This window comes from Acinetobacter sp. AS167, from assembly GCF_037152175.1.
Taxonomy (GTDB): Bacteria; Pseudomonadota; Gammaproteobacteria; order Pseudomonadales; family Moraxellaceae; genus Acinetobacter.
In genome coordinates this window covers 1-115343 of the sequence record NZ_JBBCMP010000003.1, presented here as the reverse complement: position 1 = coordinate 115343, position 115343 = coordinate 1, and the positions used below count along the sequence as shown (strand labels likewise).

The window sequence follows — 115343 nt, the reverse complement described above, 5'->3', positions numbered from 1 at the left end:
CTTGGTCTTCGTACTTAGCACGGTAACGACCTTCAAGGAATGCGACAGCATCGGCTAAAGTCTTCGTATGATCTTTCAGTACATCACCATAAGCAGCCAAAGCAAGCTTGATCAGTTCTTCAATCGAAACATCAAGATTATTTTCAATCACCAAACGTAAGATACCAATCGCAGAGCGACGTAAAGCAAATGGATCTTTCGAACCCGTCGGTGCTTGACCAATCCCGAAAATACCTGTGAGGGTATCTAAACGATCAGCAAGGGCAATGGTTGTACCTGTTTTCGTTTTTGGTAGAACATCGCCAGCAAACTTAGGTAAATATTGCTCACCTAAAGCTTCAGCAACTTCATCATTTTCGCCTTCAATACGTGCGTAATAAGTTCCCGCGATTCCTTGAAGTTCAGGGAATTCACCGACTAACTCTGAAGTTAAGTCGCATTTTGCAAGCAGTGCAGCTTTTTCAGCATCAGTAGGATTTGCACCCGTGATTGCAGATAACGCCACAGCCAATTTTGCAATACGTTCAGACTTGTTCCAAAGTGTGCCCAATTGTGCTTGGAAGACCATATTGGCTAATTTTTCTTTGCGAGAAGCAAGTGGTTGCTTTTGGTCTTGTAAGAAGAAAAACTCTGCATCAGACAAACGAGGGCGTACCACTTTTTCATTACCCTCAATGATTTGAGTCGGATCTTTAGACTCAATATTGGAAACAGTAATGAAATAAGGCTGTAATTTATGCGCTGCATTGACCAAGCAGAAATACTTCTGGTTGTCTTGCATCGTGGTAATCAAAGCTTCTTGAGGTACGGCAAGGAAACGTTCTTCAAAGCTTGCACGTAACGCAACAGGCCATTCAACCAATGCAGTGACTTCATCACGCAGGTCCGCAGGAACGATGGCAATCGCATTAACTTCATCAGCTAAAGCTTTAACTTGTTGGTCAATGATCGATTGACGCTCTTCAAAAGAAGCCACGACATGTGCTGCTTTTAATTTCGGCAAATAATCATCTGAGTTGGTTAATGAAATCGCTTCAGGGGCATGGAAACGGTGACCATAGGTCAGATTGCCCGCTTTATGATCCTGAATCGTTGCATCAATCACATCATTGTCTTTTAACAAGACCACCCATTTCACTGGGCGAACAAATTCAGTCCGGCTTGCCGCAGAACGCATACGTTTTGCGATGGGTAAGTTATCTAGTGCGGTTTGTAAAATTTGTGGAAGTAAAGCGTCAAGACTTTGACCTTTCACATCTTTTAAATAACAAACTTTTTCAACTTTACCCGCTTGGAAAGTTGATACTTGATCCGCAGTAATGCCTTGACCACGCATAAAGCCTTCTAAGGCTTTGGTTGGTTTGCCTTCTGCATCATAAGCCGCTTGTAGGGCAGGACCATCAAAACGCTTTTGAGTGTCTGCTTGTGCACCATCGACATTGACAATTTTTAATGCCAAACGACGTGGTGCTGCATAAGCTTCAATTGAATCAAATGCCAAACCAGCGTCTTTTAAACCTTTAACCGTTTCAGCTTGTAATGCATCACGTAAGGTCTTTAAGCTTTTAGGTGGTAATTCTTCACAGCCAAGTTCGAATAAAACGGTATGTTTAGACATTATTTATTCTCCTCAGCTTTTGCTTCTGCTTCAACTTGTGCCTTTAACTGTGCAAGCACTTCGTCACGTAAATGCGGTTCAGCCATTGGGAAACCGAGTTTGGCACGAGCAGCCACATAGCTTTGTGCAATAGAGCGTGCCAAAGTACGCACACGTAAAATATAACGTTGACGTTCAGTGACAGAAATAGCACCACGTGCATCGAGTAAGTTAAAGCTGTGTGATGCTTTGATGACTTGCTCATATGCTGGAAGTGGAAGTTCTGCTTCCATTAAACGGGTTGCTTCAGCTTCATAAAAATCGAAGAGCTCAAACATTTTTTCAACGTTGGCATATTCAAAGTTATAAGTTGATTGCTCTACTTCGTTTTGATGGAATACATCACCGTAGGTGACTGTACCAAATTGGCCTTTGGTCCAAACTAAATCATAAACTGAATCGACGCCTTGTAAGTACATTGCTAGACGTTCAAGGCCGTAAGTGATTTCACCTGTGACTGGGTAGCATTCAACCCCACCAACTTGTTGGAAGTAAGTAAACTGAGTCACTTCCATACCGTTTAACCACACTTCCCAACCTAAGCCCCAAGCGCCCAATGTTGGAGATTCCCAGTTGTCTTCTACAAAACGAATGTCATGTGTAAGCGTGTCAATACCAATCGCTTCTAAAGAGTCTAGATACAGTTGTTGGATATTGTCAGGATTCGGTTTAAGCACCACTTGGAATTGATAGTAGTGTTGTAAACGGTTTGGGTTTTCGCCATAACGGCCGTCTTTAGGACGACGTGAGGGTTGAACGTATGCTGCGTTCCATGTTTCTGGCCCAAGCGCACGTAAGAATGTTGCAGTGTGGAATGTCCCTGCGCCCATTTCCATATCGTAAGGTTGTAACACCACACAACCTTGTTCAGCCCAGTAGTTTTGTAAGGCAAGAATTAAGCCTTGGAATGTATCAATATGCGATATGGCGCGACTCATGCAGCATCCACTATAAGTATTAGAAAAAATTGGTTCTAAGTATAAGGATTTTGGGGAGGTGTGGCAAAGGTTAGTCTATAAATATTGATTCTTATCGCAGATCAACTTATGTGCATTTTTTCAGATTTTCTTTTGAGATAAAACTTTTCATTTCTTTGGCCTCTTTTCTTATTTTCATTTCCTCAATGTGCTCTTCAATTTTTGCATCTGAAGCATCGCTATTGATTACGGGTTCCGAGCTTGAATTTTCAGATATTAAAATGAGATCTTCCCTAAAAAAAGCCCAATCTTTTTCTATTGTGGGTGTTTTTTTAGAAGTGGTTTTTGCTTTTAAGATACAGATTTTATCTTTTTTAATTAGGGTAAGTTCAAGTGTGCTTGATGGTTCGCCCGTCATTGCAATTTGCTTTGTTTCTAAAATTACGGGTTCATTTGATGTACTACATGCAGCAAGGAAAAACGAAGAAGCTAAAATGATGAAATGGGTTATTTTGTTCATTGGTAAAATTAAATAAGTTAAATTATATATTTGATATTAACATAAAAAATTTTTATTCATGAACTTTGTAAAGGTAGAGAGCGCTTCAAAAGCTGAATGTCGGAAGTTCATCATGACGATGTCACAATGCTTCATTCAATGTTAAGTAAATGAATTATTTAGAAATCATAGGGGCGAATTTAGAGGATGATAAAATGCACAAGATCATTATTGGGCTGTAACAAAATTAGAAAGGGCTAATTAAAACTTAATTTTCAAACTGCAGGGTTTTTCAATGCTAGCGGTTCTTGTCAAAATATTGAATAATTTGTTTTAAAATAAAATTAACTAATTGAATTATTTTATATATAATTTGAAAAATACTTTTTTAAAAATTTATAAATTTAATTTTTATATCAAAATGAGCAATCTTAATATGAAAAAATTCAATTATTTTATGTGCATAGCGACTTTAGGTTTTATATCTACAACATCAAGTTATGCAGTAAATATAGAAGAAGCCCCTTGTTTCGCCCCACAAACAGCGCCTATTTTTAAAGAGTTTTATCAAATAAATAAAGGATTTGATCAAAAAGTATTGTGGGAGTTGTATGTTCAATCACCCATAGAAGGTTATCCAAATGCAAAAATGATTAATCAAACTTTAGAGACTTTATTTGGTCAATTGGGGCTCTCAGAAGAACAGAAAAAGCAGATGAAACCGACCCAAAAAGATGTATCTGAAGTAGAGCCTGAAGAATTAGAAGCCTATAACCTAATGGTTAAAGCACAAAAATTATATTACGGCGATAAAGTTGCTATTGATCAACAACAGGCTTTTGAGTTGCTGCTTGATGCAGTTGGAAAGAGAAATTCAGAAGCCTATATTTTCTACCCTGTACTTAATCAGCATTGTGCTGATCCAGATAGAAAAGAAACAGCAGTTCGTATATTTCATACCATCGAAAAACACATGGGGGATAATGATGATTATCCTACTCCAATATGGGCATATTTAAGTTATGCCTATGCGTATGGTATAGGCACAGAGGTGAATGAAGCAAAGGCTTTAAAATATTGGAAAAAAGCTTGGCGTATCTATTCGTTACAATTTGATGCAGGTGGTTTTGTCGGTTTTATGATGGGACAAATGGCAGAACAAAAGCCTTATTTAAAAGCACATTTGGGTGAAGCTATGAATTATTACAAAATTGCGACCCGAGCAGATGAAAATAACATTCCAGCACAACAGGCAATTGTAAGATTATTAAAAACGGATAAAAAGTTTGAAGATCTGACTTATGAAATAGAGTTATTTGAAGAAACTGAAAACGCAAAGCATGATCAAGACCCAAAATCTGCTTATTTTACTTTGTCAGAATTATATGCTCAGGAGCAGTGGAAAATTTACAATCCTCAACTTTCAATGGAGTGGTTGGCAAAAGCAGCTGAAGCAGGGCATGAACGCGCACAGTTGAACCTACCACTCTATTATGAGCAAGGGAATTTGATCAAGGCAGATCCAAAAAGAGCGATGGAGTTGTATCAAAAATATTATGAACACGACAATATATTAGTGGGTATCTACTTTTTAGATCGTTTGGAAAATGGAATCAAAGGCATTGCTAAAAATCCTGAAAAAGCGAAGTTAGTTCGTGAAGATTTAACTAAAAAATATCATGCTTTAGGACAAACAGGTGAGATTCCAAAACCTGAAGATTTGCGATTAATGCAGCGAATGTATTAAAAACTTTCTTTAGCAAAGATTAGTCTTGAGTCATGGCTCACTAATCTGAGCTATATCTAAAACTTAATGTTCAATCCATAATCCTTTTTCAATGCCAATAAAGCCTCAGCATTGCCTTTGGCATCGTCAACAGGGTTATGGGTATGTGCTGTTTTGCGTAAATGCTTAAAACTTTGAAAGCTATCTTTGACCAGTCCTTTATACAAACAGCCTAAATTTTGTGAACTAAATCCAAACGGATTACTGCCAGTAAAATGATGAAAGTACCAACAGACAAACATCCAGTCAAAACCATTATTATCGCTAATAAAAATAGGGCGATCTTTACTGACTTTGCTCACCCACTTGGCAAAGTCTTTCATAACATGCTCAGGATTGTTAAAGCTTAGGGTATCTTCACGACTAAAGCCTGAAACTGCGAGAGCTTGAGGAATATAATTCTCGGAAATTGGTTTAAGTAAACCGTAGAATTGTTGATGTAAGTGATCTTCGACCAACACTGCACCTAGCGCAATCATTGAGTAATCACCGGGAATTGGACCATCTGCTTCGATGTCCACCTTAATATAAGCCATATATTTTCCTTATTTTAAGATATTGTTTTTATGCTGGAAGTCATTATAAATGATGATTTTAATCGCTGACAAACTTTATCGGTATTTTGCTTTTTTAATATTTATAGCTTATAAATTATTGAATAAATTTAAAACATTTTTAAATCATTGATTATGCAAAAAGTACAGAAAAACAAACTTTGGCTAAGCCTTCTCCTTATTGTATTGGCAGTTATTTCTATTCCTGCAATTCACCTTTTTAAAACAAAAATCAATGAGCAACAAGGAATTGAGCATATTCCTACAGGCTATCGGGATGATGCCAGTCATCTTAATTTGACAAAAGTGCATAAAATTGTGGATGTTGAAAGTACACCCGAAGTGATTCAACGACAGCTTAAAACTTTGCTTAAATATGCAGCTGAACATCATCTAAAAGTCTCGATTGCAGGGGCTAAGCACAGTATGGGCGGGCATACGATTTACCCTGATGGTATAGCACTGAATATGTTGCCCTATAAACATATGAGCTTTGATGAGAAAACTAATATTCTCACGATTGGCTCGGGTGCAACATGGGAAGAGGCCCTTCGGTATCTAGACCGCTATGGCAAATCAATCGCAGTGATGCAATCTTTTAGTAATTTCTCGATTGGCGGTTCGATCAGTGTCAATGGGCATGGATGGCAAAAGAATTCACCCCCGATTTCATCTAGTGTTGAATCATTTACCTTGATGAATGCAGAGGGAGATATTGTAAAATGTAGTCGTACAGAACATCCTGAACTATTTAAATTGGTAATTGGTGGCTATGGATTATTTGGCATTATTCTCGATGTAAAATTAAAAGTTATTGATAATGTTGCTTTAACATTTCAATCAATTTCAGTTTTACCTGAAGACTATGTAAAGGCGTACCAAAAGATTGTCAGTAATAATCCAAATGTACAATTTGCTTATGGTCGTTTACGTATTTCAGATAAGCATTTTTTACAGCAGGCAACCTTAAACTATTTTGAAAAAATTGATAAAAAACCTTTGGCATTATCACAACAACAAAGTAAAAATGCTGAAACCAAGCGGATTGTGTTTCGTGGTTCTGTTGATAGTGAATACGGCAAACGGCTACGTTGGGATCTAGAAAGTAGTCTGAATTCAGTATCGCCTTATGCGACATTTAGTCGTAATGAAATTCTCAGTGAAGATGCCGCCTTGATTGAAAATAAAGATATCCATTCAACCGATCTATTGCATGAATATTTTATTCCAAAGCAGCACTTGGCTCAGTTTATTCAAGATCTCAAGCCCGTTTTAAAAACTAAAAAAGTGGATCTACTCAATATCACGATTCGTGAAGTTGAACATGATCATGATGCATTTATGAATTATGCCCGAGAAGATGTTTTTGGCTTGGTGTTTCTGTTTAATCAAAAGAAGACTGCACAACAAGAGCAGGATATGCAACAACTGACTCAGCAATTGGTTGATATTACACTTAAAAATCAAGGCACATTTTATTTGCCTTATCGCTTACATATGAGTCGCGACAAGATGCGTTTAGCCTATCCGCAAACGGATGCTTTTTTTAGTTTGAAGAAAAAATATGATCCAGAGGAGATTTTTAGTAATCAGTTTTATCTACATTATCGTGAGTCGTGAATGATGGTCTGGAAAATACTTTTAATAAACCCCAATAACAGCACCCTGCAAATACAGAAATTGCATAAAAAAACCAATCGCTCAATAGTTTCCATAGCGGTGTAGGCAATGATCCAGTAAAAACAAGATAGCCAATGATGTTGACAATTAACCACATCAATAGTGAACCGACGAAAATACTGAAAAAATTAAGCCAATACTGATGGGCAAGCCAAAGTGAAATGACATAAGCAACTGGAATGACTATAACGCAATAAATCAGATAAACGATTAAGCTAATACCAAATATTGTGAGTAGAGACTGTATATAATATTGATGATTCATAAAAAGGAAAAACGCGACCAATAGGATTAAGCTCAGACTGGGTGCTAAAAACAAAGCCTTTAAAATCGATTTATTGCTATATTGAGCCATGATCAAAAAAATAAAGGAATAAATATGATAAAAGCATGCATAATCATGATGATTTTATCTACAACTATTTGTTCAATATCGGCTTATGCAGAACAGAGTGTTGCTTCACCCGATGTATATAACCAATGTGTTGAACAAACTATCGAAAAACTGGCTTTAAGAAACATCAACAATGCTGTGGTTGAATCGTGTAGTAATCAGAGTAGAGCATATTATGAAAAGGAAATTGTCAAAGTTCTCGATCAGATCAAAAAACAGAGCCAGATAGACCATCAGCAAGAACGTTATAACGATATCATGAAATCACAACGCTTATGGAAAGCTTATGTTGATCAGGAGTGCCAAAATGCTGGAAGCTATATTGGTTCACCCATGTATGAGTTTTGTCCAATGCAAGAATATGGGAAAAGACTTGATCAATTGACTGAATATGCTCAGTGAAAAATCAGTGGATGAGAAATATCCTTGGAAAATTTATCCATTTAAGATAGATAATAAATATATCTTATAATCACAACATCGTATAATTCACACTTTAAAACGTGTTAAAGCGCAGGACTGTCGTGTTTCATACGCAACTTGAATGGTTAAATACCTTAAAACCCAATTTTAAAGTTTTACCGCTAAAAGATCGTTTAGTCTGTGGTGTTGGTGCACTGCTTGGATTAGCAGTGTCATCATTGGTCAGTTGGTATGTACTCGGTGGATTTAATGCATGGTATATCGCACCGATGGGCGCGTCCTCGGTATTGCTCTTTGCTGTACCCGCAAGCCCTTTATCACAACCCTGGAATATGGTGGTGGGGAATACCATCGCAGGTTTAGTCGGCGTGACTTGTACCATCTTTATTTCCAATCCAACCGAGGCATTTAGTGTTGCTGTTGCATTGTCGATCTTCTTGATGATGAGTACAGATTCATTGCATCCGCCAAGTGGTGCGGTGGCGATTACTGCCGTGTTGGGTGGCGCTTCTATTCATCAGTTGGGTTATCAATTTATCTTTTACCCAGTATTACTCAATTCAGTCTTGCTGCTGGTGATTGCGATCATTTTTAATCGTATGTTGGGAAAGCAATATCCACAAGTTGCACAGCTCAATACACGTTCTAAGGATCCAACGCCGACACAGAAAGTCACCATTCAACCGCAAGATATTCAAGATGTGTTAGAACAACAGACACAGCTTTTAGATATTAGTGAGTATGACTTACAAAAAATCATTTTAGAAGCACAAGAAAAGGCCAATGCAAGGGCAGTACATCAATACCTTTGCCAAGATATTATGAGCAAAGATGTCATGAGCCTAGATGAGCAAGATGATATTCATCAAGCTTTAGATAAGTTTAAACGTGTGAATTTGATGAGTTTGCCAGTGATCAATACTGATCGGGAGTTGGTTGGTACATTGGCATTGTATGAAATTGTAGAATGGTTTAAACGCGCTGCTGATGCTCGTGCCCCTTGGGAAAATTTGGTCAAACAAATTATGAATCGACAAGTGGTCACTGTACAGCCGATGCAACCAATTCAAGACTTGGTGCCTTATTTCGTTGAACGCTCTTTTAATTATATCCCTGTAGTTGATCATCAAAAAATGGTCGGGATCATTAGTCGCGCAGATATGATCGCAGCATTGCAGCAACAACTAAATAATGCACAATGATACTATAAAAAGATGCGATATAAAAAAAGCTACAGCAGTTTGGGGGAACTGTTGTAGCTGAAAAGGGTAATACCTTTAAATCAAATTCAATTAATGGGTCTTCTCTTCATAAATAGTTCGTACAGGGCGCTCATAGCTTTGCGGTTCATTTAGCTGCAATTTTTGTTTGGGCATAATTAACCAAAGCACCAAATACACCAGAATACCTGGAAAAGCTGCGCTCAAACATGAAACGATCACGAAAATAATTCGCAGCAATGTTACATTCCAACCAAAACGTTCAGCAATACCGCCCATTACACCGGCGATCATATTGTGACGGCTTGAACGATATAAACCAGAATTGGCCATTTAAATCTCCTTAAAATAATTCATCATCATTCATGATTAAAAATTTAAAAATGAATTTATATTATTAAATAGTGGCGTTTCTGTTTGATTCTTCAAGTGAATCACCGATTAAAATTGTTAAGACTGTGTAACAGGGCCACTTAAATCATTAAAAATAATGTAAAAAGTGTCCAAACCTCTGTAGTGGGTGGTTGAGACAAATACGTTTTTTATACTTTTGTAAAAAATACATCATTAAGATTTCGAGAACTGGTGTAACACAATAATATATACGTAGGTTAATATTTGATGTTGCTGGTGCTGTGCAATTGGGTTATTTGGATTTATGTATTTAACTTTTCATAAAGTAAATTTTTTTCGAATTCTAGGTATCAGTATTTGTACAGTACTGAGTGCTTGTGATTCCTCAAAATCAAATGATAAACAACAAGGTACATCTGACACACAAAATTCATCGAGTGAGCTTGCGTTACAAGAAACACCGCAACATGCTCATTCAAGCGAAGGAAAAAAACTAACAGACCTTGCGGGTCAAGCAACTCTACCTGCTGTAGTAGATATGCAGAGTCAAGATCAGCAAAGTGGGGAACTTCCTACAAAAGCTGAGGCATTTGTGGGGCGTTATCATGTACAAATGAGCTGTGAAGATCCATTCGCCAAATGTGATAAAGGCAGTGCAGAGTTTATTATTAACTTACTTCCAGACGGCACTGCACATCGCACCTTTGTTTATATGGGGAAAATAACATACGAAAATAATGATATAAAATCGAATCGTGCTTATCAAAAAAATACTTGGATCTATGATGAGCTAAATCATGAAATCGTGATTAACCGAATTGAAGGGATCCAGTTCTATTATAAAGTGGATGAACAAAATGATTTGGTGATGGATATTGATAAAATTATTAATGGAACTGAAGAAAATCGGCTCTATTTTAGTCAACACCATACCGCACCAACAAAAGCCTATGTGTTAAAGAAATTTGATAATTAAAATATTAGTAGTTAAATAATTGATAATTGAAAAGCTAAAACAATCAAAAATAAGATCAAACAATGAGCCTTTATCTAGAATGATAGAATAACCAATACTTGAAGTCAGACCAAAACCTGTTTCAGCCAATGGTACTGAATAGCCTAAGGTTAAGTTCTATGCATGACCTATAAATTCAATTTAGTCATTACTATAATTAATATGGGTTAAGAGACTATCTTTACCCCAAAATACGTTATCAAATGTTAAACGTGCTGAAAACTCATGCCATGCTCAATCTGACCAACCTAGGTAGTTAAATGGGTTATAGCTCAAATCTAGTAGAGGTTTAATTTGTTTAGATCAATTTAATGCCGTGTTATAGTCAATATATGAGGTAAATTCAAAATGTAGTGATGCTGAATCACCGAAGTCCGTATCGGCAGTAAAGATTCCACCGTATAAATCCGAGTCATGTGACAGTACAAAGCTTCCTTGTAGCGTAGGATCATTAGATTGGTTAGACCACGGAAACGTAGTCTGTTGCGAGTGCGGCATAACCACTTAAGCTAAGACCCGCTGCATGTTCCATTTCTGTGGACACAACAGAATGGGTTACCATTGTTGTCAGTATTACCGATAAAATTATTGGTTTAATCATATTGATTTACTTTTCGTAAAAATTCTTTTTATTTAAACGTCATTTTTCAACTACAGATTGTTGATTGGTTTTTAACCCATTGTTTTACTCAATTCAAGTGATATTCAAGCAGATGTATATATCGATATTGAATATTGAACAAATACAGGCTTGGGATACTTTTTCTTTAATTTGTTCGTGGTTATTCTGGCCTTAATTTTTTCAAAATATTAGATGATCTTGATTTGAAATTTTAAGGTGATTTCATAAATAATTTTGATTTCTTTGCGATGGAGTAACTACTACACTATTCAGTCTCTTTTAGCCCTAATTTAAAAAACTTAGGGCCTGATACTGAATATAAAATTTAACCCAATTCTCAGATTGGTTATACTTTTTTATTTATGGGATAGATTCCTTATGTCTATAACATCTATGGAAAATAGTAAGATTCAGGCAATTCTTGAAAATCTGTGTCATGCTAATATACGTGATTGATTTACGATCTGGTTGGGTTGTGTCATTTGATTACGATTGTAGGTTTGGCTATTTATAGTTGAATCAGTTGACTCAAATTTAAGTTTATATTTTTGAGTATTAATTTTTAGTATTGATTGAATGATAAAACAATAAATTTGATGACATCGTGCTGTTGTAAAAAATTTAAGTGGACTTATTTTAATGAGGATAAGTTTGTTAAAAATCTGGTGGGTTGTGTGGGGTTCGAACCCACGACCAATAGATTAAGAGTCTACTGCTCTACCAACTGAGCTAACAACCCTGAACGTGTCTAAGCCATAGTTAAACGAGAACAAATGATGAAGCAAAATTTTCGAGGGTGGCGAAGCATCTAATGCAGATGTTTGGTTTTGGTCGGAATATTTGCAGGTTTCGTTTCTATTGTAGTACTTTAACCGTACAGAAAGAAGCCCTAAGAAAGAATGGTGGGTCGTCCGCGATTCGAACGCGGGACCAACGGATTAAAAGTCCGCTGCTCTACCAGCTGAGCTAACGACCCTGAGCGAGATGTGTAAAGCGCGATGCTTTACCCGACATTAGTGAAAATCGAGAATTTTCTATCGGTATCTATTTACAGGTTAAAACATAAAGATGGTGGGTCGTCCGCGATTCGAACGCGGGACCAACGGATTAAAAGTCCGCTGCTCTACCAGCTGAGCTAACGACCCTGAGTGAGGACGTGTAAAGCAGTGCTTTACTCGATATTTGTGAAAATTGAAAATTTTCTATCGCTATCCATTTACAGGTCAAAACAATTAAGTGGTGGGTCGTCCGCGATTCGAACGCGGGACCAACGGATTAAAAGTCCGCTGCTCTACCAGCTGAGCTAACGACCCTGAACCTTCATCCAAGCTAGGCTTGAATATGTAGTGCAAGAAAACTAATAAGTTTTTAAACACCACTTTGTTTTGATGGAGCGTATTTTAGCAAGATATTGATAGAGCGCAAGTAAAAATTAAGAAAGTTTGCAACGTTCGGTTATAAATAACACAAAATGAACTAAAAAAGCCCTGAAATCAGGGCTTTTAGTTTAGAAACGGTATTTATAAGCTTCAATATTGGCAAAAACCTCTGGAGTGACATCGCAATAGGCATTGGCACTTGGCAGTAATACCAATATACGATCAGAGGTTTTTTCAGGATTAAAGGATTGTTCCTTTAATTTATTTTTCTGATATTTAAATGTACCCGTCGTTTCTACAATTTGTTGGATACGTAAAAATACTGGAACTGCATAGGCTGGCAAGTTCTTTTTAAACTCGGCTGCAAGCTGGCTTAAATCCTGTTCAGTCAGTTCTTCCCCATCATGTAAAGTAATGGCAGCCATACCTGCTCGACCATTGGTATTTGGAATTTCAACGCCGTAAACTACAGCTTCTGTAATTTTAGGGTATTCACTACAAATATTTTCAACTTCAGTGGTCGAAACATTTTCACCTTTCCAGCGGAAAGTATCACCAAGGCGATCGACAAATTGAGCGTGTCGGAAACCAATATCACGAACCAAGTCACCAGTAATAAAGTAAGAATCGCCCTTTTTAAAGACATCTTTCATGATCACTGACTTGTTCTTTTCAGGATCTGTATAGCCATCAAAAGGGGAACGCTTGGTGATTTTACCAATCAATAAGCCTACTTCACCTTTTTTGACTTTTTGACATATACCATGACTGTCGCGAATGGCTTCATTTTTTTCTTTATCAAACTGGACGATGGCATAAGGTGTAGGTGAGAAGCCAACAGTATTGTTAAAATTAAAAACATTACTGAAGCCTACATTTCCTTCACTAGAGGCATAAAGTTCTAAAATTTCTTCGATACCAAAGCGTTCTTTAAATTTGCCCCAAATATTTGGACGCATACCATTACCGATCATTTTAGTGACACGGTGCGTATGATCAAGTTCTGAAGCAGGTGCATCCATGAGGTAGCGGCAAAGTTCACCGACATAACCAATTGCCGACGCATTAAACTTTTTGACATCAGACCAGAATGCAGAGGTAGAGAATTTACGACGGATTGCCAAAGCTGAACCGCCTGCAATTGCACCACACCAGCACACTACCATACCTGTTGCATGGTAAAGCGGTAAAGTGCAGTACATCACGTCATCTTCACCTAAGTTTAAGACATGACCATATGTTCCGTAGGCCAATGTCCAACGACTGTTGGTAAATACCACAGCTTTAGGTAAACCGGTTGTGCCAGAGGTATAGATATAAAACAAGCCATCTTTCCCTTTGACACTTTGTGTAGTCGAAGGATTGAATTTTGGAAATTGTTGAATTTTTTCAGCGAGATTGATAAAGCCTTGAGGTGCTGTACCTGGTTCTTGCATTGTATTTTGATCTGCAAACCAATGTAGACGGTCTAGAGCAATGTTTAAGTCTTGACGAATCTCATCTACCGCAGCACGGCATTCTTCACCGACGATCACCGCAACAGGATTGACCAAGTTGATACTATGTGTCAACACTTTACCTGTTTGTGAGGTATTGACTAAAGCTGTTGTTACGCCAATTTTTGCCAGTGCAATCACGGTCGCAATCAGTTCAGGACGATTTTCGATCATCACCGTGATCGCATCGCCTTTTTTTATGCCAATAGAAAGATAAAAGTGTGCAATTTGATTGGCCCAGTTATTCAGCTCTTTATAACTATAGCGTTGATCTTCAAATAATAACGCATCACCATAAGGATTGCGTTTTACAGCACGTTCAAAAGCAAGACCTAGCCCAGCAGGCGTATTGGGTGTTCTGATATAAGCTTGTTTAAGTCCAGTCAGGATATTGGGAAGCTTATTGATGAGCTGTGGTAAGCGCTCTGCGACATCAGTAAATCCGATGAGATCGGCCTGTGTTGTTTGACTCATATCAATCCTATTTATTTTTCGTAATCCAATACAATTTTTAGAGTATCATCGACTCACATTACATTTGTCTTTTTAATCGTATAAGACTAGTGCAATCAACCTAATCTGACAAATGTCCTGATAATCTCTTCAAAATAGCAAAAAAACCTAGCCATCGAAATGACTAGGTTCTCTTTAATCGCTACATTTTAAGCAAATTTTTACACATTACTCATCCGCTGGTGGTGTCGCTTTTTTTGGCGGACGGCCACGAGGGCGACGAGGACGGGCCGGTTTTTCATCTGTTGCCACATTGTCTGCCTTTTGGGCATCTTCATCTATGCCAACTTCAGCAGTCGTATCTAAAGCAAGTGATTGTTGTGGCTTTTTCGCCTTTTCAGTTGCAACAATTGCTTTTTCAACTGGCTTAGCTGGGGCTTCTTTGACCACTTCAACTTCCGCAGGCGCTGTTTCAACTGTAGTTTCTACGGGTGTTTCAGCTTGCACTTCTTCTTTTTGAGTAACCACAGGTGCTGCTTCAACTGGGCTTGCTTGAGTCTCAGTTTCCACTTCTTCTGGTTGTTGCTCAAGTTCAGCTTGATGCTCTTGCTTTGCTTGTACAGCTGCTTGTTTTGCTAAACGACGACGTTCACGAGGATCATTCGCTACACGGCGATCATTCTCAGGCTTTGGTGGCGTTAAGTCTAAGACATCAGCAGGTTGTGCTTCTGGCGCTGCTTTAGAGATAGCAACATCACGTGTTACAGGCTGCTTGGTTTGTACATCGGTCTTTTCTTCCACAGTTAAGGTCGCTGAATATTCTTCAGTAAACTTAACCAATGCACGATTGAATGTTGGAATTAATCCAAACTGTTCAATCAATACCGCACAGTCATCACCATAAACATGACGAATCAAAGTTCCCACTGTGTACTGATTTAATGTCGGTACTTGAGATGGTGCGATTTTAGGGGTTGTTGCTTTTGCTTGAGCAGCATCACGTTGTTGACGGCGTTTTTGACGCGGGTCATTGCTGGCACGTTGCACAGGCTGTTCTACTCGAACCTCTGCTGCAGGTGTTTTTGCTTCAGTAGTTACGGTCTGACTTTCTACAGCAGGCGCAATAGTTGGTTGAGCGTCTACAGTGCGAGGTGCTTTAGCAACAGTTTCAGCTTTTTCATTGCGATCATGGCGCTTCGGTTTGTTGCTTGCTGGCGCAGCAACTTGTTGCGGGTTTAATGCCACAATTTCACTTTGAGCTTGATCAAGATTGACCACTAAAGCTGTTTCAAGAGCTGCATGCTTCGGTGTGTCAATGAGTTCAACTTTAGGTTGTTGCTCTTGAGTTTGATTATGCTCTACTGGCGCATTGTTATTTGGCGCTTGTTGTTGCTCATCATTAAACACGCTGCTATCGCGATGACGATTTGGGCGGTTTGGACGTTGCTGATGGTTACGATCACGACGTGGAACCGCTTGTTCAGCAGGGGTTGCTTCAGCATTTTGATCATGCTGTTGACGTGGCTGCTTTTGCTGACGACGTTGATCACGTTGTTCCTGACGCTGTTCTTGGCGTTGCTCTTGACGAGGCACCTGAACCACTTCTTCAATCACTTGATGTTGATCAGTATTTTGTTCACGTGGCTCTTTATGCTTGTTACGATTTTTGTTTTTATTGTTGTTGTTACGCGGCGCTCTTTCTTCTTTCTCGCCCTGTTTTTCATATTCACGCGGTTCTTGTTTTTGAACAGGTGCATGTGAAAGATAAGCATTGGTTTCAGGAATAACCTGAGCTTCAATCGCTGTTGGAGCAACATTATTATTCACTTGACCAAATTGACCACGGCTTATAGCACCGCCATTAATCATTTGTTCAATTGCCGCAGCTGCATTGTTTGCAGAACGTGATTGGTCAACTGTTGCCGCTTGCTTTTGGACAAACAGATTTTCTAACCAAGCACATGGGCTTGAAGCTGGTTGAGCAACTTGTGCTTGAACCGTTTGTTGAACTTTTTGTGGTTGAGCAGGTTGTTGTTTTCTATTTTGCTTATTGTTTTGCGCTTGAGCCGGTGCAGTATTGTGTTGCGTTTGCTCTTCTTCCAAATGCCACTCAGATGACTCATAGCCCAATTCTTTTTCGCTTGAACGTGTAGCTTCAGTACGCTCATAGCTTGTTGGCGCAAAACCTTCAGGGTTATATGAGATTTCGTAATGTGGAGTTTCTAAATGTGGATGTGGCAATACAGTCACACGAACATTTGACGTTTGTTCTAAGTAAACCAGACTGTGACGCTTTTCATTCAACAAGAATGCTGCAATTTCAACAGGCACTTCAACTTGAACCTCACCTTGACGTTCACGTAATGCTATCTCTTCAACTTTACGCATAATTGAAAGAGAAAGTGAGCGTAAATCACGCACCATGCCTGTGCCATGACAGCGAGGGCATACATAACCAGTAGCTTCTTCAAGAGATGGGCGTAAACGTTGACGGCTCATTTCCATTAAACCGAAACGAGATAATTGACCGAACTGGATACGGGCACGATCACTTTGCGTCGCTTCACGAAGTTTGGCCTCAACCATACGTTGGTTGCGTTCTTTGGTCATATCGATAAAGTCGATCACAACCAAACCACCAATATCACGTAAACGTAATTGGCGAGCAATTTCTTCCGCTGCCTCTAAATTGGTACTGAGTGCAGTTTCTTCTACATCATGCCCACGTGTTGATTTCGCTGAGTTGATGTCAATTGAAACAAGTGCTTCAGTTTGGTCGATCACAATTGAACCGCCTGAAGGAAGTTTAACTTCACGTTCATAAGCTGTTTGAATTTGACTTTCAATACCAAAATGCGCAAATAACGGTTCATTTAAAGTATAGGTTTTTAACTTATCCAATTGATTTGGCATAACCGCTTTAACAAAGTTATAGGCTTCGTTATAGGCTTGCTCTGAGTCAATTAAAATTTCTGCAACATCATCACGTAAATAGTCACGGATAGCACGTGTCACAACACCCGCTTCTTGATGAACAAGCATTGGTGATGGACCAGAGTTTGCAGTACCTTGGATTTGAGCCCAAAGATCTAGCAAATGTTGAAGGTCAAGTTGAAGTTCTTCTTGTGAACGCCCAATCCCTGCTGTACGAACAATCACGCTCATACCACGTGGGGTATTTAATGACGCCAACATTTCTTTAAGTTCTTCACGAACTGAACCCGAAATTTGACGGCTAATACCACCACCTTTCGGATTGTTCGGCATCAATACTAAATAGCGACCAGCGAGAGAGATATAGGTTGAAAGTGCCGCGCCTTTGTTGCCACGCTCTTCTTTTTCAACTTGAACGAGAAGTTCTGTGCCTTCAGTGATGAGTTCACGAATATTTGAAGTTTGGCGAGGATCTGCCTTGTAATAAGTATTGGCAATTTCGCGCATCGACAAGAAACCTTGACGACCTGCTCCATACTCTACAAATACAGCTTCTAGAGAAGGCTCTACGCGAGTGACATGGCCTTTATAGATATTGGCTTTCTTTTGTTCACGTGTACGGTTTTCTAAATCGAAATCGTAAAGACGGTGACCAGTGATGAGTGCAACGCGAACTTCTTCGGCATGTGTTGCATTAATCAACATACGTTTCATGGGTGTAACACCTAATAGTGATTCACACCAACAACTCGCTATCTTTTTAAGTGAAGCGAACATCTAAAATATTGGATCAATGCCCAAATCACGGATACATCCAATATGATTTGAGTAATTTACCCACTTGTTTTGAGCAAGGTTGGGTTTGATGCCTGTATTGATGCTGCAATACTTCTTTAATCTTTGCACGATTAAAGTTTTGAGGTTTTCACTGGCACTTAAGTGGTGCATTGGATGACTGATTTGATTCGTCTTTCACTATCACATTGCTCGAAGAGCATCTCAACTTTTGTGAGAGCGTCTTGATACGGAATTATCATCGTACCTTTACAAATTGTGCAGTTCCAATGCCTCAAACACTTATGTCCTGAATAACACTCTACAGCGACTTGCCTGATGTGCATCAGTTTATGTTTAAAAACCAACGTCTGGGTTGGCGACATATATTTTTAAACAAACTGATTTCTGTACTTTAAGTACAATTAAACGCAACAGTTTGTCTTTTTGCCGATATAATAAAGCCTTCGGCGTCGGCATATTCTTTTGGGACCTTTCCGCATCTGTCGTGAATTTTATCGTATGTGTCACGCTTTCATTTTTAAAAAAGGGTGGCACTAAATTTCACTTACGGTGGTATCCGTGCGCTGACTATAGCAAACCTTGAATCATCTGCCTATGGGCTATATGCTTATTTTGTATGAAAAGCATAGTCTAAATGATCAGTTTTTAATCAAATTTTAGTTTTTTATTGGATCACCTAACTGTATGAATTCTACGCAACAATGGCAAAATGTAACTTGGTTTGAAGTAGACGAGCATCAAGAAGGCCAGCGCATCGATAATTTCTTATTTACTCGCCTGAAAGGTGTGCCGAAAAGCCGTATTTATCGTTTAATTCGTGAAGGCCAAGTACGGGTCAATAAAAAGCGTATAAAAGCAGAAACTAAGCTGGCAATTGGCGATCAAATCCGTGTTGCACCTATTCGCTTCGAGCAAAAAGATGAAACTGATGTACCTGTATCCGATAAAGTTGCTCAAAGCTTGCTTAGCCGTGTGGTGTATGAGGATGAAGGTTTATTGGTGATCAATAAACCTTCTGGAATTGCAGTACATGGCGGAAGCGGTGTGGCATACGGCTTAATTGAAGGCTTACGTGCGGCGACAGGTAAAAAATATTTGGAATTGATTCATCGTATTGACCGTGATACCTCAGGTCTGGTGATGGTGAGTAAAAAACGTAGCACCTTGAAAACGCTACAAGACTTGTTGCGTGAGCATAAAATTAAAAAAACCTATGCTGCAATTGTCAAAGGTCAAGTGAGCTTAGACCAACAGTTGATTAATCAACCTTTATTGCGCTATGAATTGTCCAATGGCGAACGTCGTGTACGTGTTTCAGATGAAGGTAAAGAATCTAAGACACAATGGAAAGTGGCAGAGCGCTTTATGCACGCAACATTGGTCTATGCTTCTCCGTTGTCGGGTCGTACCCATCAAATTCGTGTGCATGGCTTAAGTATTGGTCATCCTTTGGTGGGTGACGATAAGTACGGTCATGAAACAGAATATCGTGGACCAAAAGCTCGGAGATTAAGCTTACATGCGATGCGATTAGAAATTCCAGGTTATCCTGTGATTGAAGCGCCTTTACCGGAAGATATGCAAAGCTTGGTTGCACAATTAAGAGCACAAAAGAAAGATTGATTCTATCTTGCTGCTCAGTTTATCTTTTACATAAAGGGAACTTGTTATATGAAAAGTTCCCTTTGTATTTAAAAATGCGTTAGCTTGTCATGTAAAGCGTATAAGATTTAAAAATGAGTCATGCGTACACTGAGCAAATATTGGAAATAATTCATGCAAAAACCTGTAAAGCTTATCATTTTTGATTGGGATGGCACTTTATTTGATTCAGTTGGGCAAATTGTGGCGAGTTTGTTGGTGGCTGCAAAAGAATTTGAGCAGCCGTTAACAGCTGATGCTGCGAAAAGTATTATTGGTTTGGGGTTGCCTGAAGTTGCTCAAGTGTTATTTCCTCAAGTTCCAGAGTTACATACTGAAATTTTAAAATGCTATGGTGATCATTATGTTGAGCATTCCAAAGATGATTTGTGGTTCGCTGGCGTTTCTGAAATGTTGCATGATTTAAAAAATCAAAATATCAAATTGGCAGTCGCAACAGGAAAAAGCCGTCGTGGTTTAGATCGTGTTTTGGCTCAGACCCAGAGTCAGAATTTATTTGAGATCACCCGTGCGGCCAGCGAAACCAAATCCAAACCCGATCCATTGATGTTGGCTGAAATTTTAGATTATACTGGAATTCAGGCGGAGCAAGCCATTATGGTGGGTGATACATCTTATGACTTAGAAATGGCACAGAATATTGCTATGCCACGTGTTGGGGTGAGTTATGGGGTACATGCGATTGATGTATTACAGCGTTTTAATCCGCTGACGATCGCGGATAACGTCGATCATTTACATCAGTTTTTAGCTCAACAGCTTAAGGCACCTGAAGTTGCTTAGTTGCTTTTACGCTGTTTGCAGATTGCTCTCAGCGTAAACTTAGATAAAACCAACGAGTTATAATAAAAAAATTGACCATGAGCCGCTCTATTCGATTACTCACTTTATTACAACTTTTACGTGAACAGCGTTATCCCATTACCGCGCAATGCTTAGCAGAACATTTGGAGATTAGTGTCCGAAGTGTTTATCGGGATATTGAAAGTTTACGTGACCAAGGTGTTAATATTGAGGGCAGTGCGGGCTTAGGATTTCAGCTGAAAGAAAACTTTTTACTGCCTCCGATGAGTTTGGATGAAACAGAAGTCGAAGCAGTATTCTTGGCATTGCATTGGTTAAGGTCAGTGCCAGATCCAGCATTGAAAAATGCTGCACATTCAGTTTTGGCCAAACTTAATGCAGTATTGCCCAAGAATAAACAAGAGCTGATTGATGAAACCATGCTTCGGTCTATCAACCATTGGCTTGTGGTTGACGAAAAAATTGTCGAACAAGTACGTCTAGCTATTCGATATCAGGTCAAGATCGAAGTGCATTATTTAGATGAAAAACAAAATATTTCTACCCGTATGCTTTGGCCTTTTGTTTTAGGATATTTCAATGACAAAATGCTGTTGGCTGCATGGTGTGAATTACGTGAAGATTTTCGAAATTTTCGTTTAGATCGTATACAAAAATTAAATGTGACTGAAATCATTTACCCAGAGTTTAAGCGCCATCTTTTTCAGGCATGGTGGCAAAAAGAGCTGCAAAAAAAATCCATGCTAAAAAGCTCCTGACAAAAACTGACACAGCCGCCCTTTATATTCAATACACCACTATAAAGGAATGGAAAAATGGGCTTAAAACTATATAGCAACGCGCAGTCTAGAGGTCTTGTTATTGAATGGCTACTGATTGAGCTGGGGGCTGAATTTGAAAAAATTGAGTTGGCTTATCACACTGAAATGAAGTCGGAATCTTATCTAAACATTAACCCATTTGGCAAAGTACCCACCTTAGTCGATGGCGATGTGGTGATTTATGAAATGCCTGCAATTTGCGCCTATTTGGCAGATAAGTTTTTTGATCAAGGGCTTGCACCAGCGCTGGATGATCCAAAACGTGGTTTGTATTTCCGTTGGTTATTCTTTGCTGCTGGACCGTGGGATGCAGCCACAACGGATCGCGCATTAAAGGTTGAGGTTACCGATGAACAAAAAATGCATATTGGCTATGGAAACTTTCAGGACAGCTATAAGGCTTTAATTCAGGGCTTGGAGCAGGCTCAACCTTATCTATGTGGTGAGCAATTTACGGTAGCCGATGTGTTTGTTGGCTCCATGCTATTTTGGCAATTGAAGATGGCAGAGATTGAAAGCCATCCTGCAATTGAAAAGTATCTTAATTCAATCAAAAGCAGAAAAAACTTAAGAAATAATCAAGTGCTTTTTAGCGACTAAATCATCAAGACGATGCAAACTTAGCATGATCTCATACTTGGTTTGTATTGAGGTTTTTAGTCATATTCAAGCGCAGAAAATTATAAAAAACTTTGGAGATTGGATTTTGGTGTTAATCCCACTATTTTTTACTTCTGTTAAATAAAACCTGCAGCAACATTAATACAGATCGCCAAAATCGTCGTGTTAAATCCATATGCCAAAAGGATATGTAGAATATTTAAAACTCGCATTGAGCGAGAAGTGATAGATACATCTGCAGTTTGTGCAGAAGTACCAATGACATAACTAAAATATAAAAATTCAGGATAGGTTGGCTTAGGGGTTTTCGGAAAGTCCAATCCTCCATCCTGTCGATTCTCTACGGCCAAATAAAAGTCATGTGCGTAATGAATAGCAAAAATGGTATGCATAAATAACCATGCAAAAATAATGGTAAAAATCGCTAAAGCGATATGTCCTGCTTTAATTCCAGTCACATCGGGCAAATGTGCCAGTTCAATAATAATGGCAATAAAGCACATGATGAGTGAGAGCACAACCAACAGCAAAATGATCCATTTGCTAGCATCCTGCTGTTGAGCACGCTTTAAAATATGCGCTTGATTGGTTGCCCAGAGCATTTTCATCGTTAGGATGAGATAAATCAAAATGGCAATATTCCAACTGAATAACAAATTGGTTGACCACTGCCAATCTGTACCAAAAGACATCCCCATATATACAACTGCAGTGAGTAGAAAACTAATAAAGAAGTATGGGCGAGACTGTATACCTGATCGAAATTGATGAAATGCACGTCCTATCATGATGGACACCGCCTAAGTTAAAAATTGAGATGTATTTGCGTAAAAAAAATGGACATAAGTTTTATGTGTTTAAGCCGTCCTATTTAAAAAACAATGCTGTGTCAATTTTGGAGCAGTGCTTTTATTCTTGCTCTAAGCGATTGATATCCAAATAAAATACTTTGGTTAATAATTCGATGAACTTTTGTATAGCAACCGAGCCAGCACTTTTTCGATAACTCACATACAAGTCTAGATAGGGCAGTTCAATATCTAAAGGTCGAATGACGGTGTTACTGGTGGTCAATGGCGCAATATAACTCGGCAAAATTGTACAGCCTAAGCCCGCTCCAACTGAGTTGATATTCAGTAAAATATTGTCAGCTTTTTGGACGATATTCAATTCAATATTATTGTGTTTGGCAAATTCTAAAATGGTGTTATGTAAGGTGCTGGATTGTTCTTCGGCAGGGATAATAAAGTCGATAGCATTTAATGCTTTAACAGGGATACGTTCATGCTTTGCTAAAGGATGGTCTTTGGGTAAAAGAACAATTAACGGCTCACGCAGCACAAATTTACTTTCAAATTCTTCATTATGAAAATTGTGTCTGCTAAAGCTGATATCTAGCTCACCCTTTTTCATTGCACGTATTTGTTCAAGGTTATTTAAGTTAAATAACTCAATTTTGAGATCAGGATTTTGTACCCTTAAATTAGGCAATACATAAGGGAAAATTTTCATTTCAGCAACGGGCACAAACCCAATCCTTAACAATTGCTGTTTGGCTTTGGAAACTTGTCTGGCCATCGCAACAGCCTTATCGGCTTGCGCTAAGGTTAAGCGTGCTTGTTCAAGGAAAACAGCGCCTTCTTCGGTAAGTTCAACTTTACGCTTTGTCCGATTTAACAGTCGAACACCGACATCTTCTTCAAGATCTTTGATCTGTTGGCTGAGTGAGGGTTGTGCCGTATAAAGTCTCAGTGCTGCTTTGCTAAAGTTTAGTTCTTCAGCCACAGTAATGAAGTATCTCAGATGTCGTAATTCCATATAACGCGTCCAAAGAATAATCCAAAAAATGTCTTACTAATATTTTATAATAGTATAATCTATAAACAACTGTCAGGTGAAGATGATTATAGTATTTAGAAAATAAATGAACTTTTAAAATTCATTGTTATTTTAATATAGAAAATAACATGGTGAATAATCTATAAAATATCTTAATAAAAATAAAAAATATTTCTCTAAGCTCTAGCCTAGAAGCAATCATTTGTACAAAGTTGAATCAATTTATCTATGGCTCTTGCTTGTCAAAATCGTACTTGCAGGAATGAAAGAATTGATATCAAGACTTTCATTAATCTACATAATGGCCATATCTCGCCATTAATCTATAGCGATCCTAATTTATATGAACGAACACTTGAAAAGTGTTTGATTGCACTGGTTTAAGTTGTTTTAATCTGTCTTATAGACATGATTATACTGAGAATTTCATAAAATTGACTTTGAGATTGGGTAAAGTCAGCTTTATGTATCTAGAGATTCTAGAGTTGATGAGAGCGTTCATGCTGATGTTTTTGATATCGCTTTATCTCAAAACGTTTAGACGGATGGCTTCTTTAATTTTAAATGCAAAATTGGAAATGGATTACCTTCAGCATCAAGTTCTGAACGCGCAATTTGTTGGAAGTTATGTTTCTTATAAAACTCCAAAGCACGAATATTTTGTTCGTTGACATCTACTTCATGTGCACCTAACTCAAAAGCTTTTTGAATGAGCATTGAACCGATGCCTTGATCAAAAAAATTAGGCTCAATAAATAACATTTCAATCTTTTGATAAGCCAGTCCCATAAACCCAGCGATTTGACCTTCACGTTCCACATGAAACAACTGCACATGATCAAAATAATGATGCTGAATGATGAGTGTTTTAATTTGTAAAATATGTTGTTCATTTAAAAAGTCATGAGTCGCACGCACAGAAGCTTCCCAAATTTTCAATAATTGTGGATGAGACTGCGACGGAGTATTTAGAATATTGGTTAAATTGGGTTCCATAAAAGATTCACTCAATTGTGAAAAACAACAAAAAATAAAGAAAAATCACAGATAGTTTCGCTAATATGAAGCAGGACAGCTATAAAAATCAAATTGATGTATTTGATGATAAAAAACAGGACAATAAATGTCAGATTCCAACAAAATTGTTGTATATGCAGCACTTTTGGGCAATTTAGCCATTGCTCTGGTTAAGTTTGTTGCCGCCTATATTACAAATAGTTCAGCGATGCTCAGTGAGGCAGTCCATTCTGTCGTAGATACTTTAAATGAAATCTTATTGCTGTATGGTTTAAAAAAATCACAACAGCCTGCAAATTATCATCATCCCTTCGGTTATGGAAGAGAGTTATACTTTTGGGCCTTTATTGTTGCACTGTTGGTTTTTGCTTTAGGTGCGGTAGTTTCAATTTATCAGGGTATTCAACATATTCGTCATCCAGAAGTTATACAATCCCCATTGGTCAACTATGTGGTACTCGGGTTTGCGCTGCTTTGTGAAGGAGCTTCATGGTTTATTGCGTTGAAAACATTTAAAAAGACCAAAGGTCAGATGGGATATTTTGAAGCATTCCGTCGCAGTAAAGATCCGACAACCTTTACTGTTTTATTTGAAGACTCAGCAGCTCTAATTGGCTTAATCATTGCATTGCTTGGAATATTTTGTGCTCAGCAGTTTAATTTACCCGTTTTAGATGGTGTGGCTTCGGTACTGATTGGTGTTGTCTTGGCTATATCAGCCTTGCTTTTGGCAAGGGAAACCAAAGGGTTGTTGATGGGTGAAACAGCAGATCCAAAACTGCGTCATAATGTATTGAAAATTGCTCAAGAAGATCCTGCCGTACATTCAGCAAATGGCGTATTGACTGAACAAATGGGCGCACATCAAGTGATTGCTTCTTTAAGCTTAGAGTTTAAAGATAGTTTAACTTCAGATGATATCGAAGTCTGTGTGAACAGAATTGAAGCAAAGATTAAAAGTATTCATCCCGAAATCGTGGCATTATTCGTGAAGCCACAAACACAGCAAGTATGGCTTGAAAGAATGAAAGGGCGTTTAGAGTAATCATGTCGAAACAAGAGCCAATGGTACGTCTTGAAGATACAACGGTACAAGACAACACAATGCAAAATAAGACTGTTCCATCTCAGCAAGTTCAACAATTGCATTATCGAATTGATACTGAAAATTGTCTGTCACATACATGGTATAAACCTGTATTTAGTGTGATTGGTTCAAATCAGCACAATGGTGAACGGTTCTTTAATGAAGTACGTAAACCACAAGGGCGTAGCCGTTGGGATTTGATGAAATGGCTGGGTACCCGAAAATCATATACTTGGAATGTGGATACCCAAAAAGAATCATCAGAATTCTATGCGGCAACACGCGTATTACCTCAGAATCGACCAGATGCTGATGAACATGATTGGCAAATCTGGTTTGTGAGTCATGCGACTGTACTGGTTCAAATTGGTCCCTATAACTTTTTAACTGATCCTGTTTGGGCCGACTATGTTAGTCCGAAACATGGGCGTGGACCAAAACGTGTGATTCCTGCTGGAATTGCTTTAGAACAATTGCCAGAGATTCATGCAGTTTTACTCAGTCATAATCACTATGACCATATGGATTTAGCCTCTTTAAGATGGCTACACAACAAGTTTGCCATGCCAATCTATACAGGTTTGGGCAATGCCTGTTACTTGCCTAAAGAGTTCCATGTGATTGAGATGGACTGGTGGCAATCTGCATTGTTTAAAAACTTAAAAATTATTTATACCCCAGCACAGCATGGCTCGGGTCGTGGTTTACGTGATCAGAATATTGCATTGTGGGGTGGTTTTTCTGTGGTATCGCAACATGGTCATTTCTTCTTTGCTGGCGATACGGGGTATTCACCGCATTTTAAAGAAATTCAAAAACGGTTAGGTTCACCGCGAATTGCGTTATTGCCAATCGGTGCGTATGAACCAAGAGCGCTAATGAAATATATGCACATGAATCCACAAGATGCTTTTCAGGCGCATTTAGATTTACAAGCCAAGCGTTCTTTGGCAATTCATTACCGTACTTTCCAATTGACGGATGAAGCGCGGGAACAGCCTGAGCAGGATTTACAAAAGGCTATGAAGAATTCATCAAAAATGATTAATCCATTCTACTGTATTCGTGAAGGCCGTAAATTGGTTGTGTAGTGAGTCTTATTGAGCCATAAAAATTGAGAGCGCTAAAAAATTGAGAACACTAAAAATGATAAAAATCTTATCGAGTACTTTGTTGTTTTGCTTGGTGATGAGCTCAGTTGCTGCAAAATCTATAGACCTAACTCAAGCGGCTGGGGCTGATGGAGATCAGATGACTATGGCAACAGCCGAAGAAGATAGTCCAGCAGCAGATGATACAGAGAGTATCAAACCTCTCAATGAAAAATATGACTTGGAAACGGGTGATGAATGGAAATTAATTCATCAAAATTCAAATAATCAATTTTTTGAAAGTATCACCACAATATCTGATGGGAATCAACTTATTCAAGCTTGGGTTAAAAGTGTGAACCCAAAAAGGCAATACATGATTAATTATTATCAAGTACTGTGTAAGGATCGGACATTTACACGACTTGAGCAGTTTAAAAGTCAGGATGATAAAAACTATAAACTGGTTAAAAAGGTCGAGCATTATCGTCAGACACAACCCTTTAGTCAGGCAGGTGAAATACTTCCAGTTTTGCAAAAGCTGTGTCAGGATTAGGGGGTATTTACCCAGACTAAAAAATAGTGTTGATTCCTGATTGAAAAATCAAGGGAGATGAATAATGAAAATAATCCAAACTTTATTGATGTTACTGGCATTATCTAGTACAGCTTTTGCTGAGACTCAAAATATACAAATTAATCAAAATAATTTTGAGTTGAAAACAGGGATGAATCAAGATGATGTTGATTTATTACGAAAAGATATTGAATTATATCGAGATAATAAAAAGCTGCTCACGCATACAATTTATTCAACCACGGGTGACTGTAGTATTCTCCAGATTGAATTGGGTGATTATGAGATTAAAGATAATAAGATTATTTTTTATAGCTACTGGGCTTCGGGTGATCGGCAGGGACTCTGGACCTATCCTTATGGTGTGCGCAAACAAACCTATACTGTGGATGCAAAGGGTAAAGTGGAATTAGTCAGTGCTGTACTATATGTTGAAGATATTTTGGGTGATCCGCTTAGCACAAACCCAGATGAGGAATACCTTCAATTTTTGCATACCGCTCCAAAAACTAAGCAACAACAACGTGCATTGAGTGAATATATTCAAACCATGCAAAGTGATTATAAAGGTCGATTTGTGCATGGACAGGAACGGGCGCGCTTAATTCAAGAAGTGAAAAGCAAACTTGCCAAGCAAATTGCGACTGAAACCAAAGGATGGAAAGAGCAGTTTGGTACAAATATGCGAATGTAAGTTTATTCGGCTTTTTGAGCATTGAGAAGTTGAATTGCGACAATAGACAGTGTGGCCATTGCGGTATTCATGATGAAAGGATTAAAACCCCGCGCAAAATAGTGTGGATAAACGATCGCAACAACCAGTAAAAACAACAGCATCGCGATGATATTTAAATAATGCAGAAGCTTTGATTGTCTAAAAATAAGAAATAATCCACCAAATATTATTTCTCCAAATCCTGAGAGTTCAATAAGTCTAGGAATGGGCAACAATTGAATCCCTGTAAATTGCCAAAATTGTTGCTCTTCGATGACTTTATATATAATTTTAGGGATGAGCCCTTGATAAAACCATAATACAGCCAGTGAAATATGAATGGTCAATAAGGCATTCTGAAGTACTTTAGAATTTTGCATCAATGCTATGTTCCAAAAAATGTTTTTTATTTTTAGATGAAGGCAGTAAACACTGTGCAGTTGTACCAAATAAACGATAGCGATTTAAAGCGATTCGGCAATATAGAAAATCTCGGATAAATTTAGGTATCCCGTACCCCATTTTTAAATATGAAAAGGGTGGTCCTAAGCTTTCAATCACTTTTAAAAACGCAGTGGATTCACTATAGGCTTGCCCATTTTTAATCACCAACATGCTATCAAATTGCTCAGTGGGCATTTGGTAATGTCTTAAGATGTCTTGTCCTAAAGGTGATTGCACCGAAGTTAATTTAAATTGTGCCTGTGTATCATATTTGATTAAAAACTTTGCCCAGCCATTACATAACACACAGATTTCATCAAATAAAATGATGTCATGTTGTTGAATTAGCGCTTCAATTTTCTGTTGCATGGCTTTACTCGCAATTGGGAGTTTCTTCAATATAGTGCATTTATACAAAATAAAAAACCGCCCGAAGGCGGTTTCTATTGAATGACTTTTATTGAACTAGACTTATTGAAAACCAGGATGACCTTTACCAGGATCGCTATCCCGTGCAGCTTGTGCATCTGCAACAGTTAAGCCCAAGGCTTTTGCCACGCCTTCACCATACGCTGGATCACATGCATAACAGTTACGGATATGACGATACTTAATAAAATCAAGTGCATCACCCATTGCACCCGCCGTATTATCAAACAGTGCTTGTTTTTGCGTATCATTCATTAAATTGAATAAAGCGCGTGGTTGGCTGAAATAATCCGAATCATCTTGGCGGAAATCCCAATAATCTGCATCACCACTGATTTTTAATGGTGGTTCTTTAAACTGAGCTTGTTCTTGCCATTGGCTGAAACTGTTCGGTTCATAGTGTGGTAAACCGCCATAGTTTGCATCGACACGGCCTTGACCATCACGGTGATTAGAGTGAACAGGGCAACGTGCAGCATTGACAGGAATTTGTTGATAATTCACACCCAAACGGTAGCGTTGAGCATCGGCATAGTTAAATAATCGCGCTTGCAACATACGGTCAGGTGAAACACTAATACCTGGAACTAAATTGCTTGGTGCAAAAGCTGATTGTTCTACATCAAGGAAGAAGTTTTCAGGATTTTTATTCAGCTCAAACTCACCCACATCAATCAGTGGATAATCTGCATGAGGCCAAACTTTGGTAAGGTCAAATGGATGATAAGGGACTTTCTCTGCATCTGTTTCAGGCATGACTTGAATTTGAAGCTTCCACTTTGGGAAGTTACCATTTTCAATCGAATCAAATAAATCACGTTGATTACTTTCACGATCTTTAGCAACAACCGCTTCCGCTTCAGCATCGGTTAAATTTTCAATGCCTTGTTGGGTGCGGAAATGAAATTTGACCCAAAAACGTTCATTGTTTGCATTGATAAAGCTGTACGTATGACTACCAAAACCATGCATATGGCGGAAGCTTTTTGGAATACCACGATCAGACATCACAATCGTCACCTGATGCAAAGCTTCAGGTAATAACGTCCAAAAATCCCAGTTGTTGGTTGCACTACGTAGATTGGTTTTGGGGTCGCGTTTTACGGCTTTATTTAAATCTGGGAATTTACGTGGATCACGCATGAAAAAGACGGGAGTGTTGTTCCCAACGAGATCCCAGTTACCTTCTTCGGTATAGAACTTGAGTGCAAAACCTCGAATATCACGTTCTGCATCTGCTGCACCACGTTCACCAGCTACAGTGGTGAAGCGTGCAAACATTTCTGTTTGTTTGCCAATTTGTGAGAATATTTTAGCGCGTGTGTACTGAGTAATATCGTGAGTTACGGTAAATGTACCAAAAGCACCTGAACCTTTTGCATGCATTCTGCGCTCAGGAATAACCTCGCGTACAAAGTTGGCCAGTTTCTCGTTTAACCATAAATCTTGTGCCAGTAGAGGACCACGTGCGCCTGCCGTTAAACTATTTTGGTTGTCTACAACAGGTGCACCAAAAGCCGTTGTCAGGTGGGTTACAGGACATTTTTTTGAGTCTTGGCTCATTCTATTTCTCCATTTTTAATTAATCATGTATTCATTTTTGAATAGATGGAATAGATAAAGAATATTCGCTATTACATGACATTAACCGTAATTGAAAAACCAATATAGTGCACAATTGTTAAATCTAATTGATCTAAAAATAAATGATTTGTCATTTATTTTTAGAAACAACTTACCGGTCTTTATCTGCTTTAAAAATATTGTTGATCAAGGAAGAGCAAGCAATGTTTTAAAGCGATAACTTTACTTTAGAGTGATTTTTTATATTTGTAAAATTGATAAAAATATTGTTATTGATTTGTTTTGGCGATTAATGGGGCAGAGCTCTGCGTACTGATAGGTAAAATAATAATTCAGCTTTTATTTACAATAATAATGATGGTTTAAAATATAAAAAAATAAAAATCAACAGCTTGTGTTTTTTGGTGAAAATGGACTTGGATACAACCAACTTGTCTTCATCCATTTGAGAATATTTTGCAGAGCGAAAATTGATTGCATTCAATTTTAGAAAATCTGTTTTTTAATACATATAACGCTATTTATAATTTGAACCATATCCGCCTCCAAAACTTTCCAATCCTTAAACTCAGGTTCGATCAGCAATGTCTGCGAGACAACACCATAGCAAATTCGTTGTACATTTAGACTCATTTGTTTAAGTTTTTCATCATCCTGAATAAAAGGTTTCAGCATGTTTTGCCACATCTCTACCATCATGGCATAACTTTTTTGATACGTTTCAATACTGGAAACCTGTCGTTCTAATAAGAAAGACTGGGCCCATAAAAATTGTTGTGTTTGAATTTGCTCAAGTTGAAAATGAATAATTTGCTGTAAATAGCTTTGAAAATCTGATTTTGTGGATAAGTCATACACACTTTGTGCATAACTTTTTAAGACTTCTGCATTGCTTTTTACATGTTGGTGAATGGTTAAAGCAATCAAATCTTCTTTTTTAGAAAAATACTCATAGAACGTCCCTAAACCCACACCAGCAAGATCAGTAATTTCACGAATGGTAATTTTATTGGCAGGATGTTCATGTAAAAGCCGAACAAAACTTTCCATCAACGCTTCTTGCGTGATACGTGCCCTTGATTGGCGGGGTTTACGACGCACATTGATTGCAGGTAAAGCCATAAAAATAATCCGAACATCCTTGAAGGTATTTTCTTCTATACTGAATGCAATTGGTAAAAACAACAAGATAGGAATTCAGGATGAACACAGCAGAGAATTGGCAAACACATGAAATCAGCAATCAGTTTGACGAACTGCAAAACTATAATTTATTGACTACAGATCAAGTCTTACAAGAAATTTTGCAACGTTATGGCAGTCAGGATCAGCAATGCCTAACTGAGTTTTCAAAGATTGCGGGTTCTACTGAATATTATGAATATGCCGATTTGGCCAATCGACATACTCCTGAATTACATAGTTTTGATGCTCGTGGTCGCCGTAAAGATTTTCTAGAGTTTCATCCTGCATGGCATAAATGGATGCGGCTAAATCGACAATTTGACACACACGCACATCCATTTAATCATCCACAATCAAGTTCAAAATGGGTCGATTGGGCGGCTCGATTTTTCCTGAGTGGACAAGTCGAGTGTGGCAATCTATGCCCTAATTCTATGACGCTAGGTAGTATTCCCTTAATTCAAAATGAACCTGAGTTGTGGGCAAAAGTTGGTGAAAAGCTCTTATCGACTGAATACGATGAACGTGACATTCCGATTTCTCAGAAAAAATCAATTTGGTTAGGTATGGGGATGACGGAAAAGCAGGGCGGGTCAGATGTGCGCGCCAATGAAACACGGGCTGTTCCTGTAGCTGAGTCAGGACGTGGGCAAGCATATCTACTGACAGGACATAAATGGTTCTTTTCCGCACCAATGTGTGACGCACATTTAGTCGTGGCAAAAACTGAACAAGATGGATTGGCCTGCTTTTTTGTACCACGTTGGCTAGAAGATGGGACAAAAAATCCGGTTCAAGTACAACGACTCAAAGATAAAGTGGGTAATCGCAGTAATTCAAGCTCAGAAGTTGAATTTAAAAATGCTTGGGGCATTATGATCGGTGAAGCTGGGCGCGGGATTCCCACGATTATTGAAATGGCAAACTATACACGTTTGACCTGTTCAGTCGGTTCAAGTGCGATGTTACGTCAGGCTTTGGTGCAATGTATTGCCTATACCCGTCAGCGTAAAGCCTTTGGTAAACATTTGGCGGAACAACCGTTGATGCAAGCGGTATTGGCGGATTTAGCTTTGGAAACAGAAGCAGCCATGCAATTGAGTTTTCATCTTGCGCATTGCTATGAGAGTGATGGTGAATTATCTCTGGCATGGAGACGAATCATGACACCAGCAGCAAAGTTCTGGGTGTGTAAGCGTGCCGTGGAGTTGACAGGTGAGATGATGGAAGTCTTCGGTGGCAATGGTTATGTCGATACAGGAATCATGGCACGTATTTTTAAAGAAGCCCCTGTAAACACCATTTGGGAAGGCTCTGGTAATGTGATGTGCTTGGATGTATTACGTGCAATTCAACGTGACCGTGAATCAATTGAAGTCTTATTTAAATCATTTGCACAAGTTGCATCTCAAGATCCAATTTTACAAGATGAATTACAAGCTTTATTTAAATTATTTAATGGCTTACAAGTAGATGAATTGCAATTTATGGCACGTAGCTTAGTCAGTCGTTTGGTCATCTTGGCACAAGCTATTTTGCTGAAACAATATGCACCAGATTTTGTTGCGGATGCTTTTATTGCAACACGTTATAGTGCGTTTTATGGACGCGTGGTCGGAATGTTAGATGCACAAGCTGTGGATGTAAAACGTTTGTTAGATAGAGCTTTAGCTTAATCCCTTCGAAAACGCAAAAGCGGCATTATGTAAATAATGCCGCTTTTTTTTAAGCCACTTTTATCAAAGTTCAAGCTTGGGATGTGTAATCGAAATTACTTTTGTTTTTTAAGCTTTTTTTTGAGCTTTTTCAATTTACCTTCGTGTTTGGAGATTTTTTCCAAACGTGCTTTGATTTTCTGTTTTAAAGATTTAACTTGCTTAGACATCATGTTACTCCTTAGTTTGAGTATCCGTTGGCTGATGTTTTTTGATAAAACTACGGATAAATTTTCTTAACTCACGCGCTGCACTGGTATCCATCGTTTCACAAAGTTGTAAAAACTGGTCACGCTCAGCACTGTTAATGCGAATTAAGAGTTGCCCATCTTTTTTATTCACCTTTGTCTTTTTGGGTAATTCAGCCATGACGTATTTATCCCCAAAGGTGATAATCCAAAAAATGTATATACAATATATATGCATTTTTTGGTTTTGGCAAATTTATATTGTTGAAAATATTTAATATTTATGTTTTTTATTGAAATTTGTTGTAATTAATTTTTTATTTCAGTAAATAAGTTCTTGTTATCGCAGTTTTTATCTTTTAATAAAAATTTGTTTATGAGCGGAAGAATCAACAGTAGATTACAAGCGGATGCTTTTATTAAAACACCTTATAGTATGTTTTATGGATGAGTTGCTGAAATGTTAGATATGGAAGCTGTGGATGTAAAACGATTGCTAGATAGAGTTTTACTGAGTACATCGTGTATGTAGTGAGTGAGCTATTTTTAAAAGAAAACCCATTTATTTATAATGAGTTTTCTTTGTTCATTGAACTCAGCATTTCACAGAATTAATTAGATTTAATCAGCTCAACTCTACGATTTAAAGCTTTACCGTCTTCAGTTGAATTATTCGCAATAGGGTGTGTATCTCCCAAGCCTTTGGCTGTTAAACGGCTTTGTTGAATTCCAGTATTATTGGTTAAAGCTTTAACAACAGCATTTGCACGTTGTTCTGAAAGCGTTTGATTATGTTTGGTATTACCTGAATTATCTGTATGACCATTAATACTCAATTTGAGTTCAGGGTTGTTTTTTAGCAGTTGAATGACTTGTTCAATTTGGGGTTGAGAGTCGGGCAAAATATTCGCTTGATCCGTGGCAAAGTTAACCTCAATATTGACTTTATTGTCCTTATCCAAAGCTGTTTTGAGTTGGCCTGAATTTAATGCTTTAGCTGTAATTTCAACAGGTTTAGTTTCTGCGACGAATAGGCCAGCATGTCCATTCCCTGCCTGTGTCAATTGGAACCAAATATTTTTATTGGCTTGACGTATCACAAAGGTCTGTGTCGGGTTATTAAAAATATCTCCCAATCCTGCAACATAATCGACTTGGAATTTTTGTGGGATATTTTCTAATTCTTGTTGAGGAATTTTACTCTGTGTAATTTGTTTGCCACCCAATTGCTGGATTACATTTTCCAAATTACGTTGCAATTCTAAAAAACTTCCTTCTTTATAATTTTCATTTTGTTGAATGGCTGCACTATATAATTGACCTTCAATATTTTCGATATGTTGACCTGTCCAAAATGGTATTTTCTCAAAATTTACGGTCGTTGCTTCGTGAAACTGATAACCATTTGGCAAAGAAATATATGGAAACTGACCAAGTGTAATATTTGAAATTGGAATCTTGGAGAGATCAAAAGTGTTCTCTGTAGATTCAGTTTTCGCAGTTTCAGATGGTACAGAACTCGCACTTGATTCAGTTGTTATGACTTCTGCTTTCTCAGGTTTACTACATGCGATTAAACCAAGTGTAGGAATAACCAATAATAGTAGAAAACTCGATAATTTCTTTTGATTGAACACATGATCCTCCAGTTCTAACTCATCACCCTATATTTTATTGAGCATATTTATATTCAAATTTCTTTAAATACTATAGATAACAATACTCATGAATTACATGAAGTTTTCAATCTGATTTGTAAAATTTTAATTAAATTAAAAATGATCTTTTGATGATTAAAATCAATTTGAGATAAGTCTGCAAATTTGCCTTGATGCAATAGTTAAAAAGAGTGCAATAGAAAATAGTCACAAACTTGATCAATACAAATACTTGTATTCTACACAAAAAAGCGTAATATCAGATTCCCACTGATCAAGTGGTATACAGCAAAATAGGTAAAGAAAATGGCAAAGAAAAAAGCAATGCCAGAGGTTGTGATTCACAACTTTGTGGCCAAACACATGCATGAAGTCAACAAAAGCCAAGTGTTTGTAGATCGTAAAAAGAATGCAAAACGGGGTTATGATAAACACAAAAAAGGTCGATATTCTGATGATTATCGGCCTTTTTTGTGGACTGCAATTTTTGCTTAAATAATTATAAAAATCTAATAAAAATAAATAATTAAATATTGACCAAACGATTCGATTTCACCATATCGGCCAAACCATGATGCTTAAAGTAATACTCCATCCAGCTCTTGACCATGAGTGGGTTATTCATCGCTATTACTTCTTCTAATAACTTTTGTGCATCTGTCATTGATACATGACAAATCGCTTTACGCACACGCAAAATATTACTTGAACTCATCGACAAGGTATTGAATCCCATTGCCATAAGTAAAATGGCTGAGAGTGGGTCACCCGCCATTTCTCCACAAATACTGATTGGTTTTTCATACTTATGACATTCTTGAACCAACCGTGTTAAAGCACGGAGTACAGAAGGATGGAAGTGTGAATAAACACTAGATACGCGTGGATTATTACGATCAACTGCCAATAAATATTGTATTAAGTCATTTGAACCGACTGAGAAGAAATCGACCAATTCAGCAAATTCACCAATTTGTAAAAGTACACTCGGTACTTCAACCATAATGCCGATTTTAGGTTTGGCAAATTTAACTTGTTCTTCTTCCTGAACTGCAATCCAGTCACGTTCCAGTAAGTAAAGTGCTTCTTCTACTTCACTGACACTGGTAACCATTGGCAATAAAATATGCAGATTGTTTAAGCCGATACTGGCTTTTAACATTGCTCGGATTTGTGAGGAAAAGATTTCAGGGTGATCAAGGGTAAAACGAATGCCACGCCATCCCAACGCTGAATTTTCTTCTTCAATTTGGAAATATGGTAGGTCTTTATCCGCACCAATATCAAGTGTACGCATCACCACAGGTTTGTTGGCAAAGTGACTGAGCTGTTGACGATAGATCGCACGCTGTTCTTCTTCGCCTGGGAAACGTTCACGCAGCATAAATGGAATTTCAGAACGATAAAGCCCTACACCTTTTGCACCACGTTGAACTCCGCGTACCACATCAATCATGAGACCGGTATTTACATACAGCTTTACTGCAACACCATCAGGGGTAATGGCATCTTTGGTTTCATATTGCTTTAAATCTTTGGCAATTTGTTCTTCTTCTTTTTGGATCTCTTTATAACGTGTACGTAAACGACGTGGTGGATTGACAAAAACCCGACCTTGATAAGCATCGACAATCATTTCGACATCATCAAGCGTATTTACCGGCAGTTCAGTAACACCCACGACAGTTGGAATACCAAGCGCGCGCGCGACAATCACCATGTGTGAGTTGGCAGCGCCTTCAGAGGTCACAATCGCAGCAATTTTATCTACAGGGAGCTCAACCAAAGCAGCCGTACTGATCTCATCCCCAATTAAAATACTTTCAGAGGTGATCTCTTTATGACTAGTATCGCCTTCTTGTAACGCAGCTAGGATTCGGCGTCCAAGGTCTTTTAAATCAGATACACGTTCACGTAAATAGTCATCTTCCATTTGCGCAAAAAGCGCAACATGGCGTTCAATCACATTTTTAACTGCACCTTGCGCCCAGCTTCCATCTCGAATAATTTCTTTAATTTCAGCAGGTAAGGCATTTTCATCCAACATACGTAAGAACACGCTAAATAAAGCACGTTCCTCCGCCATGAGCGAATCTTGCATCTTGTCATCAAGCGATTGAATTTCATTGCGTACAGACGCAATGGCTTGGTCTAAAAGCTTAAGTTCTTCACTGATATCATCGGCATCACGGTCTGGTACCGAAGCTAAATCTGCCGGAGGGTAAAGGATGATGGCACGGCCAAGTGCAATACCGCCTGCACCAGATGAACCTTGGAAGGTCTTGTAGTTAGATGAATTGCTGGGTTTTCGGAAAACATCAATATTACCCACTGCATGTGCATGGGCAATTACCCCAGAGAGTTGCGCACATAAGGTCACCAGAAATGATTCTGCTGCCTCGCTAAAATCTTGAGGTTCGGTGTTCTGAACCACCATCACGCCCATCACTTTGCGGCGATACATGACTGGAACACCAAGGAACGAGTTATAGATCTCTTCCCCTGTTTCGGGGAAGTAGGCAAACCGTTCATGTTTAAACGCATTGTCTAAGTTGACAATCTCTTCACGTTGTCCCACTAAACCAACCAAACCCTCGCCAAGTTGTAAGGAAACTGTCCCTACAGATTCTTGATTTAAGCCTTTGGTTGCCATGAGTACATAACGCTGGTTACGTTCATCTAAAAGGTAAATAGAGCAAACATCAACATGCATGGCTTCGGAAACTTGATTGACCATGATTTCCAAGGAATCATGCAAACTGACTGACGCATTGATCTCTTGTACAATACGTCTTAATGTGTCCAGTTGCATGTTCGACATGGATGTATGCTCCTAATTTAAGCTATGTTTTAAAGCGACTTCATCAGTATTATTTATAACAGTACTACCTTGAAAAATCATTCATATTTTGAAGAAATTTCAGCTGTATATTTCGGCATTCGCATACATAACTCCATCATCGCTTTACGATATACATCTCGTTTAAAATTCACCACTTGTCCAAGCGGATACCAGTAACTAACCCATTGCCATTGATCAAACTCCGGCGGGTCAGAGAGATTCAACTGAATATGTTTCGTTGAAGCTGTGAGTTTCAGTAAAAACCATTTTTGCTTTTGTCCAATACAAATCGGATCGGAATCCGAGCGAATGTATCGAAGCGGCAAACGATAATGCAACCAGTCATCTGTCTGGGCAATAATTTGGACATGTTCGGGTAGGAGCCCAACTTCTTCTCGTAGTTCTCTAAATAGAGCTTGCTCAGGAGTCTCTCCAAACTGGATACCTCCTTGAGGAAATTGCCAAGCATTGTGTCCAATGCGTTTTGCCCATAAAACTTGTCCAATATCGTTTGCCAAAATGATCCCGACGTTGGGTCGGAAACCTTCTGAGTCGATCATTTGGCTACCTAAAATTTGTTAATTTCATTTGACTTTATATATGGGGACATACACTCTTTTGTCCAACTCGATAAAGTCAAAGTAATAATGTTTTAAAATTGCTATGATCTTAACGAATTTCTATCGACTAGCGGTGATAGATTTACAATTTTTTTCTTAAATTTCAGTTTAAACGAGTATTTTCATGGAATTGGCGCTGTTTGACTTAGATCACACCTTATTAAATACAGATTCTGACCATTCTTGGGGAGAGTTCTTAGTCAATGAAGGCTTGGTCGATCCAGTCCGACATCGTGCGATGAATGATCAGTTTTATGAAGACTATAAAGCAGGCAAGCTTGATCCAATTGCTTATAATGAATTTGTCTTTGAGTTTCTTACTCAACACGATAATGATTATTTAACTGAGTTACATCAGTTATTTATGCAAAAAGTGATCCGTCCACAAATGCGTCCAGCTGGTTTTGCCGCGATTCAAAAGCATAAAGATTTAGGCCATGCGTTGGTTGGTATTACGGCAACCTCAGATTTTATTACAGCACCTATTTTCCGTGAATTTGGTATCAGCGAAATTATTGCGACCAATGCTGAAATAAAAGATGGGAAGTACACGGGGAAAGTGACCAATATTCCATGTTATCAAAAAGGTAAATTGGCACGTTTGGATCAATGGCTCGATGGTCGTACTGTTACTGAATCATGGGCTTATTCAGATTCGATTAATGACCGTTTTTTATTGGAATATGCTGACCATGCGATTGCAGTAAATCCTGATGATCGTCTTGAGCATCTGGCAAAAGAACAGGGTTGGGATATCCAAGATTGGTCGATTTGAGCTGGGCTGATAATTGTGATTTAAAGCAGTGTTGATCACTGCTTTTTTATGGCTTGATTGTTTTGTCAAAAATAAGAAGTTTTGTAAATATTTTTATAAATGAAGATTTTGTACTTCATTTATAGTGTAAAAATGCTATGTTGATTTGAGCACTTTTAAAACTGACGGAGATTATATAATGAGCCAGACACGTCCAAGAATGACCAATTTATTTGAACAACTCGGTTTGGATTCTAGCGAAGAGGCGATTCAAAGTTTTATTGCAAATCACCAGTTGGATGCAGATACATTAATTACAGAAGCATCTTATTGGAGTGAGGGACAACGTCAGTTTCTTGCTGAAAAAATTAAATCTGATGGTGAATGGGCATTAGTGGTTGATCAGTTAAACGAGTCTCTACATGAGGACTCAGTAAAGTAAAAAATTGTGCAATGAAGATTTTATAAGGGAATAATTAGTAAGATCATTCCTGTGTAATATGTAAATCCCTTATCTTGAGTCACAAGATAAGGGATTTTTATTGCAGGGATTATTTCATCATCTCAATCAATTCCTGTACAGCTCTAGATTGTGTACGCCCAGGATGCCAAACCATACCCAATTGGCGGTTCATTTCGAAACGAATATCAAGTTGTTGTAAGTCTTGATTTAATAAGGTTTTAGGTAAAACAGACCAGCCTAAACCAATTGAAACCAACATACGAATAGATTCAAGTGGATTATTGCTCATGGTGATTTTCGGCTTTAAACCTTTCTTTTCAAATTCTGCCAATGTGATTTGGCTGGTATAAGTCTGTGCTGCTGGCAATAAGCTTGGGTATTCAATCAGATCTTCAAGCTTAAGATTCTTTTTTTGTGCCAAAGGATGGAAGGGTGCAACCACGAAAACTAAAGGGTCATTCCAAATCGTGATATAACGCAAACGCTCATCACCTTGTGGCGGAAGGGTTAAAAATGCCAGTTCTAAATCCCCAGCGAGCACTTGTTCATGTGCTTGCTCAGAGTCCACAAAATGTACATCTAGTTTAACTTCAGGAAAGTGCTGTACGTATTTTTTTAAATGTTGTGGTAAATGGTGTAAGCCAATATGGTGACTGGTGCCAATCTTGAGTTTTCCTCTAACTTCGCCTTGCTCATGACTTAAGGTATGGTGAATATCTCCCAACTCATTTAACCAGTTTTTTACTTTAGGTAATAATGAATGCGCTGCATGTGTGGCTTGGACTCCACGACCTGCGGACTCAAAAAGTTTGACGCCGAAATATTCTTCTAAGCTATGTATGCGTTTGGTGACAGCTGGCTGAGTAATAAACAGATGTTCTGCTGCCATAGAAATAGAACCAGTTTCCATAACTTTGACAAAAGCTTCAAAAGCAGCGAGATTCATAATATTTTCATCCATAAAGAATTTTTATGCGTAATTCATTATTTAGAAACTTTAAGAATTAATCAAAGTAATTTTCAATTTTTTTTATTTTGTACAAAGTGATTGCTTCCATTCACGCGTTGGAAAAATTTTAATACAACTTTTTGCTATACAATTTGAGCAAAGCTCATTTATAGTCTGCGGATAAAAACAACAAAAGGAAAGCTATTTGAATCAATCATCAAACACCGCCATTCACTATTTTCAACATTATACTAGATATACTTTCTCTAAAACTTGGCTTCAATTTTTTATCACGATACTCATATTTTCTGGTTTGGGTTTAATTTGTGTATATTTTTTTAATATCTATTTCCCCATCATTATCGTCGCTATTCTCAGCATAATTTGGTTGAAGCTTCGGTTAAATCGCTTAAGAAAAATGAGAGATTTGGTGAGTTTTAAAATCCCAAATAATATTTGGCTTGCTTTTAAACAAAGACATCCGAATATTCGACAATCTTACTATCCCTTGATTGAAGAAGGTTTTAAAGACTATTTGGCAATTCATTTGTGGCGTAGAGGAGCATATGCAATGCCTTCGCATTCAGTGGACGCGTTATGGCATATATTAATTGAAGAATTTGATGAGTTTTATCAGTCGATGACTCAACGTTTTTTAGGCTATAAACTGATTCATAAACCACATGCTTTACAAGCAACTGAATCACAACAAGCTGCTCAAAGACAGCAACTACTCAATACTTGGCAAGGCGCATGTTATTTACATCGTTTGAATCCACAAAGCACTCAAGTTTTACCGCGACTTTTTCAGGTTGATGCCCATATTCGCTGGCAGCAAGGCTTAATTTTTAGTTTACCTTTTATGATTACGATGTATAGCCAAATGATGAGTTCAGCCTCAGATCTTCCGCAGGCTTCTGCAACATCATCATGTTCTTCGAGCTCTTGTTCAAGTTCATCAAGTGATTCGAGCCACTCTCATAGTACAGGCTCAGATTCTTCATCTTCTTCTTGTAGCAGTTGTAGCAGCTGCGGAGGAGGCGGTGGTGATTAGCATCTCCAGCCCCAGCAAAACATATAATCTAGATTTTGATTTCAGTACTTTGAGCGGCTTTTTGGTCTCGTTTATTCCAAGCCTTTTCATGGAAAAAGAATGCAAATGCTTGTACGGTCGGCTCAAGTAAGCTTAATGTCACAGCCATCCAAAAATTACCTGTTACTGCATAAGCAACTAACATTGCTACGGTGATGTGCATAATGTAATAACTTAAGGTTTTTTTGAAAACACGTTGATTGTTTTGTAAGAAATTCTGGATACCCGCCATGAGTTTCACCACTGATTTATCGATTAGTTAAATAATAATCATTATCAATTGTAATGTAAAAAGGTTTTTTTGATTAATATTGATTGGATAAAACGATATTCTATTCTTTATGTATTGCATAGCGATTGTTTCTATCTCATTTATCCATTTTTTTAAATGATGAACTTGCTTATTGTTTAGTTTACACCTCAACTTTGTTTGCTAATTTCTCGGTTTTTATTGTTGACTAACCGAATTCCTTTAAAATTATTGAAAATATATAATTGATTAAACAAAAGAGAAGTTGAATAATTTATGGATGTGATTACAGGTTATTTATTTTGACAAAATTAATTCCAAAAAGTTTTTAAATTAATAAAAATGATAAATTAGATTTATGTAAAAACGTGGTTATAATTGAGCTAATGAAAGAATTACCCAGTCCAGTGGAGCATTTCGACATGGCAGGCGAAAACCAAAAAGCAAAAACAGAATCAGTAAAAACTTTGTATGACAAATTGTGGGATGACCATCTTGTAACACAACGTGATGATGGCTCAGCATTACTTTATATCGACCGTCATTTATTGCATGAAGTGACTTCTCCACAAGCATTCGAAGGCTTACAACTTGCTGGGCGTAAACCTTGGCGTTTAAGTGCTAACGTTGCAACACCTGACCATAATGTTCCCACATCAACCAAAGAGCGCTCAGAAGGAATTGCTGGAATTGAAGATGATACTTCTCGTATCCAAGTTCAGACTTTAGATGATAATTGTAAAACCTTTAATGTGGTGCAGTTTGATATTAACGATGTTCGTCAAGGTATTGCACATGTCGTTGGGCCAGAACAGGGTTTAACTTTACCAGGTATGACGGTGGTATGTGGAGATTCGCATACAGCGACACATGGCGCATTTGGGTGTTTGGCACACGGGATTGGAACATCAGAAGTTGAACATGTATTGGCAACCCAATGTTTAGTACAGAAGAAAATGAAAAACATGTTGGTGCGTGTTGATGGGACATTAGGTCAAGGCGTCACTCCAAAAGACGTGGTTTTAGCAATTATTGGTAAAATCGGCACTGCTGGCGGTACAGGGCATGCAATTGAATTTGGAGGTCAGGTATTCCGTGATATGTCGATTGAAGGACGTATGACAGTTTGCAATATGGCAATCGAAGGCGGCGCGCGTGTGGGTATGGTTGCAGTAGATGATAAAACGATTGAGTACGTTAAAGATCGTCCTTATGCACCGACAGGCCAGCAGTGGGATGCAGCAGTTGCTTATTGGAATACTTTACATTCTGATGAGGATGCATACTTTGATACGATCGTCGTTTTAAATGGTGAAGAAATAGAACCGCAAGTGTCTTGGGGGACTTCTCCTGAGATGGTGATTCCTGTATCTCAAGCTGTTCCAACGTTGGAGCAGGCTAAAGATGATGTACAACGTAATGATTGGACACGTGCTTATCAATATATGGGCTTAAATGCGGGTCAGGCGTTGGCTGATATTCAATTAGACCGAGTATTCATTGGTTCTTGTACCAACTCACGTATTGAAGATATTCGTGCTGCTGCAGAAGTGGCGAAAGGTAAAAAAGTAGCGTCAAGTATTAAACAGGCGATGGTTGTTCCTGGCTCTGGTTTAGTGAAACAACAAGCAGAAGCGGAAGGTTTAGATAAAATCTTGATCGAAGCTGGTTTTGAGTGGCGTGAGCCAGGTTGTTCAATGTGTTTGGCGATGAATGCTGACAAGTTACAACCAGGTGAACATTGTGCTTCAACTTCAAATCGTAACTTCGAAGGCCGCCAAGGCAATGGTGGACGTACTCACCTTGTGAGTCCAGCAATGGCAGCTGCGGCAGCAATTGCAGGTCACTTTGTTGATGTACGTTCATTCTAATCAGGCTTAAGGAGCAAAGATATGAAAGCTTATACCGTTGAACAGGGTATTGTTGCACCTTTAGACCGTGCCAATGTAGATACCGACTTAATCATTCCAAAACAGTTTTTAAAATCAATTAAACGCACTGGTTTTGGGGATAACTTATTTGATGAATTACGTTATTTAGATGAAGGTTATCCGGGGCAAGACAATTCTAAACGTCCGAAGAATCCTGATTTTATTTTGAATCAGCCACGTTACCAAGCGGCATCTGTATTAATTTCTCGTGCCAATTTTGGTTGCGGTTCAAGTCGTGAACATGCGCCTTGGGCATTGGAAGAGTATGGTTTTCGTACAGTGATTGCACCAAGCTACGCGGATATCTTTTTCAATAACAGTTTTAAAAATGGTATGTTGCCAGTGATTTTGCCTGAACATGTTGTTGATCAATTATTTAAAGAATGTACTGCTCAGGAAGGCTATCAATTAACCATTGATTTAGAAGCTCAAGAAGTTCGTACTCCAAGAGGTGAAGCTTTTAAATTTGAAGTCGATCCATTCCGTAAACACTGTTTATTGAATGGCTTGGATGATATTGGTTTGACTTTACAGGCTGCGGATGAAATTCGTGCTTATGAAGAAAAAACTAAACAATCACGCCCTTGGGTATTTGCTGAAATTCAAGGTTAATTTTCAGCGAACATTTTACACATAGCGTGAATGCCTAACTCTTGCTAACATGCGAGTATAACAAAATGAATGTTAACTCAGTGAAGTGAGGGTTGGGGTTGAGCAATGACTAAGTTTTTGAGTTGCAGTGTTTTAATAGGTTTAATAAGCCTTATGCTTAGTGCATGTCAATCTACTCAAATGGTTGATTTAATGCGTATCAAGCAAGCTGAAAATAAACATGTCAGCCAAAATTCAGTTTCTGTCTATTGTTCAGGTGCAGAACATTGTGAATTTGCGCGCTTAAATGATGTGATTATCATGGATGAACGTGCACAACGTGCCAATCGTAGTGCCATTCAAAAGGGTTATCTCAAATTAACGGGTGAGCCTTTAGATCAAAATGGTGTTTATTTAACGATTCCACCTCAGCAATATGAGATGGTGATTCGATTCTATCCAATCACTAAACAGCATGCTGAAATTTTCCATGTTATTCATGATTTTAAAGCAAATCAAAAATACACATTTAAGATGTATCGCTTAAGGTCACAGGGTTCAGGAAGTTTGCTGAATGTTTCTTCACCGACGCCACTATGTGTCGATATGATTCAAGAAAAACGGACAATTCGCCGTTTTTGTCGTCCACATAATGCGGTGACTGGCGTGAGCGAATTTGTTGAACAGAAGATTTAATCTCACATCAGTATAGATACTGAAAAATAAATGGAACTACAAATGTCTAAACAAATTTTGATTTTGGCAGGTGATGGTATCGGTCCTGAGATCGTTGCTGCTGCTGAAAAAGTACTGACACGTGTCAATGATAAATTTAATTTAGGTTTAACATGGGAACAAGGTTTGTTAGGGGGGGCAGCAATTGATGCACATGGCGAACCTTACCCAGCAGTGACAGCGGAACAAGCGAAAAAAGCAGATGCAATTTTACTAGGTGCTGTAGGCGGTCCAAAATGGGATAACATTGAACGTTCAATTCGTCCAGAACGTGGTTTATTGAAAATTCGTAGTGAATTAAATCTATTTGCTAACTTACGCCCTGCAATCCTTTATCCGCAATTGGCGGATGCGTCTAGTCTTAAACCTGAAATTGTTTCTGGATTAGATATCCTTATTGTTCGCGAGCTGACGGGGGGCATCTACTTTGGTCAACCACGTGGTATTCGTGAACTCGAAAATGGTGAGAAGCAAGGTTATAACACTGACGTTTATTCAGAGTCTGAAATTAAACGTATCGCAAAAGTTGCTTTTGAAATGGCAAATTTACGTGGCGGTAAAGTCTGTTCAGTGGATAAAGCCAATGTACTTGAAGTAACTGAGCTTTGGAAGCAGACAGTGACTGCACTCAAAGAACAGCAATATCCAAATATTCAACTTTCACATATGTATGTTGACAATGCAGCAATGCAATTGGTCCGTGCGCCAAAACAATTCGATGTGATCGTGACTGGGAACTTGTTCGGTGACATTCTTTCCGATGAAGCAGCAATGCTAACTGGCTCTATTGGTATGCTTCCATCTGCCTCTTTAGATGAGAATGGCAAAGGTATGTATGAGCCTTGTCATGGCTCTGCTCCTGACATTGCAGGCCAAAACGTTGCCAATCCACTTGCAACCATTCTTTCTGTGGCAATGATGCTACGCTACACCTTTCGTGAAGAAGTGGCTGCAAAAGCCATTGAGGATGCTGTAGGGCAAGTTTTAGACCAAGGCTTGCGTACTGGTGATATTATGTCTGATGGTATGCGTAAAGTGGGTACGGCTGAAATGGGTGAGGCTGTCGTTGCAGTGATTGCTTAAGCACTTGTTTTAGATACTTGCTAATAAAAAACACAGCTTAAGCTGTGTTTTTTATTTTAAATTTTAGCTTCTGATAAGTTTTGATAAAAGTCTAACCATATTCTCACCATTATACCGATAGGTATTAGATTCGCTTTAAAATAGCTAACAGGCTCGACCTAAATACTCAACAGATTCAGCTACACCATCTTTTAATTTAAAAGTAACTTTACAATTGAAATTAATGTCATAGCTTGGCGTGCCCATAGTATCATAACGAATCACTGGCATACCCATCCCATTTGACCCTACAGTCGCATTGCCTCCTGCCATGGGGATATTGATTGGTCTAAGGATGGTATAGCTTAACGCGTTATTAGTGGTTTGGATTTTATCGCTTACCTGATAACCCATCGCCTTAAAGTTTAAATTGCTTTGAATCTCAGTACTGCTTTTACCAATGAATTGTTGTAAATATTCATCTAAATTTGCAGGTCGAGTGTTTAAGCTGTTACATCCAACAAGTGCAATAGAGGCGAACAAAAACATGCATACATATATTTTCATAAGCTTCACCTGATCCATAGTTAACTTAATTTAGAAATGATCTCTATTCAGTATAATAAATATACACGCATATGTATGTAGATCGGTTGCAGGGCAAACCAAGTCGTATAAATTTTACCAAATAGAGTCAAACAGACAGAACTGGTGAAGCTGTGAAAAGATCAGTTGTATTAAAAATTTAGAACAAATTAGTGCTATCAACTTTGAAGTAAATGGATTACAAGTGATAAATAGGTATATGAAACAGATTTTAATGTGTCAGATGTATAGTTGCCAGACGACTAAAAAGCGTAAGCAGGAGGGTAAATCTTGTGGATAATGAAAAAGCCACCTAAAAGTGGCTTTTGCTTACACTAAAACTTAGCGTGCACGATATGTAATACGACCTTTTGTTAAGTCATATGGTGTCATTTCAACTTTTACATTATCGCCTGTTAAAATACGAATATAGTGTTTACGCATTTTACCAGAAATGTGAGCAATCACTTCGTGACCGTTTTCTAAACGCACACGGAACATAGTATTAGGAAGCGTTTCGGTGACAACGCCTTCGAACTCGATAAGTTCCTCTTTATTGGCCATAGCCTACCTGATGATCAAATTGGAAAGGCGCAAATTATAGGCAATTTTTTACAGAAAGACAAGAATATTCGGCATTACAAGGCGGTAGATGACTTGAAAATAAGCGAACATATTGTTAAACAATTTCTACAAAAAAAAGCGGATAAATATTGTCAGTTTGGTCAATCGACTGTAATCTAAATTAAATGTTTTAAGTATAAATGAATAACATACAAGGAAGGGCACTGCGTGAGTCAGCTAACTGATGCTTCGGTTGTTTTACGATTAGGCTATCAAGCGATCCGTCGTGCAGGATTGCCGACAGAAGAAATATTATCAAAGGCTGGGGTAGCATTGGGTCAGGTCGACCAAAATGCTCGAACACCATTGAATGCACAATTTGCATTTTGGGTCGCTGCGGAGGAAGTCAGTAATGATCCAGATATTGGTTTACACCTCGGAGAGCACTTGCCACTGTATCGTGGGCAAGTGATCGAACACCTGTTTATTTCAAGTGAAAACTTTGGCGAAGGTTTAAAGCGAGCTTTGGCTTATCAACGTTTAATTAGCGATGCGTTTCATGCCAAATTGATCATTGATGATGACGGGCGTTGTTATTTAACCAATGGTGAACAGCCTTGGGGTGAGAACATCGTTAATCGTCATTTTTCAGAATGTGCTATTTCAGGGATTTTACGCTTCTTTAAATTTATCACTGAAGGACGATTTGAACCGATTTACATCGATTTTAATTTTGCCAATGGCGCTTCTGATGGTGAGTATTATCGTGTTTATGGTTGTCCTGTCAGTTTAGGACAAAAAGAGACACGTCTTTATTTTGATCCTTCCATTTTAGAATATCCATTGTGGCAAGCGGAGCCTGAGTTATTGCAATTGCATGAACAACTTGCAATTGAAAAACTGCAAGAGCTTGCACGTTATGATTTGGTGGGTGAAGTACGCCGTGCGATAGGTTCAACCTTGGAAAGTGGTGAAACAACCCTTGAAACTGTTGCTGCACAACTCAGCATTACCCCACGTCGTTTACGTACACAGCTTTCGGAAGCCAATACCAGTTTTCAGCAAATTCTTTCTGATTATCGTTGTCGCTTAGCCAAGAAACTGTTGGCCAATACCACTGAAAGTGTTGAGCGTATTGTTTATTTGACTGGATTCTCTGAGCCAAGTACTTTTTACCGTGCATTTAAACGCTGGACCAATGAAACGCCTGTGGAATATAGAAAGCGTAAGCAGCGTTAAATCGTATGCTTGTGGGAAACGAACTGAACAGTTTTAATATAAAAAATCTTTCTATTGAGAAGGATTTTTTATATGCAGCCCCAAAAAATTATTCAGGCATATTTAACCAATGTGGCCCTAAAGGCATTTTAGGCAATTCAAATTGTTCAGGGTAATCTGCATGAATAAAATAAAGCCCATCTGGTGGTGCGGTGATTCCTGCCGCTTTACGATCTTGTGCCGCAAAAATTTCATCAATATGATCCACTTCATATCGACCTTGACCAATCTCAAGTAAGCAACCCATGATGTTACGTACCATGTGGTGTAAGAAGCCATCTGCTTGGATATCGAGAACTAGATAGTTGCCATGACGAATTAAGCGACAATGTTTGACATGACGTACAGGCTGATTGGACTGACATGCAGCAGCGCGGAAGCTTTCAAAATTATGCGTGCCTTGAAATTTTTGCGCCGCTTCAATCATTTTATCCACATCGAGTGGATAATAGGCATGTGTTACTTGTTTATGTAATAAGGCAGGGCGGTTTGCCGATTGATAGACCACATAACGATAACGACGAGCCTTTGCCTTAAAGCGTGCATGGAAATCGTTATCCATTTCTTTAATCCATTGGATTGAAATGTCTTTGGGCAATTGACTATTTGAACCCATTAACCAACCACGTATAGGCCGAATCGCATTGGTGTCGAAGTGGGCCACCATATTGGTCGCATGGACACCCGCATCAGTACGACCCGCACCATGTAAAATAATAGGCTCGTCGGCAATTTTACTGAGCACCTTTTCCATGGTTTCCTGAATACTACGTACGCCAGGCTGTTGAGTTTGCCAACCTTTATATCGCATGCCACAAAACTCAATACCAATTGCAAAACGTTGCATAAATACCTCTATTCAGGATGATCATACCAATGGTCGTGCCATTGTTCCGAAGAGGGGTATTGTAAATAAATTTTAACAATTTTGGCATAAAGATCTGCTTGGCTCAGTGCATCACTGACTAAAATTTTTGAATCTTTGATCCAATGGCTAATCGCATAGCGCTGATCCATGCCGCCTAGAGGGACTTGAGTGGATAAAATGACTTGACAGCCATTTTCCTGCAAGCTTTTAATTTTTTGGATAATGCTCGCATTTACGGCTAAATTACCTACCCCATAAGCTTGAATGATCAGAAAATGCGGAGCATGTTTGGAGAAAATTTCCAGATTACGTTCCAACTGTAATATTTCAGTCGGCACCATCATCCAATTGACGATATTCAGCGATTTGGCTTTTTCGAGATGTGAAAGTTGTACCTGAAGGACGGAATGATCTACCGCTATTTGTTGTTCTGCTTTGAGTCCTTTAAACGCATCTAAAGCAGTGCTATGGGCTTTTAATGTGGTTCTGGCATGAATCACTTGATGGTAGAAAGCCAAATACACGCCTACAGGAAGTCGAGTGACGGCATCCAGTGCAGTATTTAAATTATCCAGCGCATCGGTGAATTCTCGAGTATTGTCCCCTTGAATATTGAGCAGTGGATATTGGCTTCCAGTAAGGACGACATGACAGGACTCAGCTAAAAAGCGTGATAAGGTCGCCGCAGCATAACTGAGCGTATCTGTGCCATGAATAATGACAAAGTGTTGGAAATTTTGGAGTTGTAGGCTTTGTATTTGTTGAATCAGCATAAGCCAGTCAATGGCTGTACATGCACTACTGTCTTTGATACTGGGCGCCTTAAAGCACTCAATTTTAAACTGAGGTGCTAAGACCTTTTTGAGTTGTGGAATAAACTCAGCATCAGGCATCGGTGCTAAAGGCTCCCCAATACAGCCAAAAGTTCCACCCATGTAAATTAAAGCAATTTTTTTGTTCATAATAAAAAAGCAGCCATTCATGACTGCTTTATCTTAAGACGAATAGATTTAAGAAGCTATTTGATTGAGTAAATTTTGTGATTGTTGGCGTTGTTCAGCGGTATACGCTGCTTCATTTTGTGAGAGTAGCTCACGAACGGAAGCATATGCACCCAAATTTAGATATTGTTGAGCAAGGTCTAAATTTAATTGAACTTCATTCACTTGAGCCAGCTCAGGGAATGAATTGAGTAATGGGTCGTTTGCATCTATGGCCATACTGGTTTCAGCTTCACTAGGCGTTTCAAGGCTAAGTGTTGCTGTGCTATGCACTTGTTCGACTGTTTCAGGTTTCGGATCTAGATCAAAATTAAAAGTGGGCTGTGTCTCTGGTTCAGTAGGCGTGAGTTTAAATTCAAAATCACGTACTGGTGTGCTTTCTTCAGTAGCTACTGGCGTAATCGATTCAGCAAAATCAAGTTTGAATTCTGGTGCGATTTCAACTTCTGCCGCTTTTTCAACTGGAACTGCTGTAGGTTCATTTGCTGTAAACGTGAATTCTAACGGTTTGACAGCTTCAGTTTTGACTTCTGGGGCAGGTGGTGCTGTTTCGAAAGAAAACTCAGTTGTTGGTGTTGTTTCTTTTTGAGAAGCCGGATCTAAATTAAATTCTAAAGGCTCAACGGGTTCTTGAGTTGTATCAATTTTCTGTTCAGTGACAGTTGAGTGGTTAAATTCTAGCGCATCGACATGGGTAAGATTTTGAGTTTCAGATACTGTTGGTTGTGAAATCGTTTCTGTATTTCCAATCAAGGCATCAAAGGCAGCTGTATTTTTGATTTCAGGTACTACAGGGCTTGAAGGCTCAAAAGCTATGGATTCAATCGGATGATCCGCTTGATTGGCTTTTTGTCGTTCTTCTGCTTGAATGACGATTTCGTCTAAGCCCAATGAACGAATATGATTAATCAATTGGTTCACTGCAAATTCATCTTTTTGTGCAAGATGTACATCTAAAAGATAAAGATAAAGTTCATGTTGAGCATTGTCTTGGTTTAAAACTTGATTGATCTTTGCTTCAGCAGAGAAATAGTTTTTCTCTTCAATTAGTCTTTCAATATTCTTTTTTAATTCGGGGCTTAATGGTTTTGTTGCTTGTTTAACAACAACTTCATTTTCAACAACAGTCGTATGTTGTTTCTGTGAGGTACGTGCGGTACGCGCTACATTTTTTTTCGATGTCTTTTTATGATTACTTTTTTTGTTATTGGTGCTGGTATTTTCTTTATTGGCATCTTCTCGTTTTTTTAAAACGATGGCCACGACCAAAAGTAGAACAAATGGAATCACATACAACAACATTTTATTTCCCCTTCATTGAGCACAATGAATCAATATTTTTGAATATCCTAACTATTTGGTTTCTTTGCATTCTGCTGTTTTAATTGCTGTTGCAATTGGGCAAGCTGAGCATTTAATAATTGAATTCGCTGATTCTTTTGTTGTAAACCTGCTGCAAGTTGGTTCACATTCTTCTGTAATTTAACCGTTTTTTCACGAGATGTCATAACTTTTGTAGATAATTCAGTAGTGGTCTGATTCAACTGTGTATTTTGCTTTCCTTGACTCTGAACAGCGGGTTGTTCATTGTCTGCGACTAAACTCATTTCTGCTTGATCTAAGCGATATTTGGCAGAACCCGATTGCTTTTTGGCAATTTCAGGTCCAGCCGTTGCAACTTTATTTTTGCTTTGTGGTATTTGACGATAGCTTGCTGCAAGATTGAGCGCAGCACCACGACGAATACGGTTTACATCACCTTGAATAAAGGCATTGGCATTATTTGCTTTAATTTGTCGCATGACTTCTGGAACGCTTTGATTGGTTTCTGCTGCAATCCGCGATGCAATTTTCCACAGTGACTCATTGGCCTGAACAATATGCTTAGGTTGTTTATCTAATGCTTTATTGGCCTTTTCTTGTTTGAGCGCTTTTTGTGACTCTGCTTTCGATTTCTCTACGTGAGATTCATTCGGTTTTGCTTGCTTGGTCTCAGCTTTGGAATCTTTTGGCTTTTGTGATTCTGCTTTTTGCTCGTCTAATTTGGCGGGTGGGGTCTGAGCTTTTGCAGATGGCACTGGTGCTTTTTCGGCTGGAGGTTGAGGCGTTTGCTGTACAGTTACCGCCGTTGTTTGTGGCATATTCTGAGCACTGCTTTGATGATTGCTTTGACGAAGGTTTGGAGTATTGGTTGTAGCCGCAGGCGGTGTGTTTGTTGCAACTGTGGTTGGTTTTTGTTCTGTTTTGAGTGCTGGTGGTGCAATCACATTAATCGCCAAAGTACCAGCTGAATCCGTTGTCATCGTTGCTTTGGTTGCTATAGCTGGTGGAGTTAAGACTTCTGGTGTTGTCACGTGGTATTGCGTACTGGTTGGTAAATTTAATGCAATATCCTTTTCGCTGACGATGATTTGAGGTGTCAGAGGCTTCTCTTTGACTAAAGCATTGCTCATTGGAGCAGGAATGTTGCTACGCCCACGGGTCAATGGGGCTTTGACTTGCTGAATATGGGTCGCACTCCCTTCTTTGACTTTTAATAATATATTTAATTCAGATTCAACAATCGGGCGAGATGAGGTAATCACAATCACCCCAGTGCCATCTCCAGAACGACGAGTATAAAAATTTAAATGTCCAGGTGCTTGCGTTGAAATACCAATATTTTGAATATCATCTGCATCGGCTAATCCGACTTCTATTTTTTCATTTGAATTTGCATTACTAAACTTCATTTCAGCATAAAGCAGATCACCAGACCCTGATTGAACTTGGATCGGGTCTATTGTAATCGCACTCACCGCTTGCGACGTCATGATGGCTAAAATGGCAATTTTTAATTTGTTATATACAGTCATCTCTATCCATTGTTCTGACAAAGTTCAAGGCATCCCCATAATACAATATTTAGCTGTAGTCTATATGTAAAATATTAACATTAGAGTTACATAAACATAGTTACATAAAAAAGCCGATCAAGATAGATCGGCTTTTTCATTGTTTATAAGTTTTTTGTGACTTTAAGCATTTTTATAGTCGATTAAGATACGTAACATACGACGTAAAGGCTCAGCGGCACCCCAAAGTAATTGGTCACCAACAGTGAATGCGCCTAAATACTCTTTACCCATATTTAATTTACGTAAACGACCTACTGGCACAGATAGAGTACCAGTCACAGCTACTGGGGTAAGATCCGTCATTGACGCATCGCGTGTATTTGGAACCACTTTTGCCCATTGGTTAGACTGACGAATCATGTCCTCAATTTCATCAAGCGGAACATCTTTTTTCAATTTCAATGTTAAGGCTTGAGAGTGACAACGCATTGCACCAATACGTACACAGTGACCATCAATTGGAACAATCTGAGCATTACCTAAGATCTTGTTGGTTTCAACTTGACCTTTCCACTCTTCTTTAGATTGACCACTTTCAAGTTGCTTATCAATATAAGGGATCAAAGAACCCGCTAAAGGCACACCGAAGTTTGCTTTCGGGAAAGCTTCGCCACGTTGTAATTCGGCAATTCTGCTGTCGATATCTAAAATCGCAGAACGTGGATCATCTAACAAGTCTTGAGTATTGTTATATAAATACCCCATACCAGTGATCAGCTCACGCATGTTTTGCGCGCCAGCACCCGAAGCGGCTTGATAAGTCATCGCCGTCATCCATTCCACCAAATTGTGTTGGAAGAGTGAACCCATGCCCATCAACATTAACGAAACCGTACAGTTACCGCCAACAAATGTTTTAATACCATTGACCAAACCGTCTTTGATAACATTTAAGTTGACTGGATCGAGTACAATAATTGCTTCATCATCCATACGTAATGTAGAAGCTGCATCAATCCAATAGCCTTTCCAACCTTCAGCCTTTAGCTGAGGAAAGACTTCTGATGTATAGTCGCCACCTTGACAGGTAATAATGACATCCATTTGCTTCAGACTGGTAATGTCCGTCGCTTCCATAAGTGCTGGAGCAGTTTTACCACCAAAAGCAGGAGATTCACCACCTGCGTTACTGGTAGAGAAATAGAATGGCTCAAAATGAGCAAAATCATTCTCTTCAACCATACGTTGCATAAGGACAGAACCAACCATCCCGCGCCAACCGACCAGACCTACTTTCATGCCACTTTGCCTCGGTGCGTTAAAAAATAAAAGGGGGTTTGAGTGTATCAAAAGGGTGTGTAACTGCAATAGCATACACAATGAAAACACCACTATATTGTGCAATATATCTTGTTTATGATACATGCAAAATTGATATTAATTTATGAATCATGCAAAAATTAAGAATATAAGAGTGACAAAATATGATTTGGATAGAAGTACTTGCGTCGATTGTGATTTGGCTAAGTTTCTGGTCACTGATTCCCCGTGATGAATGGTGGTTTAGAGGTGCTGATTTTCCACGCTTGCAGATATTATTTGTTGGTCTGATTGCAATGGTATTGATGTTGTTTTGGACAGCGCCCTGGGACTTGATCCGTGAGGTGATTTTATTTTTATTGATTGCTGCCTTAGCTTTTCAATTAAAGATGGTTTTGCCTTATACCTTCGTTTGGAAGAAACAAGTTAAACAGGTGACGAAAGATCAGCTTAATCCTGATCAGCAAATTTCAGTGATTGTGTCGAATGTATTGACACCGAATGATCAATATCATTTATTGCTTGAGCAAATTGAACAGCACCAGCCTGATATTGTTTTGACGCTTGAAACTGATCAAACTTGGCAAAATGAACTAGCTCGAATTGAAAAAGACTATCCTTATCGTGTGGCTATACCTTTAGACAACCTCTATGGGATGCATTTGTATAGCAAACTCAAGTTGGTCGATACAGAGGTTAAATTCATTCTCAGTGATGAAATTCCATCTATTCATACCACGGTGATTTTACCATCTGGGCAAGCAGTGCAACTGTATTGTTTACATCCCAAACCACCAAGCCCAACAGAAGCCAAAGACTCGACTTTACGTGATGCTGAATTGCTTATTGTGGGGGATCAGATTAAAGACTTGGATGAGAGCTGTATTGTTATGGGTGATTTAAACGATGTTGCTTGGTCACGCACAACGCGTTTATTTCAGCGTATCAGTGGTTTGCTTGACCCACGTGTGGGGCGTCGATATATCAACACTTTCCATGCTGACTATAAGTTTTTGAGATGGTCTTTGGATCATTTATTTCATAGTACAGATTTTGCTTTAGTGCATATGCAACGGCTGCCTCATGTGGGTTCAGATCATTTTCCGATTTATGTAGTATTACAAACAGGGCGTATTTTTGAGCAGACTCAAGAAGAGTTGGAGCAAACAGACGCGGATGAGCGTGAAGCGCAAGAGGCGATTCAAGAAGGAATTGAAAAAGCAGAGAAAGAGGAAAAGCGGGTAACCGATGAAATTGCGCAAAGTTATAAAGTTGGAACCTGATTGTCTGACAAAAAAATTAAAAAATGGCTATTTTTTGTAAGCAATTACTTACATGGATTTAGGCCCTAAGCGGATAGCATGAAAAGCATATTCGTTTTAATCTTTACTTATCGACACAGGGAATGAGAACGGAAAATCTCACTAAGGAAGACGAAGTCGATGGAGTAATCATCAAGGATTTGATGTTGGAATGGATAACCAAGAAAATAAGAATAAGATGTGAAAGCACAACCTCATGAACCCGAGTTTTGCAGGATGCAGAACTCGGGTTATGCTTTATTTGTGGTATATAATTTAGAACAGATAAGATTGAAAATAAAAAAGAGTGGCTATGTTTCTCGCAAAAGTTCAAGAATTCGCTTCAAGTCTTAAACATTTTACAGGTTTAAGTAGTGATGCTTTATTTATCTATGCAGGTTTAATCATTTATTTTATTGTTGCTGCAATTCATAAAAGACAACTTAAATCAAATTTTGCGATTATCGCCACAGTTGTGCTTGCATTTGTAATTGAAATCTTTAATGCACGCGCAGATATTTTTGGTAGAGGCTATTGGCGTATTTGGGAAAGTATCCATAGTATAGTCAATATGATTTTTTGGCCTTATGTGATTTGGGCGATGGCACGTTTTCGAGCATGGAAAGGTTAGGTCTTTCTACTTAACCCGCTTATGATCCAGATTGTTTTTATTTTCCATAGTGTTGATTTAAGGCGTCTATTTCAGCAGAAATTTTTTGTTGAAGCGCTATTGAACGTTTACCAAGTTGCTTAAATTCATCACTGGGTGCATTTGGATTAAAATCTGAGGCTGTTGAAAGCGTATACATTTTCTGGCTGGTGATTAAATTATCAATCATCTGTGTGCGTAGACTTTGTACTTCACTACTTTTTAAATTTAATGCCATAATTTGTTGTTGAGTTTTCGCTTGTATATCATTGGCTTTGAGTAAAATCTGCTGGCGCTTTTCAGGTTGGGAAGCAGCTGATTGAAGCTCCGCTCTTAATTGAAGTGCTTGAGTATTTGCATGATTGATGATCTGATTAAGTTGAGCCAAGTCTGTTGTAATCTCTGTTGCGTTGGCTGTACTCAGTTCAGTCGCTTTGCTTTTCCAATTGCCTTGAGTTGTTACCCTAGACGTAGTTTCTGAGGTTTTGTTTTGGGCGATATCTGCTTTTTGCTCTGAGCATGCAGTAAATATCAAACTGGAACTGATCAAACATGAAAAAAGAACTTTATTGATGATATTCATGGTTTTATTTTCCTTAAATTTGAATGTATTTAGCTTATTATTGATAAATCTTAATTCGCATTGTTTAATCAAGAAAGTGGGCATATGTAACTAGACGCAGTTTGCCATGAACGATGGTATTTAAACGCTAGATGACCAAAATAAAAAAGGAGATATTTTTTATATCTCCTGATTGTTAAAAACGAAAGCTTTCAAAATTAATAAATTTTCTCATAGCCTTTGGGACGTGTTTTAAAGCGACGATGAAACCACATATATTGTGTCGGCGCGATCCGTAGTTGATTTTCAATGATTTTATTGACACGAATCGCATCATCCATTTCATCTTCACTGGGTAATGGATCAACAGCAGGTTCAATAAGTACATGGTATTTTGGATCTTTTATATCACCATCACGATAGAAATACAGTGGGATCGCGACAGCTTTTGATATTTTCAATAAACGTCGATGTGCTGTTACCGTTGCAGCGGGCGTACCAAAAAATGGTGCCATCACCCCTTGTTTTAATCCAAAATCCTGATCTGGACTATACCAAATCGCATCACCTTCTTTCAGATGGCGAATCAATCCACGCATATCATCATGATCAATCTGCGCTTTATAAATCGTTGCACGACAACGATAAATCAGCATATCGAGTAAAGGATTATTCTGTGGGCGATACACGACATCGGGTTCAAAAAATTGTGCACATAAATAACCACCAGCATCAAGCATGGTGCTATGAGTGCCGAGTAACAGTATGCCTTGACCATTTTGTTTGGCTTGTCGGATATGCTCTAGACCTTGAATACTGACACGGTTTTTAAACCATTGTGGTGAGTACCATGCATTTAAGGTTTCAAAGACCCCGACCATTTGATCAACAAAGACTTGTCTTGAATTGTCGATGACTTGTTCAGGCGACCATTCTGGAAAGCAGACTTCTAAATTACGCGTTGTTGTTTCACGACGCGATTTCAGTCGGTCAAAGGCAATATTGCCCAACAGTGTTGCTAAGCGATACTGAATTGCCCAAGGCAAAATTGCGAGCATCATCAAAAATACAATCGCAATCCAGATTCCCCAATATTTCGGATGTAAAAATGCCCAATAAAATTTTCCAGGCTCGTATTGATGCTTTTTACTCATAGCAGTTTTGTAAATTTTGGGGCAGTTAAAACTGAAAGGAGTGTAGCATGAAGCGGTTTAAAGAAGAAAATTCAAGATGTCATTCACTCTCATTGAGGATAAGCAAGGAAGCATGACGTGAAAATAATTCGGTTAATTCAAGGTGATATTACAGTTCAAAAGGTGGATGCAATTGTGAATGCTGCCAATAGCTCGTTACTTGGCGGTGGTGGTGTGGATGGTGCGATTCATCGTAAAGGTGGGGTAGCTGTTTTGGAGGATTGTCAAAAGATTCGGGCCAGACAGGGGGGGTGTGCAATTGGTGAAGCAGTGATTACCACAGCGGGGTTGTTGCCCTGTAATTATGTGATTCATACCGTGGGCCCCACTTGGCAAGATGGACAGCATGCTGAAAATGAACTTCTTGCAAAAGCCTATCTGAACAGTTTAAGACTCGCTGAGCAATATCAGCTAAAAACACTGGCATTTCCGAATATTTCAACAGGCATTTATCGTTTTCCCAAATCAGAGGCAGCATTTATTGCCATAAACAGCGTGACTAAGTTTTTAACCCAGACGACCAATTTAGAGGAAGTCAGTTTCGTGTGTTTTGATTTGGAAAATTTTAAAATCTATCGCCAGCATCTTGCTGAGATTGACCAAAAGCACGTACATGTTTTAGGTATATAATTACAGTTATTCACTGATTATTCTAGACAACCTTGCGATGAGAAATACCTACTTAGACAGTTGTAAGGCAACACTGATATTTCTTGTGGTGCTCGGGCATTTTCTAGAACGCATGATCGGTTGGAAAGATCCGCTTGATCATGTCTTATTAGGTACGATTTATTTTGTACATATGCCTGCTTTTATCTTTATTTCGGGCATGTTGTTTAAAGACAGTAAGTGGTTTAAGAATATTTTATTTTTTGTCTCGCTCTATTTGCCCTTTCAAATTCTATTTCCTGCATTTGATGCCATCTGGTCAGGTAAATTTCAACTTAATTGGAATTTTTTTGAACGAGCTTATTGGATCTTATGGTATCTGTTGGGCATGATGGTATGGACAACGCTGACCCATTTTTTGATAAAAACAAAATTTGCACTGCCGATTGCACTGATTCTTGCTTTATGTATCGGTTTAAGCCCTTGGAACAATTACCAATACTCTATCGGAAGAATTTTTAGCTTCTTTCCATTTTTTATTGTGGGTGCGCTTTATGGCAAAACCATTGTCGAGAAAATTCAGCAATTTAAATTCACTCAAGTTTTAGCTGGATTTATCGTGATGGGCATTGCAAGCTTGGTATATTTCACCCAAATCAACCCATTTTGGTTATATGGCAGTTTAAGTTATCAGCAGCTTAAGGTAAGTATGTGGGATGGTACGTGGATCAGAATAGGCTGTCTATTGATGTCGAGTTTGGGCATTTTCGCGATGTTTGCATGGACAAAATTATTGAATATTGGCTGTGTGCAACTTGGGAAAAATACTTTGGCGGTGTATTTGCTACATGGTTTTGTGGTGATGTTGATTGCACGTTATTGGCAACTGGATTTTCATATTTTTGTGGAAATTGGGATTTGTATTGGTTTATCTGTATTGACTTGCTGGATGTTACAACAGCAATTTTTTGATGTTTTATTAAGAAAATTATCCTTATGGTTAATCAAGCCTGCTGAGAAGTTTGGTTTAAAGTAGCTGAATGGATTTGAAGCGTTCCAGAGCATTCGCTAAAAATTTAAAAGCTACACTGTTGGTGTAGCTTTTAAGCATGAGGACCATAATTTTATAAAGCGACAGTTTTAAAACAACGTTTTAAAGTGGATTATTTGGTTGCTGCTTTACCCTCTACTTTTTTTGCTGTTGCTGATTTTTGTGCAGCGGCATGGTGTTTTTGGCTATGGCCAGCTTTATGTTGTTTTTGCATTTGATGGGTTTTAACCGCTTGAGTCGAATGCTGTGCTGGAGTTGCTGCCATTGCAGAACCTGCGAAAATTGCTGTGGTGAATGCTGCAACAAGTAATGATGTAACTTTTTTCATGATCATATTCTCACTAAATAATTCGAGATCTGAACTAGATTCGATAATCATATCTTGGTGGATTTGTATGGAAACATCATGAAGTGCTTGTAGCGAAATTCAGTGTAAATGAAATGATCATTGGTAAGATGAGTGGGGAATGGTAAGTGCTTTGATTTTTTAAGTTTTATTTAATTTTAATTAGTAAAGTATTGCCGTCATTTTAACTTGAACTAAGCCATTTAAATAAGTGCGTTTATTTTTAAAAATGAAGGAGTTTGTTATATATCATTTCAAGTATTATTTAGATAATGAAATTCTGATTACAGACTTAAATTGAGCATTTTGATCTTTTACTGCTACTCCACTATTGGAATGCCCCTCACATGAATAAGACAATCAGAAGAGCAACCATTAAGGACTTAATTGCAATTACTCAATTGATTGCGCCTTTTATTGATGAGTTTGCAATTAATGACAGTGGGCGACAACTGTTTTCCGCAAGTATGATTGAAAAAATGCTTGAGAATCCTGAAATTCACTATTTTGTTTATAGCGATCATCAGCAGATGATCGGTGTTATTGCGTATAAGAATCCGGCCCATTTGGTTCATTTCTTTATATCGAAAGAGAAGCAAGCTCAGGGAATTGGCCGAACAATGTGGGACTTTATTTTGCAGGAGGTGAAAAAGTCTGGTGTTTCAGTATTTACGGTAAATTCAAGCTGTAATGCACAACCTGTTTATGAACGATTTGGCTTTGTGGTGAAAGATGAAACCATTGAAAATCATGGGTTACGTTATGTTCCAATGTCCTTAAATCTGGTTAATACATAAAGCTGAAAATATGTGTTGTATATCTATAAGATGATTGATCAATGTTGTTGGTTTCAATGTCGGCAGGCTCAATAAAAACTCCGCATATTTGCGGAGTTTTTTATTGAAAGATTTTATAAGAATTAACCTTTGGTCATTTCTTCTAATGCATCCCAACGCTCCATTTTTTCAAGCAGCAGTTCATCAATCTCGCCAAGTCGTTGCGACGCTTTGGTGGCTGCATCTGCATCAGTCACAAACCAAGAACCATCTGCAAGTTTTGCAGTTAGTTCAGTTTGTTCTTTTTCTAAAGCTTCAATTTCTGCGGGTAACTGTTCTAAAGCACGTTGATCTTTATAACTCAACTTCACTTTTTTAACAGCTGGTTCAGCAGGCGTCGCAGCAGCTTCCGCTTTAGCAATGGCCTTTTTTACATCACTTTTCTGATCGACAACACGCTGATCTGGACGTTGTTCTAGATAGTCTTGATAGCCACCAATGTATTCATCGATATTGCCTTTACCATCAAATACCCAAGTTGATGTCACAACATTGTCCATAAATGCACGGTCATGAGAGATCAATAACAAAGTCCCTTTATAATCACTCAACATTTCTTCAAGTAATTCTAAAGTCACCATGTCTAAGTCGTTGGTTGGCTCATCCATTACGATAAGATTAGACGGTTTAAGCAATAACTTCGCCAAAAGGATACGATTACGCTCACCACCTGAAAGTGCTTTGACAGGAGTACGTGCGCGCTCAGGCGAGAATAAAAAGTCTTGTAAATAGCTGTAGATATGACGGCGACCACCATTAACATCGACAAAGTCTGAGCCTTCAGACACGTTGGCCATTACTGATTTTTCAAGATCTAGCGCATTACGTAATTGGTCAAAATAAGCCACTTCAAGTTGTGTACCTGTTTTTACCGAACCACCATGTTCAAGTGCACCTAAAATTGCTTTGATCAAGGTGGTCTTACCTACACCATTGTCACCCACTAAACCAATACGGTCGCCACGTAGTACTAATGCAGAGAAATCTTTAATAATTGGTGCATTATCACCAAAAGCCACACTTAAGTGTTCAATATCGAACACCAATTTACCTGAACGATTTGCCTCTTGAGTTGCCATGCTCACTTTACCTTGTTGTGAGCGACGTGCTTTAGATTGTTCACGTAAATCTTTTAATGCACGTACACGACCTTCGTTACGGGTACGACGTGCTTTGATGCCTTGACGAATCCAAGTCTCTTCTTCAGCCAAGCGTTTATCAAACAGCGCATTCTGCTTTTCTTCAGCTTCCATTTGTTGTGCTTTTAAGTCGAGGTAGCGTGAGTAGTTACCTTCATAACTACGTAAAATACCACGATCCAATTCCACAATACGAGTCGCAATACTGTCAACAAAAGCACGGTCATGGGAAATAAATAACAGGGTCAGATTGTTTTGATCGAGTAAGAATTTCTCTAACCATTCAATACTTTCTACATCCAAATGGTTGGTTGGTTCGTCAAGTAATAAAACGTCAGGTTGCGTCAACAATGCACGTGCTAAAAGTACACGGCGTTTACGCCCTCCTGATAAATCAGCTAAATCCGCTTCAGGATCTAAGCCCATTTTGCTCAAGATAGAATTTACTTTGGTTTCTAATGCCCAACCATCGAGCAAATCCAGCTTATGTTGTAGGTTGCCCATACGATCACAAGCTTCCATATCACCTAATACACAAGCATCGCTGGCTTCGTGGTATTCTTTTAGGACGAGCGCGGCTTCTCCTGCACCTTCGGCAACAATATCTGCAACTTTGCCCGAATCCATCGGTACATCCTGAGCAAGCATAGAAATCGTAATACCATTTTGTAATGCAATTTCACCTTGATCAGGCAATAAACTTCCCTCAATCAGTTTGAGTAAAGTAGACTTACCTTCACCGTTACGACCAATCAGACAGACTCGTTCGCCTCGTTCTAAATTGAAGTTTGCGCCATCGAGCAGGGCAGGTCCACCAAACGCAAGTTGGACATCCCTTATAGTAATATAGGCCATACGGTTTCCTAAACATCCCACACTGAGGACTAAAAATGACTAAACATAAAAATATTGATGATCAGGCGTCATTTTCCGCACCCATAGAAGATTTGCAAGTCCGAATTGCATTTTTAGATGATTTAGTCGAACAATTAAATGATCAAGTAGCGCAACAAAGCTTGGAAATCGCTGATTTAAAAAAACAAATGCAGTTAATTTACCAACGTATAGAATCTGCTGATTTGTCAGAAGGTATTGCAGCATTTGACCCAATGACCAATCGTCCTCCGCATTATTGATCTAACGAAAGTGAAATATGAGTGGCTGAGGTGTGCTGAATCAAGAGTAAATTCACACATAGCAATGGTATTGGCAAAGGATTTGCATAACGCAAGCGCTAAATTTGTGGGTTAAGATGGATTATGAACTTAAAAAACCTCGAAGCATTTTATTGGGTGGTGACCTTAAACAGTTTTAATAAAGCCGCAACAAAGCTTCAAACGACTCAGCCTGCAATTTCTCAAAAAATTACTGCGATTGAGAATGATCTCGGTTTTAAAGTGCTTGATCGCCGTTCTCGTCAAATAAAAGCCACGCATAAGGGCATGACCTTATTTAAATATGCTGAAAAGTTTATGCGACTGGAAACAGACTTAGTGGCTGAACTCACAGAAAGTCAGTATTTAACAGGAACGATTCGTTTAGGGGTTTCCGAAACGATTGTCCATACTTGGCTAGTGGAATATATGGAGCAAGTCCAGCAAGAGTTTCCAAAAGTTTCCATTGAAATCGTGGTAAATTTAACTCCAGATTTACAAGAAGGTGTACGCACTGGTGATTTGGATATGGCGTTTTTACTGGGGCCAACTTTGCCTTTTGAATGTATAGAACGTTCATTGTGTGATTTTGAATTAAGCTTTCTGGCATCACCTTCATTTAAAGGTGGAATCGGGCAGATGTCATTGCGGGCATTGATGTCGCATACCATTTTAACCTATCCAAGAATTACCTATCCTTATAAAGAGCTCAAAGCAAAAATGAAAGAACAAAAGATAGATGAACCACTATCCATTACAAGTTATTCATTGGTCACATTATTACGTTTAGCTGAACAAGGTTTAGGGATTGCAGTGGTACCTAAACTAACGGCAATCAAAGAAATTTTAGATGGGCGATTGGAAATTTTGGATACGCCAATCCAATTAAAGACATTCCACTTTACCGCAATCTATACACAAGGCAATAACACCGCATTAAAAGAAAAGTTGACCGATTTAGCGGTTTTAACTTCGGAAAATGCCATGAAAAAGCTGAATAATAAAATTAGATAGTGAAGAATAAAACGGCATTTTATTCGGCTTTGGTTTTGATTTAAAAATTGCAAAAATATGAAATATTGATAATGAGAACTTATAGAAAGTGATAAATATTCATTATTAAATGATTTTAAAAATAATAAAAACATATGAATTCAATATCTTACGTTTAATAAATTTTAAATAAAGTCTTATTGTGACTCACCTTCGCCTATGCTTTTATTTGAAATACAGATTTGGTTCAGCATAACCAAAAAATCTTAAAAGTTTAAAGGATTAAAGAATTTCATATTTTAGAAAAATAGATGTTCTTTGTTTCACTTGAAATAGCGTTGATTAAGCTCAAATGGATGAGGAACGCCTACATGTCTTTATTGAAATCTTCTTTTTTATCTGACCGCCAATGGGCAATTGTTGCATCTATATTTATGATGGCAACATCGGCGATGGGGCCAGGTTTTCTAACCCAAACCGCTGTATTCACAGTGAAATTAGGTGCTGCATTTGGCTTTGCAATCCTAGTTTCGATCATTATTGATTACGTTGTTCAGCAAAACATTTGGCGTGTAGTTACCTTAACGCAAATGCGCGCTTCTGATATTGCCAATAAAGCTTTACCGGGGAGTGGTTACTTACTCGCATTTCTGGTTATTTTAGGTGGGTTTTTCTTTAGTATCGGTAACATTGCAGGTGCTGCACTGGGCTTAAATGCACTCTTTGGGTTGGATACCAAGGTCGGCGGCGTGCTGAGCGGTGCTTTGGCAATTCTGATTTTTGCCTCCAGAAAAGCCACACTGGCGATGGACAAGAGCATGATTATTTTGGGTTTACTCAAAATTGTTTTGATCGTGATCGTTGCATTTATTGTCATGCCACCTGTGGGGCAAGCCGTTCAACAAACTTTTGCACCTGATCAAATTGATTTCGCCATCATTACAACCATTGTTGGCGGTACAGTGGGCGGTTATATTTGCTACGCAGGCGCGCATCGCTTATTGGACAAAGGTGCTGTAGGACCAGAAAATATTGATGAAGTTGCCAGAGCCGCAACCAAAGGTATTGTGGTGGTCGGGATCATGCGTTATGTATTGTTCTTGGCATTCTTAGGGGTTGTGGTCAGCGGCGCAAATATCGATTTAGCAAGTCACGATGCCAATCCAGCTGCGCAAGCATTCCAATATGCTGCGGGTACATTTGGTTTTAAACTGTTTGGCTTGATTTTTTGGGCAGCGGGAATCAGTAGCACAATTGGTGCAGCTTATACCTCTGTTTCGTTTATGTCCGCATTTAAAAAGAACTTAACCACCAAACATACCAATTACCTCACGATTAGCTTTATCTCTTTAGCCCTGTTGCTTTACGTGATTCTAGGTGCAACACCAGCGGGCTTATTGATCTTTGTGGGTGGTTTTAATGGTTTGGTATTACCAATTGGTTTAACGATTTTTGTCTATGTTGCGGCATGTCGTAAAGACATGATGGGCAATTATAATTATCCAAAATGGTTGCTGGTTTTGGGTGTATTAACCTGCTTACTCACATGGTGGATGGGTTATATGTCATTCACGACGGTATTTAATTACCTCACCAAGCTTTAATCAACTTCACACTCAATTGAAAAGGAATGATCACAATGTATGTCGATTTAAATAGTGACTTGGGTGAAAGTTTTGGCTCATGGAAAATGGGCAATGATGAGCAAATTTTACCTGTTGTCAGTAGTGCTAATATTGCCTGTGGCTTCCATGCAGGTGACCCATTGGGAATATTGAAAACGCTTCAACAAGCAGTGCGATTAGATGTCACGATTGGTGCGCATGTTTCCTACCCAGATTTGGTTGGTTTTGGTCGCCGTAATATGGATCTGTCTCAAGACGAGCTGATTGCAGATGTGCTCTATCAAATTTCGGCACTTGATGGTTTGGCAAAAGTTGCTGGCTCCAAAGTGCAATATGTCAAGCCGCATGGGGCATTGTATAACACCGTAGCCAAAGATCCCGTACAAGCCGAAGCCGTGATTGAAGCCATTAAAATGTATAATCCAGCATTGGTACTGGTTGCTTTGGCTGGGTCAAATTTGGTTGCACAAGCACGTCAGGCAGGTCTAAAAGTGGTTTCAGAAGCCTTTGCTGATCGTGCTTATAACCGTGATGGTTCACTGGTTTCACGCCGTTTGGAGGGTGCTGTTTTGCATGATGCAGAGTTTGTGGCAAAACGTGTGGTTGCGATGTTAAAAAATGGCGGGGTTGAGTCAATTGATGGCATCTTTACCCCAATTCAAGCCGATACGATTTGTTTACATGGTGATACTGCTGGCGCATTAGAAATGTCCGCAGCGATTAAAGCTGAGCTGTTAAAAAACGACATTCAAGTTCGTTCATTTTGTGCATAAAACAATAAGGACAAGACACATGTTTAAAGAGATTAAAGTCGATCCAGTTCAACTAAAAGCTGCATTGGATGCGCGACAACAAATTCGTGCGGGTTTTGATCAACCCACAGCAGGAATGGCTGCTGGAATGACACAAGTGAATATGATTTCTGTACCCAAAGACTGGGCATATGATTTCTTGTTGTATGCCCAGCGTAACCCACAAAGTTGCCCTGTGTTAGATGTTTTGGAAGAAGGCGTATACCACTCTCGATTGGCTGCTGACACAGACATTCGCACTGATTTTCCACGATATCGTGTTTGGAAAGACGGTGAAATGGTTGATGAGCTCACTGATGCGAGTGAGCTTTATAACGCGCATCCTGATTTAGTGACCTTTTTAATTGGCTGTAGTTTCTCCTTTGAAACAGCTTTACAAGACGCAGGGATTGAAGTGCGTCATATCCATGACAAGACCAATGTACCGATGTATTTGAGTAATATCGAATGCCTTTCTGCTGGACGTATTTCAGGGAATATGGTGGTTTCTATGCGCCCCATTCCTGCCCATCAAATAGCTGAGGCGGTAAAAATTACGGCGCGTATGCCGAGTGTTCATGGTGCTCCCGTACATATTGGTCATCCTGAAAGTTTAGGAATACGCGACATCAATCAGCCAGATTTTGGTGATGCCTCACGTATTGAACAGGGTGAAATTCCAGTATTTTGGGCATGTGGTGTAACACCTCAAGCGGCAATCATGAACTCGAAAATCCCATTTGCCATTAGCCATGCACCAGGACATATGTTGATTACAGACATACCTGATCGTGCGTGGATGCGTTAAGACAAGAAAGGATCAGTAAATGCGATTTTTATCGGTAAATTCCGACAGTTTCTTGATTGAGCTTTCTAGTTTAGAAGAAACTTTGGCGTTATACAGTAAATTGCAAAATTTACACTTGAATGGAATCAAAGATTTAATTCCTGCTGCAAAAACAATTTTAATTTGTTTTAACGAAATCAAGACTGACTTTAAAACCTTGAGTGTTTTGATTGGTACGTTAAACCTTGATTCAGGTTTTGATCGCAATACGCAGGAAGTGATTATTCCGATTCGTTACGATGGCGAAGATTTAGTACAAGTGGCGGAACTGCAAGGCCTCTCTATAGCCGATCTGATATTAAAACATCATCAAAGTACTTGGGACGTTGCCTTTATTGGCTTTGCTCCAGGTTTTGCTTATATGAGTAGCCTTGATCTGCCCTTTACAGACGTTCCTCGTCTAAAGACACCGCGTAAAAAAATTCCATCAGGTTCACTTGGACTTGCTGGGCAATACTCGGGTATCTACCCAAAAGATAGTCCAGGTGGTTGGCAATTGATTGGAACAACGTCAGAAAAAATGTGGGATTTGGAGCGTCAAAATCCTGCGCTTTTACGACCAGGAATGCGGGTGCATTTTGAGGATATAACTCATCGGCCTGTATCTGTGGATGTGCCCAAGCAAATCACGCCACGACAAGATTTAACTTTAAAACACCCCTTATTTAAAATCACGGCATCTGGCTTGCAAGTTTCGATTCAAGATGAAGGCCGTTTTCAGCACAGCAATATCGGTGTGGGGACAGCAGGTGCGATGGATGTGGTTTCGATGCATTGTGCCAATCGAATCGTGGGGAATCCAACGGATACGCCTGTGATTGAGGTACTCAATGGTGGTTTAAAAGCAGTCATGCAAAATTCAGCTGTCATTAGCGTGGCAGGTGCAATTTCCAATATCCATGTGAAATTTGCAGATGGTCAAAAAGTAGATTTTGACAGTTATCAAGCGATTGCACTGGATGAGGGAGATGAATTTCAAATTCAAACGCCGAGTGCAGGGTTACGCAATTACCTTGCGGTTCGTGGTGGTTTGGATATTCAACCCATTTTAAATAGCTGTTCTTTTGACAGTTTAGCCATTCTTGGTCCAGCCCCTTTAAAAACGGGTGATGTCATTTACCAAGGTCAAGTTGTCCCATCCAATATCAGCATCAACGAAGTGCCAAAATCCAATCTCCCGTCCCTTGGCGATACGATTGAACTTGATATTGTGATGGGACCTCGAACGGATTGGTTTGAGCAAAGCAGTATTGAAAAACTGTGCAATCAAGCATGGTTAGTGACTCATGAAAGTAATCGAGTGGGATTACGTTTATCTGGGAAAGCACCCTTAACACGTAAGATTCACCATGAATTGGAAAGCGAAGGCACATGTATTGGTGCTTTGCAGATTCCACCCAATGGTCAACCTGTATTGTTTATGAATGATCACCCATTAACAGGTGGTTATCCTGTGATTGCTTCGGTTGCCAAGCATCATTGGGATTTGGTGGCACAAATACCTGCGGATTGCCATATCAAATTTAGAAAAATCGCCGAATTTGTAGATATCGAGAACTAAGATGAACCAGCAAAAATATGTAAATGAAAAATTATTGATTGCCAATCGTGGTGAAATTGCTGTGCGTATTATCCATGCTTGTCGGGATATGAACATTGCTTCAGTGGCGATGTATGCAGATGACGATATTGGCAGTTTGCATGTCGAACTTGCAGATGAAGCGTGGGGTTTGGTTGGGGCAACTGCAAAAGAAACCTATTTAAATATTGATGCCATTATTGATATTGCTAAAAAATCAAAAGCCACGATGGTGCATCCGGGTTATGGTTTTTTGTCAGAACAGGCTGAGTTTGCACAAGCCGTGATTGACGCAGGATTGAAGTGGGTGGGTCCATCTCCTGAAGCAATTACCAAGTTGGGTGACAAAATTGAAGCACGTAAAATCGCTGCTTCAGTAGGTGCTCCATTGGTACAAGGCACACAAGACCCTTTGAACAATGCAGATGAGGCTTTAGCTTTTGCAAAACAATATGGATTGCCAATTGCAATTAAAGCAGCCTTTGGTGGTGGTGGACGTGGCTTAAAAGTGGTTTGGAAACTTGAAGAAGTGAAAGAACTTTATGACTCTGCTGTACGTGAAGCACAAGCTGCATTTGGTCGAGGTGAATGTTTTGTTGAGCAATACTTAGATAATCCACGTCATGTTGAAGCGCAAGTTATTGCTGATTTACATGGAAATGTGGTGGTTTTAGGCACACGTGATTGTTCTTTACAGCGTCGTAATCAAAAATTAGTTGAGGAATCTCCAGCACCATTTATCAGTGACAAGATTTACCAAGAGATTTTAACTTCAGCAAAAAGTATTTGTCAGGCTGCTCAGTATGTTGGAGCAGGGACAGTCGAGTATTTATTGAGTCAAAACGGGACGCTATCATTTTTAGAAGTCAATACGCGGTTGCAAGTTGAACATCCTGTGACGGAGGAAACAGCGCGCGTTGATTTGGTGGTTGAGCAAATTCAGGTGGCTTTGGGCGAAGAGTTATCGATCAAAGAAACCCCTAAAGCACAAGGTCATGCCATTGAGTTTCGTATCAATGCAGAAGACCCTAGCCGTGGTTTTATTCCAGCATTTGGTACACTAAGTTTATTTGAAGCACCTTTTGGTCATGGTGTGCGTGTCGATACTGGCGTGCGCACAGGCTCTCTGGTTTCCAGCCATTTCGATTCTTTAATGGCAAAGCTGATTGTGACGGGGGAAACGCGTGAAATCGCAATACGCCGCGCAAAACGTGCTTTAAAGCAGTTTAAAATTGAGGGTGTGGCTTCAGTTTTAGATTTTCATCGAGCCGTGCTGAATGAGCCTGATTTTATCGACGAATTTAAAGTACATACGCGTTGGATTGAAAATGACTTTAAACAAGACTTAAAATCAACTCGACGTGCGATTCCTCAGCATCAACAGCCTATGATTTTGAGTTATATTGAAATAGATGGAAAATTACATCGTCTAGGGTTACCTGCAGGGATGTTTGCTCAAGGTGCAGTTCAGGCTGATCTACAACAGACGCAAACACCAGAGTTAGCGCTTAAACCTGAAGATGTACAAGCACCCATTAATGGGGCAATCATTTCTTGGAAAGTCCAAGCTGGCGAGCACGTAAGTGCTGGGCAGGTTGTAGCAATTATGGAAGCGATGAAAATGGAAGTTCAAGTTTTGGCTCATCAAGATGGTCTAATTCAATTGCTTAAAGAGGTAGGTGCAACCTGTTATGCAGATCAAGTGATTGCAACAATCCAATGATATTTATCTTTAAAATTTAAAACTTATAAATTTAAATCAGGTGGAATTGGGAGTTTAGGATTAAATTTCCAATTTTATTTGACCTTTTGTTGAAAGCTAGTTGTAATGCTTGGCACTGTTCAGTCGCAAAATTTTTGACCATGCCGAATAAAGCTGTTCTTCTCGATCTTGAAAATAATATGCCTACAGCCAATATCCTGAGGGAGATTATTGAACATTACCCGACACTCTATATTTTCAATTGCACAGGGCAATTTCAGTACTCTCTAGAAGACTTAACTGAGTTTTCAGGCTGGGTGAGCAGTGGCCAGGTGGTGATTTTAGAGGTACCGAATGCATCTGAAAAAGAATATGAATATGCAGTTGTGGTGGGACAACTATTGGCATTATTAGAACCTGAAATTAAGATTGACGTAATTTCTGCAGTGCCAAGCTGTCGCTTATTGTTAGATCTAATGCGTAGTGCTGATCTTGATTGCAGTTTTATTCAAGTTCAGTCGACGCTAGAGCGTCAACGCAACAAATACTCAATACCAAGTCTACAAGCGATTAAAAATAAGCCATATTTAATCATGGTGAAGAAGTATTGTGATGCTTTGGGAGAAATGACTGGCAAACCAAATACGATTGAGAAATTGAAAAATTCTATTGTTAATATTTTGCAAATTGTTCCAGAAAAAGCTCAACATCTTGTTGGAATGTTAATCAATTTGAAAATTGTCAAACGCTTTGATGATCAAGTTGCTTACCGTAAAAAAGTGTTGAAGCAATGGACAGCTCTTGATATTGAATCTCCTGTTTTAGTAAACCTAATTGAGACAGAATCCGTAGCACAAGCTAATATTAAAATTGAAAAAATTGATCAATTTTTAGAAAAATTATGTGCGGACTCGGATCGAGTTTTACAAGAAGTTGATCAGCAAGATTCGGTGAGTTTGGTACACAATGTTTTATTTAAAAACTTTGAAAAAATAGATCCTGTACAAATCGAAGTCATCCATAAATTGAATGATCTAAAAACAGATAAACCTAAAGATATTTATGCGTTACGAGATTTATTGGAACAAATGTTTCCAAAGTCAGATATTCGTTTATTGCTTAAAGAGTTGATTGAAAAAGGCTATATTTACTGGAATGGTCATGAAGTTGTTTATAGTCATGAAATGAACTTAAATTAGACCAAACTTGAAGTTATCAGAGCAAAACAAAAAAGCGATTAGATTTAATGTTAAACGCTTTTTTATTGAGTTATAGATCCTGTTTTGATAAGTCTGTACGTTCTTATAAATTTGCGACACCTCCATCTATTAATAGTTCGCTACCCACTATAAATTTAGCTTCATCTGAAGCAAGATAAATAAAGGCATTGGCGATTTCTATAGGATCTGCCAATCTTTTAATTGGTACCAGATTTTCAATACTGACTTTAAGTTGTTCGGTCTCAGCGGGGGTATTGGCGACTTTGTTAAGGGCTGGTGTTAAAGTTGGTCCTGGGGAGAGTAAGTTAAAACGTATTTGATGCGCTAAAAGCTCTCTAGATAATGTTTTGGCTAAAGAGCGTAAAGCGATTTTAGATGCGGCGTAAACGCTACTTTTCTCTAAGGCAATATGAATACTGGTCGAACCACATAAAATGACTGAGGCATGGGGATTTATCATTGAAAGCAAATTTTGAATAAGAAAAAATGGGCCTTTTACATTGGTGTTGAAAATCACATCGAATTGTTCAGTTGTCCATTGACCAAATGCCTCATGTGTGACATTACCAGCATTGATATAAATTACATCGAATTTAATTGATAATTCTTGTATTTTTTGAGTGAAATTATCTTGAGATGCTAAATTGGAGTGATCACATGAGATGCCCAAGCTTTGCGTACCGAGTTGATTTTGTGTTTGCAAAATTTGGTCTTGATTTCTGCCTGTAAATACAACAAAAGCACCTTCTTCTATTGCTCGTTGTGCGGCTGCAAAACCGATTCCACTGGTTGCACCTGTAATTAAAACCGTTTTATTCTTTAATCGCATATTGTTCACTAAATTGTCTAAAGACTCTTATATTGTGGAAATTTATTTGCGAAAGTAAGTACTTACCAATTGGTGACTTAGTCGTTGTTTGGTTTGAAATAGACTAAACTCATATACTATAAAATGTAGCTTTATGTAAGGTGAAAAATAATGACACTGCAATATGAGCAAAATTGTTCGATTATGCGATTTGTTGCATTATTTTCAGGAAAATGGGTGTTGCCGATTGTCTATCATCTTATTGAAGCAAAACATCCTGTTCGGTTTAGCCAATTACAAAAGGCTTTAGCGCCTATTCCCCAAAAAGAGCTATCGAAACATTTAAAATTGCTTGAGCGATACCAACTTATAACAAAGCAGATTTACCCAGAAGTACCACCTAGAGTGGAATATCAAATCACCGAATTGGGACAAACGTTGGAAAACTCTATTCAGTCATTGGGAATCTGGATGGAGTTTTATGAAAAAAATATGAATGAAAAATAAGAGATTAAACTGACCTCAAAATGAGTAATTGCAGGTAATTTTAATTTTAAACTTGCGTTTTATATTCAGCTTATGCAACTCTAATATAGGAATTAAAAGGTGAACTATGGAACACACTGGTCTTTGGGTTGCGCTCGTTATTATTGTTTTTGTATTGGGCTCGATTTTTGGCTTACGCGTAAGCCCTAGAGAAAAAGCATTAGGTTTAATGCGAGAGAAAGCACGTAAGATGGGCTTACACCCACGTTTAGTGGCTGCACCAGAGTGGACGAAAATCCCAATGGCAACAGAGTCTCGTGCGAGTATGGTGGCTTATTATAGTGTACTTATTCCAGATGCACGCTTAGCTTTGATGCGCGCCCGTGTAGCAGAGCAAAAGCTTCAAGTGGTCCTCGGTGATGAGAAATTTAAAGATTTTCCCATTGCATTAAAAGGGATTTATGCTATTGATATGCAGGCCAACTGTGTAGGGCTTTATTGGGATGAAGAATCTGACCTCAGAGCAACACAGCTTGATGATATGAAGGCATATTTACTTAAATTGGCTGAAATTTAACTTAATAATAGGAACAGTGGTTTATTATGGCGAACGCTCCTCGGTCCACATCCAAAAGCACAACAGCAAATTCTCCTGATGCTGGGAAAAAACGTGCACTAGTGATTGTGGAGTCGCCTGCAAAAGCGAAAACGATTAATAAATATTTAGGCTCAAATTACATTGTGAAGTCTTCGGTAGGTCATGTTCGTGACTTGCCTACAGGTGGTTCAAGTAAATCGACAGAAAAAAAACCAGCAACACGTACCAAATTGACGGATGAACAGAAGGCTGAAAAGGCACAATCCGCTTTAGTCAATCGTATGGGGGTTGATCCTGAGCATGGCTGGAAAGCTAAATATGAAGTGCTTCCAGGCAAAGAACATGTCGTCGCTGAACTGAAAAAACTGGCCAAAGATGCAGATGAAATCTATCTCGCAACGGATTTGGATAGAGAAGGGGAAGCGATTGCTTGGCATTTAAGAGAAGTGATTGGTGGTGATGATAGCCGTTACCATCGTGTAGTCTTTAACGAGATTACCAAAAATGCCATTCAAGAAGCATTTAAGCAACCTACACGACTAGATTTAAACCGTGTGAATGCGCAACAGGCTCGTCGCTTTCTCGACCGCGTGGTTGGCTTTATGGTTTCACCATTACTGTGGGAAAAGATTGCGCGTGGCCTCTCTGCAGGGCGTGTACAGTCGGTTGCGGTAAAATTGGTGGTCGAGCGTGAACGTGAGATTCGTGCCTTTATTCCTGAAGAATACTGGCAAGTTTTTGCAGATACCCAATCTGCAAAAGATGAAATTCGTTTAGAAGCAGTCAAGCAAGCTGGCAAAACATTAAAATTACAAAATAAAGCGCAAACTGATGCTTTATTGAAAATTTTAAAAAATGCTGAATATAAAGTTGCAACACGCGAAGATAAGCCAACTAAGGTCAATCCAAGTGCGCCTTATATAACGTCAACTTTGCAACAAGCTGCTAGTACTCGCTTAGGTTTCTCAGTGAAGAAAACCATGATGCTGGCACAGCGCTTATATGAAGCTGGTTTTATTACTTATATGCGTACTGACTCAACATTCTTGAGTGATGATGCTGTCAGTATGGTGCGTAATCATATTGAAACTGAATTTGGTGCAAAGTACTTACCTGCTAAAGCAAATCGTTATGGGAATAAAGCCAATGCGCAAGAAGCCCATGAAGCGATTCGTCCTTCCAATGTTGCCTTAAAAGGCGATAGTTTGGCGGGTGTTGAGCGTGATGCACAACGTTTATATGATTTGATCTGGCGTCAATTTGTTGCATGTCAAATGACTCCAGCAGAGTATTTATCCTCAACGATTTTGGTTGATGCCAATGGTGTAGAACTCAAGGCCAAAGGTCGTACTTTAGTTTTTGATGGTTTTACCAAAGTGCGTGGTCAGAACAAGTCTGATGATGATGTTTTATTACCAGCAGTCAAAGTGGGTGAAATTCTAAAACTTGAGAAACTTCATCCTTCTCAACATTTCACTAAACCCCCTGCACGTTTTACTGAAGCATCTTTAGTTAAAGAATTAGAAAAACGTGGTATTGGTCGTCCATCTACCTATGCTGCGATTATTTCTACGATTCAAGATCGTGGCTATGTCAAACTCGACAATCGGCGTCTTTTTGCAGAGAAGATGGGAGAAATTGTTACCGATCGTCTAGACGAGAATTTTAATAACCTGATGAATTATGCATTTACTGCAGATTTGGAAGGTCAATTGGATAAAGTTGCAGATGGTGAACGTAATTGGAAAGAGCTGTTAGATAGTTTCTACGGTGATTTTAAAAAGCGTTTAACTACAGCACAGGGTGAAAACGGTATGCGCCGTAATCAACCTGTAGAAGTTGAAGCTGTTCACTGTAAAGAATGTGAACGTCCGATGCAGATTCGTACTGGTACAACGGGTGTCTTCCTTGGTTGTTCTGGCTACAACTTGCCACCAAAAGAACGCTGTAAAGGGACGTTGAATTTAACACCAGTTGAGTCGTTGGCTATACTTTCTGATGATGACAGTGCTGAAACTGCTGACTTAATGTCGAAAAAACGTTGTCCAATATGTGGTACGGCAATGGACAGCTATGTGATTGATGGTGGTCGCAAGTTACATATTTGTGGTAATAACCCGGATTGTGATGGTTACGAGCTGGAAGAAGGCGAGTTCAAAATCAAGGGTTATGATGGTCCAACCATTCCATGTGATAAATGTGATGGCGAGATGCAGTTAAAAACAGGTCGTTTTGGTCCATATTTCGCTTGTATGAGTTGTGACAATACCCGTAAAGTTCTGAAAAATGGTCAGCCAGCGCCACCTCGTGTCGACCCAATCAAAATGGAACATTTACGTTCAGTCAAACATGATGATTACTTTGTTCTACGTGATGGAGCAGCGGGGTTATTCTTGGCTGCAAGCAAATTCCCTAAAGTACGCGAAACACGTGCACCGAAGGTTGCGGAGTTACGTTCAGTTGCAGATCAACTTGATCCTAAGTATCAGTTTATCTTGCAAGCACCTGATCAAGATCCAGATGGTAATCCAACATTGGTTAAGTTTAGCCGTAAAAACCAAGCGCAATATATTGGTTCAGAGACCCCAGAAGGTAAACAAACCAAATGGTCTTTGGTCTACCAAGATGGGAAATGGGTAGAAGCTTAATTCATAGATATTTAAAAATGCTGGCCTAGGTCAGCATTTTTATTGCAATTAAAAATTGAGAATATAATCAATGTGGAAAAAGATTCGAGTTGGTATTTTACTGATCATTCTGCTGATTGTTGCAGTGAATGCTTGGCGTGATATGAACCAAGATTGGAGCAAGCCCATCTTTGTTTTATTACATCCAATTAATGCAGATGGTCAACGCTCCACATCAGTCTATATTCAGCAAATTTCAACAGATGATCTTGAAGAAATTAAACATTATTTAAGTTTGCAGTCTCAAGTATTTCGTGGACAACCGATTTCGTTCCATTTTCAACTTGGACGTGAATTAGATACTTTGCCACCTAAGTTTCCAGAATCAGGCCGTATATTGGATACAGTTCTGTGGAGCTTAAAATTTAGATTTTATGCATGGAAACAGCATCAAGGAGAAGATGGCTCACCATCGGTGACCCTGTATTTAAATTATTATGATCCGAAGTTGCTGAAAGTATTGAAGCACTCCACTGCATTGGAACGAGGACGTATTGGCTCGGTGAATCTATTTGCATCGCGAAAGCAAAGTTCGAGTAATAAGGTTGTTCTTGTACATGAGTTGTTACATACCTTTGGCGCCAAAGATAAATATGATTTTAAAACAGGGCAGCCACTCTATCCAACAGGCTATGCAAATCCTGAGCAACAACCACGCTACCCGCAACCACGTGCAGAAATCATGGGTGGATATATTCCGCTTTCAGAAAGTAAAAGCAAAACACCTGAAGAACTAGCAGATACTATGATCAGTCGACTCACTGCACAAGAAATGGGATGGGTGAAGTAGCATATAGACCTGTGCAATTTATCGCTAAGATTCTGCTCAAATAAAGCTTTATTTTCGTATAGATGCAGATTTTATACAGACAAACAACTGAATTAGATCAACAATAAAATCAATGAATAACAACCAAGAGAAGAATATGCGTACTGTAGGAAATGATTTAGTTCGTCATCAACTCCATGAAAACCGTAAATGGTATCTTCTGCTTGGAGCTTTATTGGTGATTTTTGGATTAGTGCTATTGGCTTCACTGAGTATGGCAACATTGACAGTTGTTGCATTGTTTGGTGCTTTAATGATGATCGGTGGGGCTTTACACCTGATTGCAGCATTTAAAATTTTTGATGGCGGTTTCCGTTGGCTTTGGGCGTTGTTTGGTGTGTTGTATATCGCAGCGGGTTATTATGCCTTTAAATCTCCGATTACCACTGCAGTGGTATTAACCAATTTACTGGCAATTGCTTTATTGATTGGCGGTTTTATTCGTATTTTTAATGCTTTTATGTTGAAACCAATGTCTGGATGGGGTTGGACATTATTTTCAGGGCTTTTAACATTGGCAACAGGCGCAATTATTTTGGCATCACCTGATTCTCCTTTTTGGGTACTCGGATTATTTTTAGGTGTGGATATTTTATTCCAAGGAGTGAACTATCTTACCTTCGCAGCAGCAATTAAACACATCCCTCCAGCGAGTCATTAAGGTTTCACTTGATATTTGAAATCGTATACGCTTTTAATAAAATGCCTGATGAATGACATCAGGCATTTTGCATTTTGGCGTAAATATTTATGCAACTAGAGCAGTATTCTGTTAAATCTTATCTTAATTAACACGCTTGAAAAGCGAAGTGTTGCCTAGATAAATTGATTAAAGTGCTAAAACGCAGCTTACTTTGCAACTTTATACTGGCTAGAAATGGCGATACGGTTCCATGTATTGATCACAATCGCAATCCATTCAATCGCTGTAATTTCATCACTAGATAAATGCTGTGCAGCTTGCTCATAAGCGTTATCTGGAAAATGTTGATTGGCAATTAAAGTAATCTCTTCAATTAAAATTAAGGCCGCACGTTCTTTTTCAGTAAAGTATTCACTCTCACGCCAAGCACTAATCAAGGCAATACGATCGGTTGACTCGCCCGCTTTAATTGCATCTTGGGTATGCATACGAACACAGAAAGCACATTGGTTAATTTGCGAGGCTCTTAATTTGAGCAAATGAGAGAATCCAACATCAAGCCCAGCTTGCTGAACTTTTTGCATAGATAAATTTTCAAGCTCGATGACCGTTTTATATAGTTCTGGGGCGGTCTTCCCAAGGTTTACACGTTGCATAGTTGTCATTTCTTTAGTCTTAATTATGAATTTATTAGTTTATCTATACTCGAAAAATCGTTATGTTAATTTTTGAATCTCATCAAAATGCATTTGCTCATGTCTAAAGTTTTTGTTCTTGCGCCTGACTCATTTAAAGAAAGTATGACAGCCGAACAAGCTTGTTTTGCAATGCAACGTGGCATTGAAAAAGTCATTGCTGATGCACAGTTTATTCATGTACCTATGGCAGATGGTGGTGAGGGAACAGTCGATGCTTTGGTCGCTGCACGAAGTGGTCGTAAAGTATATATTGAGGTCACTGGTCCATTGGTTCAGCAACGAATATCCACCTATTGGGGATTAATTGATGGCGGTCAAACGGCTGTTATAGAAATGGCGATGGCAAATGGTATTCATTTGATTGAAAAATCCCAACGTAATCCTTTGGTGACATCAACTCTGGGTACAGGGGAAATGATTAAAGCCGCTTTAGATTTGGGTGTTGATAAAATCATTATTGGTCTAGGTGGGAGCGTCACCAATGATGCTGGTGCTGGGATGGCACAGGCTTTAGGGGCAAAATTTTTAGATGAAAACAACCATCCTGTAGATGTGGGTGGTGGGCAGCTTCAACAGATCAAAAGCATTGATCTTTCACAACTCGATGTGCGTTTAAAAGCGACTGAGATTATTATTGCCAGTGATGTAAACAATCCATTATGTGGTCCAAATGGTGCTTCTTTTATTTTTGCACCACAGAAAGGAGCAACTGCTGAGATGGTTGGGATCTTAGATCAAAATCTTGATCATTTTGCTATGTTGGTGAAACAACAATTGCATGTGGATGTGGCAAATATTCAGGGTGCTGGTGCTGCAGGCGGTTTGGGTTTCGGACTTATGGCTTTTACAGGAGCAAAAATACGCTCTGGTATAGAAATCGTGATTAAAGAAACCCAACTTGAGGAAAAAATTGCCCAAGCAGATTATGTGTTTACTGGTGAGGGCGGGATTGATTTTCAAACTAAGTTTGGCAAAACACCTTTTGGGGTAGCACAAGTTGCTAAGCAGTTGAATAAACCTGTGATTGCTTTTGCAGGGCATATCGGTGAAGGCGCCGAGGAGCTTTATGCAGAAGGCTTTAGCGCAATTTTTGGTATTGTTGATGGTGCATGTGATTTAGCCACGGCATTAAAGCACGGTGAGCAAAATTTAGAACGCTGTAGTGAAAATGTGACACGGTTGTTAAGGTTATAAGCTGTTTTTATTGTTGAAGCCTTTCTTTAATCTCTCCAAAAGATAGGGGAATTTTATTGTCTTGAGTTTTTCTTCATTTTTATGTCCTGATTTAAGCGTCAATTCACGACTTGATTCTTGGGTTAAAATGCATAATTTCACTATAGCTCTGCTAAACTAGCAGCCATCCATAAAATGATGAGTGAAAATGAGTTTAGCCAACCTGATTAATGAATTAAACCCTCAACAAAAACAAGCTGCTACGACTGAAAAAAAACATAGTCTAGTTCTTGCTGGGGCAGGTTGTGGCAAAACCAAAACCATTGTGGCACGAGCTGCATATCTCATTGATCAGGGCATTCCTGCCAATCAAATCCAAATTCTGACATTTACCCGCCGTTCTGCCAGCGAGATTGTGGCGCGAGTAGAACTTGCTTTAGGTGATCAGGCCAAAGGGTTACGAGCATCTACATTTCATACCTTCTGCATGTATTTACTCAGACGCGTGCCAAAAGCTTTTGGATTAGATCAATTTTCGATTATAGATCGTGATGATCAATTGATGCTGTTTCGTTTGATTCGTGGAAAAGACGATAAAAAGAATCCCAACGCTTTACCCAAACCACAACAGCTTTGTGATTTATATTCCTTTGCGCGTAATACCCGACAAAAACTAAGTTTGGCTTTAGAAAAGCAATTGCCTGAGTTTTTAGATGATAAAGACCAAATTGCTGAAATCATGAAAGAGTACGAAACCCGAAAGCGGGCACGTAGTTTTCTAGATTACGACGATATTCTCGCCGTGGTTGCTTCTGCTTTGGCTCAGTCGGATGGCTTAGCAGATTATGTCGCGGGCTTATGTCAGTACATGCTAGTTGATGAAATGCAGGATACCAATCCTTTGCAATGGGCGATTCTTGAACCATTAAAAGACAAAACATCATTGTTCTGTGTGGGGGATGATGCACAGTCAATTTATGGTTTTCGTGGTGCGGATTTTGAAAATATCCACCATTTTAAAGAACGTGTACCAGATGCAGAGATTTTTAAATTAGAAAAAAATTATCGCTCTACTCAAGAAATTTTAGATTTTTCAAACTGGTTGCTTGATCAAAGCGATATTCATTACGATAAAAAACTTGAAGCTTATCGTGGTGAAGGCATTAAACCGCGAATGCATGTTTTTCCAAACGAGTTTGATGAAGCAAAATGGATCGCGATCGACATCAAAGAGCGACATTTATTAGAAGGTTCAGCTTGGCATGACCACATGGTGTTGGTGCGCTCAGCCTTTGCGGCAAGACATATTGAGGCTGCTTTTATCCAAGCCAATGTTCCTTACCGATTTATTGGTGGGATGAAGTTACTTGAAACAGCGCATGTTAAAGACTTACTGAGCTTATTGCGTGTTATTGCCAATCCATTGGATGATATTGCATGGATGCGGTTTTTAACCTTGTGGAATGGCGTGGGCGATGTCGGTGCGAGTAAGCTGGCGCAACAACTGTTACTTGATGCAGATATTGAGAAAATCACAGAAAAATTAGAAAAGTTTGGACGCATTCCTGACAATACATTGCTGATTATGAAGCAAATGAGTGTATTGAAAACTGAAGTTGAAGCCTGTGTAAAACTCGGTGTAGAGGCTATTCTCAATCAACTTGAAGAAAATTATGCCAAAAAAGATTGGCATAAACGGGTGGGTGATTTTGATTTGGTTAAGCAATTGGCATCTAAACATACCCAACTGAGCGAGTTCTTAGAAGAATATGTGCTTGATCCTGTTTCAATCAGTGAAATTGAACGTCAGTCGCAAGATGATGTGGTGACTTTAATTACGATCCATTCTGCGAAAGGTACAGAACAAAAGGTTTGCTATGTGGCAAATGTCTCTGCGGGGCAATATCCTAATGCACGTGCTCAAGGAAATTTCGATGAAGTTGAGGAAGAGCGTCGTGTGCTTTATGTGGCTTTAACACGCGCCCAAAATGAACTTATTTTAACCAAACAAAATTTAAGTTTTTGGGCCCATACGCAAACGGATGAACAAGGTCGTAAGATTGAAAGTTATTTTCTCAATGACTTAACTCGAAATTTATGTACTACAGAAACCCACTACAGACAGCGAGAGCAAACTGTAAAAAGTGCCTTAATCGAACGTCGGGCGATTAATTTAGATTTTGGTATAGATCTAGATTAAACTATAGCAATCGTTTTTCATTCAAAAAGTAGGTAGGCGAGTGCTTTTTGATGTTTTTTGCCTCGTTTATATTTTAAGGTTGTGAGATGAAAATTTTAGTTCGTAATTTAGAACGTACTGTAACTGAAGCTGAATTGTTAGAGTTATTTAAGCAATATGGTACAGTAGATACTTGTACTTTAGTGCTTGATACGGCAACAGGAAAATCGAAAGGTTTTGCTTTTGTTGAAATGCCACATGGTAGAGAAGCAGTCAAAGCGATTAAAGCTTTGAATACTTTGCGCTTACATGGTCATGGAATTCGTGTAAAAGCAGCGGAAGATAAGCCAGAAGCATAATTGGCAGATATTCTAAGGAGCATTTATTGCTCCTTTTTTTATTTTAGTATTTAAATGATCTCGCCAAATCATGATAAAAATAAAAACTTAAACTGATATTTTTGTAAAAACGAGCGCTATCTATTTTATTGACATACAACATGGATAAAATTCATTGTGATTTTTGTTCAATAAAGATTAAGCTAAGACTGTAAAGAATGCCAAAATCTTAGGGAACTTCCATGTCACGTGTAGCTCGCTTTCATGCAGACCGTACCAATCAAAAACTTTACTTTGCTCGTCTTGCATGTATGCAAGGAGAACAAACTGAAAATGTTCAACAAGCTCAAGCACATCGTGAAGCAGCAGTATTTCATTTACATGGTGCGGTTTTAGCCTTTCTGCAAGAGTTGGTACGTTATTACCGTTTAAATGATTTTTCCCCAACCTTAAAGTCAATCGAAGAAAATATGGCGGCTAAAGGACAAGTATCACCAGAAGTTTTAGTGATGCAAAAATTAGCCAAAGAAGGATTTATTGCCGAACTCAAAAGAGCATATCGACTTTGTCAGTATGCACCTGAGCCAAGTGCACCAGAACCAGAAGATGAAACATCATCAAACTTAATTATCAAAGTGACTCAAACACCACAAGCTTGGTTGCCTGATACAAAGATTCTAAGAGAGTGGCACCGAGATTTATCGCAGCTTATTGATGGTTTTCGTAATGAAATGGTTGAATTCTGATCTTTTTGATCAGATATACTTGAAATTTTGTTTTAAATGACTATATAAAATATCTACAAGATGCAAAGTGCATTCAGCACCTTGCCCCATGTTGAGCATGGAGGATTTATGTCTATCGAACAGTTAAAAGAGTTATTTGGAAATCAGGAAGCTATTTTGGAGTTGGTACAGCTCGAAGGTGGGGAGCTGGCACTGCGTAATGCAGGTTCTGAAAAAGAGCCATTGGTCACTATTCAATTTAATGAAGAAGTGAAAGCACTACTGGGTGATCAAACGCCAGCGATTGCGCAACAGATGATTCAAGCTGCATTATTTGCGTTACTTGAAAAACAGGCAGATGAATGGCACGCTGAAGTTGTAGATGAACAACCAAAATTTATGAGCTAGTGATTTCATTTATTCTAGAATAAATACAATAAACGCACTTTCGAGTGCGTTTTTCTTTGTATGTCAATAGCATGATATTCATAGAGGATATCAAAAGAAGATATCAAATTATAAAAGCTATATCTTTGTCCAATAGTGGCATTCATGCCACTATTGGAGGTAAACACCACGAATAAGCAAACTTTCACAAATAAATGTTCAGTTGCTTTAAGTGAGTTTTGACGATAGCCCTATTTCAATGTGTGGGTTCATGATGATGAGCAATTTGGATTTGGTTTAAAATATGATTACTCATGTTTTTCGCCATTTCTTCTTTTGCATAATACACTTCACCAACATTGTCTTTACGGATCACTTCAGCTTCTTCTTTATTTTCAGCACAGACTAACACTTGAATTTCTGGATTAAGTAGCTTGGCCGTATCGACAATTTTATGAATATCTACAATATCCATCGGTGAAATCACCAATAGTCGTGCATGTTGGATATGGGCTTGAATCAATACACTGGGTTCAGTTGCTCGACCAGAAACCGCAGCAATGCCTTTTTCACGCAAATTCTCTACAATCTCGCGGTTCTCTTCAGCGATAACCACTTTGATGCCATCATCCATCAATGTTTTGGTTATACGACGTCCGACTTCACCATGACCAACAATCACCACTTGATCGCGTAAATACGCTTGATCGACTTCATCTGGAAGCATCGCCAATGGGTCACCACTACGTTCAAGTAAGCGTGCTAAATGCGAACGCTCACGGATCCAGTTTTGTACTGGTTCAATCGCAGAAAATAGGAATGAATTGAGCGTGATGGAAAATAAAGCACCCGCTAAGATTAAGTTTTGTGCTTCAGGACTAAGCAATCCCAGCGATAAGCCTAAAGTTGCGAGAATAAAGGAAAACTCACCAATTTGTGCCAGACTGGCACCCACTGTTAATGCTGTGTTGATGGGATAACGGAAAAATAATACCAATGCCATTGCAGCTAACGTCTTACCAATCATAATAATGGCGATGACCGCTAAAATATGCAGAGGCTGTTCCACAAGGATACGCGGATCAAATAACATTCCGACAGAAACGAAAAATAGGATCGAAAAAATTTCTCGTAAAGGTAAGGTTTCCTCTTCTGCACGATGGCTAAAATCTGATTCCTTAACCACCATCCCGGCAAAGAATGCTCCAAGTGCCATAGAAACACCGAAGATTGCGTATGAGCCATATGCGATGGATACTGCTGCTGCGACCACAGTTAATGTAAAAAGCTCTCTAGAGCCTAAACGTGCCACATATTGCATAATCATTGGGACAAGTCGTTTCCCAATAATCAGCATAAATGCAATAAAACCTGTCACTTTTAATAGGGTAATACCGAGTGTTAACCAAATATTTTGATCAGATTCATGCCCTGCAATGGTGTGTCCGCCTAAAAGTACTGCTGTTGCAGGCAGTAGAACGAGGACTAAAACCATGACCAGATCTTCGACCAACAACCAACCAACGGCAATTTTACCATTTACAGAGTTAAGTAGTCCTTTGTCGCCTAATGCTTTGAGTAAAACCACAGTACTTGCACAAGATAAACTTAAGCCAAAGACCAGCGCAGAGCCAAAGCTCCAACCCCAAAAAATGGAAACAGCCATACCGAGTAATGTGGCAACTGCAATTTGTAAAATCGCACCAGGAAGGGCAATTTTTCGGACTTGCATTAAATCATTCAGTGAAAAATGCATCCCAACACCGAACATTAAGAACATGACACCTAATTCAGCAAGCTGATTGGCCAGCGCGATATCTGCAACAACACCTGGGGTATTGGGGCTGATGATAATTCCCGCAATTAAATAACCAATCAAAGGTGGTAGGCGTAATCGTGCAGCGATATAGCCAAAAATCAGTGCTATACCAAAACCAACTGCAAGTAAAATAATCAGATCTACATCATGAGGCACTAAATACTCCTTAAATCTTCAGGAGAAATCATTCAAAAAATCATTTCTTAAGGTAATGACTTTGTATAAAGCCATATAAAATGCACAATCAGTGCCAAATTCGTTAAAGAGTTTAACAAGTCGAAGAAAAAAAAGGCAAAAAAAACGATCCAAATGGATCGTATTTTTTAAGAAAACTAAAATTATTTAATTTTAGCTTCTTTGAAGATTACGTGTTGACGGATTTTTGGATCAAATTTTTTGATTTCCATTTTTTCCGGCATAGTACGTTTGTTCTTAGTAGTGGTATAGAAATAACCTGTACCAGCAGTAGAAACTAAGCGAATTTTATCACGCATGGTTCAGACTCCTTAGATCTTTTGACCTTGAGCACGAAGGTCAGCAACAACCTTTTCAATGCCCAATTTGTCGATAATACGCATACCTTTAGTGGTTAAACGAAGACGTACGAAACGTTTTTCGCTTTCTAACCAGAAACGGTGGTGATGCAGGTTCGGCTCGAACCGGCGTTTAGTTTTGTTGTTGGCGTGTGAGACGTTGTTACCAACGACTGGACGCTTGCCGGTAACTTGGCAAACCTTAGACATGGTGTAACTCCATTGATTTAGCCAACAGCAAATCTGTATGGCCAGTCAAAATAAAACGGATTGAATTCATTCAAGGGGCGTTTTATACCAAAATTCCGCTTAAAAGACAAGCGGAATTCGTCAAAACGCAACATGATCCAATTTGATAGATCATGCCTTGATCAGTTAACGTAAGAAAGTTTTCTCTAAAATCTTATTTAGGGCTTTGTCATAAGGCGCTAATATGAATTTTAAGCTAAATAGCTTAGGAATAGACATTACCGAACGCTCATGTGATAAACCAAAGAAACCTTCTGGGCCATGATATTTGCCCATACCAGATGCGCCAACGCCACCAAATGGTAAATCGTCTTGTGCAACATGGGTAACTACGGAATTTTGACCGAAATGCCCAGAATGGGTACGTTGGGAAACGTATTCTGCGCGGGCATTGTCAAAGTCGAAGTAGTATAAAGCAAGTGGACGCGGTCTGCCATTAATAAAGTCAATCACATCGTCAATTTGATCATATTCCATAATAGGAAGAACTGGGCCAAAGATTTCATTCTTCATAATGTCCATTGTTGGTAGGACGCTTGTTAAGAATGTGGGCGCAATTTTACGTACACTTGCTAATTCTTCATTTTGAGGATTGATTTCAATCAGCTCAGCACCTTGCTGTCGTGCATCCTCTAAATAACCTTGAACGCGGTTATACTGCTTATCGTTGATAATACTAGTATAATCTTGATTGTCACGAATCGTTGGATACATTGTTGTTGCAACTTGTTTAAAGCTTTCAATAAACTCGGCAGTTTTTCCTCTAGGTAGGAACATATAGTCTGGTGCTACACAGGTTTGACCAGAGTTCCATAATTTACCAAAAGCAATACGTTCAGCGACCAGATTGAGATCGCTTGAAGGATGTACGATTACAGGTGATTTACCACCAAGCTCAAGAATAACAGGCACTAGATTTTCGGCAGCAGCAGACATGACGGTTTTACCGACATTGGTAGAGCCAGTAAAAATGATTTTATCGAATGCTAAATGTGAAAATGCATCTGAAATTTGACCACCACCATTCACCACGGCAACCAATTCTTGTGGAAAAGCTTCTGAGAGTGCATTTTCAAGTACGAAGCCAAAATTAGAAGATGAACTTGAAATTTTGAGTATTGCGTGATTTCCTGCAGCCAATGCACAAATCAGTGGACCAACAGAAAGTAACAATGGATAGTTCCATGGTGCAATAATTCCAATCACACCTAAAGGCTGATATTGCACCCAAGCTTTGGCTGGTTGGTGTAAGATAGACACATGGCGCTTAGATGGTTTCATCCATGCTGTTAAATGCTTGCTATAATATTTAATTTGTTCTAAACATGTGAGTAGTTCACCAATTTTAGTTTCGCTGATCGAACGATTCCCATAGTCTTGATTGATTGCTTCTGCAAATTGATCTTGGTATTTTACGAGAACTTTCTTTAAGCGAGCTAAACGTTCAATACGTTCCTTTGCTGTAGGAACAGGATAGCGTTGATAAGCGACTTTCTGTTGTTCAAGAATGTCATGCATACGTTGAACTTCAGGTGAGTAAGAAGTCATTGAATTTGTTTTTGTATGACTGTTCATGACAAACACCATTTACGAATAGGTTAATATAATATAATTTTTAGAGTAAATACTCTAAATAGTCAAGTCACTTTATGTTAGCTTGTGCTAACGGTTAAAAATGGTAATAGGATGTCGAGCTCCAAAACTTTGAAAACGAAAGACCGAATTTTGCAGATTAGTCTGCAACTTTTTAATGAGCGCGGCGAACGTGCAGTTACAACAAATCATATTGCAGCAGAGCTTGGGATCAGTCCTGGAAATTTGTATTATCATTTTCGAAACAAACAAGAAATCATCAAAGAATTGATGGAACAATACCAAAAAGAAACTTTAGATATGCTGTCATTACCCGATGACCGTGGAGTCAATGCGAATGATAAAATCCGTTATTTCCAAGTTTTAAGCAGCCAGCTATGGGAATATCGCTTTCTACATCGTGATGTTTATCATTTAATTGAAAATAATGATGACTTTAGAAAAATTTACCCTCGCTTCGCTGGCAAGGTGATGCAACAAGGGCAAAAAATTTATCATGCCTTTGTTGAGGCGGGACTTATGCAGATGACACCTTCTGAAATTGAAGCACTCATCATCAATATTTGGATCGTGCTGACCAACTGGACAAATTTTCTTTATATGTCTGGGCATTTAAGTGATTCGAACCATTTAGATGAAAAATGGATTTGGCAAGCATTGCGCCAGATGGTGTTTTTGGAAGGCCCTTATTTACGTGGCGAAAGTCGTGAAACCTATGAACGCTTGCTAGAAAGCTTCGGTTCTTCGGAATTATTTGCCAGTTTATCTGCTGTAAAACGTGATTGAGGCTGAATCAAGATTGAAAGCTGATGAAAAAGCGTTAAAATATTTGGCTGTTTTTAAATTAACTTATAAGTGATATCCATCAACATGAACATGACTACTGCCAACACAGCGCGTCTACTGATTACTTGTGAAGACAAGCCAGGAATCGTGCAAGCTGTATCGAGCTTTTTGTATCATCAGGGCGCGAACATTACTGCGCTTGATCAATACGCAACTGAAGCTCAAGGCGGGCGTTATTTTATGCGTGTTGAGTTCGAACTCGATCATTTGCAATCTCGTCGAGAGAGTCTCATTCAAACTTTCGCAAGCAATGTGGCTGAACGTTATAGTATGCATTGGCGTTTGGCTTTGGTCAGTGACATTAAAAAAGTCGGTATTTTGGTGTCTAAAGTTGACCATGCTTTGCTTGAGTTGTTATGGCGTCATTCTCGAGGTGGCTTACCTTGTGAAATTACCCAAGTGGTATCAAACCATGAAGACTTACGTGAATCTGTAGAAAACTTTGGTATTCCTTTTTATGTGGTTCCTGTTAATAAAGAAAATAAACGTGAAGCCTATACAAAGATCGATGAGTTGATGCAAGGCAATGACTTATTAGTTCTCGCACGTTATATGCAAATTCTTGATGAAGAGTTTGTACAAAAATGGGAAATGAAAGTGATCAATATTCATCACTCATTTTTACCTGCTTTTGTGGGGGCAAATCCATATAAACAGGCGTATGAAAAAGGCGTTAAATTGATTGGGGCAACAGCGCATTATGTGACTGCAGATCTGGATCAAGGTCCAATCATTGAGCAAGATGTAGAGCGAGTAAACCATGATTTTACTGTTGATCAACTGCGTGAATTAGGCCAAGACGTTGAACGTAATGTACTTGCTAGAGCGGTAAAATGGCATCTAGAAGACCGTATTATTGTCGATGGTAATAAGACTGTTGTTTTTCAGTAGCATATGAATATACATTTAATATGAGTCGTAAAACAAGGATGCTTTATGCATCCTTTTTTTATTTTTAATTTGTAAAATCGATTAAAAATATTGAAAAACCAGTTGCAAATGAAAACACTTCTCATTTATCATTGTTGCACTTTAATTGTTCTATCCGATGAGCTTAATCTATAAAATCATATTTTTGTAGTTTGCTCAATTTTAGGTATTTAGATTCTTATGAGTCAGTCTTCCATTGCACCACTTCAAACGCCACCACCGATGAAGAAAAAAGTCCTTGCTGCAGTATTAGCAGTTGTTGTCGGGCACGCAGGTGTGTTGTGGGGGGTAAGTCATATGAAACCATTTGAACTGCCTCAAATAAAGAAAGAACCTTTAAAAATCAAGTTTTTAAAGTTAAAAGAAGATGTTCCACCGCCGCCGCCGCCTCCATCTGAACCCATCAAACCTAAAGTTCAACCAAAACCTATAGAGAAGAAAGTTGAGCCTAAACCAGTGGTTAAGCCAAAAATCATTGAGCAGAAAAAACCTGTAGAAAATGATGATCGGGCAAGAAAGCTTGAAGAACAAAAGCGTTTAGAAGAGCAACAGAAGCAGGATAAGGCACGTCAAGATGAGCAAAAACGTCTAGATGATCAAAAGCGTGCGGAACAGCAGAAACGTGAACAAGATGAACGTGACCGTCAAAAACGTGAACAAGATGAGCGCGATCGCCAACGTCGTGATCAAGAGCAAAGAAACACGCCGCGTAATGTAAACGAAGGTCAGGTGTCTTGGAGTCGTAGTCCACGTATCGCAAAAGAGCAATTACTTAAACTGATGTCTCCAGAAGATGGAACCAAGGTTGTAAATCTAGAAATTACTGCGGATGCGGGCGGAAATATTACCAATGTTCGTATTCTTCAATCCAGCGGTAATTCAAGTTTAGATAGTTATGTTGTTAAGCAGACTCAATCTGCAAAATTTAAAGCTTATAAAGAAAATGGTGCGGGTGTGCCGTTTAAAATTAGGCAAGATTTTGCGTTGTCGGTCTCTAAAGGTAAATAATTTTTTTAAGAATTAGGAAATGTGCATATGAACTTTTCAGTTTATTGGCAACATGCTGATGCGGTCAGTAAGACACTGTATTTTGTTTTATTGGCAATGTCTATTGCAACGTGGACTGTGTTCATTTTGCGTATTCTAGGCACGCGTCAACTCAAGCAGGTTGCTCAGGATCACCTTGCTCAGGCTTTAAAAGCCTTAAAAGCCAAGCTTGCGCCATTAAGCTTTGATCAACGTAAAGCAGTTGCAGAACAAGCGTTACTACGTCAAATTTCAGCTGAAAAAGCCAATGCAGAAAAAGGTGTTTCAGTTTTAGGAACGATTGCTTCACTTGCACCATTTGTAGGTTTGTTTGGTACAGTATGGGGAATCTTCCATGCGCTTGTTGCTGTAGGTAAAAGTGGTCAAGCCGGTTTAGCTCAAGTTGCAACACCAGTTGGTGAAGCACTGATCATGACGGGTTTAGGTCTTGCTGTTGCGATTCCAGCAGTATTGGCATATAACATTTGCGTACGTTTTAATCGGACATTGTCAAATGAGTTGCAAGATCAAGCACATGGTTTGTTAATTGATACGATGTTACAACAAGATTCTTCAACGCAAAAAGTTGAATCTGAATCTACAAATAAAGGTTTAGTTGGAGGTCAAGCTTAATGGCTTTTCAATTGGGAGAAGACAACGATTCTGGCATGAATGAGATGAATCTCATTCCGCTGATCGATATTATGTTGGTATTGATGATCATCTTCTTGGTGACAGCCACCGTTGCTAACCCATCGATACCATTAACTTTACCAAAGACCACAGCTGAAGTGATTGCGCCTCCACCTGAAGCAATTACCATCAGTATCAATCAGAATGGTGATGTGGCTTGGAATGATAAAGTCATCACTTTAGATGAATTGGCTAAACGATTTGATGAAGAAGGTCAAAAGCCAGTAAAACCAGCTGTTCAGTTAAGAGCGGATAAAGAATCTCGCTATGATACCGTTGCACAAGTGATGTCTCGTGCAAGTGAAGCAGGATTAAATGATCTTGCATTTATGAGTGATAATTAATTTGAATAATTACAAATATTTTAAAACCTCCTTTTAAGGAGGTTTTTTTATGTTGATTTAAAAACAGACTTTTGTGTGAACCAAAAATTGAGCATTAAAAATTGATATGCATTTAAATTTTGGTAAAACATAGATGGTATTTCTATCGTGAGGCGACATAAATGTCGCTAAGTTAGAGGAGGGTACAGACGTACCCCATCCAACATGAGCAAAAACAAAGTGTTGCTTTGTTTGCAATGCAAGGTTTGCCATCCCACTACGAAAAGTGATTTAAACTATAAATGTAAAGCAAGGCATTATAAATTTGATCTTTAGAGATTTATCTTTCTGCAATAGTAAAAGTTTCATGCTTGATAAAGCTTAAGCACTCCTAGAAATTATTCAAAAACTTAGTTTGACAAGAAGTCTAATAGTTTGAGTATTTAAAATACTTAATCTTTGAGTAAGTCTTGAAACTGGCTATGGAGTTTGAGTAATTTTGGCGGAATGGCAAAATTACAATAACCTTGTGCAGGATTACGGGCAAAGAAGTTTTGATGGTATTCTTCGGCAGGATGGAAGGCGGGTGCTGAACTGAGTTCAGTCACAATATTTAAGCCATCTGCTTTGAGCTGTTCAATAAATTGCTCCGATTCAAGTTTTTGCTGTTCATTAAAGTAATAAATCACCGAACGATATTGTGTTCCAATATCATTACCTTGGCGGTTTAATGTGGTTGGATCATGAATTGCAAAAAAAACCGTGAGTAATTGCGGATAACTGATTTGCTGTTCATCAAATTCAATCAAAATCACTTCAGCATGATTGGTATCCCCATTACAAATTGCTTCATAAGTTGGATTGGGAGTATGCCCGCCAGCATAACCACTGACTACGTGATTGACACCTTTGAGCTGTAAAAATACGGCTTCGGTACACCAAAAGCAGCCACCACCAAATAGAGCCTGTTGCATGTGAAGATCCCTTTATTTTTAAATTATAGAAAAGATGAAACGATACTAAAGATCATATCGTGAACTTGCTTAGTTTGTCATATAACCATTTAAGCATAGGTACAATACCTGTTTGATTCACTAAAGAGATCTGTTTAAATTGTTGCAAAATTTTAAAAGAGCAATCTACTTAAATTGCTGTTAACAACTTAAACTTTTATATTTAAGTCGAATCAAAAGACATTCAATAGAATGCCTTTTACTCATGATAATTTATTCGTCGTCTAATAAATCCATTTGTTTTGCAATTTGATAGAGATTATTTGAACGATTCCCTGTACGACAAAACATAAGTACTGGTTTTGGAAGCTCGTTAAAGCGGTTAGCAAAGCTTCTGACATCAACTTCTGTGATTTGACCAGCAACGACAGGTAGAAATACATAGTCCAAACCTGCTGCACGTGCAGCTTCTTCAATTTGAGCACTTGTGGGCTGTTCAGTTCCGCCTTCCAAATCAGGACGATTATTCATTACAGACTTAAAGCCTTTTTCTGCCACTTGAGCAATATGTTCTGGACCAATTTGACCAGCAAAACCAACATTTTCACTCATTTCGTCACTCCTATATGATTTAAAATCCAATATGCTATATATAATAGCATTAAGCTCAGAACTGAGTTTGAACGATAAAAGATTTATAAAAGAAATATCTATAAAAGATAACGCAATGGAGTGTGTATGTACGCATATACAGTTGAACCACTATATATCCCCATTGGACAAGAAGTCATAGCGGCAGATTTTTATCGACCTAAAAATCTAAAAAAACCTGCTGTTATTATTATGGCTCATGGATTTGCATGTTTAAGACAATTTAAGTTGGTGAGCTATGCGCAAAAAATTGCACAGGCAGGCTACGCGGTTGTGCTGTTTGATTATCGTTTTTGGGGAGGAAGTACAGGCTTTCCTCGTGAACTCATTTCATTGCAAAATCAGTTGGATGATTGGAAAACCGTGGTGAGTTATGTCGCAACACAAAAGAAAATTAATCCAAAAAAAATAGTGCTTTGGGGGACTTCTTTGAGTGGCGGCTATGTACTTAGTCTTGCAAGTGAGCTAAAAAGTGTCCAAGCCATTATGGTGCAAGTGCCTTATGTGGATGGGGCAGAAACTGCAAAATTATTTCCAATTCAACAGTTACCCAAGGCATTAAAAATATCCAGTCAAGATTATATGGGGGCAAAAGTTGGGATACTTCCACGAACTTTACCTGTGGTGCACCCCTTTGATTTATGCTTTATTCCGACTAAAGATAGTTATAACGGCTATATGTCAATTGTAAATCCAGACTACTTTTGGAGTGGTGAAGTTCCAGCACGTGTATTTTTTAATTTAATTCGCTTTAGACCTATTCAGACCGTTAGAAGTATTAATATTCCTGTGCTATTTATTGCGGCTAAAAAAGATAGTTTTATCCCTATTGAATCTAGCCGAGAAACTGCAACAAATATTGCACCTTTTGTGCAATATCATGAATGGGATATGGCGCATTTTGATATTTATCATGGGAAATGGTTGGAAAAATCAATTTTGACCCAATTAGAGTTTTTACATCAACATATTGGAGTGAGCTAGATGATTATTGTATGTCCATCATGTGGCGCAAAAAACCGAGTTCCCGAAGATAAATTAAATGCTCAACCCACTTGTGGTCAATGTCATCAAAATTTGATTGCACTTGCTCCTATTGAGTTAAATGAACAAAATTTCAGTAATTTTGTTAGTCATAGTGATTTGCCAATTATGATTGACTTATGGGCCGAGTGGTGTGGTCCTTGTAAAATGATGGCACCACATTTTGCTGAGGTTGCAAAAAATAACCCTCATGTGGTTTTTGCTAAAATTGATACCGAAGCGAATCCACGCTTAAGTAGTGCATTTAATATTCGCAGCATTCCAACTTTGGTTTTAATGAATAAAACCACGGAAGTTGCTAGAATAAGTGGTGCGTTACGTGCTAACCAATTACAAGAATGGTTAGATCAACAATTGAATGCCCATAAGTAATTTAGGGGCTCGGAGTTATTGTGTCAGATTCTCATGTAAAACCTGAAGGTACACTGTCTTTACAAACCATCGCAATGCCAGCAGATACAAACTGGAGTGGTGACGTTTTTGGTGGTTGGATTGTTTCACAAATGGATTTGGCTGGCGCAATTCATGCAGAACGCTTTAGTAAAGGGCGCTGTGCAACGATTTCGATTAATCAGATGACTTTTCTTGTTCCTGTAAAAGTGGGGGATGTGATCAGCTGTTATACCAAGCTGTTAAAGGTCGGTAATACATCGATTCAAATGCAGATTGAAGTTTGGGATAGTCATGACAGCTCTCGTGCTGCCAAACGAGTGACTGCTGGTGTATTTACCTTTGTCGCTGTAGATGTTGCGGGAAATAAACGTCAAATATCTGAAGATGTAAAACAGAAGTATTTAGCTTCGCAAAGTGCATAAATACTCGATATAAAAAATCCCAACATTGTTTGGGATTTTTTTATGGAATATGTGTTTTGAATGGTTTATGCAAATATCTTATTAGAACATGGTATTACTATTAGCGCTTGATTCGGGAACAGCTTGTTGTACATCCCAGTGTTCAAGAATTTTTCCATTTTCGACTCTAAAGATATCGACAATTGCAACACCACGATCATGTGGATTTTGAGCTGAATGAACGTGTAAAAACACTAAATTTCCTTCAGCTACTGCACGTTTGATTACACTTCTTGCTTCTGGATTGTTTTGGAAATACTGAGTAAAGTGATTTACAAAAGGTGCTTTGCCATCTGGAACACGTGGATTGTGTTGAATATACCGATCATCAATATAACGATCTGCATATGTTTTGACTTGATGCTTTTGAAATACACCCTCATAAAAATCAGTCACAATAGCTTTATTTTGTTGCGCTTGTTGGGTTGTTGAATTTGCTGGTAATGTGTTGTTCATTGTAGTAGTAGCAACGTGACTTGGATTTTGGGCACATGCAGTGAGAAATATAATAGGGCTTAGAGTTAGGCTGAGTACAATAAATTTTCTTGGCGTAGCTGATCGCATGATTATCCTCTATAGTTCAAGTCTCAATAGTTCAAGATGGTGGTGGAAATAACACCATCTTGATAAGGAAGTAAGCATGAATATAGTGAATAATCGTCACTCATTATTTGTACTTTAGTAAGTTTTATTTACATTTGCAGATTTTTACTTATTTCTTTTTCAGGCGTTCTTTTGACACCCAAGCCCACACCATTTGGCATTCGACAGGCTCTTTTCCAGACTCATCCATAATGGTGACTGGAACTAGCGTTTCACCTTTTTCAGAGCTTTGCATTTCTAAAATTTGTTCTTTGCTCAATGTCGCTGTTGCTGTCATATCACCTTTAGACGGTCGTTTATATTCAATATGCATGCTTTTGATCAATACAATTGAACTATCAGGAACATTCATACCTGTGACAAAGCCTGTTGCTGTTTCAGCAATCAGCGCCATTGCAACAGCGTGTAATTGTCCAATATGGTTTTGCATAGCACGGTGATTTTTAATTTCAACCACAACTTTTGAATGGCTGACCTCTAGGTATTTAATATTGGCTGTACCCACCATAGGCACAACTCGACCAAACGCCTTACTCCAGAGCGTACTACGAATGCCTTTAGGGAATTTAGAGGTCGCTTTCACAAGTTTAGATAAACGGTTGGTCTGAGTCATGTCTTAACCTATAGTGCTGCTAAAGAGCTTAGTCTTTGAAGTTATTAAATTGTAAAGGTACACCGAATTGTTGTTCTTTTAAAAATGCCATAACTTGCTGTAATGTATCGCGCTTTTTATCAGTTACACGTATCTTGTCACCTTGGATAGAAGATTGCACTTTGACACCACTTTCTTTAATGGCTTTATTAATTTTTTTTGCAGTATCTGAGTCAAGTCCGTCTTTAAGCTTGATCACTTGAACAATGTTTTTACCTGAAGCCGTCATTTTTTGTGGATCAAGGGCTTGAATATCAACTTTACGTTTAAAGAAATGATTTTCGAGCATGCTATAGACTTGTTCGCACTGGAAATCACTTTCAGTTGAAATTTTAATTTCTTTGGCTTTTTCATTAATTTCGATTGAAACGTCCTGACCACGGAAGTCAAAGCGTGTTGCAATTTCTTTTTGGGTGTTTTGAACAGCGTGATTTACTTCAAAAATCTCTAATTCTGAAACAATATCGAAAGATGGCATAGTTTAGACCTTTACAAATGGAAAGAATATCTGAGATGCTAGGGATGTTTTCTTCATTTGCCAAGTGTTGTTTACATCAAAGGAGTGCACAATGATCCGTAAATTAGAAATTACAACATTTGAGTTCCCAGAAAATGCCGTTATCTGGGATGTTCGTGATGCAAAAGCCTTTGCCGAAGGCCATGTTAAAGGTGCTGTAAATCAGCCTATAGATGGTTTAAGTGCTGAGAGCTTAACTCAAGTGAATTCGGATCAGTCCATTTACATTTTATGTGGTGGTGGAAGTAAAGCGCCTCGAGCTGCTGAAAAATTAGAGAGTTTAGATGGTTCTCGTGATTACGTTGTGCTTATGGGGGGAACACGTGCAGCACGTGATGCAGGCCTCCCATTAGAACAGGGTTCGTAAAAAAGCGCCGAAAGGCGCTTTTTTATTACAAATAATCAATAAAAAAAAATCATGGTTGTATCGGTTTAAAATAAGGTTTTTTCTCTTTTACTTTCTTTTGAAAGCGGTTTGGATTTAATTTTTGCAATAAATTTTGAGAAATCGGGCAAGCTTGATGAAGGACCAAAGCTACCAAGATTTCACTACACAAGGGCGCAAATAAAAAACCTTTAGAGCCCAGCCCAGAAAATGTATAAACCTCTTTCTCAGCTTCAACTTTTCCCAGTAATGGAAAATAGTCCAGACTTTGAGCACGTACTGAAGCACGACCTTGCCATTCATCTACTTTGCAGAGCGATTCTGCGTATTGTGGAAACACACTGTGGATAAGTTCATAGTTATGCACATGGTCTTCAAGCAAAACTTCAGTGTCATCACGATTGGGATAAAAAGAAGCACCTAAAATCAAATGCTGCTCATCAAGCTGCATACAATAGCCTCCATAACTGTAGGCATATTGCGGATCTAATCGGTGTTTAACATTGTTGAGCCAACTGACTTGTCCACGGATCGGGTTGAGTATCGGGAACTGCTCAAAAAAAGCATGGCTTTCTTTGGCACAACATACAATCACATGATTAAAATCACCAAGATCTGTGTGTTGGCTATCTTGTAGTGTTAATTGATGGTGATTCGATTGAGCAATACTATGAATGTGAGCATGTTTAAATTGAATCAGCGGATGTTCAAGAATTTGGTCTTTGAGTTGCTGAGGATAAATTGAACCTGCTTGAGTGAGCTGTAAACTCTCTAGTGTGGTTTTTAGATCTAAATCATCGGATGTTTGGTTTTTAAGTAAACCTTGGGGATACTGCGCTGCTAAATCCAATAAATGCTCAGTATTTTTTTGTGCTAATTGTTGAACGGCAATAGGACGAAAAGCCTGAAATTTTGGATAATGCTGCAAAGCATGTTGCCAAGCCAAGGTCATTAAATGTTCCGAACTTTGCTCGATAGGGCAGAGTTTCGGATTTAATAAGGCCAGAGGGTTACCAGAAGCACCTGCTAAAGGCGCTGATTGGTCGTAAATTGTAACTTGATGTCCTCTTTGGGCAAATCCCCATGCGCAACTTAAACCTGCAATTCCAGCGCCAATGATGGCAATGTGGCGTTGATGTAAATTGTTTTGAGTTTTCCATATTTTTTTTTGAATGTTTTGTGCTACAAGATCTATTGACTGCGATTGATTTTCTTCGACTGCTTGTTCAGGCGCACTCCAAATGGCTTGTAGCATTTCACGTTTATGACCAAAACCAGGCGGACGTGAAATAGTGATTCCATGCTGCTTTAGACCCCGTTTAAGCACACCTGCTACGCTAAATGAGGCAAAAGTTGTTCCAAAATCTGACAGTCTGACAATATTGTTTAAAACTTTGTCTTCCCATATGTCTGGATTACAAGAGGGGGCAAATCCATCTAAAAACCATGCGTTCACTTGTTGAGATTTAACCATTGCTGGAAATACATCATGTGCATCACCTAACCACAGATCAATTGAAAAACGTGCTTCTGGAAAGCTTAAACGGTGACAACCTGCGATGGGCAATGGATAGTGTTGAATCAACTGATCAGAAAATTGTTGAAGTTCAGTCCACACCTTTAACGCACGGGTTAAATCCTGTTTAGACAAGGGGAACTTTTCTACACTGATTATATGTAAGTGGCTGTGATTCTTTGGACGAACATTGTGCCAAAGTTGCCACAATGCCAAAATATTTAATCCTGTACCAAAGCCAGTTTCACCAACACAGAAATATTCAAAATCATCTAAATCTGCAAGTCGTGTTGAAAGATCATTACCATTCAAAAATACGTGTCGGGTTTCAAGTAACCCGTTGTCTTTAGAAAAATAGACATCACCAAATTGTTTGGAAATTGGAACTTCAATTCCATCAATACATTGCCAGTCTAAATCGGCTGTTTGAATGGCATTTGACAAAGCAGATTACCTTTTGATAATTAAAATGAAAAAACCTGACATTTCGCAGTATCAGGTTAAAGCGTGAAACTTTCTAAGCACAAAGTCAAAGCAGTGGGCTTACCACTGACGACGACGTTTGGTATAGATATAGCTTGCGATTAAAAAGCCAAGTAAAACACCAACAGCAATGGTCGCAGCACCATATAAGAACATTTGCGCACTTTGTTCACTTTGTAGAACTTGAACTTGTACACCCAGATTGTCATTTTTGAGTTGTAATTCTTGGTTCTGTGAAAGGGCTTCTAAATTGGCCTTTTCAAGTTGCTGTAAACGTGTTGCTTGGTCTTTAACCAAAGCTTTAGCTTTGGCATCTTGAGATGCTTTTTCTTTGCTAATTTGTTCAGCCGTTAAAGGTTTATTTTCTTGCGCTTGAGCCTGCGTTTGGATGCTGGAATTTGCACCTGCTACAGCAGGAATAATACTCGGTTTTGGCGGTGCAACAGGTTGGGCCACCTGAGTAGGCGCTGCCGTCGTTGCTTGAGTCGCTGAAGATTGAGTAGGCTCAGCCGAGACAAGGGGGGATAAAAGTACAAAAGAACTTAAAGTCAGACTAAGTAAGCTTTGGACGACAACGCGCATTATGTTATCCCTTAGGCAATGCTTTATTGAATGGTTTAACATCAATATGACTATAAATTCCTTCTTTTAAGAAAGGTTCGTCTTTTAACCATTCATCCAAAGCTTCACGGCTGTCAAAATCGAGAATTAAAGTACTGCCATAAAAACCTGCTTGTGGATTTTCACGATCAATCGGCATCGCGCCGGCCACGATGACACGGCCTTCAGCATCTAACTTTTCGAGTCGAGCTAAATGTTGTGGACGCACAGCAAGACGTTTTTCTACTGTACCTGCTTGATCGGTACAAGTAATTACAAATAATGGCATGATATTTCTCGATTTTCTAAAACACTTTATTCGTCGGTAGATTTAAAGTGTTTTCGTAATATAACAAACTGGATAATAATAAAGGAAAACATGACAATCATGTCACCAAATGCTGTAAATTCGCCCCAATATTTTCCACCTGCAAATAAAAATGCGAAGAAAATATGTAAACAAGACATGACAATGAACATCGCAGCCCATGCAAAGTTTAGATTTTTCCAACCTTTTTCAGTCAGGTTTAAGACTGGACCAAATAACCTTTGAATGAGTGGCTTCTTTTCTTTACCAAAATAAGGAGAGAGCAAGAAAGCGCCAGCAAAGGCTAAATTCAAAATTGCAGCTTTGAGACGAATATAAAAATCATCACTCAACATCAAGGTGATTCCACCAAAAATGACGGTCATGAACAAAACAAACCATTGTTGTTTATCCAGACGGAATTTTTGGAAAATAAATAGCGCACCATAGACCACAAGCATTGAAATAATCAGACCTGTAGTTGCAACAAGGATGTTGTTGTTGTTTACACCACCTGCTGAGCCGATCAATTGTAATAATGGATGATCGGTGTTTTTAGGATCAACCGTTTTGTATAAATAAAAGAAAATTATGAGTGGCACAAAGTCTAAAAGTGCTTTCATGTTAAAGTATCTAGTCTGTTCAGGTTGATGGGATAGTATAAAAGATGCAAGGCATAGATTTACATACTCACAGTAATATTTCTGATGGAACTCTGACTCCAGAGTTATTGGTTCAAGCTGCCATCGAGAAAAGCATACATACACTTGCATTGACGGACCACGATAGCATGGATGGCTTAATACAAGCTGAACAATTTGCAAAAAATCAACCAATTCAAATCATTTCAGGTGTGGAAATCTCTAGTCAATGGTCTAGACCTGAGACTAAAAAAAGTTATGGTGTGCATATTGTTGCACTCAATATGCAAAATCCTGAACCATTACAACAGCTTTTAATGCAACAGAAGAAAATTCGTGCTGAGCGAGCCAAGCAAATCTGTGATTTGTTAATTCCTTTGATTCATCAGGATATTTATGCAGAAGTTGTGGCAAAGGTGGATGGTGAACCTGATCGGATTACTCGGACGCATATTGCCAAAACCCTTGTAGAAAAGGGTTTTGTTCAGCGCGCACAGCAGGCATTTGATAAATACATTAAGGAAGGTAAAAAAGCCTATGTAAAATTTGATGGTTTAGGTTTGGCAGAAACCATTCAGGTGATTCATGAAAGTCAAGGTTTTGCAGTATTGGCACACCCAACACGTTATGATTTATCAGCAACAAATACCCGTTATTTAATTGAAATCTTTGCACAATATGGTGGTGATGCTGTTGAGCTTCCACCAGCAATGGAACCTGCTTCAACACGACAAATGGTTGATCGAATGATTGCTGAACACGGTTTAAAAGTGTCTGTGGGGAGTGATTTCCATGGTGACAATATGCCTTGGATTAAATTAGGCAATATTCCACGTGTCAAAGAAGGGCAAGTTGGGATTTGGGAGAGTTTCAGATAATACACCTTGATGATGTATTCAAATACTTAGATTTTGAATGAGATCTGTTTTTGAAAGACATCTCATTTGAATGAAACAAAAAATCCCTCTAGAGCAGAGGGATTTGGGGTCGATTATAAAATCAGCTTTCTTTAACAGTATAAGGGTTTTCAAAGCCTAGTTTTTTCAAGATTTCAATTTCGAGTGCTTCCATTTCTTCAGCATCATCATCAGAAGTTTCATGGTCATAACCCATTAAATGTAAGGTGCCATGAACCAGCATATGAGTGAAATGCTCAATAGGTGTCTTTTGTTGTTCAATCGACTCTTGTAAAACCACGGGTATGCAAATGACTAAATCACCGATGGGTAATGCATCAAGCATGGGTAGAACTTCTTCAGGAATCTCACTTGGAAAAGACAATACATTGGTGGGTTTGTCTTTTTCACGATATTCAAAATTTAATTTGTGACTTTCATCTTCATCAACACAAGCAATTCCAATTTCACAATCTTGGTCTACATCAATATGACGTAGTGTTGTTTCAATGACTTTTTTTACATAGACACGTTTGAGCACCAATTCTGGTGCTTCAAACGCTTGTTGTAACGATAAGCTAAGTTTCAAAAACAGTCCTTAAACATTTTCTTGATTTGCAGCAGTATGTTCTTCATGTTGAGCATCTGCGGCAGAATCATTTTCAGAAATTAAGGCTTCTTGACGTGCTTTACGTTCTGCACGAGCTTCAGCACTTAAACGGTATTGTTCACTGTCCCATCCTTCATAAGCTTCTACAATTTTTTGTACCAGCTGGTGACGAACGACATCTCGGGAATGGAAGCGAGTGATGTGAATTTCTTTGATCTTTTCGATGATACGCAATGCGTGAGCAAGACCCGATTGTTGCCCGCGTGGTAAATCGACTTGTGTAATATCCCCAGTGATCACTGCACGAGAACCAAAACCTAAACGGGTCAAAAACATCTTCATCTGTTCAGGGGTGGTGTTTTGTGCTTCATCGAGAATTACAAAGGAGTGATTTAATGTACGACCACGCATATAAGCAAGTGGTGCAACTTCAATCACTTGGCGCTCAATCAGTTTTGCAACTTTTTCGAAGCCCAGCATTTCATACAATGCATCATAAAGCGGGCGTAGATATGGGTCGATCTTTTGGCTTAAATCGCCCGGCAAGAAACCGAGTTTTTCCCCAGCTTCAACAGCAGGGCGAACCAAAAGGATACGTTGAATTTCATTACGTTCAAGCATATCTACCGCAGCAGCGACTGCAAGATAGGTTTTACCTGTACCTGCAGGGCCGATTCCAAAAGAAATATCGCTTTGTAGAATACGTTGTACATAACGTTTTTGATTGGCACCACGAGGGTTGATTCGACCTTTACGCGTTTGCAACCAGACATCATCTAAACCGGTATGCTCATTGTCTGAAAGGTCGTCTTGTAACTCACGGTCAGTTTGGCTGCCTTGAATCATCAAATGAATCGTATCAGCACTGATTTGCTGAGAGAGTTCAGCTTCTGCATGCAAACGCTGCAATAAACCTTCAGCTCTCTCAACGGCTTCTAAATCACCATCGATATAGAAGTTATCGTTGCGATGAGAAATGTTGACATTTAAACGTTGTTCGATTTGTTTCAGATGACCGTTATAAGCACCTAACATGCTTTTTAAACGTTCAACTGAAATACCTGGAAAAGCTACTGTACGTCGAATCGCTGCAGTCAAGAGATATCCTTTTTAAAGTAAAGTCTATACCCTTACATTACGCCACGTCAGGCTCAAGATTCAAGAGTTCTCCATAAACTAAATTTAGGGTCTTAATCTCTGTAACCTCAATCTCTGCAAAGCGTCCGACCCAAGAGGCGTCACCTACAAATGTTACTAAACGTGTATTGTCAGCTGTACCGACCAATAAATTTGGATCTTTATTAGAAACATTTTCAACCAGCACACGTTGAATGGTGCCTAACATCGCATCGGTTTTACGAATACTTGATTGCTTAATCCAGTGTTGAACTTTGGCTAAACGTTCTTTCTTGACTGCATCAGAGGTGTCATCAGGTAATTCAGACGCTGGTGTGCCAGGACGTTTTGAATAAACAAAACTATAAGAATGATCAAAGTCTAAATCTTGGATAAACTGATAGGTTTCTTCAAAATGTGCATCAGTTTCACCGGGGAAGCCGATAATAAAATCTGAAGATAAATGCATATCTGGACGAGCTTTACGCAGTTTGGCAATTTTTTCGATATAGACATCAATGGTGTGGTTACGCTTCATCGCTTGTAACACATCATTTGAGCCACTTTGTACTGGTAAATGCAGATGTGAAACCATTTGTGGTAGGTCACGGTAGCATTGAATCAAATCTTCATTAAATTCGAGCGGATGTGATGTTGTATAACGTAAACGACCGATTCCTGGAATCTCTGCAACCAAACGTAATAAATCTGCAAAGGTACAAATTTCACCTTCAAAAGTTTCACCACGATAGCCGTTTACATTTTGTCCTAAAAGGCTGATTTCGCGAACGCCTTTTTCAGCTAAACCGGCGATTTCTGCCAAGACATCATCCAAAGGACGAGAAACTTCTTCACCACGAGTATAAGGAACCACACAGAAAGAACAGTATTTCGAGCAACCTTCCATGATTGAAACAAACGCTTTGTAACCTTCAACACGAGGTTCAGGTAAAAAGTCGAATTTTTCAATATCAGGGAATGAAATATCTACAAGTTTAATTTTATCTTTCTTCGGCTTTTCAATTTGCTCAACATGCTGATCCAGCATTTGTGGTAAACGGTGCAATGTTTGAGGGCCAAAAACCATATCGACATACGGTGCACGTTTTTGAATGTTGTCGCCTTCTTGAGAAGCAACACATCCACCAACACCGATGACGAGATCAGGATTTTTTTCTTTTAATTTGCGCCAGCGACCCAACTCAGAAAATACTTTTTCTTGGGCTTTTTCTCGAATTGAGCAGGTATTCATTAACAGGATATCTGCGTCACTTGGATCTTTGGTTAAAATATAACCGTGTGAGTCGCCTAAAAGATCTGCCATACGATGACTGTCATACTCATTCATCTGACACCCTTGCGTTTCGATATACAGTTTTTTTACTGCACCGTCGGCTGGGGTGTGCTGTGGCTGGGTTACAGTGTTTTCTGAGGCAGCTTTGGCACCATTGGGAATGAAGGTTTGAACCGTCATGGAGGCGTCTTTCCTATGAATAAAGGGAGTTTTGAATGTGTACTAAGCCTGCTATTTTAACAGACTCATAAAAGGCGCGCCATTTTATAGTATTTAGAGTGAACTCAGGAAAATATTTAGCGTCTATTGCCATTTATTGAATTGTAGGGCATTGAAAATGAAAATTATGAAGAAAAAATAGAGAACAATATTAATGATGAATCATAAGGTTACATAACACAACAGTAGAAATGGATTAGAATAATTAAACTAGGCACAAATAAGTGCATCAGTATGTTAAAGGCACATCATGCAGGTTGAGAGAAAAACGGTGTTAAAGCAGCAACTTAAGCAAAATAAATTAAAACTTTACCTTTTAGGAACAGTTGCATGTACAAGCCTGCAAGTGGCTCATGCTGCTGAAGAGCAGTTTAATGATGCTTTACGTAATGCAAATAATCCAAGCGCTTTAGAACAATACCGTTCTTCAATGCAAAATGATGCTTTGGGCTATTATCCTGAGTATTGGTCACTGAATTCAAATCTCGCTTTTCAACCTTCTGCAAATATCATTAGCTTTGCGCAACGTTATCCTCAATCGGCGATGGCGGAAAAGTTAGCTGCGGATTATGTCGAAGAAAAGGTTAAACAAGCAGATTACGCCAGTGCGCAGCCTGTATTGCAATATGTCTCTAATCCAGATCAAGCAGAACGTTGTGCTGTTGCTCAAGTTCGTGCGAAAACTGGTGACGTTTTGGTCTATGCTGAATTTAAAGATGTTTGGTTGGCAACCAATTCTCAACCTGAATCATGCAATGGTTTAGGCCGCATGATGCTTAGCAGCCCACTCATGACTGCTCAAGATCGTCAACAACGATTATATGCACAACTGAGAGCAGGGCAGTCTGGTCTAGCTATCGCTACCGCACAAACGATTGGGGTTAATTTATCATTAACCCAATTGAACCAAATCCAAGCCAATCCATTAAATTATTTATGGTCTGCACCAAAAAACAATGTAGAAGATTATGCTTATTTGGTTTATGCACTGGGTCGTGCAGCAGATACGGATTTAACCAGCGCTTTGCAGTCAGTACCTAAGTTGGTTCAGGGTGTACCAGCGGATGTACAAAAATATATTTATCGTACTGTCGGTTATATCGGCGGAACGACCGTTATGAAAAATAATTTTAATCGTGAAGTACTGCAAAATTTTGATGCAAGCTATGGTGTGCCATTCAGTGCAGAAGAAGCAGAAGTTTACGCACGACAAGCCATTCGATTTGGGGCTTGGGAAAGTGTAATTCGTGCAATAGACAGTATGAGTGTGACACAAAAGCAAGAAGACCGTTGGCAATATTGGTTGGCACGTGCTTCAGAACAACGCAATGATGCACAATCTAAAAGAACCGCCAAAGATATCTATCAACGATTGGCAATGTCGGGTGATGATTATCATAATTTGCTTGCCAAAGATCATTTGGGGCAAAAATATAATGATAGCCCTGCCAGAGAACAGCCTTCAACTGATGATCAGCAACGCTTAAATAGTGATATTCATTTCCGTCGTGCATTTACTTTGCGAAATATTAATGCGCCTGCAACATATACCAATAGGGAATGGAACTGGGCGGTACGTCAGGCATACTTAAAACATGATGATGGGCTGCTGCTTGCTGCCGCAAAACGTGCAACTGATATGGGTTGGTATGATCGTGCAATTTACGCAGCAGAACGTACTGAGAAAAAACATAACTATGTTTATCGTTATGCCACACCTCATCAGTCGTTGGTGGTAAGTCATAGCCGTAATGCGGGTATTGATCCAGCTTGGGCCTATGGTTTAATGCGCCAAGAAAGTCGTTTTGTGACTGCTGCTCGCTCACATGTTGGTGCAGGTGGTTTGATGCAAATCATGCCAGGCACTGCAAAGTTGGTGGCAAAACAAATGGGTGAAACTTATAATCCTGCTGCACTCAGTGATGCCAATACCAATATTCGCTATGGTACTTTCTATCTGTCCATGATTCATGGTCAATTAAGCAGTAACCCTGTCTTGGCAACAGCAGGATATAATGCTGGGCCAAATCGTGCGAAACGTTGGCAGCCAGATTATCAAAATCTTTCAGCTGATCAATATACGGAATCTATTCCTCTGAATGAAACACGTGACTATGTAAAAAATGTGATGACCAATGCAGCACATTATGGAATATTGTTGGGACAAGGGCCTCAAGCGATTGAAAGTCGTATGCCTGTTATTCCAACCCGTGTTTCACAATAAAACTATTTAGACTTGGATGAAACTTTGTTGGTAAATCAATGATTTTCAAAATTTTGCGTAAATTGAAAGAATTTTGCTTAGCATGGACCTTATGCTTTGTGGGATTTTTTGGGCTCAATATGCAGTTACATGCTGCACCGCAATTACAAGGCTATGTCATGCAAGTCCAGATGACACCTGCTGTATGTGCATTAGATTCCTCTAAACAAAAACAACGCAAATGTCTCGAAGGTTATTCATTAACAATCACAGGTTTATTGCCTGAAACGACAGAGCGGAATTGCACCACCAATACATCTGCAAGTTTAACGCCTCTACAAGCCAAGGTCGTTGCACGGGTAATGCCTGAGGAAAATGCGCGTATTCAATTGTGGCGTAGTGTGGGTGGCTGTGTTCCAATGAACGCGAGTCAATATTTTAGAACAGTGATTAATTTAGCAGATCGTTTGAAGATTCCTACAGATTTAACCAGCTCTGAAAATAAGAATGTACAACATAATGCGTTAAAAACTCAATTCGTTAGATTAAACCCGGGAATGAATAACGATAGTATCCGTTTTACTTGTCAAAGTTCATCATCAAACCCTGTATTAACCGAGGTTCAAGTGTGTTATCGGGTCAATGGTCAGTATAAACAATGTTCAAATCACATTGTTTCAAACTGCCCAAATACATTCTCAATCAAAGGGACTTATTAATTCTTCTGAGGTATTTTATTTATATTTCCTATCATACTTTTGTTGAAAAGCATTCTCTTTTACATGCAACTGTTAAAGGATTGGAGTACAATCTTTGCCGTTTATGATAATTCGATTAAAACGGATTTAACCGTTTAATCACATTAACGATCCTCATTGGAGATAATTACATGAAGCAACCTGTTCGCGTTGCCGTTACTGGCGCAGCTGGTCAAATCGGTTACAGCTTATTATTCCGTATCGCTAGCGGTGAAATGCTTGGTAAAGACCAACCCGTTATTTTGCAATTGTTAGAAGTTCCATTTGAGAAAGCTCAAGCTGCGCTTAAAGGCGTAATGATGGAATTAGATGACTGTGCTTTCCCATTATTGGCTGGCATGATCGGTACTGATGATCCAAAAGTTGCATTTAAAGATGCTGACTACGCGTTATTGGTTGGTTCACGTCCACGCGGTCCTGGTATGGAGCGTGCTGACTTGTTAAAAGTGAACGGTGAAATCTTCATTGGTCAAGGTCAAGCACTTAACGAAGTTGCGAGCCGTGACGTTAAAGTACTTGTTGTAGGTAACCCTGCAAATACAAATGCTTATATCGCAATGAAATCTGCTCCTGATCTTCCAGCGAAGAACTTCACAGCAATGTTACGTCTTGACCATAACCGTGCATTGACTCAAATTGCTCAAAAAGCAGGTGTTGCTGTAGCGGATATCAAAAATCTTACAGTTTGGGGTAACCACTCTCCAACAATGTATGCGGACTACCGTTTTGCAACTGCAAATGGCGTAAGCTTAAAAGACAAAATCAACGATGCTGATTGGAACGCAAATGTATTCCTTCCAACTGTTGGTAAACGTGGTGCTGCAATCATTGAAGCGCGTGGTCTTTCTTCAGCTGCTTCAGCTGCAAATGCTGCGATCGACCATATGCGTGATTGGGCGCTTGGCACCAATGGCGAGTGGGTAACAATGGGTATTCCTTCTGATGGATCTTATGGAATTCCTGAAGGTGTGATGTACGGTGTTCCTGTGATTTGTGAAAATGGCGAATACACACGTGTTGAAGGCTTAGAAATTGATGCATTCAGCCGTGAACGTATGGACAAAACACTTCAAGAGCTTGAAGAAGAGCGCGCAGCTATTGCTGATATGCTTAAATAATTAAAACTTAATCTTTTAAAGATTAAATTTGAAAAAGCACTCTATTTAGGGTGCTTTTTTTAGATTCAAGTCAAACATTCTGAGAATCGATAATTTAACTTAAGCCAACTTTTGTTTGTTTTTTAATCACAAATTGAAACAAGAAAAATAAAATCTAGACTATCTTTTAAAATTATTTTCTTATAAGTTAATTGAATAAAACATGACAAATAAATTTATATAAGGAGGCAATATGATCAGGACGAACACACCATCCTTAGAATTACTATTTTCTCAACTTGGTTTGGCAAATAGTCCAGCAGCAATTGAGCTATATGTACGCACTCATCAATTGCCAGCAAATCTTTCATTACATGAAGCGCCATTTTGGAATAGATCTCAGCGTGACTTGTTAATTAGTCATTTGGTACAAGATGATGATTGGGCGATTTGGATTGATGAGTTAAACCAACAATTGCATCTAGATGCGTATAAGTTAACAGCTTAATGATTTAGTTTTCCCTAGAGCAACAAAAAGATGGCCAAATGGCCATCTTTTCTATTTCGCATCGATCAAATTAGTATTGATCAAAATCAATAAAAAATAGTGTCATTTTGAATGGGCATAATACTGCTGATCAATGCAATTTAGACTGAATCATTTGACTAAACCATGTCTCATTGCGAACAGGTCTAAATGCAGTATGTTGTTGCAGTAATGTTAAATCAAAATCAGTAGTCTTGATATATTTACTCAGCCAGTGACGAGTCAATGCAAATTCATTTTTACTCACAGATGCATAAGCCAACATAAAGTAAATATCAGCATGATGATGTTGCGCCAGTGGTTTTAATATCTGCTGAGTAATCAATGCATAACGTGATTCTTTAGTCAATTCAAAGTAAATCATATAGGCTTTGGCCAAATGCAAAGAAAGCTGAATGTACACTGACATTGGCATTTCTTCATATTCAAATCGTGCAGTTTCAAGCAACACAATTGCTTCTTGCAAAAAATGGATTTGTTCCTGCTTTGAATGACTTTTAGTGACCAGCTGTAAGCGTAAGTCCCCACGTTCAAGTGCAAGTTCAGGTGTATTGCCTGACAAATACAATTGATCTGTTTCCCCAATACGCGAGATGATTTGTTTTGTATTATCAAACATGTGCTGAATCCTCTGAATTTATGAAGAGTATTATGAGGCCTATTTCAATAATTTAAAGCTTGGCGCATAGAGATACAGCATTGCAAATTCGAAAACTGAGTATATTACAACACTGTATTGTCACTTCTTAGCCATGCGGTAATTGATAATCGCTGATGTTTGGCTTCTAGCACTTCATGTAATAAATCACTTTGGAACATAGCAATACGATTAGGCTGGGGTTCTATAATATGCCACACATTATTTTTATCCTGTAAGTGTAACTTTCCACCCCAGTCATCCTGCCATTCTTGGTGTAAATAATACACCGTAGAAATCATACGGCCATTTTTACCTTGTGGATTATCACGATGAAGTGCATAGAATTCCCCAGCGTTATAGCAGGCAAAATGTGCTTCTACATCCTGAATGCCTAAATAAAATGAGTAGTTTAAAATTTGCGAGAGTTGTTTAAGTGCATCAATATGTTGTTGTGCGATCGTAAGCTCTTCATTGATCCACAAGATATGGTCGCTGCGAATATTGCTGATCACACCATTTTGAATTGCTGCTTCACGAAAGCGATTTAAATTTGAAGTACATTCTGCAACCAGTTCAAGTCCGTATTCAGCGGAGTAAGCATTATCAATGATGGTAAATCCATGTTGATCTAAATCATCAAGAATTTGATCAACATTCCATGACTTTGGGAGTAGCAGGGCTTCCATAAATTACCAAAAAATAGTGCAATAAAGATATGTTGTTATATTAGAACAAACGATGGACAGTGAAGAAATATTTTTTCGTGTTAAAATGATTATTGAACTCAGGAATTAATCGAAACATGAATTACCGTCACCATTTCCATGCAGGCAACTTTGCCGATGTCATGAAACATGTGTTATTGCTGCAACTTTTGACACGTCTAAATACTAAAGACAAACCATATCGCTATATAGATACACATGGTGGTGCAGGTAAATATGATTTATCTACTTCTGAAGCACAAAAATCAGGAGAATTCTTAACCGGTATTCATCGTCTGGTTAAGCTTGATGAGTCGATTAAACGTAATGCGCCTGAAGGTGTAAAACAATATCTTAAAATTGTTGAAGATATGCGTGCAGGTTCAGGTAAAGGTGCTTATCCAGGTTCACCTTGGTTTGCGCTTGAAGGCATGCGTGATATTGATAAAGCGACTATTTTTGAAATGCAGCGTGATGTGTTTCAACAATTGTATTTTAATATTCGTGATAAACGCGCGGGTTTACATGAGCGTGATGCTTATGAAGGCCTTTTGGGGGTTATTCCACCCAAAGAAAAACGTGGTTTGGTGATGATCGATCCACCTTATGAATTAGAACGTAAGGACTTTCCGCAACTGGTCGAGTTGATTGCCACTGCACATAAAAAATGGCCAACAGGTGTATTTGCAATTTGGTATCCAATTAAAGACCGTGCCATGATTGATCGTTTTGAAAAGAAAATGATGAAAACAGGGATTCGCCGTCAGTTGGTCTGTGAAGTTTGTGTTTGGCCAGATGACACACCAGTTGGGTTGAATGGTTGTGGTTTGTTGGTGATTAACCCACCTTGGAAATTCTCTAACGATGCTGATGAGGCATTGCAATGGTTGTTCCCACATTTACGTATGAGTGAAAATGGTGGACATGCTGCTGTTCGCTGGTTAGTGGGTGAATGATCCATTCGATTGGATATCAACAGAAACATGAACGATGGTGTGAATTACAAATTAAGACGAAATAAATTGAGTAATTCACATCAATTTCACTTAAAAATGAATGTGATAAAATATTTAAGTGAGATATCAACAGCTCTATCAGAGCCATAGATAGGATTCAAAAAATGACAAATATAAATAAACCAGAAAGCCCAAACTCTTCTAATCAAGACCATGGATTTGATGGCATTACTTTTGAAGTGGAAGAAGAAGAGCATACCCATGAAGGGCAGAAGGTCAAACGTCGCGGAATCTATTTGTGGCCAAACCTGATTACAACTTCTGCGTTGTTATCTGGCTTTTATTCGATTATTGCTAGTATGAATGGTGACTTCACTCAAGCTGTTTATGCAATATTCCTTGCAGCACTATTTGATGGTTTGGATGGTCGTGTTGCTCGTGCAATTGGTGCACAAAGTGCTTTTGGTGAACAATTCGATTCACTTTCAGATTTGTTGGCATTTGGTGTTGCCCCTGCGATTTTAATGTATAGCTGGAGTTTGCATGATCTAGGGCGGATCGGCTTGGCTGCTTGTTTTGTTTATACCGCATGTGCTGCATTTCGTTTAGCACGCTTTAATGTACAAATTGGTGTGGTCGATAAGCGTTATTTCATTGGTGTCGCAAGCCCATTAGCAGCGATTATTATTATTGCATGGGTATGGGTTGGACAAGATTTTACCTATATTTTTGATTTAAAAGATGTTGCGATTCAAGCGACCAATGCATTTGTTATCATTGCAGTAGGTTTGTTGATGATTTCAAATATCAAATATTATTCTTTTAAAACTGTAGACCGCAAACGTGTTCCATTCTTTGTATTGCCTATAGCAGTTTTTATCCTTGCAGCAATCACTTATAATATTCCTGTAGGGATTTTAGTCATTTCGATTATCTATGCGATTTCTGGTTTTGTGACAACATTCTTAGCGAGAAAGAATACTGTTGAATAAAGTGTAAAAAGATAAAAGGGTAAGGGGGCTTGATATGCGGTTGTTTCAAGATTTCTTAGATCAGTCTAAACAGCTGAATCAAGCTCAAACGCCTATAGAACTTTGCTGTCATCCCCCTCAAGACAGATATAAAATTATTCATCAAAAATTAGTGCTTGCCGATCTACCTGCACCATTGCATTACCTCAATTTTTTTAGTTTGATTGGACAGCCCAATAGTCCTGTTTTTTGCAATAACAATGAAATCTCGACAACTGCTTTAGATACAGCAACCCTGCTGGTCAGCTCTAGCCCTCATATGGTGGGGCAGCTAAGCTCATACTCAATTCAGCATGAATGCCAATTTCACACCGATGAAAATTGCAATGTAACCTATGCGTTTGGTCAAAAAGAAAAAGTGTTTGGAAAAGTTCCTCATTTTACTTTTCAAAGACTAGATGACGAATTGAGTGTGAATTTAAGTATTACGACATTGCCTTTAATTTCTCATTTTATTCATTTGAAATTTGGATTTGCGCAGCACTGGTCTTTGGTTGCGCACTGTAAAGGGACAATTCAATACAAAGATCAAAATTATGAAATTGAACAAAATGCTGTTTTTGAATATATGAAAACAGTAAATTTCCCTTATCTACCTTATGCACTATATACATATCAATTGATTCAAGTGAATGATGAATTACAGATTATTTTTATGCATAGTCGTGATCAGATGAATAATATTTTACATTCACGTATCTATATTCGAAATATTCAAAACAATGAAACAAAAATGCTTGATCGACAGGTCTGTTTCAATATTCACCGTGTGTTCCCTAAAGTCACAACAGTAAATCATCAGGAGATGTATTTACCACGCGAGTTCGAATGGCAATATCAAGATGAAAATACCAAAATTGATATTCAAGCACAAAGTCGTGGGGATTATAAATTTGGTTTAGCCGCTGGTTATGTTGGAAGTTTTTTTTATCAACTACATCTCAATGACGAATATTATCAAGGTGAGAGTGGTTACTGTGAATATATAGATTGTCGTCCTTTAAAATGGCAGGAAATAGACAAAGACAATAAGTTATCAAACAAATCGAGCAATCCAGTGCTGATAATGCTTAAAAAATAGCTCAAAAAACAAAAAAAAGATCAATTTAGAATAATAAATAAGCAAGTGATAGAAAAAATGAAAAATAATTAAAAAAAGGGGTTGTGTTGGGAATGGAATGCTGTAGAATGCACATCCATCGGCGGTGATGTTAAATAAAACTTCTGATAAATCAGGCACTTGATTAAGTTGTTAAGATTTCGAATTGAGATTTTAAGATGAGGTTAGAGTTGGGTTTGTTAGAAAAAATAATTAACATTATAGATTGACTTTTTAGAGATAGAGAGTAGTATAGCCGACCTAGCTTGATGCTGACGAAGCATTGAGAAGATCATTAAGAGAATATGAAGAACAACTTGTGTGGATTTTTACTGATTGATTGATCGAAATATTATCATTGATTGATTGGTTTAAATTACTCGAAGTTTATTTGAGAGAATTTGTCAGTACATTGATGAGCCAGAATTGTGACCTTAAGTCACTAA

The 115343-nt window shown here is 38.7% G+C and carries 114 protein-coding genes, 4 tRNA genes and 1 pseudogene (1 of these 119 running past the window's edge); 63 read left to right on the top strand and 56 right to left on the bottom strand.

Translation table 11 applies throughout. The features are described 5' to 3' along the window. The 3 genes from glyS to WFN33_RS06925 form a co-directional block, all read right to left on the bottom strand. Nucleotides 1-1618, bottom strand: partial view of a glycine--tRNA ligase subunit beta gene (gene glyS / locus WFN33_RS06935; protein ID WP_336952236.1) — the 5' portion only. It extends 452 nt beyond the left edge of the window; 1618 of the gene's 2070 nt are visible here — the first part of the coding sequence; the start codon lies at nucleotides 1616-1618; its stop codon lies beyond the left edge, outside the window. Beyond that, nucleotides 1618-2595, bottom strand: a complete 978-nt coding sequence (gene glyQ / locus WFN33_RS06930; RefSeq protein WP_004718182.1) for a glycine--tRNA ligase subunit alpha — start codon at nucleotides 2593-2595, stop codon at nucleotides 1618-1620. Before glyQ ends, glyS begins: the two co-directional genes overlap by 1 nt. A 106-nt stretch (nucleotides 2596-2701) precedes the next feature. Then, nucleotides 2702-3094 (bottom strand): hypothetical protein, encoded by a 393-nt coding sequence (locus tag WFN33_RS06925; protein ID WP_336952235.1) that lies wholly within the window; start codon nucleotides 3092-3094, stop codon nucleotides 2702-2704. A 415-nt stretch (nucleotides 3095-3509) separates the two neighbouring features. Here WFN33_RS06925 and WFN33_RS06920 point away from each other — a divergent pair, with 415 nt between their 5' ends. Then, the gene (locus WFN33_RS06920) at nucleotides 3510-4820 is read left to right on the top strand and encodes a tetratricopeptide repeat protein (RefSeq protein WP_336952234.1); all 1311 of its coding nucleotides are present in this window, start codon (nucleotides 3510-3512) and stop codon (nucleotides 4818-4820) included. A 56-nt stretch (nucleotides 4821-4876) separates the two neighbouring features. Here WFN33_RS06920 and WFN33_RS06915 read toward each other — a convergent pair whose 3' ends face one another. Further along, nucleotides 4877-5395, bottom strand: a complete 519-nt coding sequence (locus WFN33_RS06915; RefSeq protein ID WP_336952233.1) for an exonuclease — start codon at nucleotides 5393-5395, stop codon at nucleotides 4877-4879. Between the two features lie 153 nt (nucleotides 5396-5548). Between WFN33_RS06915 and WFN33_RS06910 the strand changes: the two genes are divergently transcribed. The 3 genes from WFN33_RS06910 to WFN33_RS06900 all read left to right on the top strand — a co-directional run bounded on the left by WFN33_RS06910 (nucleotide 5549) and on the right by WFN33_RS06900 (nucleotide 9112). Further along, nucleotides 5549-7033, top strand: a complete 1485-nt coding sequence (locus WFN33_RS06910) for an FAD-binding oxidoreductase (RefSeq protein WP_336952232.1) — start codon at nucleotides 5549-5551, stop codon at nucleotides 7031-7033. 439 nt (nucleotides 7034-7472) lie between these two features. Further along, nucleotides 7473-7889 carry a lysozyme inhibitor LprI family protein gene (locus tag WFN33_RS06905; protein WP_336952231.1) on the top strand — a complete coding sequence of 139 codons (417 nt, stop codon included), beginning with the start codon at nucleotides 7473-7475 and terminating at the stop codon, nucleotides 7887-7889. 122 nt (nucleotides 7890-8011) lie between these two features. After that, nucleotides 8012-9112, top strand: a complete 1101-nt coding sequence (locus WFN33_RS06900) for an HPP family protein (protein WP_336952230.1) — start codon at nucleotides 8012-8014, stop codon at nucleotides 9110-9112. Nucleotides 9113-9202: 90 nt separating this feature from the next. On the opposite strand, the gene WFN33_RS06895 is transcribed toward WFN33_RS06900, so the two are convergent. Continuing rightward, nucleotides 9203-9463, bottom strand: coding sequence for a PspC domain-containing protein (locus tag WFN33_RS06895; protein ID WP_004718168.1), 261 nt, complete (start codon nucleotides 9461-9463; stop codon nucleotides 9203-9205). Between the two features lie 325 nt (nucleotides 9464-9788). On the opposite strand from WFN33_RS06895, the gene WFN33_RS06890 reads away from it, so the two are divergent. Then, nucleotides 9789-10460, top strand: coding sequence for a hypothetical protein (locus WFN33_RS06890; protein ID WP_336952229.1), 672 nt, complete (start codon nucleotides 9789-9791; stop codon nucleotides 10458-10460). A 342-nt stretch (nucleotides 10461-10802) separates the two neighbouring features. On the opposite strand, the gene WFN33_RS06885 is transcribed toward WFN33_RS06890, so the two are convergent. The 7 genes from WFN33_RS06885 to WFN33_RS06855 form a co-directional block, all read right to left on the bottom strand. Beyond that, entirely contained in the window at nucleotides 10803-10997 is a 195-nt protein-coding gene (locus WFN33_RS06885) for a hypothetical protein (RefSeq protein ID WP_336952228.1), read from the bottom strand. 787 nt (nucleotides 10998-11784) lie between these two features. Continuing rightward, nucleotides 11785-11860, bottom strand: a tRNA-Lys gene (locus tag WFN33_RS06880). 161 nt (nucleotides 11861-12021) lie between these two features. Next, nucleotides 12022-12097: transfer RNA gene (locus WFN33_RS06875), tRNA-Lys, on the bottom strand. Nucleotides 12098-12190: 93 nt separating this feature from the next. Further along, nucleotides 12191-12266, bottom strand: a tRNA-Lys gene (locus WFN33_RS06870). Between the two features lie 92 nt (nucleotides 12267-12358). Then, a tRNA-Lys gene (locus WFN33_RS06865) sits at nucleotides 12359-12434 on the bottom strand. A gap of 194 nt (nucleotides 12435-12628) precedes the next feature. Next, nucleotides 12629-14470: a long-chain-acyl-CoA synthetase gene (locus WFN33_RS06860; protein WP_336952227.1), complete on the bottom strand. Its 1842-nt coding sequence runs from the start codon at nucleotides 14468-14470 to the stop codon at nucleotides 12629-12631. Nucleotides 14471-14677: 207 nt separating this feature from the next. Beyond that, a complete protein-coding gene (locus WFN33_RS06855; RefSeq protein ID WP_336952226.1) occupies nucleotides 14678-18097 on the bottom strand; it encodes an Rne/Rng family ribonuclease in 3420 nt (1139 codons plus the stop codon). Nucleotides 18098-18865: 768 nt separating this feature from the next. On the opposite strand from WFN33_RS06855, the gene WFN33_RS06850 reads away from it, so the two are divergent. The 4 genes from WFN33_RS06850 (at nucleotide 18866) to WFN33_RS06835 (ending at nucleotide 22068) form a co-directional block, all read left to right on the top strand. Continuing rightward, the gene (locus tag WFN33_RS06850) at nucleotides 18866-19804 is read left to right on the top strand and encodes an RluA family pseudouridine synthase (RefSeq protein ID WP_336952225.1); all 939 of its coding nucleotides are present in this window, start codon (nucleotides 18866-18868) and stop codon (nucleotides 19802-19804) included. Nucleotides 19805-19957: 153 nt separating this feature from the next. Continuing rightward, nucleotides 19958-20626 carry an HAD-IA family hydrolase gene (locus tag WFN33_RS06845; protein ID WP_336952224.1) on the top strand — a complete coding sequence of 223 codons (669 nt, stop codon included), beginning with the start codon at nucleotides 19958-19960 and terminating at the stop codon, nucleotides 20624-20626. 77 nt (nucleotides 20627-20703) lie between these two features. Further along, complete coding sequence (locus WFN33_RS06840; protein WP_336952223.1) at nucleotides 20704-21405, top strand: helix-turn-helix transcriptional regulator; 702 nt, start codon at nucleotides 20704-20706, stop codon at nucleotides 21403-21405. Between the two features lie 57 nt (nucleotides 21406-21462). Then, nucleotides 21463-22068 carry a glutathione S-transferase family protein gene (locus WFN33_RS06835; protein ID WP_336952222.1) on the top strand — a complete coding sequence of 202 codons (606 nt, stop codon included), beginning with the start codon at nucleotides 21463-21465 and terminating at the stop codon, nucleotides 22066-22068. 137 nt (nucleotides 22069-22205) lie between these two features. Here the strand turns inward: WFN33_RS06835 and WFN33_RS06830 are convergent, their stop codons facing one another. The 3 genes from WFN33_RS06830 to WFN33_RS06820 all read right to left on the bottom strand — a co-directional run bounded on the left by WFN33_RS06830 (nucleotide 22206) and on the right by WFN33_RS06820 (nucleotide 24924). Then, nucleotides 22206-22877, bottom strand: a complete 672-nt coding sequence (locus WFN33_RS06830) for a DUF1345 domain-containing protein (protein ID WP_336952221.1) — start codon at nucleotides 22875-22877, stop codon at nucleotides 22206-22208. A gap of 121 nt (nucleotides 22878-22998) precedes the next feature. Next, nucleotides 22999-23907, bottom strand: coding sequence for a DNA-binding transcriptional regulator HcaR (gene hcaR / locus WFN33_RS06825; RefSeq protein WP_336952220.1), 909 nt, complete (start codon nucleotides 23905-23907; stop codon nucleotides 22999-23001). A gap of 558 nt (nucleotides 23908-24465) precedes the next feature. Next, nucleotides 24466-24924 (bottom strand): GNAT family N-acetyltransferase, encoded by a 459-nt coding sequence (locus WFN33_RS06820; RefSeq protein ID WP_336952219.1) that lies wholly within the window; start codon nucleotides 24922-24924, stop codon nucleotides 24466-24468. Between the two features lie 127 nt (nucleotides 24925-25051). On the opposite strand from WFN33_RS06820, the gene WFN33_RS06815 reads away from it, so the two are divergent. From WFN33_RS06815 to WFN33_RS06800, 4 genes are all read left to right on the top strand, one after another. Further along, on the top strand, nucleotides 25052-25990 hold the full coding sequence (locus WFN33_RS06815; RefSeq protein WP_336952218.1) for a cation diffusion facilitator family transporter: 939 nt from the start codon (nucleotides 25052-25054) through the stop codon (nucleotides 25988-25990). A 2-nt stretch (nucleotides 25991-25992) separates the two neighbouring features. Then, on the top strand, nucleotides 25993-27123 hold the full coding sequence (locus WFN33_RS06810; RefSeq protein WP_336952217.1) for an MBL fold metallo-hydrolase: 1131 nt from the start codon (nucleotides 25993-25995) through the stop codon (nucleotides 27121-27123). Between the two features lie 55 nt (nucleotides 27124-27178). Beyond that, complete coding sequence (locus WFN33_RS06805) at nucleotides 27179-27679, top strand: hypothetical protein (RefSeq protein ID WP_336952216.1); 501 nt, start codon at nucleotides 27179-27181, stop codon at nucleotides 27677-27679. Between the two features lie 64 nt (nucleotides 27680-27743). After that, nucleotides 27744-28394 (top strand): hypothetical protein, encoded by a 651-nt coding sequence (locus WFN33_RS06800; protein WP_336952215.1) that lies wholly within the window; start codon nucleotides 27744-27746, stop codon nucleotides 28392-28394. A gap of 2 nt (nucleotides 28395-28396) precedes the next feature. Here WFN33_RS06800 and WFN33_RS06795 read toward each other — a convergent pair whose 3' ends face one another. The 4 genes from WFN33_RS06795 to WFN33_RS06780 all read right to left on the bottom strand — a co-directional run bounded on the left by WFN33_RS06795 (nucleotide 28397) and on the right by WFN33_RS06780 (nucleotide 31994). Then, nucleotides 28397-28795, bottom strand: coding sequence for a DoxX-like family protein (locus tag WFN33_RS06795; protein WP_336952214.1), 399 nt, complete (start codon nucleotides 28793-28795; stop codon nucleotides 28397-28399). Next, complete coding sequence (locus tag WFN33_RS06790) at nucleotides 28782-29228, bottom strand: thiol-disulfide oxidoreductase DCC family protein (RefSeq protein WP_336952213.1); 447 nt, start codon at nucleotides 29226-29228, stop codon at nucleotides 28782-28784. Before WFN33_RS06790 ends, WFN33_RS06795 begins: the two co-directional genes overlap by 14 nt. A 102-nt stretch (nucleotides 29229-29330) precedes the next feature. After that, nucleotides 29331-30851, bottom strand: a complete 1521-nt coding sequence (locus WFN33_RS06785; RefSeq protein ID WP_004718136.1) for a catalase — start codon at nucleotides 30849-30851, stop codon at nucleotides 29331-29333. A gap of 507 nt (nucleotides 30852-31358) precedes the next feature. Beyond that, the gene (locus WFN33_RS06780) at nucleotides 31359-31994 is read right to left on the bottom strand and encodes a TetR/AcrR family transcriptional regulator (protein WP_336952211.1); all 636 of its coding nucleotides are present in this window, start codon (nucleotides 31992-31994) and stop codon (nucleotides 31359-31361) included. Between the two features lie 80 nt (nucleotides 31995-32074). Between WFN33_RS06780 and WFN33_RS06775 the strand changes: the two genes are divergently transcribed. Beyond that, the gene (locus tag WFN33_RS06775; RefSeq protein WP_336952210.1) at nucleotides 32075-33733 is read left to right on the top strand and encodes an acyl-CoA dehydrogenase family protein; all 1659 of its coding nucleotides are present in this window, start codon (nucleotides 32075-32077) and stop codon (nucleotides 33731-33733) included. 213 nt (nucleotides 33734-33946) lie between these two features. Here WFN33_RS06775 and WFN33_RS06770 read toward each other — a convergent pair whose 3' ends face one another. Together WFN33_RS06770 and WFN33_RS06765 are read right to left on the bottom strand one after the other, a co-directional pair. Beyond that, nucleotides 33947-34141: a hypothetical protein gene (locus tag WFN33_RS06770; protein WP_004718119.1), complete on the bottom strand. Its 195-nt coding sequence runs from the start codon at nucleotides 34139-34141 to the stop codon at nucleotides 33947-33949. A 430-nt stretch (nucleotides 34142-34571) separates the two neighbouring features. After that, on the bottom strand, nucleotides 34572-35597 hold the full coding sequence (locus WFN33_RS06765) for an OmpA family protein (RefSeq protein WP_336952208.1): 1026 nt from the start codon (nucleotides 35595-35597) through the stop codon (nucleotides 34572-34574). Nucleotides 35598-35924: 327 nt separating this feature from the next. Here WFN33_RS06765 and WFN33_RS06760 point away from each other — a divergent pair, with 327 nt between their 5' ends. Then, nucleotides 35925-36113, top strand: a complete 189-nt coding sequence (locus tag WFN33_RS06760; RefSeq protein WP_004718115.1) for a DUF7230 family protein — start codon at nucleotides 35925-35927, stop codon at nucleotides 36111-36113. Nucleotides 36114-36144: 31 nt separating this feature from the next. Here WFN33_RS06760 and ptsP read toward each other — a convergent pair whose 3' ends face one another. Further along, a complete protein-coding gene (gene ptsP, locus WFN33_RS06755; RefSeq protein ID WP_336952206.1) occupies nucleotides 36145-38439 on the bottom strand; it encodes a phosphoenolpyruvate--protein phosphotransferase in 2295 nt (764 codons plus the stop codon). Between the two features lie 77 nt (nucleotides 38440-38516). Next, a complete protein-coding gene (locus WFN33_RS06750; protein WP_336952205.1) occupies nucleotides 38517-39020 on the bottom strand; it encodes an RNA pyrophosphohydrolase in 504 nt (167 codons plus the stop codon). 184 nt (nucleotides 39021-39204) lie between these two features. On the opposite strand from WFN33_RS06750, the gene WFN33_RS06745 reads away from it, so the two are divergent. Next, nucleotides 39205-39855 (top strand): HAD family hydrolase, encoded by a 651-nt coding sequence (locus tag WFN33_RS06745; RefSeq protein ID WP_096732890.1) that lies wholly within the window; start codon nucleotides 39205-39207, stop codon nucleotides 39853-39855. Between the two features lie 178 nt (nucleotides 39856-40033). Next, nucleotides 40034-40276 carry a DUF2789 domain-containing protein gene (locus WFN33_RS06740; RefSeq protein WP_336952204.1) on the top strand — a complete coding sequence of 81 codons (243 nt, stop codon included), beginning with the start codon at nucleotides 40034-40036 and terminating at the stop codon, nucleotides 40274-40276. 109 nt (nucleotides 40277-40385) lie between these two features. On the opposite strand, the gene WFN33_RS06735 is transcribed toward WFN33_RS06740, so the two are convergent. Continuing rightward, a complete protein-coding gene (locus WFN33_RS06735) occupies nucleotides 40386-41243 on the bottom strand; it encodes a LysR family transcriptional regulator (RefSeq protein WP_004718104.1) in 858 nt (285 codons plus the stop codon). Between the two features lie 433 nt (nucleotides 41244-41676). On the opposite strand from WFN33_RS06735, the gene WFN33_RS06730 reads away from it, so the two are divergent. Beyond that, complete coding sequence (locus WFN33_RS06730; RefSeq protein WP_336952203.1) at nucleotides 41677-42300, top strand: hypothetical protein; 624 nt, start codon at nucleotides 41677-41679, stop codon at nucleotides 42298-42300. 28 nt (nucleotides 42301-42328) lie between these two features. Here the strand turns inward: WFN33_RS06730 and WFN33_RS06725 are convergent, their stop codons facing one another. Next, complete coding sequence (locus tag WFN33_RS06725; protein WP_336952202.1) at nucleotides 42329-42571, bottom strand: DUF2061 domain-containing protein; 243 nt, start codon at nucleotides 42569-42571, stop codon at nucleotides 42329-42331. 440 nt (nucleotides 42572-43011) lie between these two features. Here WFN33_RS06725 and leuC point away from each other — a divergent pair, with 440 nt between their 5' ends. The 4 genes from leuC (at nucleotide 43012) to leuB (ending at nucleotide 46929) form a co-directional block, all read left to right on the top strand. Beyond that, a complete protein-coding gene (gene leuC / locus WFN33_RS06720; RefSeq protein WP_336952583.1) occupies nucleotides 43012-44460 on the top strand; it encodes a 3-isopropylmalate dehydratase large subunit in 1449 nt (482 codons plus the stop codon). 21 nt (nucleotides 44461-44481) lie between these two features. Further along, nucleotides 44482-45132, top strand: coding sequence for a 3-isopropylmalate dehydratase small subunit (gene leuD / locus WFN33_RS06715; RefSeq protein WP_336952201.1), 651 nt, complete (start codon nucleotides 44482-44484; stop codon nucleotides 45130-45132). Nucleotides 45133-45237: 105 nt separating this feature from the next. Then, nucleotides 45238-45807: a hypothetical protein gene (locus WFN33_RS06710; RefSeq protein ID WP_336952200.1), complete on the top strand. Its 570-nt coding sequence runs from the start codon at nucleotides 45238-45240 to the stop codon at nucleotides 45805-45807. A 42-nt stretch (nucleotides 45808-45849) separates the two neighbouring features. After that, nucleotides 45850-46929 carry a 3-isopropylmalate dehydrogenase gene (gene leuB / locus WFN33_RS06705; protein WP_336952198.1) on the top strand — a complete coding sequence of 360 codons (1080 nt, stop codon included), beginning with the start codon at nucleotides 45850-45852 and terminating at the stop codon, nucleotides 46927-46929. A 144-nt stretch (nucleotides 46930-47073) separates the two neighbouring features. On the opposite strand, the gene WFN33_RS06700 is transcribed toward leuB, so the two are convergent. Next, nucleotides 47074-47475, bottom strand: a complete 402-nt coding sequence (locus tag WFN33_RS06700; RefSeq protein WP_336952197.1) for a hypothetical protein — start codon at nucleotides 47473-47475, stop codon at nucleotides 47074-47076. Nucleotides 47476-47835: 360 nt separating this feature from the next. Beyond that, nucleotides 47836-48057, bottom strand: a complete 222-nt coding sequence (infA, locus tag WFN33_RS06695) for a translation initiation factor IF-1 (RefSeq protein WP_004718087.1) — start codon at nucleotides 48055-48057, stop codon at nucleotides 47836-47838. A 228-nt stretch (nucleotides 48058-48285) separates the two neighbouring features. Here infA and WFN33_RS06690 point away from each other — a divergent pair, with 228 nt between their 5' ends. Further along, complete coding sequence (locus WFN33_RS06690) at nucleotides 48286-49296, top strand: AraC family transcriptional regulator (protein WP_004718084.1); 1011 nt, start codon at nucleotides 48286-48288, stop codon at nucleotides 49294-49296. 88 nt (nucleotides 49297-49384) lie between these two features. Here WFN33_RS06690 and truA read toward each other — a convergent pair whose 3' ends face one another. From truA to asd, 5 genes are all read right to left on the bottom strand, one after another. Beyond that, nucleotides 49385-50182: a tRNA pseudouridine(38-40) synthase TruA gene (gene truA, locus WFN33_RS06685; protein WP_336952196.1), complete on the bottom strand. Its 798-nt coding sequence runs from the start codon at nucleotides 50180-50182 to the stop codon at nucleotides 49385-49387. 8 nt (nucleotides 50183-50190) lie between these two features. Next, on the bottom strand, nucleotides 50191-51165 hold the full coding sequence (locus tag WFN33_RS06680; protein WP_336952195.1) for an asparaginase domain-containing protein: 975 nt from the start codon (nucleotides 51163-51165) through the stop codon (nucleotides 50191-50193). A gap of 48 nt (nucleotides 51166-51213) precedes the next feature. Next, nucleotides 51214-52506: a hypothetical protein gene (locus tag WFN33_RS06675; protein ID WP_336952194.1), complete on the bottom strand. Its 1293-nt coding sequence runs from the start codon at nucleotides 52504-52506 to the stop codon at nucleotides 51214-51216. Nucleotides 52507-52553: 47 nt separating this feature from the next. Beyond that, nucleotides 52554-54059 carry a FimV/HubP-related protein gene (locus WFN33_RS06670; protein ID WP_336952193.1) on the bottom strand — a complete coding sequence of 502 codons (1506 nt, stop codon included), beginning with the start codon at nucleotides 54057-54059 and terminating at the stop codon, nucleotides 52554-52556. A 162-nt stretch (nucleotides 54060-54221) separates the two neighbouring features. Further along, nucleotides 54222-55340, bottom strand: a complete 1119-nt coding sequence (gene asd / locus WFN33_RS06665) for an aspartate-semialdehyde dehydrogenase (RefSeq protein ID WP_056516877.1) — start codon at nucleotides 55338-55340, stop codon at nucleotides 54222-54224. Nucleotides 55341-55525: 185 nt separating this feature from the next. Between asd and WFN33_RS06660 the strand changes: the two genes are divergently transcribed. Beyond that, complete coding sequence (locus WFN33_RS06660) at nucleotides 55526-56644, top strand: endonuclease/exonuclease/phosphatase family protein (protein WP_336952192.1); 1119 nt, start codon at nucleotides 55526-55528, stop codon at nucleotides 56642-56644. 331 nt (nucleotides 56645-56975) lie between these two features. Further along, entirely contained in the window at nucleotides 56976-57293 is a 318-nt protein-coding gene (locus WFN33_RS06655; RefSeq protein WP_336952191.1) for a hypothetical protein, read from the top strand. 37 nt (nucleotides 57294-57330) lie between these two features. Here WFN33_RS06655 and WFN33_RS06650 read toward each other — a convergent pair whose 3' ends face one another. Both WFN33_RS06650 and WFN33_RS06645 read right to left on the bottom strand, forming a co-directional pair. Continuing rightward, nucleotides 57331-57894: a hypothetical protein gene (locus tag WFN33_RS06650; RefSeq protein ID WP_336952189.1), complete on the bottom strand. Its 564-nt coding sequence runs from the start codon at nucleotides 57892-57894 to the stop codon at nucleotides 57331-57333. A gap of 197 nt (nucleotides 57895-58091) precedes the next feature. After that, nucleotides 58092-59027 (bottom strand): LpxL/LpxP family acyltransferase, encoded by a 936-nt coding sequence (locus WFN33_RS06645; protein ID WP_336952188.1) that lies wholly within the window; start codon nucleotides 59025-59027, stop codon nucleotides 58092-58094. 117 nt (nucleotides 59028-59144) lie between these two features. On the opposite strand from WFN33_RS06645, the gene WFN33_RS06640 reads away from it, so the two are divergent. Both WFN33_RS06640 and WFN33_RS06635 read left to right on the top strand, forming a co-directional pair. Continuing rightward, complete coding sequence (locus WFN33_RS06640) at nucleotides 59145-59696, top strand: O-acetyl-ADP-ribose deacetylase (protein WP_336952187.1); 552 nt, start codon at nucleotides 59145-59147, stop codon at nucleotides 59694-59696. A 37-nt stretch (nucleotides 59697-59733) separates the two neighbouring features. Further along, the gene (locus tag WFN33_RS06635) at nucleotides 59734-60711 is read left to right on the top strand and encodes an acyltransferase family protein (RefSeq protein ID WP_336952186.1); all 978 of its coding nucleotides are present in this window, start codon (nucleotides 59734-59736) and stop codon (nucleotides 60709-60711) included. Between the two features lie 127 nt (nucleotides 60712-60838). Here the strand turns inward: WFN33_RS06635 and WFN33_RS06630 are convergent, their stop codons facing one another. Further along, nucleotides 60839-61054, bottom strand: coding sequence for a hypothetical protein (locus WFN33_RS06630; RefSeq protein WP_224964682.1), 216 nt, complete (start codon nucleotides 61052-61054; stop codon nucleotides 60839-60841). Nucleotides 61055-61419: 365 nt separating this feature from the next. Between WFN33_RS06630 and WFN33_RS06625 the strand changes: the two genes are divergently transcribed. Continuing rightward, nucleotides 61420-61869: a GNAT family N-acetyltransferase gene (locus WFN33_RS06625; protein ID WP_336952184.1), complete on the top strand. Its 450-nt coding sequence runs from the start codon at nucleotides 61420-61422 to the stop codon at nucleotides 61867-61869. 122 nt (nucleotides 61870-61991) lie between these two features. On the opposite strand, the gene WFN33_RS06620 is transcribed toward WFN33_RS06625, so the two are convergent. Then, on the bottom strand, nucleotides 61992-63902 hold the full coding sequence (locus WFN33_RS06620) for an ATP-binding cassette domain-containing protein (RefSeq protein WP_336952182.1): 1911 nt from the start codon (nucleotides 63900-63902) through the stop codon (nucleotides 61992-61994). A gap of 35 nt (nucleotides 63903-63937) precedes the next feature. On the opposite strand from WFN33_RS06620, the gene WFN33_RS06615 reads away from it, so the two are divergent. The 8 genes and pseudogenes from WFN33_RS06615 (at nucleotide 63938) to WFN33_RS06580 (ending at nucleotide 72937) form a co-directional block, all read left to right on the top strand. Then, nucleotides 63938-64183, top strand: a complete 246-nt coding sequence (locus WFN33_RS06615) for a SlyX family protein (RefSeq protein WP_004718047.1) — start codon at nucleotides 63938-63940, stop codon at nucleotides 64181-64183. Nucleotides 64184-64306: 123 nt separating this feature from the next. Continuing rightward, nucleotides 64307-65215: a LysR family transcriptional regulator MumR gene (gene mumR, locus WFN33_RS06610; protein WP_336952181.1), complete on the top strand. Its 909-nt coding sequence runs from the start codon at nucleotides 64307-64309 to the stop codon at nucleotides 65213-65215. 331 nt (nucleotides 65216-65546) lie between these two features. Further along, nucleotides 65547-66798, top strand: a pseudogene (locus tag WFN33_RS06605) (NRAMP family divalent metal transporter). Nucleotides 66799-66833: 35 nt separating this feature from the next. Then, nucleotides 66834-67592, top strand: a complete 759-nt coding sequence (locus WFN33_RS06600) for a LamB/YcsF family protein (RefSeq protein ID WP_336952179.1) — start codon at nucleotides 66834-66836, stop codon at nucleotides 67590-67592. A gap of 19 nt (nucleotides 67593-67611) precedes the next feature. Then, nucleotides 67612-68418: a putative hydro-lyase gene (locus WFN33_RS06595; RefSeq protein ID WP_336952178.1), complete on the top strand. Its 807-nt coding sequence runs from the start codon at nucleotides 67612-67614 to the stop codon at nucleotides 68416-68418. A gap of 19 nt (nucleotides 68419-68437) precedes the next feature. Continuing rightward, on the top strand, nucleotides 68438-70018 hold the full coding sequence (locus WFN33_RS06590; protein ID WP_336952177.1) for an urea amidolyase family protein: 1581 nt from the start codon (nucleotides 68438-68440) through the stop codon (nucleotides 70016-70018). 1 nt (nucleotide 70019) lies between these two features. Beyond that, nucleotides 70020-71759 carry an acetyl/propionyl/methylcrotonyl-CoA carboxylase subunit alpha gene (locus tag WFN33_RS06585; protein ID WP_336952176.1) on the top strand — a complete coding sequence of 580 codons (1740 nt, stop codon included), beginning with the start codon at nucleotides 70020-70022 and terminating at the stop codon, nucleotides 71757-71759. A gap of 140 nt (nucleotides 71760-71899) precedes the next feature. Next, the gene (locus WFN33_RS06580; RefSeq protein ID WP_336952581.1) at nucleotides 71900-72937 is read left to right on the top strand and encodes a hypothetical protein; all 1038 of its coding nucleotides are present in this window, start codon (nucleotides 71900-71902) and stop codon (nucleotides 72935-72937) included. Between the two features lie 103 nt (nucleotides 72938-73040). On the opposite strand, the gene WFN33_RS06575 is transcribed toward WFN33_RS06580, so the two are convergent. Beyond that, nucleotides 73041-73787: an SDR family oxidoreductase gene (locus WFN33_RS06575; RefSeq protein ID WP_336952175.1), complete on the bottom strand. Its 747-nt coding sequence runs from the start codon at nucleotides 73785-73787 to the stop codon at nucleotides 73041-73043. A gap of 150 nt (nucleotides 73788-73937) precedes the next feature. Between WFN33_RS06575 and WFN33_RS06570 the strand changes: the two genes are divergently transcribed. From WFN33_RS06570 to WFN33_RS06550, 5 genes are all read left to right on the top strand, one after another. After that, entirely contained in the window at nucleotides 73938-74273 is a 336-nt protein-coding gene (locus tag WFN33_RS06570; RefSeq protein ID WP_336952173.1) for a winged helix-turn-helix transcriptional regulator, read from the top strand. Between the two features lie 106 nt (nucleotides 74274-74379). Further along, complete coding sequence (locus tag WFN33_RS06565) at nucleotides 74380-74829, top strand: ammonium transporter (protein WP_336952172.1); 450 nt, start codon at nucleotides 74380-74382, stop codon at nucleotides 74827-74829. Nucleotides 74830-74855: 26 nt separating this feature from the next. Beyond that, nucleotides 74856-77498 (top strand): type I DNA topoisomerase, encoded by a 2643-nt coding sequence (gene topA / locus WFN33_RS06560; protein WP_336952171.1) that lies wholly within the window; start codon nucleotides 74856-74858, stop codon nucleotides 77496-77498. 70 nt (nucleotides 77499-77568) lie between these two features. Next, nucleotides 77569-78327 (top strand): hypothetical protein, encoded by a 759-nt coding sequence (locus tag WFN33_RS06555; RefSeq protein WP_336952169.1) that lies wholly within the window; start codon nucleotides 77569-77571, stop codon nucleotides 78325-78327. Nucleotides 78328-78463: 136 nt separating this feature from the next. Beyond that, a complete protein-coding gene (locus WFN33_RS06550) occupies nucleotides 78464-79027 on the top strand; it encodes an HdeD family acid-resistance protein (RefSeq protein ID WP_336952580.1) in 564 nt (187 codons plus the stop codon). 188 nt (nucleotides 79028-79215) lie between these two features. Here the strand turns inward: WFN33_RS06550 and WFN33_RS06545 are convergent, their stop codons facing one another. Further along, a complete protein-coding gene (locus tag WFN33_RS06545; protein WP_336952579.1) occupies nucleotides 79216-79665 on the bottom strand; it encodes a carboxymuconolactone decarboxylase family protein in 450 nt (149 codons plus the stop codon). Nucleotides 79666-79764: 99 nt separating this feature from the next. On the opposite strand from WFN33_RS06545, the gene WFN33_RS06540 reads away from it, so the two are divergent. From WFN33_RS06540 to WFN33_RS06520, 5 genes are all read left to right on the top strand, one after another. After that, complete coding sequence (locus WFN33_RS06540) at nucleotides 79765-80901, top strand: glycerate kinase family protein (RefSeq protein ID WP_336952168.1); 1137 nt, start codon at nucleotides 79765-79767, stop codon at nucleotides 80899-80901. Between the two features lie 187 nt (nucleotides 80902-81088). Beyond that, entirely contained in the window at nucleotides 81089-83080 is a 1992-nt protein-coding gene (locus tag WFN33_RS06535; protein WP_419358906.1) for an ATP-dependent helicase, read from the top strand. An 86-nt stretch (nucleotides 83081-83166) separates the two neighbouring features. Further along, nucleotides 83167-83418 carry an RNA recognition motif domain-containing protein gene (locus tag WFN33_RS06530; protein WP_336952167.1) on the top strand — a complete coding sequence of 84 codons (252 nt, stop codon included), beginning with the start codon at nucleotides 83167-83169 and terminating at the stop codon, nucleotides 83416-83418. Between the two features lie 221 nt (nucleotides 83419-83639). After that, on the top strand, nucleotides 83640-84143 hold the full coding sequence (locus tag WFN33_RS06525) for a DUF6586 family protein (RefSeq protein ID WP_004718012.1): 504 nt from the start codon (nucleotides 83640-83642) through the stop codon (nucleotides 84141-84143). A 108-nt stretch (nucleotides 84144-84251) separates the two neighbouring features. Next, nucleotides 84252-84530 (top strand): hypothetical protein, encoded by a 279-nt coding sequence (locus WFN33_RS06520; protein ID WP_336952165.1) that lies wholly within the window; start codon nucleotides 84252-84254, stop codon nucleotides 84528-84530. A 235-nt stretch (nucleotides 84531-84765) separates the two neighbouring features. Here WFN33_RS06520 and WFN33_RS06515 read toward each other — a convergent pair whose 3' ends face one another. The 4 genes from WFN33_RS06515 to WFN33_RS06500 all read right to left on the bottom strand — a co-directional run bounded on the left by WFN33_RS06515 (nucleotide 84766) and on the right by WFN33_RS06500 (nucleotide 88685). Further along, entirely contained in the window at nucleotides 84766-86484 is a 1719-nt protein-coding gene (locus WFN33_RS06515; protein ID WP_336952164.1) for a cation:proton antiporter, read from the bottom strand. Nucleotides 86485-86666: 182 nt separating this feature from the next. Further along, nucleotides 86667-86822, bottom strand: coding sequence for a 50S ribosomal protein L33 (gene rpmG, locus WFN33_RS06510; RefSeq protein WP_003654787.1), 156 nt, complete (start codon nucleotides 86820-86822; stop codon nucleotides 86667-86669). A gap of 12 nt (nucleotides 86823-86834) precedes the next feature. Further along, nucleotides 86835-87071: a 50S ribosomal protein L28 gene (rpmB, locus tag WFN33_RS06505; protein ID WP_000048256.1), complete on the bottom strand. Its 237-nt coding sequence runs from the start codon at nucleotides 87069-87071 to the stop codon at nucleotides 86835-86837. Between the two features lie 165 nt (nucleotides 87072-87236). After that, complete coding sequence (locus WFN33_RS06500; RefSeq protein WP_336952162.1) at nucleotides 87237-88685, bottom strand: coniferyl aldehyde dehydrogenase; 1449 nt, start codon at nucleotides 88683-88685, stop codon at nucleotides 87237-87239. A gap of 111 nt (nucleotides 88686-88796) precedes the next feature. Here WFN33_RS06500 and WFN33_RS06495 point away from each other — a divergent pair, with 111 nt between their 5' ends. The 5 genes from WFN33_RS06495 (at nucleotide 88797) to WFN33_RS06475 (ending at nucleotide 92542) form a co-directional block, all read left to right on the top strand. Further along, nucleotides 88797-89489 carry a TetR/AcrR family transcriptional regulator gene (locus tag WFN33_RS06495; protein ID WP_034611676.1) on the top strand — a complete coding sequence of 231 codons (693 nt, stop codon included), beginning with the start codon at nucleotides 88797-88799 and terminating at the stop codon, nucleotides 89487-89489. An 84-nt stretch (nucleotides 89490-89573) separates the two neighbouring features. Then, nucleotides 89574-90440 carry a formyltetrahydrofolate deformylase gene (gene purU, locus WFN33_RS06490; RefSeq protein ID WP_336952161.1) on the top strand — a complete coding sequence of 289 codons (867 nt, stop codon included), beginning with the start codon at nucleotides 89574-89576 and terminating at the stop codon, nucleotides 90438-90440. A 219-nt stretch (nucleotides 90441-90659) separates the two neighbouring features. Then, a complete protein-coding gene (locus tag WFN33_RS06485; RefSeq protein WP_336952160.1) occupies nucleotides 90660-91487 on the top strand; it encodes an energy transducer TonB family protein in 828 nt (275 codons plus the stop codon). Nucleotides 91488-91514: 27 nt separating this feature from the next. Continuing rightward, nucleotides 91515-92138 (top strand): MotA/TolQ/ExbB proton channel family protein, encoded by a 624-nt coding sequence (locus tag WFN33_RS06480; protein ID WP_004818829.1) that lies wholly within the window; start codon nucleotides 91515-91517, stop codon nucleotides 92136-92138. Continuing rightward, a complete protein-coding gene (locus WFN33_RS06475) occupies nucleotides 92138-92542 on the top strand; it encodes an ExbD/TolR family protein (protein WP_004717995.1) in 405 nt (134 codons plus the stop codon). The genes WFN33_RS06480 and WFN33_RS06475 overlap by 1 nt, the downstream gene beginning before the upstream one ends. A gap of 431 nt (nucleotides 92543-92973) precedes the next feature. Here the strand turns inward: WFN33_RS06475 and msrA are convergent, their stop codons facing one another. Then, nucleotides 92974-93495 (bottom strand): peptide-methionine (S)-S-oxide reductase MsrA, encoded by a 522-nt coding sequence (gene msrA, locus WFN33_RS06470; RefSeq protein ID WP_336952158.1) that lies wholly within the window; start codon nucleotides 93493-93495, stop codon nucleotides 92974-92976. Nucleotides 93496-93747: 252 nt separating this feature from the next. Next, nucleotides 93748-94086 (bottom strand): TIGR01244 family sulfur transferase, encoded by a 339-nt coding sequence (locus WFN33_RS06465; protein ID WP_151956787.1) that lies wholly within the window; start codon nucleotides 94084-94086, stop codon nucleotides 93748-93750. 126 nt (nucleotides 94087-94212) lie between these two features. On the opposite strand from WFN33_RS06465, the gene WFN33_RS06460 reads away from it, so the two are divergent. The 3 genes from WFN33_RS06460 to WFN33_RS06450 all read left to right on the top strand — a co-directional run bounded on the left by WFN33_RS06460 (nucleotide 94213) and on the right by WFN33_RS06450 (nucleotide 95984). After that, nucleotides 94213-95109 carry an alpha/beta hydrolase gene (locus WFN33_RS06460; RefSeq protein ID WP_336952157.1) on the top strand — a complete coding sequence of 299 codons (897 nt, stop codon included), beginning with the start codon at nucleotides 94213-94215 and terminating at the stop codon, nucleotides 95107-95109. Beyond that, complete coding sequence (gene trxC, locus WFN33_RS06455) at nucleotides 95110-95541, top strand: thioredoxin TrxC (protein WP_056516933.1); 432 nt, start codon at nucleotides 95110-95112, stop codon at nucleotides 95539-95541. It begins immediately after the preceding gene. A 74-nt stretch (nucleotides 95542-95615) separates the two neighbouring features. Next, the gene (locus WFN33_RS06450) at nucleotides 95616-95984 is read left to right on the top strand and encodes an acyl-CoA thioesterase (RefSeq protein WP_419327076.1); all 369 of its coding nucleotides are present in this window, start codon (nucleotides 95616-95618) and stop codon (nucleotides 95982-95984) included. An 81-nt stretch (nucleotides 95985-96065) separates the two neighbouring features. Here WFN33_RS06450 and WFN33_RS06445 read toward each other — a convergent pair whose 3' ends face one another. From WFN33_RS06445 to WFN33_RS06435, 3 genes are all read right to left on the bottom strand, one after another. Beyond that, nucleotides 96066-96587, bottom strand: coding sequence for a nuclear transport factor 2 family protein (locus tag WFN33_RS06445; RefSeq protein WP_336952155.1), 522 nt, complete (start codon nucleotides 96585-96587; stop codon nucleotides 96066-96068). 148 nt (nucleotides 96588-96735) lie between these two features. Then, the gene (locus WFN33_RS06440) at nucleotides 96736-97239 is read right to left on the bottom strand and encodes a DUF4442 domain-containing protein (protein ID WP_004717985.1); all 504 of its coding nucleotides are present in this window, start codon (nucleotides 97237-97239) and stop codon (nucleotides 96736-96738) included. 28 nt (nucleotides 97240-97267) lie between these two features. After that, nucleotides 97268-97756, bottom strand: a complete 489-nt coding sequence (locus WFN33_RS06435) for a YajQ family cyclic di-GMP-binding protein (protein ID WP_336952154.1) — start codon at nucleotides 97754-97756, stop codon at nucleotides 97268-97270. Between the two features lie 91 nt (nucleotides 97757-97847). Between WFN33_RS06435 and WFN33_RS06430 the strand changes: the two genes are divergently transcribed. Beyond that, on the top strand, nucleotides 97848-98162 hold the full coding sequence (locus WFN33_RS06430; RefSeq protein WP_336952153.1) for a rhodanese-like domain-containing protein: 315 nt from the start codon (nucleotides 97848-97850) through the stop codon (nucleotides 98160-98162). Between the two features lie 49 nt (nucleotides 98163-98211). On the opposite strand, the gene mnmC is transcribed toward WFN33_RS06430, so the two are convergent. From mnmC to WFN33_RS06410, 4 genes are all read right to left on the bottom strand, one after another. Continuing rightward, entirely contained in the window at nucleotides 98212-100140 is a 1929-nt protein-coding gene (mnmC, locus tag WFN33_RS06425) for an FAD-dependent 5-carboxymethylaminomethyl-2-thiouridine(34) oxidoreductase MnmC (RefSeq protein WP_336952151.1), read from the bottom strand. Between the two features lie 99 nt (nucleotides 100141-100239). Next, nucleotides 100240-100761, bottom strand: a complete 522-nt coding sequence (locus tag WFN33_RS06420) for a hypothetical protein (RefSeq protein ID WP_336952150.1) — start codon at nucleotides 100759-100761, stop codon at nucleotides 100240-100242. Between the two features lie 4 nt (nucleotides 100762-100765). Continuing rightward, nucleotides 100766-101068 (bottom strand): YciI family protein, encoded by a 303-nt coding sequence (locus WFN33_RS06415; RefSeq protein WP_004717974.1) that lies wholly within the window; start codon nucleotides 101066-101068, stop codon nucleotides 100766-100768. Between the two features lie 26 nt (nucleotides 101069-101094). Continuing rightward, nucleotides 101095-101709 (bottom strand): inner membrane-spanning protein YciB, encoded by a 615-nt coding sequence (locus WFN33_RS06410; protein ID WP_004717972.1) that lies wholly within the window; start codon nucleotides 101707-101709, stop codon nucleotides 101095-101097. Nucleotides 101710-101753: 44 nt separating this feature from the next. Between WFN33_RS06410 and WFN33_RS06405 the strand changes: the two genes are divergently transcribed. Further along, nucleotides 101754-102605 carry a PHP domain-containing protein gene (locus WFN33_RS06405; protein WP_336952149.1) on the top strand — a complete coding sequence of 284 codons (852 nt, stop codon included), beginning with the start codon at nucleotides 101754-101756 and terminating at the stop codon, nucleotides 102603-102605. Nucleotides 102606-102726: 121 nt separating this feature from the next. Here the strand turns inward: WFN33_RS06405 and ybeY are convergent, their stop codons facing one another. The 3 genes from ybeY to miaB are packed head-to-tail and all read right to left on the bottom strand — an operon-like array spanning nucleotide 102727 to nucleotide 105823. Beyond that, nucleotides 102727-103212 (bottom strand): rRNA maturation RNase YbeY, encoded by a 486-nt coding sequence (gene ybeY / locus WFN33_RS06400; RefSeq protein WP_004818840.1) that lies wholly within the window; start codon nucleotides 103210-103212, stop codon nucleotides 102727-102729. Nucleotides 103213-103221: 9 nt separating this feature from the next. Then, nucleotides 103222-104331, bottom strand: a complete 1110-nt coding sequence (locus WFN33_RS06395) for a PhoH family protein (protein WP_004717967.1) — start codon at nucleotides 104329-104331, stop codon at nucleotides 103222-103224. 37 nt (nucleotides 104332-104368) lie between these two features. Next, nucleotides 104369-105823 (bottom strand): tRNA (N6-isopentenyl adenosine(37)-C2)-methylthiotransferase MiaB, encoded by a 1455-nt coding sequence (miaB, locus tag WFN33_RS06390; RefSeq protein WP_004717965.1) that lies wholly within the window; start codon nucleotides 105821-105823, stop codon nucleotides 104369-104371. Nucleotides 105824-106112: 289 nt separating this feature from the next. On the opposite strand from miaB, the gene WFN33_RS06385 reads away from it, so the two are divergent. From WFN33_RS06385 to WFN33_RS06370, 4 genes are all read left to right on the top strand, one after another. Then, nucleotides 106113-108086 (top strand): lytic transglycosylase domain-containing protein, encoded by a 1974-nt coding sequence (locus WFN33_RS06385; RefSeq protein WP_151801732.1) that lies wholly within the window; start codon nucleotides 106113-106115, stop codon nucleotides 108084-108086. 38 nt (nucleotides 108087-108124) lie between these two features. Further along, entirely contained in the window at nucleotides 108125-108784 is a 660-nt protein-coding gene (locus tag WFN33_RS06380; protein WP_419358893.1) for a ribonuclease T2 family protein, read from the top strand. A 170-nt stretch (nucleotides 108785-108954) separates the two neighbouring features. Next, nucleotides 108955-109941: a malate dehydrogenase gene (locus WFN33_RS06375; protein ID WP_004717959.1), complete on the top strand. Its 987-nt coding sequence runs from the start codon at nucleotides 108955-108957 to the stop codon at nucleotides 109939-109941. 232 nt (nucleotides 109942-110173) lie between these two features. Then, the gene (locus WFN33_RS06370) at nucleotides 110174-110428 is read left to right on the top strand and encodes a DUF2789 family protein (protein WP_336952148.1); all 255 of its coding nucleotides are present in this window, start codon (nucleotides 110174-110176) and stop codon (nucleotides 110426-110428) included. A 130-nt stretch (nucleotides 110429-110558) separates the two neighbouring features. On the opposite strand, the gene WFN33_RS06365 is transcribed toward WFN33_RS06370, so the two are convergent. Further along, the gene (locus tag WFN33_RS06365; RefSeq protein ID WP_336952147.1) at nucleotides 110559-111086 is read right to left on the bottom strand and encodes a hypothetical protein; all 528 of its coding nucleotides are present in this window, start codon (nucleotides 111084-111086) and stop codon (nucleotides 110559-110561) included. Nucleotides 111087-111190: 104 nt separating this feature from the next. Next, nucleotides 111191-111793 carry a 2OG-Fe(II) oxygenase gene (locus WFN33_RS06360; RefSeq protein ID WP_336952146.1) on the bottom strand — a complete coding sequence of 201 codons (603 nt, stop codon included), beginning with the start codon at nucleotides 111791-111793 and terminating at the stop codon, nucleotides 111191-111193. A gap of 116 nt (nucleotides 111794-111909) precedes the next feature. Here WFN33_RS06360 and WFN33_RS06355 point away from each other — a divergent pair, with 116 nt between their 5' ends. From WFN33_RS06355 to WFN33_RS06345, 3 genes are all read left to right on the top strand, one after another. Next, nucleotides 111910-112767, top strand: a complete 858-nt coding sequence (locus WFN33_RS06355; protein ID WP_004717951.1) for a 23S rRNA (adenine(2030)-N(6))-methyltransferase RlmJ — start codon at nucleotides 111910-111912, stop codon at nucleotides 112765-112767. A gap of 164 nt (nucleotides 112768-112931) precedes the next feature. After that, complete coding sequence (pssA, locus tag WFN33_RS06350) at nucleotides 112932-113759, top strand: CDP-diacylglycerol--serine O-phosphatidyltransferase (RefSeq protein ID WP_004717950.1); 828 nt, start codon at nucleotides 112932-112934, stop codon at nucleotides 113757-113759. 34 nt (nucleotides 113760-113793) lie between these two features. Continuing rightward, entirely contained in the window at nucleotides 113794-114879 is a 1086-nt protein-coding gene (locus WFN33_RS06345; protein ID WP_336952144.1) for a DUF6670 family protein, read from the top strand. Nucleotides 114880-115343: the final 464 nt, after the last annotated feature.

What these genes read in the sequence shown, in the direction of transcription:
- WFN33_RS06450 (WP_419327076.1), top strand. Translation starts at nt 95,616, where the DNA reads ATGCCAGCAGATACAAACTGGAGTGGTGACGTTTTTGGTGGTTGGATT.
- rpmG (WP_003654787.1), bottom strand. Translation starts at nt 86,822, where the DNA reads ATGCGTGATAAAATTCGCTTAGTTTCTACTGCTGGTACAGGTTATTTC.
- WFN33_RS06445 (WP_336952155.1), bottom strand. Translation starts at nt 96,587, where the DNA reads ATGCGATCAGCTACGCCAAGAAAATTTATTGTACTCAGCCTAACTCTA.
- WFN33_RS06370 (WP_336952148.1), top strand. Translation starts at nt 110,174, where the DNA reads ATGATCAGGACGAACACACCATCCTTAGAATTACTATTTTCTCAACTT.
- WFN33_RS06440 (WP_004717985.1), bottom strand. Translation starts at nt 97,239, where the DNA reads ATGACTCAGACCAACCGTTTATCTAAACTTGTGAAAGCGACCTCTAAA.
- WFN33_RS06590 (WP_336952177.1), top strand. Translation starts at nt 68,438, where the DNA reads ATGCGATTTTTATCGGTAAATTCCGACAGTTTCTTGATTGAGCTTTCT.
- WFN33_RS06700 (WP_336952197.1), bottom strand. Translation starts at nt 47,475, where the DNA reads ATGAAAATATATGTATGCATGTTTTTGTTCGCCTCTATTGCACTTGTT.
- WFN33_RS06850 (WP_336952225.1), top strand. Translation starts at nt 18,866, where the DNA reads ATGAATTCTACGCAACAATGGCAAAATGTAACTTGGTTTGAAGTAGAC.
- asd (WP_056516877.1), bottom strand. Translation starts at nt 55,340, where the DNA reads ATGAAAGTAGGTCTGGTCGGTTGGCGCGGGATGGTTGGTTCTGTCCTT.
- WFN33_RS06435 (WP_336952154.1), bottom strand. Translation starts at nt 97,756, where the DNA reads ATGCCATCTTTCGATATTGTTTCAGAATTAGAGATTTTTGAAGTAAAT.
- WFN33_RS06835 (WP_336952222.1), top strand. Translation starts at nt 21,463, where the DNA reads ATGGGCTTAAAACTATATAGCAACGCGCAGTCTAGAGGTCTTGTTATT.
- msrA (WP_336952158.1), bottom strand. Translation starts at nt 93,495, where the DNA reads ATGCAACAGGCTCTATTTGGTGGTGGCTGCTTTTGGTGTACCGAAGCC.
- WFN33_RS06580 (WP_336952581.1), top strand. Translation starts at nt 71,900, where the DNA reads ATGCCGAATAAAGCTGTTCTTCTCGATCTTGAAAATAATATGCCTACA.
- WFN33_RS06550 (WP_336952580.1), top strand. Translation starts at nt 78,464, where the DNA reads ATGCGTACTGTAGGAAATGATTTAGTTCGTCATCAACTCCATGAAAAC.
- trxC (WP_056516933.1), top strand. Translation starts at nt 95,110, where the DNA reads ATGATTATTGTATGTCCATCATGTGGCGCAAAAAACCGAGTTCCCGAA.
- WFN33_RS06485 (WP_336952160.1), top strand. Translation starts at nt 90,660, where the DNA reads ATGAGTCAGTCTTCCATTGCACCACTTCAAACGCCACCACCGATGAAG.
- mumR (WP_336952181.1), top strand. Translation starts at nt 64,307, where the DNA reads ATGAACTTAAAAAACCTCGAAGCATTTTATTGGGTGGTGACCTTAAAC.
- WFN33_RS06415 (WP_004717974.1), bottom strand. Translation starts at nt 101,068, where the DNA reads ATGCCATTATTTGTAATTACTTGTACCGATCAAGCAGGTACAGTAGAA.
- WFN33_RS06675 (WP_336952194.1), bottom strand. Translation starts at nt 52,506, where the DNA reads ATGTTGTTGTATGTGATTCCATTTGTTCTACTTTTGGTCGTGGCCATC.
- WFN33_RS06460 (WP_336952157.1), top strand. Translation starts at nt 94,213, where the DNA reads ATGTACGCATATACAGTTGAACCACTATATATCCCCATTGGACAAGAA.
- WFN33_RS06785 (WP_004718136.1), bottom strand. Translation starts at nt 30,851, where the DNA reads ATGAGCCAAGACTCAAAAAAATGTCCTGTAACCCACCTGACAACGGCT.
- infA (WP_004718087.1), bottom strand. Translation starts at nt 48,057, where the DNA reads ATGGCCAATAAAGAGGAACTTATCGAGTTCGAAGGCGTTGTCACCGAA.
- WFN33_RS06635 (WP_336952186.1), top strand. Translation starts at nt 59,734, where the DNA reads ATGAGAAATACCTACTTAGACAGTTGTAAGGCAACACTGATATTTCTT.
- WFN33_RS06585 (WP_336952176.1), top strand. Translation starts at nt 70,020, where the DNA reads ATGAACCAGCAAAAATATGTAAATGAAAAATTATTGATTGCCAATCGT.
- WFN33_RS06405 (WP_336952149.1), top strand. Translation starts at nt 101,754, where the DNA reads ATGCAAGGCATAGATTTACATACTCACAGTAATATTTCTGATGGAACT.
- WFN33_RS06495 (WP_034611676.1), top strand. Translation starts at nt 88,797, where the DNA reads ATGTCGAGCTCCAAAACTTTGAAAACGAAAGACCGAATTTTGCAGATT.
- WFN33_RS06475 (WP_004717995.1), top strand. Translation starts at nt 92,138, where the DNA reads ATGGCTTTTCAATTGGGAGAAGACAACGATTCTGGCATGAATGAGATG.
- WFN33_RS06670 (WP_336952193.1), bottom strand. Translation starts at nt 54,059, where the DNA reads ATGACTGTATATAACAAATTAAAAATTGCCATTTTAGCCATCATGACG.
- WFN33_RS06645 (WP_336952188.1), bottom strand. Translation starts at nt 59,027, where the DNA reads ATGAGTAAAAAGCATCAATACGAGCCTGGAAAATTTTATTGGGCATTT.
- WFN33_RS06480 (WP_004818829.1), top strand. Translation starts at nt 91,515, where the DNA reads ATGAACTTTTCAGTTTATTGGCAACATGCTGATGCGGTCAGTAAGACA.
- WFN33_RS06615 (WP_004718047.1), top strand. Translation starts at nt 63,938, where the DNA reads ATGACTAAACATAAAAATATTGATGATCAGGCGTCATTTTCCGCACCC.
- WFN33_RS06925 (WP_336952235.1), bottom strand. Translation starts at nt 3,094, where the DNA reads ATGAACAAAATAACCCATTTCATCATTTTAGCTTCTTCGTTTTTCCTT.
- WFN33_RS06920 (WP_336952234.1), top strand. Translation starts at nt 3,510, where the DNA reads ATGAAAAAATTCAATTATTTTATGTGCATAGCGACTTTAGGTTTTATA.
- WFN33_RS06655 (WP_336952191.1), top strand. Translation starts at nt 56,976, where the DNA reads ATGTTTCTCGCAAAAGTTCAAGAATTCGCTTCAAGTCTTAAACATTTT.
- WFN33_RS06760 (WP_004718115.1), top strand. Translation starts at nt 35,925, where the DNA reads ATGGCAAAGAAAAAAGCAATGCCAGAGGTTGTGATTCACAACTTTGTG.
- WFN33_RS06840 (WP_336952223.1), top strand. Translation starts at nt 20,704, where the DNA reads ATGAGCCGCTCTATTCGATTACTCACTTTATTACAACTTTTACGTGAA.
- WFN33_RS06520 (WP_336952165.1), top strand. Translation starts at nt 84,252, where the DNA reads ATGTCTATCGAACAGTTAAAAGAGTTATTTGGAAATCAGGAAGCTATT.
- WFN33_RS06905 (WP_336952231.1), top strand. Translation starts at nt 7,473, where the DNA reads ATGATAAAAGCATGCATAATCATGATGATTTTATCTACAACTATTTGT.
- WFN33_RS06800 (WP_336952215.1), top strand. Translation starts at nt 27,744, where the DNA reads ATGAAAATAATCCAAACTTTATTGATGTTACTGGCATTATCTAGTACA.
- topA (WP_336952171.1), top strand. Translation starts at nt 74,856, where the DNA reads ATGGCGAACGCTCCTCGGTCCACATCCAAAAGCACAACAGCAAATTCT.
- leuB (WP_336952198.1), top strand. Translation starts at nt 45,850, where the DNA reads ATGTCTAAACAAATTTTGATTTTGGCAGGTGATGGTATCGGTCCTGAG.
- WFN33_RS06600 (WP_336952179.1), top strand. Translation starts at nt 66,834, where the DNA reads ATGTATGTCGATTTAAATAGTGACTTGGGTGAAAGTTTTGGCTCATGG.
- WFN33_RS06680 (WP_336952195.1), bottom strand. Translation starts at nt 51,165, where the DNA reads ATGAACAAAAAAATTGCTTTAATTTACATGGGTGGAACTTTTGGCTGT.
- WFN33_RS06895 (WP_004718168.1), bottom strand. Translation starts at nt 9,463, where the DNA reads ATGGCCAATTCTGGTTTATATCGTTCAAGCCGTCACAATATGATCGCC.
- WFN33_RS06360 (WP_336952146.1), bottom strand. Translation starts at nt 111,793, where the DNA reads ATGGAAGCCCTGCTACTCCCAAAGTCATGGAATGTTGATCAAATTCTT.
- WFN33_RS06750 (WP_336952205.1), bottom strand. Translation starts at nt 39,020, where the DNA reads ATGATCGACTCAGAAGGTTTCCGACCCAACGTCGGGATCATTTTGGCA.
- truA (WP_336952196.1), bottom strand. Translation starts at nt 50,182, where the DNA reads ATGCAACGTTTTGCAATTGGTATTGAGTTTTGTGGCATGCGATATAAA.
- WFN33_RS06660 (WP_336952192.1), top strand. Translation starts at nt 55,526, where the DNA reads ATGATTTGGATAGAAGTACTTGCGTCGATTGTGATTTGGCTAAGTTTC.
- WFN33_RS06420 (WP_336952150.1), bottom strand. Translation starts at nt 100,761, where the DNA reads ATGCGCGTTGTCGTCCAAAGCTTACTTAGTCTGACTTTAAGTTCTTTT.
- leuC (WP_336952583.1), top strand. Translation starts at nt 43,012, where the DNA reads ATGGCAGGCGAAAACCAAAAAGCAAAAACAGAATCAGTAAAAACTTTG.
- WFN33_RS06375 (WP_004717959.1), top strand. Translation starts at nt 108,955, where the DNA reads ATGAAGCAACCTGTTCGCGTTGCCGTTACTGGCGCAGCTGGTCAAATC.
- miaB (WP_004717965.1), bottom strand. Translation starts at nt 105,823, where the DNA reads ATGACGGTTCAAACCTTCATTCCCAATGGTGCCAAAGCTGCCTCAGAA.
- WFN33_RS06790 (WP_336952213.1), bottom strand. Translation starts at nt 29,228, where the DNA reads ATGCAACAGAAAATTGAAGCGCTAATTCAACAACATGACATCATTTTA.
- WFN33_RS06540 (WP_336952168.1), top strand. Translation starts at nt 79,765, where the DNA reads ATGTCTAAAGTTTTTGTTCTTGCGCCTGACTCATTTAAAGAAAGTATG.
- WFN33_RS06530 (WP_336952167.1), top strand. Translation starts at nt 83,167, where the DNA reads ATGAAAATTTTAGTTCGTAATTTAGAACGTACTGTAACTGAAGCTGAA.
- WFN33_RS06735 (WP_004718104.1), bottom strand. Translation starts at nt 41,243, where the DNA reads ATGAATCTCGCTGCTTTTGAAGCTTTTGTCAAAGTTATGGAAACTGGT.
- WFN33_RS06355 (WP_004717951.1), top strand. Translation starts at nt 111,910, where the DNA reads ATGAATTACCGTCACCATTTCCATGCAGGCAACTTTGCCGATGTCATG.
- WFN33_RS06795 (WP_336952214.1), bottom strand. Translation starts at nt 28,795, where the DNA reads ATGCAAAATTCTAAAGTACTTCAGAATGCCTTATTGACCATTCATATT.
- WFN33_RS06725 (WP_336952202.1), bottom strand. Translation starts at nt 42,571, where the DNA reads ATGGCGGGTATCCAGAATTTCTTACAAAACAATCAACGTGTTTTCAAA.
- WFN33_RS06890 (WP_336952229.1), top strand. Translation starts at nt 9,789, where the DNA reads ATGTATTTAACTTTTCATAAAGTAAATTTTTTTCGAATTCTAGGTATC.
- WFN33_RS06575 (WP_336952175.1), bottom strand. Translation starts at nt 73,787, where the DNA reads ATGCGATTAAAGAATAAAACGGTTTTAATTACAGGTGCAACCAGTGGA.
- glyQ (WP_004718182.1), bottom strand. Translation starts at nt 2,595, where the DNA reads ATGAGTCGCGCCATATCGCATATTGATACATTCCAAGGCTTAATTCTT.
- ptsP (WP_336952206.1), bottom strand. Translation starts at nt 38,439, where the DNA reads ATGTCGAACATGCAACTGGACACATTAAGACGTATTGTACAAGAGATC.
- WFN33_RS06780 (WP_336952211.1), bottom strand. Translation starts at nt 31,994, where the DNA reads ATGGCTTTACCTGCAATCAATGTGCGTCGTAAACCCCGCCAATCAAGG.
- WFN33_RS06625 (WP_336952184.1), top strand. Translation starts at nt 61,420, where the DNA reads ATGAATAAGACAATCAGAAGAGCAACCATTAAGGACTTAATTGCAATT.
- WFN33_RS06380 (WP_419358893.1), top strand. Translation starts at nt 108,125, where the DNA reads ATGATTTTCAAAATTTTGCGTAAATTGAAAGAATTTTGCTTAGCATGG.
- WFN33_RS06345 (WP_336952144.1), top strand. Translation starts at nt 113,794, where the DNA reads ATGCGGTTGTTTCAAGATTTCTTAGATCAGTCTAAACAGCTGAATCAA.
- purU (WP_336952161.1), top strand. Translation starts at nt 89,574, where the DNA reads ATGAACATGACTACTGCCAACACAGCGCGTCTACTGATTACTTGTGAA.
- WFN33_RS06570 (WP_336952173.1), top strand. Translation starts at nt 73,938, where the DNA reads ATGACACTGCAATATGAGCAAAATTGTTCGATTATGCGATTTGTTGCA.
- WFN33_RS06845 (WP_336952224.1), top strand. Translation starts at nt 19,958, where the DNA reads ATGCAAAAACCTGTAAAGCTTATCATTTTTGATTGGGATGGCACTTTA.
- WFN33_RS06620 (WP_336952182.1), bottom strand. Translation starts at nt 63,902, where the DNA reads ATGGCCTATATTACTATAAGGGATGTCCAACTTGCGTTTGGTGGACCT.
- WFN33_RS06545 (WP_336952579.1), bottom strand. Translation starts at nt 79,665, where the DNA reads ATGCAACGTGTAAACCTTGGGAAGACCGCCCCAGAACTATATAAAACG.
- WFN33_RS06430 (WP_336952153.1), top strand. Translation starts at nt 97,848, where the DNA reads ATGATCCGTAAATTAGAAATTACAACATTTGAGTTCCCAGAAAATGCC.
- leuD (WP_336952201.1), top strand. Translation starts at nt 44,482, where the DNA reads ATGAAAGCTTATACCGTTGAACAGGGTATTGTTGCACCTTTAGACCGT.
- WFN33_RS06465 (WP_151956787.1), bottom strand. Translation starts at nt 94,086, where the DNA reads ATGAGTGAAAATGTTGGTTTTGCTGGTCAAATTGGTCCAGAACATATT.
- WFN33_RS06365 (WP_336952147.1), bottom strand. Translation starts at nt 111,086, where the DNA reads ATGTTTGATAATACAAAACAAATCATCTCGCGTATTGGGGAAACAGAT.
- WFN33_RS06860 (WP_336952227.1), bottom strand. Translation starts at nt 14,470, where the DNA reads ATGAGTCAAACAACACAGGCCGATCTCATCGGATTTACTGATGTCGCA.
- WFN33_RS06535 (WP_419358906.1), top strand. Translation starts at nt 81,089, where the DNA reads ATGAGTTTAGCCAACCTGATTAATGAATTAAACCCTCAACAAAAACAA.
- rpmB (WP_000048256.1), bottom strand. Translation starts at nt 87,071, where the DNA reads ATGTCTAAGGTTTGCCAAGTTACCGGCAAGCGTCCAGTCGTTGGTAAC.
- WFN33_RS06630 (WP_224964682.1), bottom strand. Translation starts at nt 61,054, where the DNA reads ATGAAAAAAGTTACATCATTACTTGTTGCAGCATTCACCACAGCAATT.
- WFN33_RS06815 (WP_336952218.1), top strand. Translation starts at nt 25,052, where the DNA reads ATGTCAGATTCCAACAAAATTGTTGTATATGCAGCACTTTTGGGCAAT.
- WFN33_RS06810 (WP_336952217.1), top strand. Translation starts at nt 25,993, where the DNA reads ATGTCGAAACAAGAGCCAATGGTACGTCTTGAAGATACAACGGTACAA.
- pssA (WP_004717950.1), top strand. Translation starts at nt 112,932, where the DNA reads ATGACAAATATAAATAAACCAGAAAGCCCAAACTCTTCTAATCAAGAC.
- WFN33_RS06915 (WP_336952233.1), bottom strand. Translation starts at nt 5,395, where the DNA reads ATGGCTTATATTAAGGTGGACATCGAAGCAGATGGTCCAATTCCCGGT.
- WFN33_RS06565 (WP_336952172.1), top strand. Translation starts at nt 74,380, where the DNA reads ATGGAACACACTGGTCTTTGGGTTGCGCTCGTTATTATTGTTTTTGTA.
- WFN33_RS06770 (WP_004718119.1), bottom strand. Translation starts at nt 34,141, where the DNA reads ATGGCTGAATTACCCAAAAAGACAAAGGTGAATAAAAAAGATGGGCAA.
- WFN33_RS06525 (WP_004718012.1), top strand. Translation starts at nt 83,640, where the DNA reads ATGTCACGTGTAGCTCGCTTTCATGCAGACCGTACCAATCAAAAACTT.
- WFN33_RS06745 (WP_096732890.1), top strand. Translation starts at nt 39,205, where the DNA reads ATGGAATTGGCGCTGTTTGACTTAGATCACACCTTATTAAATACAGAT.
- WFN33_RS06555 (WP_336952169.1), top strand. Translation starts at nt 77,569, where the DNA reads ATGTGGAAAAAGATTCGAGTTGGTATTTTACTGATCATTCTGCTGATT.
- WFN33_RS06910 (WP_336952232.1), top strand. Translation starts at nt 5,549, where the DNA reads ATGCAAAAAGTACAGAAAAACAAACTTTGGCTAAGCCTTCTCCTTATT.
- WFN33_RS06820 (WP_336952219.1), bottom strand. Translation starts at nt 24,924, where the DNA reads ATGGAACCCAATTTAACCAATATTCTAAATACTCCGTCGCAGTCTCAT.
- WFN33_RS06830 (WP_336952221.1), bottom strand. Translation starts at nt 22,877, where the DNA reads ATGATAGGACGTGCATTTCATCAATTTCGATCAGGTATACAGTCTCGC.
- WFN33_RS06500 (WP_336952162.1), bottom strand. Translation starts at nt 88,685, where the DNA reads ATGAACAGTCATACAAAAACAAATTCAATGACTTCTTACTCACCTGAA.
- WFN33_RS06805 (WP_336952216.1), top strand. Translation starts at nt 27,179, where the DNA reads ATGATAAAAATCTTATCGAGTACTTTGTTGTTTTGCTTGGTGATGAGC.
- WFN33_RS06385 (WP_151801732.1), top strand. Translation starts at nt 106,113, where the DNA reads ATGCAGGTTGAGAGAAAAACGGTGTTAAAGCAGCAACTTAAGCAAAAT.
- WFN33_RS06775 (WP_336952210.1), top strand. Translation starts at nt 32,075, where the DNA reads ATGAACACAGCAGAGAATTGGCAAACACATGAAATCAGCAATCAGTTT.
- WFN33_RS06650 (WP_336952189.1), bottom strand. Translation starts at nt 57,894, where the DNA reads ATGAATATCATCAATAAAGTTCTTTTTTCATGTTTGATCAGTTCCAGT.
- WFN33_RS06410 (WP_004717972.1), bottom strand. Translation starts at nt 101,709, where the DNA reads ATGAAAGCACTTTTAGACTTTGTGCCACTCATAATTTTCTTTTATTTA.
- WFN33_RS06885 (WP_336952228.1), bottom strand. Translation starts at nt 10,997, where the DNA reads ATGCCGCACTCGCAACAGACTACGTTTCCGTGGTCTAACCAATCTAAT.
- WFN33_RS06595 (WP_336952178.1), top strand. Translation starts at nt 67,612, where the DNA reads ATGTTTAAAGAGATTAAAGTCGATCCAGTTCAACTAAAAGCTGCATTG.
- hcaR (WP_336952220.1), bottom strand. Translation starts at nt 23,907, where the DNA reads ATGGAATTACGACATCTGAGATACTTCATTACTGTGGCTGAAGAACTA.
- WFN33_RS06855 (WP_336952226.1), bottom strand. Translation starts at nt 18,097, where the DNA reads ATGAAACGTATGTTGATTAATGCAACACATGCCGAAGAAGTTCGCGTT.
- WFN33_RS06710 (WP_336952200.1), top strand. Translation starts at nt 45,238, where the DNA reads ATGACTAAGTTTTTGAGTTGCAGTGTTTTAATAGGTTTAATAAGCCTT.
- WFN33_RS06740 (WP_336952204.1), top strand. Translation starts at nt 40,034, where the DNA reads ATGAGCCAGACACGTCCAAGAATGACCAATTTATTTGAACAACTCGGT.